At 60.2% G+C, this 112,899-nt stretch carries 107 protein-coding genes and 1 pseudogene (1 of these 108 only partly in view); 47 read left to right on the forward strand and 61 right to left on the reverse strand.

Annotated features, from left to right (window positions below; translation table 11 throughout):
• Positions 1 to 31: 31 nt before the first annotated feature.
• The gene (locus tag EYC95_RS12720; protein ID WP_256656954.1) at positions 32 to 397 is read right to left on the reverse strand and encodes a DUF6124 family protein; all 366 of its coding nucleotides are present in this window, start codon (positions 395 to 397) and stop codon (positions 32 to 34) included.
• 486 nt (positions 398 to 883) lie between these two features.
• Between EYC95_RS12720 and EYC95_RS12725 the strand changes: the two genes are divergently transcribed.
• On the forward strand, positions 884 to 1,267 hold the full coding sequence (locus EYC95_RS12725; RefSeq protein WP_131060673.1) for a helicase: 384 nt from the start codon (positions 884 to 886) through the stop codon (positions 1,265 to 1,267).
• Between the two features lie 317 nt (positions 1,268 to 1,584).
• On the opposite strand, the gene EYC95_RS12735 is transcribed toward EYC95_RS12725, so the two are convergent.
• From EYC95_RS12735 to exbB, 6 genes are all read right to left on the reverse strand, one after another.
• Positions 1,585 to 2,985 carry an aminoacyl-tRNA deacylase and HDOD domain-containing protein gene (locus tag EYC95_RS12735; RefSeq protein WP_131060674.1) on the reverse strand — a complete coding sequence of 467 codons (1,401 nt, stop codon included), beginning with the start codon at positions 2,983 to 2,985 and terminating at the stop codon, positions 1,585 to 1,587.
• A 78-nt stretch (positions 2,986 to 3,063) separates the two neighbouring features.
• Entirely contained in the window at positions 3,064 to 5,139 is a 2,076-nt protein-coding gene (recG, locus tag EYC95_RS12740; RefSeq protein WP_131060675.1) for an ATP-dependent DNA helicase RecG, read from the reverse strand.
• Between the two features lie 9 nt (positions 5,140 to 5,148).
• On the reverse strand, positions 5,149 to 6,078 hold the full coding sequence (locus EYC95_RS12745; RefSeq protein WP_131060676.1) for a hydrogen peroxide-inducible genes activator: 930 nt from the start codon (positions 6,076 to 6,078) through the stop codon (positions 5,149 to 5,151).
• Between the two features lie 278 nt (positions 6,079 to 6,356).
• Positions 6,357 to 7,106, reverse strand: a complete 750-nt coding sequence (locus EYC95_RS12755) for an energy transducer TonB (protein ID WP_131060677.1) — start codon at positions 7,104 to 7,106, stop codon at positions 6,357 to 6,359.
• Positions 7,103 to 7,531, reverse strand: a complete 429-nt coding sequence (gene exbD, locus EYC95_RS12760; protein ID WP_010465232.1) for a TonB system transport protein ExbD — start codon at positions 7,529 to 7,531, stop codon at positions 7,103 to 7,105. The genes EYC95_RS12755 and exbD overlap by 4 nt, the downstream gene beginning before the upstream one ends.
• A 6-nt stretch (positions 7,532 to 7,537) precedes the next feature.
• On the reverse strand, positions 7,538 to 8,503 hold the full coding sequence (gene exbB, locus EYC95_RS12765) for a tonB-system energizer ExbB (RefSeq protein ID WP_131060678.1): 966 nt from the start codon (positions 8,501 to 8,503) through the stop codon (positions 7,538 to 7,540).
• Positions 8,504 to 8,692: 189 nt separating this feature from the next.
• Here exbB and EYC95_RS12770 point away from each other — a divergent pair, with 189 nt between their 5' ends.
• Entirely contained in the window at positions 8,693 to 9,550 is an 858-nt protein-coding gene (locus tag EYC95_RS12770) for an SDR family oxidoreductase (protein WP_131060679.1), read from the forward strand.
• A gap of 140 nt (positions 9,551 to 9,690) precedes the next feature.
• Here EYC95_RS12770 and EYC95_RS12775 read toward each other — a convergent pair whose 3' ends face one another.
• From EYC95_RS12775 to EYC95_RS12800, 6 genes are all read right to left on the reverse strand, one after another.
• Positions 9,691 to 10,431, reverse strand: coding sequence for a hypothetical protein (locus EYC95_RS12775; RefSeq protein ID WP_131060680.1), 741 nt, complete (start codon positions 10,429 to 10,431; stop codon positions 9,691 to 9,693).
• A gap of 56 nt (positions 10,432 to 10,487) precedes the next feature.
• Complete coding sequence (locus tag EYC95_RS12780; protein ID WP_003229509.1) at positions 10,488 to 10,868, reverse strand: RidA family protein; 381 nt, start codon at positions 10,866 to 10,868, stop codon at positions 10,488 to 10,490.
• 27 nt (positions 10,869 to 10,895) lie between these two features.
• Positions 10,896 to 13,001, reverse strand: coding sequence for a bifunctional GTP diphosphokinase/guanosine-3',5'-bis pyrophosphate 3'-pyrophosphohydrolase (gene spoT / locus EYC95_RS12785; protein WP_131060681.1), 2,106 nt, complete (start codon positions 12,999 to 13,001; stop codon positions 10,896 to 10,898).
• Positions 13,002 to 13,057: 56 nt separating this feature from the next.
• The gene (gene rpoZ, locus EYC95_RS12790) at positions 13,058 to 13,321 is read right to left on the reverse strand and encodes a DNA-directed RNA polymerase subunit omega (protein ID WP_007894670.1); all 264 of its coding nucleotides are present in this window, start codon (positions 13,319 to 13,321) and stop codon (positions 13,058 to 13,060) included.
• A gap of 167 nt (positions 13,322 to 13,488) precedes the next feature.
• On the reverse strand, positions 13,489 to 14,109 hold the full coding sequence (gene gmk, locus EYC95_RS12795; protein WP_131060682.1) for a guanylate kinase: 621 nt from the start codon (positions 14,107 to 14,109) through the stop codon (positions 13,489 to 13,491).
• A 12-nt stretch (positions 14,110 to 14,121) separates the two neighbouring features.
• Positions 14,122 to 14,985: a YicC/YloC family endoribonuclease gene (locus EYC95_RS12800; protein ID WP_131060683.1), complete on the reverse strand. Its 864-nt coding sequence runs from the start codon at positions 14,983 to 14,985 to the stop codon at positions 14,122 to 14,124.
• Between the two features lie 279 nt (positions 14,986 to 15,264).
• Here EYC95_RS12800 and rph point away from each other — a divergent pair, with 279 nt between their 5' ends.
• Together rph and EYC95_RS12810 are read left to right on the forward strand one after the other, a co-directional pair.
• Complete coding sequence (rph, locus tag EYC95_RS12805; RefSeq protein WP_010465211.1) at positions 15,265 to 15,987, forward strand: ribonuclease PH; 723 nt, start codon at positions 15,265 to 15,267, stop codon at positions 15,985 to 15,987.
• A gap of 27 nt (positions 15,988 to 16,014) precedes the next feature.
• Positions 16,015 to 16,383, forward strand: coding sequence for a DUF4870 domain-containing protein (locus EYC95_RS12810; RefSeq protein WP_131060684.1), 369 nt, complete (start codon positions 16,015 to 16,017; stop codon positions 16,381 to 16,383).
• Between the two features lie 187 nt (positions 16,384 to 16,570).
• On the opposite strand, the gene EYC95_RS12815 is transcribed toward EYC95_RS12810, so the two are convergent.
• The gene (locus EYC95_RS12815) at positions 16,571 to 17,350 is read right to left on the reverse strand and encodes an exodeoxyribonuclease III (RefSeq protein ID WP_007934608.1); all 780 of its coding nucleotides are present in this window, start codon (positions 17,348 to 17,350) and stop codon (positions 16,571 to 16,573) included.
• Between the two features lie 82 nt (positions 17,351 to 17,432).
• Here EYC95_RS12815 and pyrE point away from each other — a divergent pair, with 82 nt between their 5' ends.
• On the forward strand, positions 17,433 to 18,077 hold the full coding sequence (gene pyrE, locus EYC95_RS12820; RefSeq protein ID WP_131060685.1) for an orotate phosphoribosyltransferase: 645 nt from the start codon (positions 17,433 to 17,435) through the stop codon (positions 18,075 to 18,077).
• A gap of 43 nt (positions 18,078 to 18,120) precedes the next feature.
• Here pyrE and EYC95_RS12825 read toward each other — a convergent pair whose 3' ends face one another.
• From EYC95_RS12825 to coaBC, 7 genes and pseudogenes are all read right to left on the reverse strand, one after another.
• A complete protein-coding gene (locus EYC95_RS12825) occupies positions 18,121 to 18,504 on the reverse strand; it encodes a hypothetical protein (protein WP_131060686.1) in 384 nt (127 codons plus the stop codon).
• The gene (locus EYC95_RS12830; protein WP_131060687.1) at positions 18,491 to 19,063 is read right to left on the reverse strand and encodes a hypothetical protein; all 573 of its coding nucleotides are present in this window, start codon (positions 19,061 to 19,063) and stop codon (positions 18,491 to 18,493) included. The genes EYC95_RS12825 and EYC95_RS12830 overlap by 14 nt, the downstream gene beginning before the upstream one ends.
• Positions 19,064 to 19,081: 18 nt before the next feature.
• Positions 19,082 to 19,342 carry a hypothetical protein gene (locus tag EYC95_RS12835; protein WP_131060688.1) on the reverse strand — a complete coding sequence of 87 codons (261 nt, stop codon included), beginning with the start codon at positions 19,340 to 19,342 and terminating at the stop codon, positions 19,082 to 19,084.
• Positions 19,343 to 19,531: 189 nt separating this feature from the next.
• A complete protein-coding gene (gene argB, locus EYC95_RS12840) occupies positions 19,532 to 20,437 on the reverse strand; it encodes an acetylglutamate kinase (protein WP_131060689.1) in 906 nt (301 codons plus the stop codon).
• A gap of 39 nt (positions 20,438 to 20,476) precedes the next feature.
• Positions 20,477 to 21,880 (reverse strand): annotated as a pseudogene (locus tag EYC95_RS12845) (phosphomannomutase/phosphoglucomutase); the annotation flags it as partial.
• Between the two features lie 342 nt (positions 21,881 to 22,222).
• Positions 22,223 to 22,678, reverse strand: coding sequence for a dUTP diphosphatase (gene dut, locus EYC95_RS12855; protein WP_010465200.1), 456 nt, complete (start codon positions 22,676 to 22,678; stop codon positions 22,223 to 22,225).
• Positions 22,679 to 22,683: 5 nt separating this feature from the next.
• The gene (gene coaBC / locus EYC95_RS12860; RefSeq protein ID WP_077748581.1) at positions 22,684 to 23,892 is read right to left on the reverse strand and encodes a bifunctional phosphopantothenoylcysteine decarboxylase/phosphopantothenate--cysteine ligase CoaBC; all 1,209 of its coding nucleotides are present in this window, start codon (positions 23,890 to 23,892) and stop codon (positions 22,684 to 22,686) included.
• A gap of 137 nt (positions 23,893 to 24,029) precedes the next feature.
• Between coaBC and radC the strand changes: the two genes are divergently transcribed.
• Positions 24,030 to 24,704 carry a DNA repair protein RadC gene (gene radC / locus EYC95_RS12865; RefSeq protein ID WP_131060692.1) on the forward strand — a complete coding sequence of 225 codons (675 nt, stop codon included), beginning with the start codon at positions 24,030 to 24,032 and terminating at the stop codon, positions 24,702 to 24,704.
• Between the two features lie 129 nt (positions 24,705 to 24,833).
• Here radC and EYC95_RS12870 read toward each other — a convergent pair whose 3' ends face one another.
• Entirely contained in the window at positions 24,834 to 26,420 is a 1,587-nt protein-coding gene (locus EYC95_RS12870) for an ABC transporter substrate-binding protein (protein WP_131060693.1), read from the reverse strand.
• 446 nt (positions 26,421 to 26,866) lie between these two features.
• Between EYC95_RS12870 and rpmB the strand changes: the two genes are divergently transcribed.
• Together rpmB and rpmG are read left to right on the forward strand one after the other, a co-directional pair.
• The gene (gene rpmB, locus EYC95_RS12875; protein ID WP_007894701.1) at positions 26,867 to 27,100 is read left to right on the forward strand and encodes a 50S ribosomal protein L28; all 234 of its coding nucleotides are present in this window, start codon (positions 26,867 to 26,869) and stop codon (positions 27,098 to 27,100) included.
• 11 nt (positions 27,101 to 27,111) lie between these two features.
• A complete protein-coding gene (rpmG, locus tag EYC95_RS12880) occupies positions 27,112 to 27,267 on the forward strand; it encodes a 50S ribosomal protein L33 (protein WP_007894709.1) in 156 nt (51 codons plus the stop codon).
• 191 nt (positions 27,268 to 27,458) lie between these two features.
• Here the strand turns inward: rpmG and EYC95_RS12885 are convergent, their stop codons facing one another.
• Positions 27,459 to 27,821, reverse strand: a complete 363-nt coding sequence (locus EYC95_RS12885; protein ID WP_131060694.1) for a cupin domain-containing protein — start codon at positions 27,819 to 27,821, stop codon at positions 27,459 to 27,461.
• 237 nt (positions 27,822 to 28,058) lie between these two features.
• Between EYC95_RS12885 and EYC95_RS12890 the strand changes: the two genes are divergently transcribed.
• Positions 28,059 to 29,552: an aldehyde dehydrogenase gene (locus EYC95_RS12890; protein ID WP_131060695.1), complete on the forward strand. Its 1,494-nt coding sequence runs from the start codon at positions 28,059 to 28,061 to the stop codon at positions 29,550 to 29,552.
• 160 nt (positions 29,553 to 29,712) lie between these two features.
• Positions 29,713 to 30,858, forward strand: a complete 1,146-nt coding sequence (locus EYC95_RS12895; protein ID WP_131060696.1) for an MFS transporter — start codon at positions 29,713 to 29,715, stop codon at positions 30,856 to 30,858.
• A 136-nt stretch (positions 30,859 to 30,994) separates the two neighbouring features.
• On the opposite strand, the gene EYC95_RS12905 is transcribed toward EYC95_RS12895, so the two are convergent.
• A complete protein-coding gene (locus tag EYC95_RS12905; protein WP_131060697.1) occupies positions 30,995 to 32,563 on the reverse strand; it encodes a phospholipase D family protein in 1,569 nt (522 codons plus the stop codon).
• Positions 32,564 to 32,623: 60 nt separating this feature from the next.
• Entirely contained in the window at positions 32,624 to 34,057 is a 1,434-nt protein-coding gene (locus tag EYC95_RS12910) for a PLP-dependent aminotransferase family protein (RefSeq protein ID WP_131060698.1), read from the reverse strand.
• 179 nt (positions 34,058 to 34,236) lie between these two features.
• On the opposite strand from EYC95_RS12910, the gene EYC95_RS12915 reads away from it, so the two are divergent.
• A complete protein-coding gene (locus EYC95_RS12915; protein WP_131060699.1) occupies positions 34,237 to 34,482 on the forward strand; it encodes a DUF1127 domain-containing protein in 246 nt (81 codons plus the stop codon).
• Between the two features lie 144 nt (positions 34,483 to 34,626).
• Here the strand turns inward: EYC95_RS12915 and EYC95_RS12920 are convergent, their stop codons facing one another.
• A complete protein-coding gene (locus EYC95_RS12920) occupies positions 34,627 to 35,190 on the reverse strand; it encodes an NAD(P)/FAD-dependent oxidoreductase (protein ID WP_371928417.1) in 564 nt (187 codons plus the stop codon).
• 150 nt (positions 35,191 to 35,340) lie between these two features.
• Between EYC95_RS12920 and EYC95_RS12925 the strand changes: the two genes are divergently transcribed.
• Positions 35,341 to 35,694, forward strand: coding sequence for a YkgJ family cysteine cluster protein (locus EYC95_RS12925; RefSeq protein WP_131060700.1), 354 nt, complete (start codon positions 35,341 to 35,343; stop codon positions 35,692 to 35,694).
• A 123-nt stretch (positions 35,695 to 35,817) separates the two neighbouring features.
• Here the strand turns inward: EYC95_RS12925 and EYC95_RS12930 are convergent, their stop codons facing one another.
• Positions 35,818 to 36,306 carry an Lrp/AsnC ligand binding domain-containing protein gene (locus EYC95_RS12930; RefSeq protein WP_003177284.1) on the reverse strand — a complete coding sequence of 163 codons (489 nt, stop codon included), beginning with the start codon at positions 36,304 to 36,306 and terminating at the stop codon, positions 35,818 to 35,820.
• Between the two features lie 157 nt (positions 36,307 to 36,463).
• Between EYC95_RS12930 and dadA the strand changes: the two genes are divergently transcribed.
• From dadA to EYC95_RS12960, 6 genes are all read left to right on the forward strand, one after another.
• Complete coding sequence (gene dadA, locus EYC95_RS12935; RefSeq protein WP_131060701.1) at positions 36,464 to 37,768, forward strand: D-amino acid dehydrogenase; 1,305 nt, start codon at positions 36,464 to 36,466, stop codon at positions 37,766 to 37,768.
• Positions 37,740 to 38,093, forward strand: coding sequence for a RidA family protein (locus EYC95_RS12940; protein ID WP_131060702.1), 354 nt, complete (start codon positions 37,740 to 37,742; stop codon positions 38,091 to 38,093). The genes dadA and EYC95_RS12940 overlap by 29 nt, the downstream gene beginning before the upstream one ends.
• A 97-nt stretch (positions 38,094 to 38,190) precedes the next feature.
• Positions 38,191 to 39,264: an alanine racemase gene (gene alr / locus EYC95_RS12945; RefSeq protein ID WP_131060703.1), complete on the forward strand. Its 1,074-nt coding sequence runs from the start codon at positions 38,191 to 38,193 to the stop codon at positions 39,262 to 39,264.
• 126 nt (positions 39,265 to 39,390) lie between these two features.
• Positions 39,391 to 39,939 (forward strand): cupin domain-containing protein, encoded by a 549-nt coding sequence (locus EYC95_RS12950; RefSeq protein ID WP_007947433.1) that lies wholly within the window; start codon positions 39,391 to 39,393, stop codon positions 39,937 to 39,939.
• Positions 39,940 to 40,120: 181 nt separating this feature from the next.
• Positions 40,121 to 40,534, forward strand: a complete 414-nt coding sequence (locus tag EYC95_RS12955) for a cytochrome c5 family protein (RefSeq protein ID WP_131060704.1) — start codon at positions 40,121 to 40,123, stop codon at positions 40,532 to 40,534.
• A 136-nt stretch (positions 40,535 to 40,670) separates the two neighbouring features.
• Positions 40,671 to 42,593 carry an acetyl-CoA hydrolase/transferase C-terminal domain-containing protein gene (locus tag EYC95_RS12960; RefSeq protein ID WP_131060705.1) on the forward strand — a complete coding sequence of 641 codons (1,923 nt, stop codon included), beginning with the start codon at positions 40,671 to 40,673 and terminating at the stop codon, positions 42,591 to 42,593.
• Between the two features lie 130 nt (positions 42,594 to 42,723).
• On the opposite strand, the gene EYC95_RS12965 is transcribed toward EYC95_RS12960, so the two are convergent.
• Together EYC95_RS12965 and rep are read right to left on the reverse strand one after the other, a co-directional pair.
• Positions 42,724 to 43,296, reverse strand: a complete 573-nt coding sequence (locus EYC95_RS12965; protein ID WP_010465159.1) for a xanthine phosphoribosyltransferase — start codon at positions 43,294 to 43,296, stop codon at positions 42,724 to 42,726.
• Between the two features lie 69 nt (positions 43,297 to 43,365).
• Positions 43,366 to 45,375 carry a DNA helicase Rep gene (gene rep / locus EYC95_RS12970; protein WP_131060706.1) on the reverse strand — a complete coding sequence of 670 codons (2,010 nt, stop codon included), beginning with the start codon at positions 45,373 to 45,375 and terminating at the stop codon, positions 43,366 to 43,368.
• Between the two features lie 262 nt (positions 45,376 to 45,637).
• Between rep and EYC95_RS12975 the strand changes: the two genes are divergently transcribed.
• Positions 45,638 to 47,311 carry a bifunctional diguanylate cyclase/phosphodiesterase gene (locus EYC95_RS12975; protein WP_131060707.1) on the forward strand — a complete coding sequence of 558 codons (1,674 nt, stop codon included), beginning with the start codon at positions 45,638 to 45,640 and terminating at the stop codon, positions 47,309 to 47,311.
• Between the two features lie 110 nt (positions 47,312 to 47,421).
• Here EYC95_RS12975 and EYC95_RS12980 read toward each other — a convergent pair whose 3' ends face one another.
• On the reverse strand, positions 47,422 to 48,816 hold the full coding sequence (locus EYC95_RS12980; protein ID WP_131060708.1) for a NorM family multidrug efflux MATE transporter: 1,395 nt from the start codon (positions 48,814 to 48,816) through the stop codon (positions 47,422 to 47,424).
• A 159-nt stretch (positions 48,817 to 48,975) separates the two neighbouring features.
• On the opposite strand from EYC95_RS12980, the gene EYC95_RS12985 reads away from it, so the two are divergent.
• A complete protein-coding gene (locus tag EYC95_RS12985; protein ID WP_131060709.1) occupies positions 48,976 to 49,896 on the forward strand; it encodes a LysR substrate-binding domain-containing protein in 921 nt (306 codons plus the stop codon).
• A gap of 184 nt (positions 49,897 to 50,080) precedes the next feature.
• On the forward strand, positions 50,081 to 52,057 hold the full coding sequence (locus EYC95_RS12995) for a methyl-accepting chemotaxis protein (RefSeq protein WP_131060710.1): 1,977 nt from the start codon (positions 50,081 to 50,083) through the stop codon (positions 52,055 to 52,057).
• A gap of 70 nt (positions 52,058 to 52,127) precedes the next feature.
• Here EYC95_RS12995 and EYC95_RS13000 read toward each other — a convergent pair whose 3' ends face one another.
• The 11 genes from EYC95_RS13000 to EYC95_RS13050 are packed head-to-tail and all read right to left on the reverse strand — an operon-like array spanning position 52,128 to position 68,528.
• A complete protein-coding gene (locus EYC95_RS13000; protein WP_131060711.1) occupies positions 52,128 to 53,540 on the reverse strand; it encodes a VWA domain-containing protein in 1,413 nt (470 codons plus the stop codon).
• Between the two features lie 57 nt (positions 53,541 to 53,597).
• Positions 53,598 to 54,104 carry a hypothetical protein gene (locus EYC95_RS13005; RefSeq protein WP_131060712.1) on the reverse strand — a complete coding sequence of 169 codons (507 nt, stop codon included), beginning with the start codon at positions 54,102 to 54,104 and terminating at the stop codon, positions 53,598 to 53,600.
• A gap of 4 nt (positions 54,105 to 54,108) precedes the next feature.
• The gene (locus tag EYC95_RS13010; RefSeq protein WP_131060713.1) at positions 54,109 to 54,840 is read right to left on the reverse strand and encodes a hypothetical protein; all 732 of its coding nucleotides are present in this window, start codon (positions 54,838 to 54,840) and stop codon (positions 54,109 to 54,111) included.
• A 59-nt stretch (positions 54,841 to 54,899) separates the two neighbouring features.
• Positions 54,900 to 56,444 carry an SUMF1/EgtB/PvdO family nonheme iron enzyme gene (locus EYC95_RS13015; RefSeq protein WP_165557455.1) on the reverse strand — a complete coding sequence of 515 codons (1,545 nt, stop codon included), beginning with the start codon at positions 56,442 to 56,444 and terminating at the stop codon, positions 54,900 to 54,902.
• Complete coding sequence (locus EYC95_RS13020) at positions 56,434 to 57,657, reverse strand: ABC transporter permease (protein WP_131060714.1); 1,224 nt, start codon at positions 57,655 to 57,657, stop codon at positions 56,434 to 56,436. The genes EYC95_RS13015 and EYC95_RS13020 overlap by 11 nt, the downstream gene beginning before the upstream one ends.
• A complete protein-coding gene (locus EYC95_RS13025) occupies positions 57,641 to 58,342 on the reverse strand; it encodes an ABC transporter ATP-binding protein (protein WP_131060715.1) in 702 nt (233 codons plus the stop codon). Before EYC95_RS13025 ends, EYC95_RS13020 begins: the two co-directional genes overlap by 17 nt.
• Positions 58,343 to 58,352: 10 nt before the next feature.
• Complete coding sequence (locus EYC95_RS13030; protein WP_178083834.1) at positions 58,353 to 60,347, reverse strand: vWA domain-containing protein; 1,995 nt, start codon at positions 60,345 to 60,347, stop codon at positions 58,353 to 58,355.
• Positions 60,344 to 61,360, reverse strand: coding sequence for a hypothetical protein (locus EYC95_RS13035; protein WP_131060716.1), 1,017 nt, complete (start codon positions 61,358 to 61,360; stop codon positions 60,344 to 60,346). Before EYC95_RS13035 ends, EYC95_RS13030 begins: the two co-directional genes overlap by 4 nt.
• 3 nt (positions 61,361 to 61,363) lie before the next feature.
• Entirely contained in the window at positions 61,364 to 64,075 is a 2,712-nt protein-coding gene (locus tag EYC95_RS13040) for a putative virulence factor (protein ID WP_131060717.1), read from the reverse strand.
• A complete protein-coding gene (locus EYC95_RS13045; protein ID WP_131060718.1) occupies positions 64,072 to 67,137 on the reverse strand; it encodes a virulence factor SrfB in 3,066 nt (1,021 codons plus the stop codon). The genes EYC95_RS13040 and EYC95_RS13045 overlap by 4 nt, the downstream gene beginning before the upstream one ends.
• A 17-nt stretch (positions 67,138 to 67,154) precedes the next feature.
• Positions 67,155 to 68,528 (reverse strand): SrfA family protein, encoded by a 1,374-nt coding sequence (locus EYC95_RS13050; protein WP_131060719.1) that lies wholly within the window; start codon positions 68,526 to 68,528, stop codon positions 67,155 to 67,157.
• 266 nt (positions 68,529 to 68,794) lie between these two features.
• Between EYC95_RS13050 and EYC95_RS13055 the strand changes: the two genes are divergently transcribed.
• Positions 68,795 to 70,009, forward strand: a complete 1,215-nt coding sequence (locus EYC95_RS13055) for an aldose 1-epimerase family protein (RefSeq protein ID WP_131060720.1) — start codon at positions 68,795 to 68,797, stop codon at positions 70,007 to 70,009.
• 52 nt (positions 70,010 to 70,061) lie between these two features.
• On the opposite strand, the gene EYC95_RS13060 is transcribed toward EYC95_RS13055, so the two are convergent.
• The 3 genes from EYC95_RS13060 to EYC95_RS13070 form a co-directional block, all read right to left on the reverse strand.
• The gene (locus EYC95_RS13060) at positions 70,062 to 70,268 is read right to left on the reverse strand and encodes a hypothetical protein (protein ID WP_178083835.1); all 207 of its coding nucleotides are present in this window, start codon (positions 70,266 to 70,268) and stop codon (positions 70,062 to 70,064) included.
• Positions 70,269 to 70,350: 82 nt separating this feature from the next.
• Positions 70,351 to 70,929, reverse strand: a complete 579-nt coding sequence (locus tag EYC95_RS13065; protein ID WP_131060722.1) for a hypothetical protein — start codon at positions 70,927 to 70,929, stop codon at positions 70,351 to 70,353.
• 57 nt (positions 70,930 to 70,986) lie between these two features.
• Complete coding sequence (locus EYC95_RS13070; RefSeq protein ID WP_131060723.1) at positions 70,987 to 72,480, reverse strand: YifB family Mg chelatase-like AAA ATPase; 1,494 nt, start codon at positions 72,478 to 72,480, stop codon at positions 70,987 to 70,989.
• A 293-nt stretch (positions 72,481 to 72,773) separates the two neighbouring features.
• Here EYC95_RS13070 and EYC95_RS13075 point away from each other — a divergent pair, with 293 nt between their 5' ends.
• Positions 72,774 to 73,097: a HigA family addiction module antitoxin gene (locus EYC95_RS13075; protein ID WP_131060724.1), complete on the forward strand. Its 324-nt coding sequence runs from the start codon at positions 72,774 to 72,776 to the stop codon at positions 73,095 to 73,097.
• On the opposite strand, the gene EYC95_RS13080 is transcribed toward EYC95_RS13075, so the two are convergent.
• Positions 73,048 to 73,575 carry a Bro-N domain-containing protein gene (locus tag EYC95_RS13080; RefSeq protein ID WP_131060725.1) on the reverse strand — a complete coding sequence of 176 codons (528 nt, stop codon included), beginning with the start codon at positions 73,573 to 73,575 and terminating at the stop codon, positions 73,048 to 73,050. The two genes, EYC95_RS13075 and EYC95_RS13080, sit on opposite strands and share 50 nt — an antisense overlap.
• Before the next feature lie 426 nt (positions 73,576 to 74,001).
• Positions 74,002 to 74,262, reverse strand: coding sequence for an accessory factor UbiK family protein (locus EYC95_RS13085; protein WP_131060726.1), 261 nt, complete (start codon positions 74,260 to 74,262; stop codon positions 74,002 to 74,004).
• 419 nt (positions 74,263 to 74,681) lie between these two features.
• Here EYC95_RS13085 and glnK point away from each other — a divergent pair, with 419 nt between their 5' ends.
• The 4 genes from glnK to sutA all read left to right on the forward strand — a co-directional run bounded on the left by glnK (position 74,682) and on the right by sutA (position 77,462).
• Positions 74,682 to 75,020 carry a P-II family nitrogen regulator gene (gene glnK / locus EYC95_RS13090; protein WP_002555808.1) on the forward strand — a complete coding sequence of 113 codons (339 nt, stop codon included), beginning with the start codon at positions 74,682 to 74,684 and terminating at the stop codon, positions 75,018 to 75,020.
• A 37-nt stretch (positions 75,021 to 75,057) separates the two neighbouring features.
• Positions 75,058 to 76,395 carry an ammonium transporter gene (locus tag EYC95_RS13095; RefSeq protein WP_131060727.1) on the forward strand — a complete coding sequence of 446 codons (1,338 nt, stop codon included), beginning with the start codon at positions 75,058 to 75,060 and terminating at the stop codon, positions 76,393 to 76,395.
• 213 nt (positions 76,396 to 76,608) lie between these two features.
• Positions 76,609 to 77,034 (forward strand): secondary thiamine-phosphate synthase enzyme YjbQ, encoded by a 426-nt coding sequence (locus tag EYC95_RS13100; RefSeq protein ID WP_131060728.1) that lies wholly within the window; start codon positions 76,609 to 76,611, stop codon positions 77,032 to 77,034.
• A gap of 101 nt (positions 77,035 to 77,135) precedes the next feature.
• Positions 77,136 to 77,462 carry a transcriptional regulator SutA gene (sutA, locus tag EYC95_RS13105; RefSeq protein ID WP_131060729.1) on the forward strand — a complete coding sequence of 109 codons (327 nt, stop codon included), beginning with the start codon at positions 77,136 to 77,138 and terminating at the stop codon, positions 77,460 to 77,462.
• Between the two features lie 195 nt (positions 77,463 to 77,657).
• Here sutA and EYC95_RS13110 read toward each other — a convergent pair whose 3' ends face one another.
• From EYC95_RS13110 to EYC95_RS13135, 6 genes are read right to left on the reverse strand one after another with little or no spacing between them, the layout of a single operon-like run.
• Positions 77,658 to 78,359 (reverse strand): HAD family hydrolase, encoded by a 702-nt coding sequence (locus EYC95_RS13110; protein ID WP_131060730.1) that lies wholly within the window; start codon positions 78,357 to 78,359, stop codon positions 77,658 to 77,660.
• Entirely contained in the window at positions 78,356 to 79,255 is a 900-nt protein-coding gene (xerC, locus tag EYC95_RS13115) for a tyrosine recombinase XerC (RefSeq protein WP_131060731.1), read from the reverse strand. Before xerC ends, EYC95_RS13110 begins: the two co-directional genes overlap by 4 nt.
• Positions 79,256 to 79,257: 2 nt before the next feature.
• On the reverse strand, positions 79,258 to 79,983 hold the full coding sequence (locus EYC95_RS13120; RefSeq protein ID WP_131060732.1) for a DUF484 family protein: 726 nt from the start codon (positions 79,981 to 79,983) through the stop codon (positions 79,258 to 79,260).
• 13 nt (positions 79,984 to 79,996) lie between these two features.
• Entirely contained in the window at positions 79,997 to 80,827 is an 831-nt protein-coding gene (gene dapF / locus EYC95_RS13125) for a diaminopimelate epimerase (RefSeq protein WP_131060733.1), read from the reverse strand.
• A 4-nt stretch (positions 80,828 to 80,831) separates the two neighbouring features.
• Positions 80,832 to 82,079: a diaminopimelate decarboxylase gene (gene lysA / locus EYC95_RS13130; protein ID WP_131060734.1), complete on the reverse strand. Its 1,248-nt coding sequence runs from the start codon at positions 82,077 to 82,079 to the stop codon at positions 80,832 to 80,834.
• Between the two features lie 9 nt (positions 82,080 to 82,088).
• Positions 82,089 to 82,271 (reverse strand): lipoprotein, encoded by a 183-nt coding sequence (locus tag EYC95_RS13135; RefSeq protein ID WP_131060735.1) that lies wholly within the window; start codon positions 82,269 to 82,271, stop codon positions 82,089 to 82,091.
• 329 nt (positions 82,272 to 82,600) lie between these two features.
• Between EYC95_RS13135 and cyaY the strand changes: the two genes are divergently transcribed.
• The 3 genes from cyaY (at position 82,601) to rnk (ending at position 83,845) form a co-directional block, all read left to right on the forward strand.
• Positions 82,601 to 82,933: an iron donor protein CyaY gene (gene cyaY, locus EYC95_RS13145; RefSeq protein WP_131060737.1), complete on the forward strand. Its 333-nt coding sequence runs from the start codon at positions 82,601 to 82,603 to the stop codon at positions 82,931 to 82,933.
• Between the two features lie 4 nt (positions 82,934 to 82,937).
• Positions 82,938 to 83,156 carry a DUF1289 domain-containing protein gene (locus EYC95_RS13150; protein ID WP_131060738.1) on the forward strand — a complete coding sequence of 73 codons (219 nt, stop codon included), beginning with the start codon at positions 82,938 to 82,940 and terminating at the stop codon, positions 83,154 to 83,156.
• A gap of 278 nt (positions 83,157 to 83,434) precedes the next feature.
• Positions 83,435 to 83,845, forward strand: coding sequence for a nucleoside diphosphate kinase regulator (gene rnk / locus EYC95_RS13160; protein WP_046045088.1), 411 nt, complete (start codon positions 83,435 to 83,437; stop codon positions 83,843 to 83,845).
• A gap of 5 nt (positions 83,846 to 83,850) precedes the next feature.
• Here rnk and EYC95_RS13165 read toward each other — a convergent pair whose 3' ends face one another.
• The 3 genes from EYC95_RS13165 to EYC95_RS13175 form a co-directional block, all read right to left on the reverse strand.
• On the reverse strand, positions 83,851 to 86,694 hold the full coding sequence (locus EYC95_RS13165; RefSeq protein WP_131060740.1) for a class I adenylate cyclase: 2,844 nt from the start codon (positions 86,692 to 86,694) through the stop codon (positions 83,851 to 83,853).
• 194 nt (positions 86,695 to 86,888) lie between these two features.
• Positions 86,889 to 87,134: a TIGR02647 family protein gene (locus EYC95_RS13170; protein WP_094470036.1), complete on the reverse strand. Its 246-nt coding sequence runs from the start codon at positions 87,132 to 87,134 to the stop codon at positions 86,889 to 86,891.
• A gap of 235 nt (positions 87,135 to 87,369) precedes the next feature.
• Positions 87,370 to 87,654, reverse strand: coding sequence for a hypothetical protein (locus EYC95_RS13175; protein ID WP_010465083.1), 285 nt, complete (start codon positions 87,652 to 87,654; stop codon positions 87,370 to 87,372).
• A 125-nt stretch (positions 87,655 to 87,779) separates the two neighbouring features.
• Here EYC95_RS13175 and EYC95_RS13180 point away from each other — a divergent pair, with 125 nt between their 5' ends.
• Entirely contained in the window at positions 87,780 to 88,439 is a 660-nt protein-coding gene (locus EYC95_RS13180) for a glutathione S-transferase family protein (protein ID WP_131060741.1), read from the forward strand.
• A gap of 120 nt (positions 88,440 to 88,559) precedes the next feature.
• Here the strand turns inward: EYC95_RS13180 and argH are convergent, their stop codons facing one another.
• Positions 88,560 to 89,954 carry an argininosuccinate lyase gene (argH, locus tag EYC95_RS13185; protein WP_017341432.1) on the reverse strand — a complete coding sequence of 465 codons (1,395 nt, stop codon included), beginning with the start codon at positions 89,952 to 89,954 and terminating at the stop codon, positions 88,560 to 88,562.
• A gap of 461 nt (positions 89,955 to 90,415) precedes the next feature.
• Here argH and EYC95_RS13190 point away from each other — a divergent pair, with 461 nt between their 5' ends.
• From EYC95_RS13190 to rsd, 7 genes are all read left to right on the forward strand, one after another.
• Complete coding sequence (locus EYC95_RS13190; protein WP_131060742.1) at positions 90,416 to 91,162, forward strand: LytTR family DNA-binding domain-containing protein; 747 nt, start codon at positions 90,416 to 90,418, stop codon at positions 91,160 to 91,162.
• A 139-nt stretch (positions 91,163 to 91,301) separates the two neighbouring features.
• A complete protein-coding gene (gene hemC / locus EYC95_RS13195) occupies positions 91,302 to 92,243 on the forward strand; it encodes a hydroxymethylbilane synthase (protein ID WP_131060743.1) in 942 nt (313 codons plus the stop codon).
• On the forward strand, positions 92,240 to 93,007 hold the full coding sequence (locus tag EYC95_RS13200; RefSeq protein WP_131060744.1) for a uroporphyrinogen-III synthase: 768 nt from the start codon (positions 92,240 to 92,242) through the stop codon (positions 93,005 to 93,007). The genes hemC and EYC95_RS13200 overlap by 4 nt, the downstream gene beginning before the upstream one ends.
• 16 nt (positions 93,008 to 93,023) lie before the next feature.
• Positions 93,024 to 94,166, forward strand: coding sequence for a uroporphyrinogen-III C-methyltransferase (locus tag EYC95_RS13205; RefSeq protein ID WP_131060745.1), 1,143 nt, complete (start codon positions 93,024 to 93,026; stop codon positions 94,164 to 94,166).
• Positions 94,163 to 95,401, forward strand: a complete 1,239-nt coding sequence (locus EYC95_RS13210) for a heme biosynthesis protein HemY (RefSeq protein WP_131060746.1) — start codon at positions 94,163 to 94,165, stop codon at positions 95,399 to 95,401. The genes EYC95_RS13205 and EYC95_RS13210 overlap by 4 nt, the downstream gene beginning before the upstream one ends.
• A gap of 338 nt (positions 95,402 to 95,739) precedes the next feature.
• A complete protein-coding gene (locus EYC95_RS13215) occupies positions 95,740 to 96,291 on the forward strand; it encodes a disulfide bond formation protein B (protein WP_131060747.1) in 552 nt (183 codons plus the stop codon).
• Positions 96,292 to 96,468: 177 nt separating this feature from the next.
• Complete coding sequence (rsd, locus tag EYC95_RS13220; protein WP_131060769.1) at positions 96,469 to 96,927, forward strand: sigma D regulator; 459 nt, start codon at positions 96,469 to 96,471, stop codon at positions 96,925 to 96,927.
• Between the two features lie 80 nt (positions 96,928 to 97,007).
• Here rsd and EYC95_RS13225 read toward each other — a convergent pair whose 3' ends face one another.
• Complete coding sequence (locus tag EYC95_RS13225; protein ID WP_131060748.1) at positions 97,008 to 97,673, reverse strand: FKBP-type peptidyl-prolyl cis-trans isomerase; 666 nt, start codon at positions 97,671 to 97,673, stop codon at positions 97,008 to 97,010.
• 192 nt (positions 97,674 to 97,865) lie between these two features.
• Here EYC95_RS13225 and EYC95_RS13230 point away from each other — a divergent pair, with 192 nt between their 5' ends.
• On the forward strand, positions 97,866 to 99,023 hold the full coding sequence (locus tag EYC95_RS13230; protein WP_131060749.1) for an AlgP family protein: 1,158 nt from the start codon (positions 97,866 to 97,868) through the stop codon (positions 99,021 to 99,023).
• On the opposite strand, the gene EYC95_RS13235 is transcribed toward EYC95_RS13230, so the two are convergent.
• Complete coding sequence (locus tag EYC95_RS13235) at positions 99,020 to 99,484, reverse strand: TIGR02444 family protein (protein ID WP_131060750.1); 465 nt, start codon at positions 99,482 to 99,484, stop codon at positions 99,020 to 99,022. The two genes, EYC95_RS13230 and EYC95_RS13235, sit on opposite strands and share 4 nt — an antisense overlap.
• A gap of 50 nt (positions 99,485 to 99,534) precedes the next feature.
• Between EYC95_RS13235 and EYC95_RS13240 the strand changes: the two genes are divergently transcribed.
• From EYC95_RS13240 to EYC95_RS13260, 5 genes are all read left to right on the forward strand, one after another.
• Positions 99,535 to 101,445, forward strand: coding sequence for an ATP-binding cassette domain-containing protein (locus EYC95_RS13240; RefSeq protein ID WP_131060751.1), 1,911 nt, complete (start codon positions 99,535 to 99,537; stop codon positions 101,443 to 101,445).
• A complete protein-coding gene (locus tag EYC95_RS13245; protein WP_131060752.1) occupies positions 101,445 to 102,026 on the forward strand; it encodes a mechanosensitive ion channel family protein in 582 nt (193 codons plus the stop codon). Before EYC95_RS13240 ends, EYC95_RS13245 begins: the two co-directional genes overlap by 1 nt.
• Positions 102,027 to 102,229: 203 nt before the next feature.
• A complete protein-coding gene (gene rhtB / locus EYC95_RS13250) occupies positions 102,230 to 102,862 on the forward strand; it encodes a homoserine/homoserine lactone efflux protein (protein ID WP_131060753.1) in 633 nt (210 codons plus the stop codon).
• Positions 102,863 to 103,012: 150 nt separating this feature from the next.
• The gene (locus EYC95_RS13255) at positions 103,013 to 104,911 is read left to right on the forward strand and encodes a cytochrome c/FTR1 family iron permease (protein WP_131060754.1); all 1,899 of its coding nucleotides are present in this window, start codon (positions 103,013 to 103,015) and stop codon (positions 104,909 to 104,911) included.
• Between the two features lie 106 nt (positions 104,912 to 105,017).
• Positions 105,018 to 105,473 (forward strand): YaiI/YqxD family protein, encoded by a 456-nt coding sequence (locus EYC95_RS13260; RefSeq protein WP_131060755.1) that lies wholly within the window; start codon positions 105,018 to 105,020, stop codon positions 105,471 to 105,473.
• Positions 105,474 to 105,589: 116 nt separating this feature from the next.
• On the opposite strand, the gene elbB is transcribed toward EYC95_RS13260, so the two are convergent.
• Positions 105,590 to 106,258: an isoprenoid biosynthesis glyoxalase ElbB gene (gene elbB / locus EYC95_RS13265; protein WP_131060756.1), complete on the reverse strand. Its 669-nt coding sequence runs from the start codon at positions 106,256 to 106,258 to the stop codon at positions 105,590 to 105,592.
• A 116-nt stretch (positions 106,259 to 106,374) separates the two neighbouring features.
• Between elbB and EYC95_RS13270 the strand changes: the two genes are divergently transcribed.
• Positions 106,375 to 107,610 (forward strand): sterol desaturase family protein, encoded by a 1,236-nt coding sequence (locus EYC95_RS13270; RefSeq protein ID WP_131060757.1) that lies wholly within the window; start codon positions 106,375 to 106,377, stop codon positions 107,608 to 107,610.
• On the opposite strand, the gene EYC95_RS13275 is transcribed toward EYC95_RS13270, so the two are convergent.
• Complete coding sequence (locus tag EYC95_RS13275) at positions 107,591 to 108,214, reverse strand: DedA family protein (protein WP_131060758.1); 624 nt, start codon at positions 108,212 to 108,214, stop codon at positions 107,591 to 107,593. The two genes, EYC95_RS13270 and EYC95_RS13275, sit on opposite strands and share 20 nt — an antisense overlap.
• Positions 108,215 to 108,422: 208 nt before the next feature.
• Here EYC95_RS13275 and hemB point away from each other — a divergent pair, with 208 nt between their 5' ends.
• A complete protein-coding gene (gene hemB / locus EYC95_RS13280) occupies positions 108,423 to 109,436 on the forward strand; it encodes a porphobilinogen synthase (protein ID WP_008150323.1) in 1,014 nt (337 codons plus the stop codon).
• Between the two features lie 18 nt (positions 109,437 to 109,454).
• Complete coding sequence (gene ppk1, locus EYC95_RS13285; protein WP_131060759.1) at positions 109,455 to 111,677, forward strand: polyphosphate kinase 1; 2,223 nt, start codon at positions 109,455 to 109,457, stop codon at positions 111,675 to 111,677.
• A gap of 205 nt (positions 111,678 to 111,882) precedes the next feature.
• On the opposite strand, the gene ppx is transcribed toward ppk1, so the two are convergent.
• A protein-coding gene (gene ppx / locus EYC95_RS13290) for an exopolyphosphatase (protein ID WP_131060770.1) crosses the window boundary here: on the reverse strand, positions 111,883 to 112,899 show its 3' portion. It continues 486 nt past the right edge of the window; 1,017 of the gene's 1,503 nt are visible here — the last part of the coding sequence; its start codon lies beyond the right edge, outside the window; its stop codon occupies positions 111,883 to 111,885.

Below are 112,899 nucleotides of genomic sequence, written 5' to 3' on the forward strand. Positions count from 1 at the left end.
GAGCACGAGTTCGGCAGCCTCGCGTTTGAATTCAGCAGAAAAGGAACGGCGTTGTTTGGTCATCTGACACCTCGATCTGGCGAGCATTCTCGCCTAAATGGGTGTCCGGTTTCATTAGACCACTACATCGTGCACCGTCCACGTCGTCGGCCAGGTTGGCGGCGATGGCGCTGATGGATAGCAGGTCTTCCGAGGCGTTGGCCAGGAGGGCTTCGGTGTCGATGTCGGGGGAGACGGCGAAGAGGTTGCCTTTGCGAGGCTTGGGTTTATCGCCGGGTGGTGGGGCGAAATGGTGGTCGAGCGCGCGTTCGGCGGCTTCGTGGAGTTTCTTCGAATCGAGGGATTCGTAGGGGGAGGTGGCTTCGTTTTGTGGTGGATTGGGTGTTGGCTTGATCATATGAGTAGTACCGATATTAGGAGCTAATCACCGTTTCGCTTGCGCTTCGAATTAGGTGGCAGCTGTGTATAGGTGTGCAAGACCGGAATCGGCAAACCGGCAGACCCGAAGGCCTCCCACACACAGCCGCCATAACAATTCGCGAGCATAAGAAAACGCTCGATGAATAGCCATAACCGATTGTGTGCCGATCCCGGACTTGCACGTCCGTGTCACCGATTTTGCGGCGACGAACAAAGCCTATCGACGAAACCCAAGACTGCCTAGTTCACGAACAGCACCACGTGTTGAAGGAAATATCCGATGGAGTCGAGCGTAGAAAGATCAAAATCTTCACGCTTTTAAACACCCTCGTTTCGTCAATGACTTGGTAGTCATCAGCGTCAAAAACCACGGCATCTTCTTCTATCGCTGCACAACAGTGGCGTTCTCGCTTGAAGCCGCTACACTGCGCCGGCCGTTCACTTTTCTCTTGAGGCTGTGCGCATGAAATTTCGTTTTCTTCTGTGGATGCTGGGTTTGTTGATGGGTAAGGCCAGTCGGACTAATCCTGCGTTTCAGCAGCAGTTGGGTGACAAGGAATTGGTGTTCCAGCTACAGACCCTGGACGGGAAAGTGGCGCGGCATTTCTTTGTGAAGGATCAGCGCATTACCAGCAAGTCGGGCGTGTATGCCGAGTCGGCGTTTGCGATTGCGTTCAAGGATGCGGCGTATGGCTTTGCCACGATGCAGGCGAAGAACAAGCAGTTGGCGTTTATGACGGGGATTCAGGACAAGTCGATTCAGATCAAGGGGAATCCGGCGTTGGTGATCTGGTTTCAGGGGTTGACCAAGTATTTGAAGCCGCGCAAGGCTAAAGCCAAGACTTGAGGTTGATGGTTAACCCTGTGGCGAGGGGGCTTGCCCCCGTTGGGCTGCGAAGCGGCCCTAAAGCCTGAGACCTCGCTGCATCTGACACTCTGCGTTGGCTGGATTGCGACTGCTGCGCAGTCGAACGGGGATAAATCCCCTCACCACAGGGATTGTGGTGATTCAGAGATACCGCGTTGGATTCATCGCGAGCAGGCTCGCTCCCACAAGGGGCTGTGGTGATTCAGGTGGATCGGCGGGGGATTCTTCGCGGGCAAGCCTCGCTCCTACAGGGTTTTGGTGATCCCTTGTAGGAGCGAGGCTTGCCCGCGAAGCTTTTAGGCCTGGCTGAACTGCGAAGCGAGTTCGCGCAGCAGGACTTCAGCCTCAAGTACTTTACTGACGACGTCGTTGGCTTTGTCGCGGGTCAGGCCTACGCGTTCCAGCAGCGCATCCGGGATGTCTTCATCCGGGCCGGAGCCGATGCCGCGGCTGCGCAGCAGGCGTACGGCCAGGCAGACGAGGTTCGGGTATTCAGCGTAGGCACCGTCATAGCTCGGATCGTGCTGAAAGCGCAGCGCGGTGGCGAGTTCGTCGGGCATGTCCCAGTAGCGCATCAGCCAGGAGCCGATCTGTTCGCGGCTGATGCCGAGCAGGTGTTGCTCGACGTAGCTGTGGCATAGGTGCGGGTTGACTTCCAAATGGCGGCAGATCAGCGAGAAGTGCGGCGGGAAGACGTGGGCCAGCAGCAGGTAACCGAAGTTGTGCAGCAGGCCGGCGAGGTAGGTCAGGCCGGCTTCCGGGCGCTGGGCGCGGGGCATGGCGCGGGTCAGGCCTTCGATGACGGCGGCGGTGTAGATCGATTGCTGCCAGTACGGCGTGGTGTGTTGCGGATGGTCTTTGGGCAGGCTCAGGGTTTTGCCCAGGGCCAGGCCCAGCGCGAGGTTGATCACCAGGTCGAAACCCAGCACGCGCACGATCGCATCTTCCACTGAACGAATCTTGCCCGGCGACGCGTAGTACGGCGACGCGGCCCAGCTGACGACTTGGGCGGCCAGCGCCGGGTCGGTTTCGACCACGCCGGTGATGTCGTCGATGGTGGCGTTGGGGTCCACGCGCAACTTGATGATTTTCTGCGCGGTCTCGGCCAGCGGTGGAATTTCGATGGTCGCTTCCAGGCGTTGCTGGATGCGCCGCGCGGTGAACGCCTGGACGGCCTGGGTGATTTCCTCGCGGTCATCGTCGGGGCGGTCGAGGTTCGGGCGGATGCTGGTCAGGTTCTCGCCGAAATTGGCGGCGCTGGCCTTGGTCAGCATGGTCTTGAAGTCTTCGCTGGTGATTTCCAGCAGCAGGCCCGGCTCGCCCGAGTTGATCAGCAACTTCGGTACGCGCAGCAGGCTTTCTTCGTAGAGGCACGGCGAACTGGTCAGCGCCGGCAGGCCGGGCAGCAGGCTAAGGTTGTGTTTGCCGAGCATTTTTACCAAACGCTCGGTGGGCACGGCGGTGAGGCGGCGACCGGTTAATTCGGCGAGGCGATTGAGGTCCAGCAACTGGCTTTGCGGGAACAGCACCATCAGGGCACCGACCGCGTCGTCCACCAGCACCGCCTGCACTTTGCGCGAGGCGTTGAGGCCGTGGTGGTCGAGTACTTCTTCGTAGGCAATGCCCAATTTGCCCAGCAGCAGCCGAATAACAGACGGAGCGTGCAGGGTGTCGGGGGCGAGGGCAGCTTCTGTCATGGTCTGTATCCGAATTCAAACAATTGCGGGAGTATAACCAGCTTGTTTAAAAGCATCGTCCACAAACTGCGACGGTGCTCACACTTGGCCGTATTGCTGCCCATGGCGCAGCCAGCGGTCAAGCAGCGGGCTGACATGGTCCGGCCAGCGCTCCAGCAAGGCTTGGGCGGCGTCACGCACGGCGGGCAACAGGTCGGCATCGCGCATCAGGTCGGCGACCTTGAATTGCAGCAGGCCGGTCTGGCGTGTGCCGAGCATTTCGCCGGGGCCGCGCAGTTCGAGGTCTTTTTCGGCGATGACAAAACCGTCGTTGGTTTCGCGCATGATGCCCAGGCGCTGACGGCCGATCTGCGACAGCGGCGGATGGTAGAGCAGCACGCAATGGCTGGCGGCGCTGCCTCGACCGACGCGGCCGCGTAGCTGGTGCAACTGCGCGAGGCCGAGGCGTTCGGGGTTTTCGATGATCATCAGGCTGGCGTTCGGGACGTCGACGCCGACTTCGATCACGGTGGTGGCGACCAGCAGTTGCAGGTTGCCGGCTTTGAACTCGGCCATGACGGCGGCTTTTTCGGCGGGCTTCATGCGGCCGTGGATCAGGCCGACCTTCAATTCGCCGAGTGCAGCGGTCAAATCTTCGTAAGTGGTTTCGGCGGCCTGACAGGTCAGCTCTTCCGATTCTTCAATCAGCGTGCACACCCAATAGGCTTGGCGCCCTTCGGCACAGGCACCGCGTACGCGTTCGATGACTTCCACGCGCCGTGTATCGGTGACCAATACAGTGTTGACCGGGGTTCGGCCGGGCGGCAGTTCGTCGAGGATCGAGGTGTCGAGGTCGGCGTAGGCGCTCATGGCCAGCGTCCGCGGAATCGGCGTGGCGGTCATGATCAGCTGATGCGGACACATCCGCCCGCCGACGCCTTTCTGCCGCAATGCCAACCGCTGCTGCACACCGAAACGGTGCTGTTCGTCGATGATCGCCAGCGCTAGGTTCTTGAACTGCACTTCGTCCTGGAACAGCGCGTGCGTACCGACCACCATCGGTGCGCCGTTGGCGATCTGCTCCAGCGCCGCCACGCGGTTCTTGCCTTTGAGCTTGCCGGCCAGCCACGCGACTTCGATGCCCAGCGGTTCGAGCCAGCGCTTGAAGGTGATGAAGTGCTGTTCGGCGAGGATTTCGGTGGGCGCCATCAGCGCGACTTGATAACCGGCCTCCAGCGCCTGAAGCGCGGCGAGGGCGGCGACCACGGTTTTGCCCGCGCCGACGTCGCCCTGGATCAGGCGCAGCATCGGTTCGTGCTGGCTCAGGTCGTAGGCGATTTCGTTGCCGACCCGTTGCTGTGCGCCGGTTGGCGTAAAGCCGAGATTGGCCAGGTATTGCGCCGGCAGCCTGGTGGCTTTCGGCATGGCGGGTGCGCGCAAGGAACGCATGCTCTCGCGCAGGCGCTGCTGGGACAGTTGATGAGTCAGCAGTTCTTCGAAGGCCAGACGGTGTTGCGCCCAATGATGACCGAGGGCGAGTTCGTCGACGTCGGCGTCGGCGGGCGGGCGATGCAGGTAGCGGATCGCATCGGCCAGTGGCGCGAGTTGATAGTCCCGGGCCAGTTCGGTCGGCAGCCAGTCGGGCAGGCTGGTCGGGCCGAGCATCGTCAGTGTTTGCATGCACAGTTGGCGCAAACGCTGCTGGGTCAGGCCTTCGGTGAGCGGGTAGACCGGGGTCAGGGTTTCATCCACTGGCGGCGGCTCGTCGCCGGTGATGGCGCGGTATTCCGGGTGATAGATTTCCAGCCCCGACGCACCGGGCCGCGCTTCGCCGTAGCAGCGAATCCGCGTGCCGCGTTTTAGGCCTTCTTTCTGGGCGTTGCTGAAATGGTAGAAGCGCAGGCTGAGCCCGCCAGTGCCGTCCTGCAGACGCACAACGAGACTGCGGCGACGGCCCATGACCACGTCGGCGCCGCTGACGGTGCCTTCGATCACAGCGTCTTGCCCCGGTCGCAAATGGCCGATCGGGACCACGCGAGTGCGGTCCTGATAACGCAGCGGCAGGTGGAACAGCACGTCCTGGAGATTCTCCAGGCCGACCTTGGCCAATTTCTCGGCCATGGCTTCACCGACACCCTTGAGTGCCGTCACCGACACTTGCGACAACTCGGTCATGGCAGCGACTTAGGCCGCAACCACCGGTGCTTGCGGCTTGGCCACCGAGCACAGGCGAATGGAGTCAGCGAGGATCTCGATCGCTTTCGGACGCGGGAAACTCGCGCGCCAGGCGATGGCCACGGTGCGGAACGGCACCGGTGGCGACAGCGGGCGCACCTCGATAATGCCGGGGGCGTAGTGATGGCTGTCGACTGCCGACAGCGGCAGGATCGAGATACCGAGGCCGGACGCGACCATGTGGCGGATGGTTTCCAGGGAGCTGGATTCCACCGTGGTGTGCTTGGCGCCGTCATTGCCTTTGGCCAGGGTCGGGCAGGCTTCCAGCACTTGATCGCGGAAGCAGTGGCCTTCGCCGAGCAGCAGCAGGCTCTTGTCGTTGAGCAGGCTGGCGTCGATGGATTCTTTTTGCGTCCACGGGTGCTGGGCCGGCATCAGGACGTAGAACGGCTCGTCGTAGAGCTGCAGGGTCAGGACGTCGGCTTCATTGAACGGCAGGGCGATGATAATCGCGTCGAGCTCGCCGTTGCGCAGTTTGTCGCGCAGCACGTGGGTGAAGTTTTCTTCGATGTACAACGGCATCTGCGGGGCGACCCGGTGCAGTTGCGGAATCAGGTGCGGGAACAGGTACGGGCCGACGGTGTAGATCGCGCCGACTTTCAGCGGCGCGGTCAGCTGGTTCTTGCCAGCCTGGGCCAATTCGCGAATGCCTTGGGCCTGTTCCAGGACTTTCTGTGCCTGGGCAACGATGCCTTCACCGACCGGGGTCAGGCGCACGGCACTCTTGCTGCGCTCGAAAATCAGCACACCGAGTTCGTCTTCAAGCTTTTTCACGCCTACCGACAGGGTCGGCTGGCTGACATGGCAACGCTCGGCCGCGTGGCCGAAGTGCTGCTCTTGGGCGAGGGTAACGATGTAGCGTAATTCTGTAAGAGTCATAGCAAGCGTCCATGAAGTTGCGAGCCAAGCATACCGGCTGCAATCGATAGACGCACGTTATCAGACTGAGTGTGCTGAGTGACACCGGGTAATGCCGTTTTGCCGCAGGCAGATACGCAAAAGGCACCTCGGTGCCTTCATTGCTGGGGTCTTCTGGCTGGCAGATAACCCTGTGGGAGCGGGCTTGCTCGCGAAGAGGCCATAACATCCAACATCTTCGTTGTCTGTTGTTCCGCTTTCGCGAGCAAGCCCGCTCCCACATTGGTTCAGTGTTGCTTTTAGCGGCGGCGTTTTTCCAGCGAGTAAAGGAACGGCGCCGTGATTTCGATGGTGCCATTGGTCAGCATGTCGGCCGGCGGCTTGGGCAGCGGTTGGGCGAGGCGGATCATTTCCAGGGTGGCCCGGTCCAGATCGGCAGTGCCTGAACGGCCCACCAGTTCGTACGACAACACATTACCTTCGCCATCAACGATGAAGCGCAGACGGTTGGTGCCTTGCTTGCCCCGATTCTGTGCGCTCGCCGGGTACTTTTTGTACTTGCCCAAGTGCGCAAGCAAAGTGCCTTCCCAACTGGCCTTGGCAGCCTGTTGCGCCGGCGATGGACCCGGTGCCGGTTGCGCGGATTTCTCCGTCGGTGCCTGGGTTGGTTGCGCGTCGCTAGGCTTCTCCTCGGACGGCTTCTCCTTCGGCGGCTCCGGTTTTTTCTCCACAGGCTTGGGCGGTTGAGGCTTCGGCTTGGGCTTGACCGGTTTCGGCACCACGATCTCGGCCTTCGGCACTTCAGCCAGTTTCGGGATCGGCAGTTCTTCCACCGGGGCCGGTGGCTGTGGCGGCGTTATCACCTTCGGCGGTGCCGGCGGTGGCGGGGCGGGAACCGGTGCCAACTCGACCATCATCGCCTGCGGAGGCAGCTCAATGGGTGGGCGCGCGGTCCAGTTCATCGCCAGCGCAATGGCCAGCGCATGGACGCCAAGCACCACGGCCAGGCTCCCGCTGTAACGCGTCAGCTTATGGCGCGTCGTGATCATTTCTTGACTGCCGTCTCGAGCCCGACCAGACCGACCTTCAGGTAACCGGCGGAGCGCAGGTTATCCATCACGCTCATCAGGTCGCCGTAATCCACGCCTTTATCGGCCTGGAAGAAGATCGTCGTGTCTTTCTTGCCTTGGGTCCTGGCGTCGAGGGTGGCGCCGAGTGCTTCGGCCTTCACTTCGTCTTCACCGAGGAACAGGCGCTGGTCAGCCTTGACGCTGAGGAACACCGGTTTCTCCGGCCGCGGCGCCGGTTTGGCGCTGGAAGCCGGCAGGTCGACCTTGATGTCCACGGTGGCCAGCGGAGCCGCCACCATGAAGATGATCAACAGCACCAGCATCACGTCGATGAACGGCGTGACGTTGATTTCGTGGTTCTCGGCCAGATCGTCGTCTGCGCCTTCTTTCAAATGCAAGCCCATGGCTGATTACCCTACTTTGACCATGTGGGGTTGCGCGGAGCGCTCGGTGGTCGGCAGGTGATCGAGGTCACGGCTGACCAGCAGCAGGACTTCGGCCGAGGCATCGGACACTTGCGCTTTGTAACCGGCGATGGAGCGGGCGAAGACGTTGTAGATCACGACCGCAGGAATCGCGGCAACCAGACCCAGCGCGGTGGCCAGCAAGGCTTCGGCGATGCCGGGCGCCACGACGGCGAGGTTGGTGGTCTGGGTCTTGGCGATGCCGATGAAGCTGTTCATGATGCCCCACACGGTGCCGAACAGGCCCACGAACGGCGCGGTGGAACCGATGGTGGCGAGGACGCCGGTGCCGCTGCTCATGTTGCGACCGCAGGCCGCCACCAGACGCTCGAGACGGAAGGCCACACGTTCCTTGATGCCTTCTTTCTCGCGGCTGTTGACCGACAAACGCATCTCTTCCAGGGCGTCATGCACCAGCAAATTGGCGAGGGTGCCTTGCCTGGTGGCTGTCACACTGGCTTCTTTAAGGGTGGTGGCTTTTTTCAGGTGGACGATTTCGGTGCGCAGACGACGCTTGGCGCCCATCAGCTCGAAGCCCTTGGCGATCCAGATGGTCCAGGTGATGATCGAAGCGATGGCCAGACCGATCATCACGATTTTCACGATAATGTCGGCGTTCTGGTACATGCCCCATGGCGACAGATCGTGGGCCATGCCCAGGGTGTTGTCGGCTTCGAGGACTTCTGGAACGTCTTTGGCGTCTACTGCCTGGGCCGGGTCGGTTGCAACTGGCGCCACGGCGGGGGCAGCATGATCAGCCGGGGCTGGTGCAGCGGCGGCGGGAGTGGCGGGTGCTTGTGCGTCAGCGAAAGCGGCGGTCGGTGCCAGCATCAGGCTGAGCAGCAGGGCGGCCACTGCGCTCCAGGCGCGAGGTCGTTTGGTTGGCGAAGCGGGGAATTGATTGCGTGTCATGCTGGCCGGACCTGAAAGGAAAAGACGGTAAATGTTCTTCCAGGCCTCGTGAGGCCGAGAACAAAAGTGGCGTGCATTATTGCAAGTAATTCTTGTTAACAGAAGTAATAGAGTATCTTTTTTTCCTTCATTGCTAGCCGCTCGTCCTGTGCCGGCGCTAGTCTGTGCCTTTCTGATGGGAGTTTTCTGATGTCTGCGCCTTCTGTTTTGATCGCCGGTTGTGGTGATGTCGGCAGTCGCCTGGCCACGCAATTGGTAGCCTCCGGGTGGGAGGTCCATGGCCTGAGGCGTGATGTCTCGCGTCTGCCCGAGGGAGTCATTGGCGTCGCTGGCGACTTGTTTAATGAAGACTGCCCGCAGACCTGGCCCGTCGGTGCGGTGGACTACCTGGTGTATTGCGCGGCCGCCACCGATCACGATGAAGCCGGTTACCGGGCAGCCTATGTCCAGGGTTTGAAGCATGTGCTGGAGTGGCTGGACGACTATGGGCAGGTGCCCGATCGCTTGCTGTTCGTTTCCAGCAGCAGCGTCTATGGCCAGCAGAATGGCGAGTGGGTCGACGAGACTTCGCCGGCCCTTGCAGAAGGCTATTCGGGTCGATTGATGCTGGAGGCTGAGCAAGTGGCACTGCAAAGCGGCATCCCGGCGAGCATCGTGCGCTTGACCGGCATTTACGGCCCCGGCCGCGAATGGCTGCTGACTCAGGTACGTCGGGGTTATCGCGTGGCCGTTGACCCGCCGCTGTACGGCAACCGCATTCACGCCGACGACGCGGCGGGGCTTTTGGCTTACCTGCTTGAAGCGGATCGACGCGGGGTGGCGCTGGATGACGTCTACATCGGCGTCGACGACGCGCCTGCGCCGCTGGCCGAAGTGGTGGGCTGGCTGCGTGAGTACCTGGGCGTGACCGAATGGTCTGAAGATGAGAGCGTGCGGCGTACGGGCAGCAAGCAGTGCAGCAATGCCCGTGCGAAGGCCTTGGGCTGGGCGCCGAAGTACCCAAGCTATCGCGAAGGCTACGCCGCGATCCTTGAAGGCCGCTGCTGACTCCCATACACCCCAAACCAAATGTGGGAGCGGGCTTGCTCGCGAAGGGGCCATAACATTCAACACTTCTGTTGTCTGTCACACCGCTTTCGCGAGCAAGCCCGCTCCCACAGGGTTTCTTCTTTGCTGTTAGAGCCGGGTCACTGCTTTTCCAGCAACCACTTGCGATCACCCGGCGTGAACTGAGGCATTTCATCCGCCTGAGCAGTGTTCACCGCCTGCACAATCTCCAGCTCCTTGCCCTTGCGCGCAAAGATCCAGGTATTGCCCTGGCCGTTCACTTGCAGCCACATATTGTCATTGCCACCGCTCATCGACGCGCAATCGCCCGCCAGGCACAGGGCATAACGATCGGCGCCCGGTAGGCCGGCAACCTGGCCATCAGCCTGGAATTGCACGGTATTGCCTTCGCCCGGACCGCTGACGATTTTCCAGCTGCCGCCCATGTAGGCGGTGTACAGCGCGCGTTCGAAGCTCGCGCCAATCGGTGCGCCATCCGGCACCGGAATCAGCGCACGGTCAAAGACCTGCTCCGGCTCGTTCTCGCTGGCGGCCTGGCTCAGTTGCTTGCCGTCACGCTTCAACTCGCTGGCGGAGCTGCCATAAAAGTCGACTTTCCAGGCCGCGGACTCTTCGCCCAGCAGTTTGCCTTCGACATTTTCAAAACCGTTGGTGTAGCGGGCCTGAGCGGCCTTGGTGTTGACGTCCCATTCCAGGTTCGGGCCATAAGCCTGGAGCGCTTCACGCAGGGGGCCGCCTTTGGATGCAGCGTCGATCGCCACCTGATTGATCCAGGTGCCACTGATGTCACGGTCGGCAGGGTTGCTGGCACAACCGCCCAAGAGTAGGGCGACCAGCGAGAGAGCTAGCGCTTGGCGCATGGTGGAATCCTTTCAGAACGAAGACGACGCAGCCTATGAAGGCTGCGCCGGACGCATTACTCGATGACCAGAATGGCATCCATTTCAACCTGCGAACCCTTTGGCAGGGCGGCTACGCCGATGGCGGCGCGGGCAGGGTATGGCTGGTCAAAGTACTTGCCCATGATCTCGTTGACCTTGGCGAAGTGGCTCAGGTCGGTGAGGAAGATGTTCAGTTTGACGATGTCCTTGAACGAACCACCGGCAGCTTCGGCGACGGCTTTGAGGTTCTCGAACACCTGGACGGTCTGGGCTTCGAAGCCTTCAACCAGTTCCATGGTTTTTGGGTCCAGAGGAATTTGACCCGACATGTAAACGGTGTTGCCAGCCTTGATCGCCTGGGAGTAAGTACCGATGGCGGCCGGGGCCTTGTCGCTGGTGATAACTGTTTTGGTCATGAATGACTCCTTGTAATGGGTGGTGGCTTACGCACGCATGCGGGTGATGCGAATCACCCCGGTCAGGGCGCGCAGTTTCTTGATTACGCGGGCCAAGTGCACGCGGTCGTGCACGCTGACCACCAGTTGGACCACGCTGATGCGACCATCGCGTTCATCCATGCTGATTTTCTCGATATTGCCGTCGGCCGCGTTGACGCTGCTGGCCAGCAGGGCGATCAGGCCGCGCTGGTGTTCCAGTTCGACGCGCAGCTCGACGTTGAATTCGCCGGTGACATCCTTGGCCCACGAGAGCTGGATGCATTTTTCCGGGTTGTGACGGATTTCGCTGATGTTGCGGCAGTTGTCCAGGTGCACGACCATGCCTTTGCCGGCCGACAAGTGACCGACAATCGGGTCGCCCGGAATCGGTGTGCAGCACTTGGCGTAGCTGAGGACCAGGCCTTCGGTGCCGCGAATTGCCAGCGGGCCTTCCGGACTTGGCAACTGTTCGCCTTCACCGAGCAGGCGGCGCGCGACCACGTAGGCCATGCGATTGCCCAGGCCGATGTCTTCCAGCAAGTCTTCGATCAGTTCGAGACGATATTCGGCGAGCATCGCCTTGACGCGGTCGGCCGGTACTTTTTCCAGCGAGCTGTCGAAACCGTTGAGCACCTTGTTCAGCAGGCGTTCGCCGAGGCTGATGGATTCGGAACGGCGTTGCAGTTTCAGCGCGTGGCGGATATGAGTCCGCGCCTTGCCGGTGACCACGAAGTTGAGCCACGCCGGGTTTGGCCGCGCACCGGGAGCGCTGACGATTTCGACTGTGGAGCCGCTTTGCAGCGGTTCGGACAGCGGTGCAAGACGACGATTGATCCGGCAGGCGATGCAGCTGTTGCCCACGTCGGTGTGCACCGCGTAAGCGAAGTCGACCGCCGTGGAGCCCTTGGGCAGCTCCATGATCCGGCCTTTGGGCGTGAACACGTAGACCTCGTCCGGGAACAGGTCGATCTTCACACTCTCGATGAATTCCAGCGAGTTGCCGGCCCGTTGCTGCATTTCCAGCACGCCTTTGACCCACTGGCGAGCACGGGCATGAGTGCCTTTTGGCTGCTCGTCGCCGCTTGATTTGTAAAGCCAATGGGCGGCGATGCCGTTGTTGGCCATCTCTTCCATTTCACGGGTGCGGATCTGGATCTCGATCGGAACACCGTGCATGCCGAACAGCGTGGTATGCAGCGACTGGTAGCCGTTGGCCTTGGGGATCGCGATGTAGTCCTTGAAGCGCCCCGGCAGCGGCTTGTACAAATTATGCACAGCACCCAACACGCGGTAGCAGGTATCGACCTTGTCGACGATGATCCGGAACGCATACACGTCCATGATTTCATTGAAGGCCCGACGCTTGCCGCGCATTTTCTTGTAGATGCCGTAGAGGTGTTTCTGACGACCGCTGACTTCGCCCTGGATCTCGTCGATCGCCAGGCAATGGCTCAGCGACTCTTCGATCTTGTTGACGATTTCCTTGCGGTTGCCCCGGGCGCGCTTGACCGCCTGGTTGATCCGCGCGGAACGCATCGGGTGCATCGCCTTGAAGCCGAGGTCTTCGAATTCTATGCGGATGGCGTGCATGCCCAGCCGGTTGGCAATGGGCGCATAGATTTCCAGGGTTTCCTTGGCGATCCGCCGGCGTTTTTCACCGGACAGGACTTCCAGCGTGCGCATGTTGTGCAGGCGGTCGGCGAGCTTGACCAGGATCACGCGAATGTCGCGGGCCATGGCCATGGCCATTTTCTGGAAGTTTTCGGCCTGGGCTTCAGCTTTGGTCTCGAAGTTCATCTGGGTCAGTTTGCTGACCCCGTCGACCAGTTCGGCCACGGTTTCGCCGAACTGCGCTTGCAGCGCTTCCTTGGCAATACCGGTGTCTTCGATCACGTCATGCAGCATCGCAGCCATCAGGCTCTGATGGTCCATGTGCATTTCGGCAAGAATATTCGCAACCGCGAGTGGGTGCGTGACGTACGCCTCGCCGCTACGGCGGCGTTGGCCATCGTGGGCTTGTTCGGCGTAGAAGTACGCTCGGCGGACCAGATTGACCTGGTCCTTGCCGAGGTAGGTCGATAAGCGATCGGCGAGGGCGTCTATGCTCGGCATGATAAATCCTGCCGTTCGCTGTGACCCCGCGCCGTGCTACGTCGACCAGGCATGGCTTACACGGCCTCGTTGGACTCGTCCTCGAACGCTGCGAACAGCGGTTCGTCTTCGACGATTTCAGCATTGGCGATGAACTCGTAGCTCATCAGGCCTTCAGCGATTTCACGCAAGGCTACAACGGTAGGCTTGTCGTTTTCCCACTGAACCAGTGGCTCTTTGCCGCCGGTGGCCAGTTGACGGGCACGCTTGGTGGACAGCATGACCAGTTCAAAACGGTTTTCCACGTGGTTCAGGCAGTCTTCAACGGTTACGCGGGCCATGGTATTCCTCGGAGCGAATGCAATATGCGCGCTGCCCGGGTGGGCGAGCGGACTCAACAGTTTAAAAAATCACCAGCGATTAGGGAAGCGCTGATTTTTTGACCAAGCCCTTCAACGCGCTGCAAGTGCCAATGTAAAGCCCTTGCAACGGTTTTGGGAAGTGCTGATTAGCCGAGCAATTCAGCCAAAAGTTTTCCGTTACGCTGCTGCTGACGCTTCTGATGCAGCTGATTGGCACGGAAAATCGCCTGCAAATCCTTCAGGGCGTTGGCGAAATCGTCGTTGATGATCAGGTAGTCGTAGTCGACGTAGTGGCTCATTTCGCTGACGGCTTCGCGCATCCGGCCTTCAATGACCTCGTCACTGTCCTGGCCGCGATTGTTCAGGCGCTGATGCAACGCTTGCAACGACGGCGGCAGAATGAAGATCGAGCGGGCCTGGGGCATCAACTTGCGCACTTGCTCGGCGCCCTGCCAGTCGATTTCCAGAATCAGGTCGTGGCCTTCGTCCAGGGTCTGCTGCAAGTGGCTTTGCGAAGTGCCGTAGAGGTTGCCGAACACTTCGGCGCGCTCGAGGAAATCCCCGTGCTCGATCATTTTCACGAACTCGCCGCGTTCGACGAAGTGATAGTTCACGCCGTTCACTTCACCTGGGCGCATGGCGCGGGTGGTGTGGGAGACCGAGACGCGGATCTCCTGGTCAGCGTCGGTCAGGGCCTTGACCAGGCTGCTCTTGCCCGCGCCCGAAGGGGCGGAAATGATGTACAGGGTGCCGGTGCTGTGGGTCATGTCAGGTTTGCCTTACTCAATATTCTGCACTTGTTCGCGCATCTGCTCGATCAACACCTTGAGGTTGACCGCCGCCTGGGTGCTGCGCGGGTCGAAGGCTTTGGAGCCCAGTGTGTTGGCTTCGCGGTTGAGCTCCTGCATCAGGAAGTCCAGGCGCCGACCGGCAGCGCCGCCGGATTTGAGCACCCGGCGAACTTCAATGATGTGAGTGCTCAAGCGATCCAGTTCTTCGGCGACGTCGCTTTTTTGCGCGAGCATGACCATTTCCTGTTCCAGCCGCTGCGGGTCCATCTCGGCTTTCATGTCGGCAAAGCGGTCGAGGACTTTCTGGCGCTGAGTGGCAAGCATCTGCGGCACCAGCTCACGCAGGGTCACCACGTCTTCTTCAATGGAGGTCAGGCGATCATTGATCAACCGGGCCAGCTCCGCGCCTTCACGCTCGCGGCCGGCCTTGAGTTCCTTCAGGCCTTCGTTGAACAGCGCCAGTGCTTCAGCATTCAGGGCTTGCGGGTCGGTGGCGTCGCCTACCAGCACGCCGGGCCAGGCCAGCACTTCAAGCGGGTTGAGCGCCGCCGGATTCTTGATCAGGCCGGCGATGGTTTCGGCGGCAGCGACCAATTGCGCGGCGCGCTCGCGGTCCACTTGCAGGTGTTTTTCGGTGTTTTCTTCGGTAAAGCGCAGAGTGCATTCGAGCTTGCCCCGGGAGATTCCCTGGCGCAGCGCTTCGCGGATCGCACCTTCGAGGTCGCGAAACGACTCCGGCAGGCGCAGATGGGGTTCCAGGTAGCGGCTGTTGACCGAGCGCAATTCCCAGCTCAGGGTGCCTTGGGCGCCGGCTTTTTCAACGCGGGCGAAGGCGGTCATGCTGTGCACCATGGAGGTACCTCGCAATTCAGGTTTGCGTTACCAGAGGTTTCGCGTGACCCGATATCTGTGAATTAAAGCCGACAGGCAGCAAAGGCGCAGGATTGTAGCGCAGTGGGGTGGATGCGCCCAAACACACGGTGTGACAAAGGGCTGCAGGCCGTCGGTAAAGCGCTGTTCTAAGCTCTAGTAAGCGCCTTCAATCGTCGGGCGGATTTTTTAGAAGTGCCCAGTCTTGGCGCGCGGCTCTATAATGCTCGGCAGTTTTCCGTCCCCCGTACAGGTATTCCTATGAAACGTCCAAGTGGTCGCGCTGCCGATCAGCTCCGCTCGATCCGCATTACCCGCAACTACACCAAACACGCCGAGGGATCTGTACTGGTCGAGTTCGGTGATACCAAAGTCATCTGCACCGTCAGCGTCGAGAACGGCGTGCCGCGTTTCCTTAAAGGTCAGGGCCAAGGCTGGTTGACCGCCGAATACGGCATGCTGCCGCGCGCCACTGGCGAGCGTAACCAGCGCGAAGCGAGCCGCGGCAAGCAAGGTGGCCGTACTCTGGAAATCCAGCGTCTGATCGGTCGTTCCCTGCGTGCTTCGCTGGACATGTCCAAGCTGGGCGACGTCACCCTGTACGTCGACTGCGACGTGATCCAGGCTGACGGTGGCACCCGCACTGCGTCCATCACCGGCGCCATGGTTGCACTGGTCGATGCCTTGAAAGTGATCAAGAAGCGCGGCGGCCTGAAAGGCGGCGACCCACTCAAGCAAATGATCGCTGCCGTTTCGGTGGGCATGTACCAGGGCGAGCCTGTGCTCGACCTCGACTACCTGGAAGACTCGGCTGCCGAGACTGACCTGAACGTGGTGATGACCAGCACTGGCGGCTTCATCGAAGTTCAGGGCACTGCCGAAGGCGCACCGTTCCAGCCGGAAGAGCTGAACGCGATGCTGGAACTGGCGAAGAAAGGCATGACCGAAATCTTCGAACTGCAGAAGGCCGCACTGGCCGACTGATCGGATGTTCCACGCAAGGAGGACACCATGAGTGACGAGCAGCAGCTACTTCCCATCCCGAGCAAAGAAGTTCGGCAGTGGGCAATGTTTTGTCACTTGTCCGCCTTGCTGGGGATCTGGATTCCGTTCGGTACGTTGATCGGCCCGCTGATCCTCTGGCAGATGAAGCGCGAGATGGACCCGTTTGTCGATGCCCAGGGCAAGGAGGCGCTGAACTTTCAGATCACCGTCGCCATTGCTTCTGCCATCTGCTTCTTGCTGATGGTGGTGATCATCGGGTTCTTCATGTTTGGTCTGGTGGCGATTGGTGCGCTGGTGCTGACGATCATTGCCGGCGTCAAAGCCAATGAAGGGGTGCATTATCGGTATCCGTTCACGTGGCGGTTGATTAAATAAACGCCGCGTCCCCTGTAGGAGCGAGCGGTGCGGCGATCCGACTTGCCCGCGAAGAGGCCGTCACATCCGGCATAAATGTCGACTGTTAAATCGCTTTCGCGGGCAAGCCTCGCTCCTACAGGGTCGAGTCATTGCCCACAAAAAAGCCGACAGCGATGTCGGCTTTTTTGTATCTGCGAAAAAACGCTTAGATGGTCAGCGTCCAGTCGTAGTCCACGATCAGCGGTGCATGCTGCGAGAACCGTGGCTGACGTGGCAGGCGTGCGCTGCGAACAAAGCGGCGCAGACCCGGCGTCAGCAACTGATAGTCGAAACGCCAACCGAGGTTGAGCATTTCAGCCTGTTCGTTGTCCGGCCACCAGCTGTACTGGTCACCTTCACGGCTGACTTCGCGCAGGGCATCGACATAACCCATGTTGCCGACAATCTCGTCCATCCAGGCACGTTCAGGTGCCAGGAAGCCCGGGGATTGCTGGCTGTCGCGCCAATTCTTGATATCCAGCTTCTGTTGCGCCACGTACAACGAGCCACAGTAAATGTACTCGCGACGTTTGCGTCGCTGTTTATCCAGATAACGGGCGAAATCGTCCATTAGCTTGAACTTCTGGTTCAAGTCTTCATCGCCGTTCTGCCCCGAAGGAAGCAGCAAGGTCGCGATGCTGACCTTGTCGAAATCGGCTTGCAGGTAGCGCCCGTAGCGGTCGGCCGTCTCGAAGCCGAGACCGCTGATGACTGCCTTCGGTTGCAGCCGCGAATACAAAGCCACGCCACCTTGGGCGGGAACTTCGGCTTCGCAGGCATAAAGGAAGTAGCCATCCAGTTGGAAGGCTGGATCGTCCAGTTCAAAGGCGGAGGCGCGGGTGTCCTGCAGGCAGATGACGTCGGCATTCTGAGCTTGCAGCCAACTGAGCAAACCTCGCTCCACTGCAGCCTGAATACCATTGACGTTCACACTGATGATCCGCATAAATGGCCCCAAAAATCGCGTGCGTGTATGATACACGGCGTCAACCTAATTAGCTAAATCCGTGGTATTTGGGGTTTTTTTCATGCAAACGTATCAGCGCGATTTCATTCGTTTTGCCATTGATCGCGGCGTTTTGCGCTTCGGCGAGTTCACCCTGAAGTCCGGGCGCACCAGTCCTTACTTCTTTAATGCCGGCCTGTTCAACTCCGGTTCGGCCCTTGCGCAGCTAGGTCGTTTCTACGCGGCAGCCATCGTCGAGAGCGGTATTTCGTTCGACGTACTCTTCGGTCCAGCCTACAAAGGTATCCCTTTGGCGGCAACCACTGCAGTGGCCCTGGCCGAACATCATGGTCGTGATCTGCCATGGTGCTTCAACCGCAAGGAAGCCAAGGCCCACGGCGAAGGCGGCAGTCTGGTCGGCGCACCGTTGACCGGCGATGTGCTGATCATCGACGACGTCATCACCGCTGGCACTGCAATCCGTGAGGTGATGCAAATCATCGCTTCCCAGGACGGCGCCAAGGCTGCGGGCGTGCTCATCGCCCTGAACCGTCAGGAGCGTGGCAACGGTGAGTTGTCGGCAATCCAGGAAGTGGAGCGTGACTTCGGCATTCCGGTGATCAGCATTGTTTCGTTGAACCAGGTGCTGGAATTCCTGGCGGACGATCCGCAGCTCAAGCCGCATTTGCCAGCGGTTGAAGCCTACCGCGCCCAGTTCGGCGTCTGACGTAAAGGCCCTGTTTTTACAGGGCCTTTTTTTCATCTGGCGATTAACGCAGGCTGCACCATTTCGCACACAGGCGCAGGGTTAACCGGGCGTTGAACAGCGCAAACACCATCAGTGCAAACACAACCATCACGTAAAGTGTGCGATCCACGTCAAAGTCCCAAAGATCCAGCGTGCTGCTGCCCATGATTTTCACAGCGGCAGGCAAGTTGACGTAAAACAGCGCCAGGAAGGCGCTGGTCAGAGGGAGGGCGCAGGCGAACAAAACGTTCGTTACCTTTTTTCGGCTACGTGTTCTGGCGAGCGGGCCAGATTGGCTTTCATCCAGCTCCAGTGCTTCATGCAGCCTCGGCCACGCAAGGTTGAACATGAAGGTGGTCAAGGTCAGCAGCAAGCCACTGACCGCCACAATGTCACTGAACGGCATTGATCCCCAGCGTTGTGCACAGCAGGTCGTGGGAATCCTCGCTGATTTCGAACTGCCCGGCGCTGCCCTTGCGTTTGGTGATGGGTTTGAATGTTGGCTCGTTTTGAGTGATCAGCATGTTCAACTCATCACGGATGACATCAGAGCTGATTACCACCAGATACACGGTCTGAGCATGCTCCGCAGACTCAATCACAGCTCGCATGCTGTGTTGCAAGATATCGTCCAGCTGATTGCGAAACCGTGAAACTGTGTTTTTCAGCAGGGTTTTGCTCTGGCTCTGAGTGAGCTGGAAAATCGTCGATATCTGCGACTCGGTCGGCAAGGTCTGCCCGAAGTAGCTTTGAATCAGATACAGCAATCGGTCCTGTTTCGCTTCATCGGCCCGACTCGGCATGCCGCCTTCTACCAGCATTTTCAAGTATTCGGTCAGACTCGCCTTGGCGATTCGCTGAAGAGCGTGGGCGATTTCGTTGTCGGAAATCCTCAACGTCTTTTTGACCGGCTCCTTTTGCTCCTGCTCGAAAGCCTGGGCGTCGATCGTGAACGAGATCTGCATGGCTCAGTGCCTCCGACGCTATTTTTTGCTGGCAGGGTTGGAGGTTTCGACCTGTTTGATCCCGACGGGTTTGTCGGTTTTTTCCGGATATGGATCAATCACGGCGTCGCCCTGGCCGGTCAGCACTTTCCAGCCTTTGCGTGTATGAGTGTCTTCTTCGAAATAGGGGCAGGGCGGCATCGACTTCTTTGACGAGCCCGAGTATTCATGGCCGCAGTCCGCGCAAGCGTAACGGCCTGCTGAAATGTCGCTGCCGTAAGGAACGTTATCTTTTTGCATGGTGAGATCTCCTGTGGATACAGGGAAGATCCTATGCGGACTATTGCTGACGGGATGTCAGACGTTTCGCTGATTCAGGTCAGGCATTTCCTGCGCGTATAAAAAAGATCGCAGACTTCGTCAGCTCCTACGGAATATTCGTACAACCGTGGGTGCTGCCGAAGGCTGCGATCTTTTGATGTACTTGAATCAGTCACGCTTGCGATTGCTGATCAAAGTACCCACACCGGTATCGGTGAAGATCTCTAGCAGAATTGCATTCGGAACCCGGCCATCGATGATCAGCGAGCTGCCGACGCCGCCCTGAACCGCTTCCAGCGCGCAACGGATCTTCGGCAGCATGCCGCCGTAGATGGTGCCGTCGGCGATCAGATCGTCGACTTGCTGGGTGGTCAGGCCGGTCAGGACCGTGCCCGACTTGTCCATCAGGCCGGCGATGTTGGTCAGCAGCATCAGCTTTTCAGCTTTCAGCGCTTCGGCGACTTTACCGGCCACCAGGTCGGCGTTGATGTTGTACGACTCACCGTTGGCGCCAACGCCGATCGGCGCGATCACTGGAATAAAATCGCCTTTAACCAGCAGATTCAGCAGATCGGTGTTGATGCCGACTACTTCACCCACCTGGCCGATGTCGATGATTTCCGGTTGGGTCATCTCCGGCGTCTGGCGGGTCACGGTGAGCTTCTTCGCACGAATCAGCTCGGCGTCTTTACCGGTCAGGCCGATGGCGCTGCCGCCATGACGATTGATCAGGTTGACGATGTCTTTGTTCACCTGGCCGCCGAGGACCATTTCCACCACGTCCATGGTTTGCGCGTCAGTCACGCGCATGCCATCGATGAAGTGGCTCTCGATCGACAGACGCTTGAGCAGGTCGCCGATTTGCGGGCCGCCGCCGTGAACCACCACCGGGTTAATGCCGACAGCTTTCATCAGCACGATGTCGCGGGCGAAGCCGGTTTTCAGCTCCTCGCTTTCCATCGCGTTGCCGCCGTATTTGATCACCAGCGTCTTGCCGACGTAGCGGCGAATGTAAGGCAGCGCTTCGGACAGGACCTTGGCGGTGTTGGCGGCGGCTTCGCGTTCGAGGGTCATTCAGGGCTCCGGCACTTCAAATAAGGGCGCTTCAGAAGGTCAAAACGGTAGTTGGAGATCAGGTGCAACACGCTTCAGTTGGACGTGGAAAACATCCTTGATGCGCTGCAGTTCAGCCTCGTCATCGGCCTCGAAGCGCAGCACCAGCACCGGTGTGGTGTTGGACGCGCGCACCAGGCCCCAGCCTTTGGCGTAGTCGACTCGCACGCCGTCAATGGTGGTCAGGTTGGCGCCTTCGCCCCATTTCGCGTCGTGCAGTGCATCAATGATGCTGAATTTGCTCTCTTCGGTCACATGGATATTGATTTCCGGCGTAGAAATATCGTTCGGGAAGGTCGCAAACAGCTCTTCCGCAGTGGATTTTTCTTTGCTGAGGATCTCCAGCAGGCGCGCTGCGCTGTAAATGCCGTCGTCAAAACCGAACCAGCGTTCCTTGAAGAAGATGTGCCCGCTCATTTCGCCGGCCAACAGGGCGCCGGTTTGTTTCATTTTCTTTTTGATCAACGAGTGACCGGTCTTCCACATTAACGGACGACCGCCGTATTCCTTGATCAGTGGCGTCAGGCGACGGGTGCATTTGACGTCGAAGATGATCTCCGCGTCAGCGTTACGCGCCAGTACGTCGCGGGCGAACAGCATCAGCAGGCGGTCCGGATAGACGATGCTGCCGGTGTTGGTTACTACGCCAACACGGTCGCCGTCGCCGTCGAAAGCCAGGCCGAGGTCAGCGTTGGTTTCCTTGACCTTGGCGATCAGGTCCACGAGGTTTTCAGGCTTGCCCGGATCCGGGTGGTGGTTCGGGAAGTTGCCGTCGACCTCGCAGAACAGCGGGATGACTTCGCAGTTCAGCGCTTCGATCAGTTGCGGGGCAATCACGCCGGCCGCGCCGTTGCCGCAGTCGACCACGACTTTCAGGCGACGAGCCAGTTTGATGTCCTGGACGATTTCGGTGTTGTAGCGGTCGAGAATCTCGACCTGGGTGACGCCGCCCTTGCCGCTGCTCAGGTTGTTGGTCTTGAGGCGGTCGTGCAGGGCCTGGATCTGTTCGTTGGCCAGGGTGTCGCCGGCGATCACGATCTTGAAACCGTTGTAGTTCGACGGGTTGTGGCTGCCGGTCAACATGACACCGGATTTGCCGGCCAGTACGTTGGCGGCGTAATACAGCGCCGGTGTTGGCACCAGGCCAACGTCGCTGACGTGGCAACCGCTGTCGGCCAGGCCCTTGATCAATTGCTCGACCAGTTCCGGGCCGGAGAGTCGACCGTCGCGGCCAACGGAAACGTTCGGTTCGTCCTGGGCCAGGCTCTGGGCACCGATGGCGCGACCGAGCCAATAAGCGGTCTCAGCGTTCAGGAATTCCGGGACGGTGCCGCGAATGTCGTAGGCGCGGAAGATGCTGTCGGGGAACTTGGGTGCGACTTGGGCTGGGCTGCTCATTACTGGAAATGCTCCATCTCGAAGGTGGCTGGACCTGTCTGCGAAGAACTCGTCGGCAGGTGCAAACTGAAGGGTATGACGGCGTTTTCCACTGAGAGTTCGTGGTGTGTAAAGGCCATGCCACCTGCGTTTGTGGGGTAATGACCGGTCAATGCCTTGATTTTGGGCGGTAAAACTTCCAGCTGAGCTTTGTGCAAATTTCAGCAGGCCCCATACCTGTGGCGAGGGAGCTTGCTCCCGCTTGAGTGCGTAGCACTCACAAAAATCCGTAAAACTTATAGGTTTTTGGGGATGCTACGCAGCCCAACGGGGTCAAGCCCCCTCACCACAAGTTAGCCATCTATCCGATCAATGGCTGCCCGAATGCCCGAAGCCACCAGCGCCGCGCTCGGTTTCAACGAACTCTTCGACCATCTCGAAGTGCGCTTGAACCACTGGCACAAGTACCAGCTGGGCCAGCCGTTCACCGACGACCATGTTGAAGTCGGTCTGGCCACGGTTCCAGCACGAAACCATCAGCGGACCCTGGTAATCGGAGTCGATCAAACCGACCAGATTGCCCAGCACGATGCCGTGTTTATGGCCCAGACCGGAGCGCGGCAGAATCAGCGCCGCCAGGCCTGGATCGCCAATGTAGACGGACAGGCCGGTCGGGATCAGCAGGGTTTCGCCCGGCTTGATCACGGTGTCTTTTTCCAGCATGGCGCGCAGGTCGAGGCCAGCGGAGCCTGGCGTGGCGTACTGCGGCAGCGGGAATTCGGTACCGATGCGGGGGTCGAGGATCTTGGCTTGCAAAGCGTGCATGTAAATTAAACCTGGTTCAGACGTTCGGCGATAAAAGTGATCAGCTGGCGAGCGATTTTGCTCTTGCTGGTCTGGGCGAAAAGTGTGGCGTGCAGCTCACGATCGATCACGCTGCAGGCGTTTTCTTCGCTGTTGAAGCCAATGCTCGGGTTGGCGACGTCGTTGGCGACGATCAAATCGAGGTTCTTGTCTTTCAACTTGCGTGCAGCGTAATCGAGCAGGTGTTCGGTTTCGGCGGCGAAACCGACACTGAACGGACGGTCGGGGCGCGTGGCGATGGTGGCCAGAATGTCCGGGTTACGCACCATCTGTAGCAACAAGCCGTCGCCGTTCGTGGGATCTTTCTTGAGTTTCTGTGGGGCAACGACTTCCGGGCGATAATCCGCGACCGCTGCCGAGGCAATAAACAGGTCGCAGGGGATTGCGGCTTCGCAGGCAGCGAGCATGTCGCGGGCGCTGACCACGTCGATGCGGGTAACGCGATCCGGGGTCGGCAGGTGCACCGGGCCGGTGATCAGTGTCACGCGGGCGCCAGCTTCCACCGCGGCTTCGGCCAGGGCGAAGCCCATTTTTCCGGAGCTGTGGTTGGTGATGTAGCGCACCGGGTCGATGTTTTCCTGGGTTGGGCCAGCGGTGATCAGCACGTGTTTGCCGGTCAATGCCTGACGCTTGAAGCAGTCCGCCGCGCATTGGGCGAGTTCGACGGCTTCGAGCATGCGGCCCAGGCCGACGTCCCCACAGGCCTGGCTGCCGGAGGCCGGACCGAAGGCTTTGATGTCGCGGCTTTCGAGGGTTTGCAGGTTGGCTTGGGTCGCCGGGTCGCGCCACATGGCCTGGTTCATCGCCGGGGCAACGGCGACCACGGCGTCGGTGGCCAGCACCAGCGTGGTCAGCAGGTCGTCGGCAATGCCTTGGGCCAGACGGGCGATCAGGTCCGCAGTAGCGGGGGCAATCAGCACCATGTCGGCCCACTTGGCCAGTTCGATGTGGCCCATCGCAGCTTCAGCCGCCGGGTCCAGCAGGTCCAGATGAACCGGGTGGCCGGACAAGGCCTGCATGGTCAGCGGGGTGATGAACTCGCTGCCGCCACGGGTCATGACCACGCGCACTTCGGCGCCTTGGTCGATCAGGCGGCGAACCAGGTCGGCGCTCTTGTAGGCAGCAATACCGCCGCCGACGCCCAGAACGATGCGTTTCCGATACAGCCGCTGCATAGGTCTGCCTTTCATTTCGTTGATGACTGCGTGGCGATACCCCCTCCCCAGGAGTGAAATCGCTCGCAAAAAAGATGGGCTACGATATCACAGCGACCGCAATGGAACAGCGGCGCCCAAACACACATGGAGGTGCTATGAGCATTCGCGATTGGCCGGCGGCGGAGCGCCCGCGGGAGAGGTTACTTGAGTTGGGTTCTGGGAGTCTTTCGGACGCCGAACTGCTGGCGATTTTTTTACGAACTGGCGTGGCGGGTAAAAGCGCGGTGGATTTGGCGCGACACCTGTTGCAGCAATTTGGCAGCCTGCGCACGTTGCTCGAGGCCGACCTTCGGACCTTCAGCGGTGAGCTCGGGCTTGGACCGGCAAAGTTTGCGCAGTTGCAGGCGGTACTGGAAATGGCCCGCCGGCATCTGGCAGAACGGCTGCGGCGTGATTCGGTGATGGAGAGCCCGCTGGCGGTGCGTGACTATCTCAAGTCGATGCTGCGTCACGAGCCGCATGAGGTCTTCGGCTGCCTGTTTCTGGATTCCAAACACCGGGTGCTGACATTTGAGGTGCTGTTTCGCGGCTCCATCGACAACACCAGCGTGTACCCGCGACAGGTGGTCAAGCGCGCATTGGCCCACAACGCCGCCGCATTGATCCTCTGCCATAACCACCCGTCGGGCAATCCCGATCCCAGTCAGGCCGATCGGCTGCTGACCAAGCGTCTGCAAGAGGCGCTCGAGCTGGTTGATGTGCGGGTGCTCGACCATTTCATCATCGGCGACGGCGATCCGCTGTCGATGGCTGAGTATGGGTGGATGTAGCGGGGTAGCCAAAATCCCTGTGGGAGCGAGCTTGCTCGCGATTGCATTCTTTCAGTCACTGAATAGGTTGACTGACAGGACGCCTTCTCGCGAGCAAGCTCGCTCCCACAGTTTTTTGTGGTGTGGCTGTTATTTGAGGTTGACCTTCGAGTAATCCTGGCGGCCGAACGGGCTGACTGCATAACCCTCGACGTCCTTGCGCGTCAGGGCGAAAGCGGTTGGGTGCGCCAGCGGCAGCCACAGCGCCTGTTGCTGGATCTGCGCCTGAGCCTGTTCGTAAAGCTTGGTACGCACACCCTGCTCGCCGGTGGTCTTGCCGGCGCTGATCAGCTTGTCCAGGTCCTGGTTGCAGTAACGGGCGAAGTTGGTGCCGGATTTGACCGCGGCGCAGGAAAACTGCGGCGTGAGGAAGTTGTCCGGGTCACCGTTGTCGCCGGCCCAGCCCATGAACAGCAGGTCATGTTCACCGGCCTTGGCGCGGCGAATCAGTTCGCCCCATTCAATTACCCGAATCTCGGCTTGAATACCGATCTCTGCGAGGTCGGATTGCAGCATTTGAGCGCTTAGGCTCGGGTTCGGGTTGAGCAGGCTGCCGGAAGGTCGGGTCCAGATGGTGGTCTGGAAGCCATCCTTCAGCCCGGCCTTGGCCATCAATGCCCGGGCCTTTTCGATGTCATGCGGGTAACCCGGCAAGCCTTTGGCGTAGCTCCAGGTGTTGGGCGGGTACGGGCCGTTGGCGGGCTCGGCGGTGTCTTCGAACACGGCTTTGACGTAGTTGGCCTTGTCGAACGCGAGGTTGATTGCCTGACGTACTTCAGGTTTATCCAGCGGTGGATGCTGGCTGTTGATGCCGACGAACGCGGTCATGAAGGCGTCAGTCTTTTCCACTTTCAATGTCGGTTCTTTCAGCGCGGCCTTTACGTCCAGTGGCTTGGGCGACAGGGCGATCTGGCACTCGTTGCGGCGCAGTTTCTGCAATCGCACGTTGGCATCCGGTGTGATGGCGAAGATCAGCGGGTCCACCGAAGGCTTGCCACGGAAGTAGTCCGGGTTGGCTTTGTAGCGAATCGAGGCATCTTTCTGAAAGCGCGTGAAGACGAATGGGCCGCTGCCGATCGGTTGGCTGTTGAGCTTCTCGGGCGTGCCGGCCTTCAGCAGTTTGTCGGCGTATTCGGCGGAATAGATCGAGGCAAAGCCCATGCTCAGGGTCGCGAGAAAGGTCGAGTCCGGGTGATCGAGGGTGAAACGCACGGTCAACGGGTCCAGTGCATCGATCTTCTTGATCAGCGCTGGCAACTGCATCGACTGGGCGTGCGGGAAGCCGCTCTGGGCAACTTTGTGCCAAGGGTTTGCCGGGTCGAGCATGCGGTCGAAGCTGAATTTCACGTCTTCGGCGGTCAGCTCGCGTGTCGGGCTGAAGTACTCGGTGCGGTGGAATTTCACCTGCGGGTGCAGTTTGAACACATACGTCAGGCCATCGGGGGTGACTTCCCAACTGTCCGCGAGGCTGGCGACCACTTTGCCGCTGGCGGTGTCGAAGTCCACCAGGCGGTTCATCAGCACGTCGGCCGAGGCATTGGTGGTGGTCAGCGAGTTGTATTGCACCACGTCGAACCCTTCCGGGCTTGCCTCGGTACAGACGCTCAGGGCGGCGGCATGGGCCAATGGGCTCAGCAGAAGAGGGGCGAGCAGCAGCGGTAGGGCAGCGAGGCGCATGGTCGGATTCCTTTACAGATCGAAGGCCCATCTGCAAGTGCAGTCTGGAAAAGGCTTACCCTAGTGGGCTCTTTTGCAAATGACTATCCCCTTTTTCATTTTAAGGGGACTATGTGCGCTTGTTTTCGGTGCGTACTGCCTGTGCGATACCCTGAATTGGCCGGTTGGCCGATGTTCTGCGACGAGCGGTCTTTATCGACGATAGCCTTTATCCAAGGCGCTCGCAGCCTGAAAAACGGGGTTTTTATCAAGTCTGTTCACACGGAATGTTGTTGCACCTCAGTCTATCTGGTATAAAGCAGCGCTCTTTTCTAGGGGCCCGGTTCCTTCACTGTAGGTGTAGCCGGTAAGACCTCTAAAGAAACGCGGCGCCTGGCGCCAAATGACTGAGAGATTAAGCGGCCAACCCATGCCGGGTTGGGCATGTGGTTTTAGAGGGCTGAGGCATGTCGAGAGTATGTCAAGTTACCGGTAAGGGTCCGGTGACTGGGAATAACATTTCCCACGCAAACAACAAAACCCGTCGTCGTTTCCTGCCGAACCTGCAGCATCACCGCTTCTGGGTTGAAGAAGAGAAACGTTTCGTGCGTCTGCGCGTATCTGCCAAAGGCATGCGTATCATCGACAAGCGTGGCATCACTGTCGTGCTGGCCGAAATCCGCAAAGCTGGCAAGATCTAAGGGAGCTAATCATGCGTGAATTGATTCGTTTGATTTCGAGCGCCGGTACTGGTCACTTCTACACTACCGACAAGAACAAGCGCACTACTCCGGACAAAATCGAGATCAAGAAATTTGATCCGGTTGTTCGCAAGCACGTGATCTACAAAGAAGGCAAAATCAAGTAATTGATTTTTCCCTCTTACGAAAAAGGCCCGTATCGCGAGATACGGGCCTTTTTTGTTGCCTAAGGGTTTTGCGTTGGCTGTCAGGGCCTCTTCGCGAGCAAGCCCGCTCCCACATTTGATCTGCGCCGCTCACAAATCCAGTGTGGGAGCGGGCTTGCTCGCGAAGGCGTCAGCCCAGACAGCGCAAATCCTCAGGCCTTCTGTTCAAACGCCACGTAGATCTTGCGGCACGTTTCCAGCACTTCCCAAGTGCCGCGGAACCCGGCCGGGATCACAAAACGATCCCCCGCACGCACGGTTTTGCTGTTGCCGTCGTTGTCGCGCAGCACTGAAACGCCCTGAACGATCTCGCAGTATTCATGCTCGGTGAAGTTCACATGCCACTGGCCGACTGCGCCTTCCCAAACACCCGCATTCAACTGGCCGCAAGGGCTGTTGTAATGGTTGTAGACCGACTGCTCGGGGTCGCCCTTGAGGACTTTTGCCGGGTCGGGCCGGTAGCGTTCGGGTTGGGTGGTGGCCTGGCTGAAGTCGACGACATCCTGGATATTCATTGTTGTAATTCCCCGTGATTGCGGCGCGATGCCTGAAAAGACCCAAAGTCTATGTTTATTAAAATGAACATCGCAAGGCCGTTTGCCGGCCTTATGTCAAATATATTGAAACTTCACCTGCCGCTGGTTTAGGGTGGCGGTTGCCTTGGGCCGAAAAGCAGGCTGGCTGGGCAGAATTCCTGACAGCACCCGCGAAGACCGCGGGGCGCTCGTATTCAATAAGAGGAGGACACTCGTATGACCACCCTGACTCGTGCCGATTGGGAACAACGGGCTCGCGATCTGAAGATCGAAGGCCGTGCTTACATCAATGGCGAATACACCGATGCTGTCTCCGCCGAGACCTTCGAGTGCATCAGCCCGGTCGATGGCCGTCTGCTGGGCAAGATTGCCAGCTGTGACGCCGCCGATGCCCAGCGCGCTGTTGAAAATGCCCGCGCCACCTTCAATTCCGGCGTCTGGTCGCGTCTGGCGCCGACCAAACGCAAAGCCACCATGATTCGTTTCGCCGGCCTGCTGAAACAGCACGCCGAAGAGCTGGCCCTGCTTGAAACCCTGGACATGGGCAAGCCAATCAGCGATTCCCTGTACATCGACGTTCCCGGCGCGGCGCAAGCCCTGAGCTGGAGCGGTGAAGCCATCGACAAGATCTACGACGAAGTGGCCGCGACTCCCCATGACCAACTGGGTCTGGTGACTCGCGAACCCATCGGCGTCGTCGGCGCGATCGTGCCGTGGAACTTCCCGCTGATGATGGCCTGCTGGAAACTCGGCCCGGCGCTGTCCACCGGTAACTCGGTGATCCTCAAACCGTCCGAAAAATCGCCGCTGACGGCTATCCGCATTGCCGCGCTGGCCGTTGAAGCCGGTATCCCGAAAGGCGTGCTGAACGTCCTGCCAGGCTACGGTCACACCGTCGGCAAGGCCTTGGCCCTGCACAACGATGTCGACACCCTGGTGTTCACCGGTTCGACCAAGATCGCCAAGCAATTGCTGATCTACTCCGGCGAATCGAACATGAAGCGCGTCTGGCTCGAAGCCGGCGGCAAGAGCCCGAACATCGTGTTCGCCGATGCCCCGGACCTGCAAGCCGCAGCCGAGGCGGCGGCCGGTGCCATCGCCTTCAACCAGGGTGAAGTCTGCACCGCCGGTTCGCGTCTGCTGGTCGAACGTTCGATCAAGGACACCTTCCTGCCGCTGGTGATCGAAGCGCTGAAGACCTGGAAACCGGGCAACCCGCTGGACCCGGCGACCAACGTAGGCGCGCTGGTGGATACCCAGCAGATGAACACCGTGCTGTCCTACATCGAATCCGGCCACGCCGATGGCGCCAAACTGGTGGCTGGCGGTAAGCGCACGCTTCAGGAAAGCGGTGGCACCTACGTTGAACCAACGATTTTCGACGGTGTGAACAACGCGATGAAAATCGCTCAGGAAGAAATCTTTGGCCCAGTGTTGTCGGTGATTGCTTTCGATACCGCCGAAGAAGCCGTTGCGATTGCCAACGACACACCTTACGGCCTCGCCGCAGCGGTGTGGACCAAGGACATCTCCAAGGCTCACCTGACCGCCAAAGCGCTGCGTGCCGGTAGCGTTTGGGTCAATCAGTACGATGGCGGCGACATGACTGCCCCGTTTGGTGGCTTCAAGCAGTCGGGTAACGGCCGCGACAAGTCGCTGCACGCGTTCGACAAGTACACCGAGCTGAAGGCGACCTGGATCAAGTTGTAAGCACCACACAACGAAGATCCCTTGTGGGAGCGGGCTTGCTCGCGAAGGCGCCAAAACAGCCAATGACGATGTTGGATGTGATGTCCTCTTCGCGAGCAAGCCCGCTCCCACATTTGTTTTGTGTCGTCTGTGAAAAATAATATCCACAGGAGCGTGGGAAATGCGCTGGGCGACTTATTTCGCCGTGTTGGCGTCTGTCTTGAGTGTCGGCCTGGCCCTGGGTGTCAGCATGCCGCTGGTGTCGTTTCGCCTGGAAGGCTGGGGTTACGGTTCGTTTGCCATCGGCGTAATGGCCGCAATGCCGGCCATTGGCGTGCTGCTGGGGGCGAAGATCTCCAGCCATCTGGCCTCGCGCCTTGGCACTGCCAATCTGATGCGCCTGTGCCTGTGGGCCGGGGCGGTGTCCATCGGTTTGCTGGCGCTGTTGCCGAGTTATCCGGTCTGGTTGGTGTTGCGCCTGATGATCGGGGTGATCCTGACCCTGGTCTTCATCCTCGGTGAAAGCTGGATCAATCAACTGGTGGTCGAACAATGGCGCGGGCGATTGGTGGCGCTGTATGGCAGCAGCTATGCGCTGAGTCAGTTGGCCGGGCCTTTGCTGCTGGGCGTTCTGGGCACCGAACACGATTACGGATTCTGGGTCGGCGTCGGTTTGCTCACGGCGGCGCCGTTCCTGCTGCTGGGCCGCAGCGGCGCACCGACCAGCGAAGCCTGCAGCGTGACCTTCAGCGACTTGTGGGGCTTCTGCCGAGGTCTGCCGGCGATTGCCTGGGGAGTGGCGCTGTTCGCCGCGTTCGAAGCGATGATCCTGACCTTGCTGCCGGTTTATTGCCTGCGTCAGGGCTTCACCACGGAAATCGCGCTGGCGATGGTCAGCACCGTGGTGGTGGGTGATGCCTTGCTGCAACTGCCGATTGGCGCACTGGCGGATCGCCTGTCGCGACGCACGTTGTTCACCGGTTGCGCGGTGGTGCTGATGCTCTCGAGCCTGGCGATCCCGTTGCTGATCGACACGCTGCTGATCTGGCCGTTGTGGGTGCTGTTTGGCGCCAGCGCCGGGGGATTGTTCACGTTGTCGCTGATCTTGATCGGCGAACGCTATCGCGACGATGCGCTGGTGCGAGCCAATGCGCATATTGCGCAGCTGTGGGGCATTGGTTGCCTGATCGGACCGTTGGCCGCTGGTGCGGGCAGCCAGTGGATCAGCGGTCACGCCTTGCCGTTGTTGATGGCGGCGGGCGCGTTCGGGTTGGTGATTTTGCTGAGGCGCCAGGGGGCGTTTGGGGCAGTTGCCGAACCTGCCTGACGCCGAATTGCCAGGCAGCCACATCCCCATGTGGGAGCGGGCTTGCTCGCGAAAGCGGTGGGTCATCCGACGATGATGTCGACTGACCCACCGCTTTCGCGAGCAAGCCCGCTCCCACAGGGATGTTTATCGTCTGTCAGAGCATCCGCTCAAGGCCGACCGCCGTGCTGAACCAGGAATTGAACCGGCGCCACAGGCTCCCGGGTTCCTTGGTCAGCGTGTGCATCTTGCCGTCGTCTTCCGTCTCCCAGACGATCCGGTCGTTCTCCAGATTGACCTGATAACTCAAGGGCGGCGCCATACCCTCCATGGCTGCTTTGCGCACATGCGCGGCGAGTTCGGGGCTGTCCACCAACACCCCGACCTCGGTGTTCCACAGCACCGAGCGCGGGTCGAAGTTGAACGAGCCGATAAAGGATTTCTGCTGGTCGAAGATCATCGCCTTGCTGTGCAGGCTGGAATCGGAACCACGAAAGGATTTGCCGTAGAAAATATGCGGCCCGCTGCCGCCACCTTCGCCGGGCTGGCGGCGCAATTCGTACAGCTTCACGCCATGTTCCAGCAGCGCCCTGCGATAAGGCGCATAACCGCCGTGCACGGCCGGCACGTCCGTGGCTTCCAGCGAGTTGGTCAGCAAGCTGACGGAGACTCCGGCGTCGGCCCGACCGGTAAGGTAAACCAGCCCCGGCTGCCCCGGCACGAAGTAAGCCGAGATCATGATCAGTTCTTTGCTGACGCCTGTCAGCTCGGGCGCCAGTTGCGTGGTCAGCAGCAAATGCGTGTCAGGCTCGCCGTCTGACAGCACCTTGCTCGGTGCATCCCACAACGCCTGGTTCCACGCCCAGATCAGCTCCCGGCGCCAGATGTCCATGCGTGGCTGTGTGGTGTAAGTCATCAGCTGCTGATACAGCGCGTGATTCTGCTTGCGGGTTTCTTCCAGCGATTCTTCCAGGCGCGTGCGGGTATTTTGCAGGTCCTTTTGCGTCGGTTTGCTCGACAGGAATTCATCGATCGGTTTGCTCAGTGCGCTGTTCCAGTACTGGTCGAAGCTGTGGCCAAGCTGCTCGGCCACCGGTCCGACGCCGAGCATGTCGATGTCGGTGAAATTCAGGTTGGGCTTGGCGTCGAAGTATTCGTCTCCGAGGTTGCGCCCGCCGACGATGGCCGCGCTGTTGTCCGCCAGCCACAACTTGTTGTGCATGCGCCGGTGTTGCAGCGACAGGTTGAACAACCGGCCCATGGTTCGCGTCACGCCCGTGGCACGGCCCAGATGCAGCGGGTTGAACAGGCGGATCTGGATCTGCGGGTGCGCGGCAAGCGTGGCGATGATCCAGTCCAAGCCGTCGCTGGTGGTGTCATCGAGCAGGATTCTCACCCGCACGCCGCGGTCCGCCGCCTTGAGCAACTCGTCCACCAGCATCCGCGTGCTGATGCCGTCATGCACGATGTAGTACTGCAAGTCGAGGCTGCTTTGGGCATTGCGGATCAGCTCGGCACGGGCCATGAAGGCTTCGCCGCTATTGGACAGCAAACGAAAACCGGACTTGCCCTCATGGGGCGCGGCCTGGGCCTGAATTGAACGGCCGAATGCCGAATCGCTGGCGGGCAGGGCCTGGCTCGGTTCGCGTTGAACGTCGAAGCTGGCGCAACCGCCCAGGAACGAGGCGAGTAACAGAAAAGCGAGCAGGGGCTGTCTGACTCTCACGTGGGATCGTTCCGATTGGCGGCAGATGTCGGCATATGGACGCCGGTTTCCTCAGAAAGGTCAGTCGGTGATGCGATCCGTTTCCGCCAGCAGTTTGATCGCTGCGGCGCCGACCTTTCGCACGGCCTCTTCGATCAGCGGTGTTGGCTTGGCAGCGTAGTTCATCCGCAGGCAATTGCGGTACTTGCCCGAGGCGGAAAAGATGCTGCCGACGGCAATCTGTACGCCTTGATCGTGCAGGGCGCGATTCAGTTTCAGGGTGTCGAAGCCTTCCGGCAGCTCAACCCACAACATGAAGCTGCCTTGCGGGCGACTGGCGCGGGTGCCGGCGGGAAAGTAGCGTGTGACCCAGTCGATCATCATGTCGCGATTGCGCTGGTATTGCGTGCGCATCCGCCGCAAATGCGGTTCGAAGTGACCGGCCTTGAGGAATTCGGCGATGGCAATCTGCGGTTGCGGCGCAGTGGAGCCAGTGCTGATGTATTTCATGTGCAGCACCCGTTCCAGATAGCGGCCCGGCGCTACCCAGCCGATACGCAGACCGGGCGCCAGGGTCTTGGAAAAGGAACTGCACAGGAGGACGCGGCCGTCTTCGTCGAAGGATTTGATCGTGCGTGGACGCGGGTAGCTGTAGGAAAGCTCGCCATACACATCGTCTTCGATAATCGCCACATCGAAACGCTGTGCAAGCGTCAACAACGCGCGTTTGCGCGACTCCGGCATGATGTAGCCCAGTGGGTTATTGCAGTTGGGGGTCAACTGTATGGCCTTGATCGGCCACTGCTCCAGGGCCAGTTCGAGCGCATCGAGGCTGATCCCGGTGAGCGGGTCGGTGGGGATTTCCAGGGCTTTCATGCCCAGGCCCTTGAGGGTCTGCATGGCGCCGTGAAAGCTCGGCGAGTCCACCGCCACAATATCCCCCGGCTCGCAGATGGCGCGAATGCTGGTGGACAGCGCTTCGTGGCAACCGGTGGTCACCACCAGGTCGTGGGCCGTCAATTGGCAACCGGAATCGAGCATCAGGCGGGCGATCTGTTCGCGCAGTTCGAGGGTGCCGTAGATGTTGTCGTAATACAGGCCGGGCATGTCCTGCCGACGGCTGATTCGCGCCAGGTTGCGCAGCAGCGGTTTCATAGTCGGCGTGGCGATGTCCGGCATGCCGCGACCCAGTTGCACGACATCCTTGCGGGGGACGGCGCGGATCAGTTCCAGCACCTGATCCCACTGCGAAATATCCACCGGGCGCTGGGCCGGGCGGCCAATGGCCGGCAGCTCCGGCAGTTCGCGACCCACCGGTACGAAGTAGCCGGACTTGGGTTTGGGTGTCGCCAGCCCGCTGTCTTCCAGCACGCGATAGGCCTGCTGCACCGTGCTCAGGCTGACCCCGTGCTCGACACTCAACGCCCGCACCGAGGGCAGCCGGTCACCGGGGCGATAGAAACCCTGTTCGATACGCATGCCGAGTAATTCGGCGAGGTTGACGTAAAGGGTCATGGCGCAGTCTCGGAGTGGGTGATTCGGTTAACCAATACAGATCGGGCGAAAATATAGGATTCAGACGCTAAATCGGTAAATCTGTATGGAGTTAATACAGATACTTTGAATCTGTAATGCTTTTCGCCGTCCGCGCATCATGAAAGCTCTGGCTACCCAAGTAAACAGGAGCAATCAAAATGAACGGCTTGAGCGATGTGCGGCTGACGATACACAGTCAGGAACTGGCGGCAGGGCAAATAAACGGTGCACGCGAGGCAGTGATGCGCAACGCACCGTCCGGCCTGAGTCGCTGGGGCCTGTTCTGGCATCGTCTGCACACGCGCAAGGCGTTGCTGGAGCTAACGCCGCCGCAGCTCAGGGATGTCGGGTTGAGTCGGGAGCAGGCGCGGGAGGAGGGGCTCAAGCCTTTCTGGCGGATCTAAGTTTTGCGGTGTTCGTTAGATCCATTCGCGAGCAAGCCCGCTCCCACATTAGGTCTTCAGCGAGCACAGATTTTGTGTTCGACGACGATCTAATGTGGGAGCGGGCTTGCTCGCGAAGGCGTCGTCACTGACGCCACAAATCTCTCAGACCAACTCTTTAAGCCGATGCCACAACATCCCCAACGCCAACAACGGCGAACGCAGATACCTGCCACCCGGAAACGTCATATGCGGCACCTTGGCAAACAGATCAAACCCACCACCCTGCTGCCCACTGATCGCCTCGGCCAACAACTTGCCCGCCAAATGCGTGGCATTCAACCCATGCCCGGAATACGCCTGGGCGTAATACACATTCGGCTGGTCCTTGAGTCGCCCGATCTGCGGCAGGCGGTTGGCGCCGATGCCGATCATCCCGCCCCATTGATAGTCGATCTTCACCCCGCCCAGTTGCGGGAAGACTTCCAGCATCTTCGGCCGCATGTACGCGCCGATGTCCTTCGGATCGCGACCTGAATAGTGGCAGGCACCGCCAAACAGCAAGCGGCGATCCGCCGAGAGTCGGTAGTAATCCAGCGCCACCCGTTGATCGCAGACCGCCATGTTCTGCGGCAGCAGTGAGTGCGCCAGTTCTTCACTCAACCGGATGATCGGGCTGCGACAGGCTGCTGGCGGCGTAGTAAGAGGCGGTGTGCTGGGCACGGGCATTCATGTGAGCGTCCCTGATTCAGTGTCTAGAAAATTTGACGGAGCATAAGCCGGACCTTTCGGCACGGGCAACACTGGTCGCTTGTTGCTGTCTGGATCGCGACTTTTGCGTCAGAATCGCGCTCTATTCCGCTTTGGGTCATCGCTTCGATGAGTTGCAACACTCAGAAAATTCGCACGCTTCGGCAGCAGATTCCCTCGTTCGAGTGCGTGCCCGGCTGCCATGACTGCTGTGGGCCGGTGACCACCTCACCGGAAGAAATGTCTCGCCTGCCGCGCAAGACCCGGGCCGAGCAGGATTCGGCGATGGATGAACTCAACTGCGTGCACCTGGGGCCCAATGGCTGCACGGTGTATGACGAGCGACCGCTGATTTGCCGGTTGTTTGGCACCACCAAGACCTTGCCATGCCCGAATGGGCGGCGGCCGGTGGAGCTGATTCATCCGCGGGTCGAGAAGCAGATTCATGAGTACATGGCTTCTACCCGGCAGGTGTTGGTCTAGCCAGTTGAACCGAGTTGCGGCCTTCGCGAGCAAGCCCGCTCCCACATTGGATTTGTGAACGACACCAATCCAATGTGGGAGCGGGCTTGCTCGCGAAGGCGTCCGGACAGGCGCCAAAAAGTCTCAATCCGGGATCGGCAGGCTCAAACTCTCTTTCACCTCTTCCATCACGATATAGCTCTTCGACTCCCGCACATGCGGCAGCTTGAGCAGGATATCGCCCAGCAATTTGCGGTACGAAGCCATCTCGGAGATCCGCGCCTTCACCAGGTAGTCGAAATCCCCTGACACCAAATGGCACTCCAGCACGTGGGGCAGTTTCAGCACCGCACGTCTGAACTCTTCGAAAGTATCGCCGGATTTGTAGTCGAGGCTGATCTCGACGAATACAAGGAGACTACCCTTGAGGTGCTGCGGATTGAGCCGGGCGTTGTAGCCCATGATGATCCCTTCGCGCTCCAGCCGCCGGACGCGCTCGGTACACGGCGTGGTTGAGAGCCCGACCTTTTCCCCCAGCTCGGTGAAGGAGATGCGCCCGTCCGCTTGCAGGATCCGCAGAATGTTGCGGTCGATCTTGTCCAGCTCACGTTTCGTTTGAGTGTTGGTACGCATAGGGGATGCGCCTCCGTGAAAAGGGTTTTTGCCGAGAATTCTCGCCAAATATAGGCAGTTATATAGTGAAAAGCACTGCCTAATCTTTTTTACACTGCGCACATCAATGCTCTACAACTACGAACGTCAGCGGCGAGCCGCGATGAGGGATATGAAAATGCGCGTTATGGTCTTGGGTAGCGGCGTCATCGGTACCACCAGTGCTTATTATCTGGCGCGTGCCGGGTTCGAAGTGGTGGTGGTGGACCGTCAGCCGGCCGCTGCCATGGAGACCAGTTTCGCCAACGCCGGGCAGGTCTCGCCGGGTTATGCCTCGCCGTGGGCGGCGCCGGGCGTACCGCTCAAGGCCATCAAGTGGCTGTTGCAGCGCCACGCGCCGCTGGCGATCAAAGCCACTGCCGATATCGACCAATACCTGTGGATGGCGCAGATGCTGCGCAACTGCACCGCCAGCCGTTACGCGGTGAACAAAGAGCGCATGGTCCGTCTGTCCGAGTACAGCCGTGACTGCCTCGACGAATTGCGCGCTGAAACCGGTATTGCCTACGAAGGCCGCAGCCTTGGTACTACACAACTGTTCCGCACCCAGGCTCAGCTCGACGGCGCCGCGAAAGACATCGCCGTACTGAAAGAGTCCGGCGTGCCGTTCGAATTGCTCGACCGCGCCGGCATTGCCCGCGTTGAGCCGGCCCTGGCCAGCGTGACCGATATCCTCGCCGGTGCCCTGCGCCTGCCGAACGACCAGACCGGCGACTGCCAGATGTTCACCGTTCGACTGGCCGAAATGGCCGTGAAACTGGGCGTGGAATTCCGCTTCGGTCAGGACATTCAGAAGCTCGACTACGCCGGTGATCGCATCAACGGCGTGTGGATCGACGGCAAGCTGGAAACTGCTGACCGCTACGTGCTGGCACTCGGCAGCTACTCGCCGCAACTGCTCAAGCCGCTGGGCATCAAGGCCCCGGTGTATCCGCTCAAGGGTTACTCCCTGACCGTGCCGATCACCAACCCGGCGATGGCCCCGACGTCGACCATTCTCGACGAGACCTACAAGGTCGCGATCACCCGTTTCGACAACCGTATCCGCGTCGGCGGCATGGCTGAGATAGCCGGTTTTGACCTGTCCCTGAACCCGCGTCGGCGCGAAACCCTGGAGATGATTGTCAACGACCTTTATCCTCAGGGCGGTGATCTGGCCCAGGCGAGTTTCTGGACCGGTCTGCGTCCGACCACCCCGGACGGCACGCCAATCGTTGGCGCCACGCCGTTCAGCAACCTGTTCCTGAACACCGGCCACGGCACGCTCGGCTGGACCATGGCGTGCGGTTCCGGCCGTTTGCTGGCTGACCTGATGGCGAAGAAATCGCCGCAGATCAGCGCCGAAGGCCTCGATATTTCCCGTTACGGCACCAAACTTCAGGAGTCCGCAAAACATGTCAATCCAGCGCCAGCTCACCAATGAGCGCATGAGCCAGATCGTTGTCCACAGCGGCACCGTTTATCTGGCAGGGCAAGTCGGCGACGACATGAGTGCCGGGATTGAACAGCAGACCCGTGAAACCCTGGCCAATATCGAGCGTTTGCTCGATCTGGCAGGCACCGACAAGAGCCGTTTGCTGTCGGTGACGATTTTTCTGAAAGACATCGACGCGCATTTCGAAGGCATGAACGCAGTCTGGGACAAGTGGCTGCCAAAAGGCGTTGCCCCGGCCCGCGCGACTGTTGAATCGAAACTGTGCGAACCGGAAATCCTGGTTGAGCTGTCGGTTGTTGCCGCTCTGCCGTAAGCCTGTCAGAAAGATCCCTCTCCCGGTGCTGTTTGGCGGTTTACGCCGTCAGCCAGCGCCGGTTTTTATTCCCATGACCGCCTAGAAGCCTGCCGCCATGCGTCCAGCCCGTGCCCTGATCGACCTTCAAGCCCTGCGCCACAACTTCCAGATCGCCCGTGAACTCACCGGGGCCAAGGCCCTCGCGGTGATCAAGGCCGATGCCTACGGCCATGGCGCGGTGCGTTGCGCCCAGGCGCTGGAAGCCGACGCGGACGGGTTTGCCGTGGCCTGCATCGAAGAAGCGTTGGAGCTGCGCGCGGCGGGCATTCGTGCGCCGGTATTGTTGCTGGAAGGTTTTTTCGAAACCGATGAGCTGTCGCTGATCGTCGAGCATGATTTCTGGTGCGTGGTGCATTCGTTGTGGCAGCTTGAAGCCATCGAGAACGCCGCGTTGAGCAAGCCGATCACGGTCTGGCTCAAACTCGATTCGGGCATGCACCGGGTTGGCCTGCATCCAAAGGATTATCAGGCGGGTTATCAACGGCTGCTGGCCAGCGGCAAGGTGGCGAAGATTGTCTTGATGAGCCACTTCGCCCGTGCCGATGAGTTGCATGAGCAGGCCAGCGCCGAACAGGTTGCGGTGTTTGAAGCGGCGCGTCAGGGGTTGTCCGCCGAGGTCAGCCTGCGCAATTCGCCGGCGGTGCTGGGTTGGCCGCAGATTCCGAGTGACTGGGTGCGCCCGGGCATCATGCTCTACGGCGCCACGCCGTTTGAAGAAGCCAACGCCGTGGCCTCCCGTCTGCAACCGGTGATGACCCTGGAATCGAAAGTGATTTGCGTGCGTGAACTGCCGGCCGGCGAGCCGATTGGTTACGGCGCCAAATTCATTACCCCCAAGCCAATGCGTGTTGGCGTGGTGGCCATGGGTTATGCCGATGGTTACCCGCGCCACGCACCGACCGGCACGCCGGTGATGGTCGCCGGGCAGCGCAGCCAGTTGATTGGCCGGGTGTCGATGGACATGCTTTGCATCGATCTGACCGATGTGCCGCAAGCCGGCCTGGGTTCGACCGTCGAGTTGTGGGGCAAAAACATCCTCGCCAGCGAAGTGGCCGCAGCCGCTGACACGATTCCCTATCAGATCTTCTGCAACCTGCGCCGCGTGCCAAAGCTCTATTCCGAGGGTTAGCGGTCAGCGGTCCGTACCGGAAGTCTACTGGCTGAACAGGATTCAGGCCAAAGTGTTGTAAATACTGAACGCTGTCGCCATGATAACGCTCAATATTTCTACAACCTGAATCTTGGAGGCGCAAGCTTGGACGTCGGTGAACGACTGCAATCCATCCGTAAGCTCAAAGGTCTTTCTCAGCGTGAGCTCGCCAAGCGCGCGGGTGTCACCAACAGCACGATTTCCATGATCGAGAAGAACAGCGTCAGTCCCTCGATCAGTTCGCTGAGGAAGGTACTGGGCGGGATTCCCATGTCCATGGTCGAGTTCTTTTCCGAAGAGATCCTGCAGGAAAAACCGACGCAGATCGTCTATAAAGCCAACGAGCTGATCGATATTTCCGATGGCGCAGTGACCATGAAGCTGGTCGGTCGGGCGCATCCGAGCCGGGCTATCGCATTCCTCAATGAAATCTACCCGCCTGGCGCCGACACCGGTGACGAGATGCTCACCCATGAGGGCGAGGAAACCGGCATTTTGGTGGAAGGGCGACTGGAGCTGGTGGTCGGTCTCGAAACTTTTGTGCTCGAAGCCGGCGACAGCTACTACTTTGAAAGTACCAAGCCGCACCGTTTCCGTAATCCGTTCGATGCGCCGGCGCGACTAATCAGCGCAGCTACTCCAGCGAATTTCTAAGAAAAGAGGCGTCCCGCCAGCATTGCGGAGGTGCCCGAGTTGTTTTTCCGCCACGCATAAGACCCCTTCGACTTTAGGGTTGTTTCAGTGCGGCGGGCTTACCGCTATACTTGCGCCCGCCTGCGAACCGTGGCCGTGGGCGTGACTAGCCACCATTGAGGGTGAACGCGTGAACCTAATTATGAAAATGCTGGCTGCACCAGCAACCGTATTGGCCCTATGGGCTGTCAGCGCTCAAGCTGCGACGAACGACGATATTGCAAAACGCCTTGAGCCCGTCGGCCAGGTTTGTGTGACGGGCAAAGAGTGCAAGGGGATGGAAGTCGCTGCTTCGGCGGGCGGCGGTGATGCCAAAACCCCTGACTCTGTGATTGCGAAACATTGCAACGCTTGCCACGGTACCGGCCTGTTGGGCGCGCCGAAAGTCGGTGATGCGACAGCCTGGGGCGACCGCGCCAAGAAAGAAGGCGGCCTTGACGGCTTGCTGGCGAAGGCGATCTCCGGCGTCAACGCGATGCCGCCTAAAGGTACCTGCGCCGACTGCTCTGATGCAGATCTCAAGGGCGCCATCCAGAAGATGTCCGGCTTGAAATAAGCCTCCGTCTTGAGCGAAAAAGCCGCTTGCGAGCGGCTTTTTTGTGCCTGCGATTTGTGTTCGGGGACTATTCTTTGCAGCAAAGGCCCGGCAAGCTCGGTCCAACCCCAATTCACGGAATGTTAGGGAGGATCAGATGGTGCAGCTGTGTTCTATCGAGCAGGCGGTCGATGATGTGTTGGCACGGTTGCCGGCGCATATTCACATGGGCCTGCCCCTCGGTCTGGGCAAACCCAACCACTTCGTCAACGCGCTGTTTCAGCGCATCGCGCAACTGCCAGAACGGCAGCTGACGATCTACACCGCCCTGTGCCTGGGCCGCCCGTCCTTGGGTGACGGTTTGCAAAAGCGCTTTCTCGAACCCTTCATCGAGCGAGTGTTCGGCGATTATCCGGAGCTGGATTTCCTCGCCGGCCTGCACAAAGACAGTCTGCCGGCGAATATCCATGTTCAGCAATTCTTCATGCAGCCCGGCAGCCTGCTCCATAGCGCGTCGGCCCAGCAGGATTACGTCAGCAGCAACTACAGCCACGCCGCGCGGGACATCAACGCGGCCGGTTTGAACCTGGTCGCGCAACTGGTGGCCAGCCATTGCGAGCATCCCGATCGCCTCAGCCTGAGCTGCAACCCGGACATCACCCTCGACCTGTTTCCGATGATCGCCAAACGCCGGGCGGCAGGGGAGACGATTCTGTTGGTGGGGCAAGTCCACAACGACTTGCCCTATATGCCCGGAGACGCCGAAATCGGCATCGACGCCTTCGACCTGCTGATCGACGAGAAGGACAACACCACGCTGTTCTCCACGCCGAACATGCCGGTGGGTTTCCAGGATCACTTCATCGGCCTGCACGCCAGTACGCTGGTGCGCGACGGCGGCACCTTGCAGATCGGCATCGGTGCCATGGGCGATGCCCTGACCGCTGCGTTGTTGGCGCGCCAGGCCGACAGTGACGGTTACAAGGCGTTGCTGGCGGATATCAATCTCAGCCAATGGGCGCAGTTGATCGAGCGCGAAGGCGGAATCGAACCTTTCGCCAAGGGCCTTTACGGTTGCAGCGAAATGTTTGTTAACGGCTTGCTGGTGCTGGCCGATGCCGGGATCGTGCGGCGCAAGGTCTACCCGGACGTGCCGACCCAGCAACAAGCCAATGCCGGCACCCTGGACGAGGCCGCGCAAACTGACGGCATCAGCGTGCATGGCGGGTTTTTCCTCGGGCCGCGCAGTTTCTACGAGCGCTTGCGCGAGCTACCGCAAAGCAAGCGGCTCGAATTCAATATGACCCGCATCAGCTACATCAACGAGCTTTACGGTCAGGAAGAGCTCAAGCGCCTGCAGCGCCTTGATGCGCGATTTATCAACACCGTGTTCACCATGACCTTGCTGGGTGCCGGTGTGGCGGATCAGCTCGAAGACGGGCGGGTGCTCAGCGGTGTTGGCGGGCAGTACAACTTCGTTGTCCAAGGTCATGCGCTGGAAGGCGCACGTTCGGTATTGCTCCTGCGCAGCTGGCGCGAATCGGGCGGTGAGGTGAGTTCGAACATCGTCTGGGAGTACGGCCATTGCACGATCCCGCGGCATTTGCGGGACATCGTGGTCACCGAGTACGGCATCGCCGATCTGCGGGGCAAGACCGACGCGGCAGTGATCGAGGCGTTGCTGAACATCAGCGACTCACGCTTCCAGTCGGGGTTGATCGAGCAGGCGCAAAACGTTGGCAAGTTGCCGAAGAATTTCCGTATCGATCCGCGATTTGCCGACAACAGCCCGGAGCGCTTGCAGGCAATTCAGGCGCAGCATCCGCAGCTGTTTCCGGAGTATCCGTTGGGCTGTGATTTCACGGCGCAGGAGAAGGATCTGTTGCGGGCGCTGAACTGGTTGAAGAGCAAGTTCAAGCTCACGGAGATTCTGGAGTTGGGCAAGGCTGCGCTGGATGCGCCGCAGGCGTCGGAGTTTCCCGAGCATCTGGAGCGGATGCAGCTGACCAATCCGGAAGGGCTGAAGGAGGATTTGTTTCAGCGGCTGCTGCTCACGGGCCTTAAAGCCACCGCGCAGTAACGGTTAACCGAAATCAAAATGTGGGAGCGGGCTTGCTCGCGAAGGGGTCGCGACAGTCGACATCATAGGTGACTGACACGGCCCCTTCGCGAGCAAGCCCGCTCCCACATTGGTTTTGAGGTGTTGCGGGTTACTCGATGAAGGTTACAACGCCGCCAGCCAGGGACTGAACCCGAGCCAACGACTCAACCCGATAACCCTGCGCATCAAGCTCCGCACGACCACCCTGGAACGACTTCTCGATCACGATCCCCAAACCCGCCACGGTCGCACCGGCCTGTTTGATGATCGAGATCAGCGCCTGGGACGCCTTACCGTTGGCCAGAAAGTCATCGATGATCAGCACGCGGTCGCTGCTGGTCAGGTGGCGCGGGGAGATGGCCACGGTGCTTTCGGTCTGCTTGGTGAACGAGTAAACGGTCGCCGACAGCAGGTTTTCGGTCAGGGTCAGGGATTGGTGCTTTCGAGCAAAAATCACCGGCACGCCAAGGTTCAGGCCAGTCATGATCGCCGGGGCAATGCCCGAGGCTTCGATGGTGACGATTTTGGTGATGCCCGAGTCCTTGAACAGCGCAGCGAACTCGTCGCCGATCAGCTTCATCAGGGCCGGGTCGATCTGGTGGTTCAAAAAGGCGTCTACCTTCAGGACCTGATCGGAAAGCACGATGCCTTGTTCGCGAATTTTCTGGTGCAGTGCTTCCATGAAGCGTTCCTCTACTGGCGCCGGGTGCGCCTAGCTTGTAAAAAGTGTTTGGTTAAAAAGTAGGCAATTCTAGCGCTTTAACATCGCGCGTATATCCGCCAATGCGGTATTACCGCGAACCGCTTTAACTTCGACCGGCGTGTCATCGTTGCCTTCCCACGCAAGGTCGTCCGGCGGCAGTTCATCGAGGAAGCGGCTCGGCGCGCAATTGATGATCTCGCCGTATTGCTTACGCTTGGCGGCGAAGGTGAACGCCAGGGTCTGACGGGCGCGGGTGATGCCCACGTAGGCCAGGCGGCGTTCTTCTTCAATGGTGTCGGCTTCGATGCTGGAGCGGTGCGGGAGAATTTCCTCTTCCATGCCCATGATGAACACGTAAGGAAATTCCAGACCCTTGGAAGCATGCAAGGTCATCATCTGCACACCTTCGGCACCGTCTTCCTCTTCCTGCTGACGTTCCAGCATGTCGCGCAGGACGAGTTTGCCGATGGCGTCCTCGACGGTCATTTCGCCTTCTTCGTCTTTCTCCAGCGTGTTCTTCAGTGCCTCGATCAGGAACCAGACGTTACCCATGCGGTAATCGGCGGCCTTGTCGCTGGAACTGTTGGTGCGCAGCCAGTTCTCGTAATCGATGTCCATGACCATGCTGCGCAGCGCCGAGATCGGGTCTTCGCCGGCGCACTGCTCGCGGACCTTGTCCATGAAGCGCTTGAAGCGCGACAGGCGATCGGTGAAGCGCGCATCCAGGTGCTCGCCCAAACCGATTTCGTCGGTGGCGGCGTACATCGAGATTTTTCGCCCGGTGGCGTAGTTGCCAAGCTTCTCCAGCGTGGTCGAACCGATTTCCCGGCGCGGGACGTTGATCACCCGCAGGAAAGCGTTGTCGTCGTCCGGGTTCACGATCAGGCGGAAGTAGGCCATCAGGTCTTTCACTTCCTGACGTCCGAAAAAGCTGTTGCCGCCGGACAGGCGATACGGAATCTGGTGGTGCTGCAGCTTCAGCTCGATCAGCTTGGCCTGGTAGTTGCCGCGATACAGAATCGCGAAATCGCTGTACGGCCGATCCGTGCGCAAGTGCAGGGTCAGCAGTTCCACCGCCACCCGTTCGGCTTCGGCGTCTTCGTTGCGGCAGCGGATCACGCGGATCTCGTCGCCGTGGCCCATCTCGCTCCACAACTGTTTTTCGAATTCGTGCGGGTTGTTCGAGATCAGCACGTTGGCGCAGCGCAGGATGCGGCTGGTGGAGCGATAGTTTTGCTCCAGCATCACCACTTTCAGGGACGGGTAATCGTCCTTGAGCAGCATCAGGTTTTCCGGCCGCGCGCCGCGCCAGGCATAAATCGACTGGTCGTCGTCACCGACCACGGTGAACTGGTTGCGCGTGCCGATCAGCAATTTCACCAGCAAATACTGGCTGGCGTTGGTGTCCTGGTATTCGTCCACCAGCAAGTAGCGGACCTTGTTCTGCCACTTTTCGAGAATGTCAGGGTGTTCCTGGAACAGCTTCACCGGTTGCAGGATCAGGTCGTCGAAGTCCACCGCGTTGAACGCCTTGAGCGTGCGCTGATAGTGGGTATAGACGATGGCGGCGGTCTGTTCCTTGGGGTTGCGCGCGTTTTCCAGGGCTTCGGGCGGCAGGATCAGGTCGTTCTTCCACGAGCCGATCATATTCTTGATCTCGTCGACGCCGTCGTCGCCCGAGTATTCCTTCTGCATGATGTCGGTCATCAAGGCTTTGACGTCGGTTTCGTCAAAGATGGAAAAGCCCGGCTTATAGCCCAGGCGAACATGTTCCTTGCGGATGATGTTCAAGCCCAGGTTGTGGAAGGTACACACCGTCAGGCCACGGCCTTCGCCGCCCTTGAGCAGGGTGCCGACCCGTTCCTTCATCTCGCGCGCGGCCTTGTTGGTGAAGGTCATGGCGACGATGTACTGGGCGCGGATGCCGCAGTTCTGGATCAGGTGCGCAATTTTGCGGGTGATCACGCTGGTCTTGCCGGAGCCTGCGCCGGCGAGCACCAAAAGAGGGCCGCCGACGTAGCTCACGGCTTCTTGCTGCCGGGGATTGAGTCGGGACATACGAAATCAGGGAGTCATTTGCGAAATGGGCCGGCATTTTAACAGGCTCAGCGAATTGTGCTGCTCTCTCCGACTTGTGACGCAGTACGCTATCTCTAATTGCCGGTTTTGATACTTTCAAGCAGGATGCGCGGTGTATTTGCGGCTAATGTTCGTATTCCAGACACAAAACCACGTTTGATAACTGATGTCATTTGGTCATTGGTTACCGGCGCGGCATAATGCCCGCCGCCTACATCTTTGCAGAGTCTAGGGAGCTAGCTTGTCTACGCCTGTCGAACCCTTGCGTTTGCTGTTACTGGCCGAAGAGCCAGCGTGGGCAGCGTTGTTGCGCGAGTGTCTGGCTCCGATGGGGAGCTCGGCCGTGCTCATCAGCGCGCCAAGCTGGGAGTCGGTCTGCAGTCTGTTCGATGACAACCGCAGCGCGGTGTTGTTGACGATCCCTGCGCTTCAGCCACTACCTGGCCGTTGCAGCTTGCCGACGGTGTTGCTGCTTGAGCACGAGCCACAGACGCCACCCGATGGTGTGAGCGACTGGCTGGTGCGCGATCATCTCGATCCCGGCATGCTGCGCCGTTGCCTGCGCCATGTGCGCGAACGCGGCTTGCTGGAAAACACCCTGCAACGCCTGGCCGAGCAAGACCCGCTGACCGGCATCGCCAACCGCCAGGGTTTCCAGACCTTGCTGGCCGCGCGTCTGGCGGAAAACGACGGCCGCGGCCTGGCCCTCGGTCACCTCGATCTCGACAACTTCCGTCACGCCAACGATGCCCTCGGCCACCAGGCCGGTGACCGTTTGATCCTGCAAGTGGTCGCGCGGCTGAAAAGCCAGCTTGAGGCCGGCGATCAACTGGCGCGGCTGGGCAGTGACGAATTCGCTCTGCTGATCGACACCCGTCGCGCGCCCCAGCGTGCCGAGTGGATGGCCGAACGCATCACCGAAGCGCTGGCCGAGCCTTACTGGGTCGACGGCGAAAGCCTGTTGATCGGTTCCAGCCTGGGCATCGCCCACGCCCGGGCCCAGGCCGGCGCCGACCCGCTGATGTGGCACGCGCACATCGCCATGCAGCAAGCCAAGAGCACTCAGGGCTGCACCTTTCATATCTTCAACGAACGCATCAACCGCAATGCCCGCAGCATGGCCGATCTCGAAAGCGAGCTGCGCCGGGCCTTGCGCCGTGACGAGCTGGAGTTGCATTACCAGCCACGCATGAACCTTGAGGACGGCCAGATCGTCGGCCTCGAAGCCCTGGTGCGCTGGCGGCATGCCGAACGCGGGTTGCTGGCGCCCAGCGAGTTCGTGCCGCTGGCCGAGCAAAGCGGTTTGATCGTGCCGCTGGGTTACTGGGTGATTTCCCGAGCCCTGCGGGACATGCAGGCGCTGCGCGAACGTGGTTTGCCGGCGCTGCATATGGCGATCAACCTGTCGTTCCGGCAGTTTCAGGACAGCCAATTGTTGTCGACCCTGAGCCGGCTGATCGCCGAGCGCGGCGTCGAGGCACAATGGCTGGAGTTCGAGCTGACCGAAACCGCGGTCATGCGCCGCAGCGATCTGGTGAAACAGACCATGGACGCCCTCGGGCGCCTGGGCGTGCGCTTCTCGCTGGATGACTTCGGCACCGGGTTCTCATCCTTCGTACACCTCAACAGCCTGCCGATTGCCTTGCTGAAGGTCGACAAGAGCTTTGTCGGCGGTATGGAGGAGCGCGAAGAAAACCGCAAACTGGTCCATGCCATGATCAACCTGGCGCACAACCTCAATCTTGAAGTGGTGGCCGAAGGCGTGGAAACGGCGGAGCAGCTGGATTTGTTGCGCGGGTTTGGGTGCGATCAGGTGCAGGGGTATTTGATCAGCAAGCCGTTGCCGTTGGCGGAATTGGTTGAATATCTGACCTTTGGCTCCAGCCAGCAGCCCGCCCTGGAAATCGTGGTCTGAACACGGACAAAAATGTGGGAGCGGGCTTGCTCGCGAATGCGGGGTGTCAGTTAACGTAGATGTGACTGACACACCGCTTTCGCGAGCAAGCCCGCTCCCACAGGGGGATCTCACTCGGTCTGGGCGATTTCGAAACGCTGCGACAACGGCTCCCGCCGAATCATCCGCTTCATCTTCCACTCAAACGCCAGCGTCAAGCTCACCGCCGCGCACGCCAACCCCAGCGCCAATCCCCACCAGACGCCCGTCGGCCCCCAGTTGAGGTTGAACGCCATCCACCACGCGGCCGGCGCACCGATCAGCCAATAGCAACCCAGCCCGACCAGGAACGTGGTCTTGGCGTCCTTGAGCCCGCGAATGCAGCCCATGGCGATGGTTTGCGTACCGTCGAACAGCTCGAACCACGCCGCCACCGCCAGCAGGCTCACAGCCAGATTGATGACGTCTCGGAACGCCGGGTCGTTGTGGTCCAGGAACAAGCCGATCAACTGATTCGGCAAGAACCAGAAGACCATGGCGAAGCCCAGCATCGACGCCGCGCCAAAGGCGATCCCGACCCGACCGGCCAAGCGTGCATCCAGCAACCGCCCGGCGCCGTAATGCTGGCCGATGCGCATGGTGATCGCGTAAGAAAGCCCTGCCGGGATCATGAACGCCACCGAAACAATTTGCAGGGCGATCTGGTGCGCCGCCAGTTGCGTGCTGCCCATGGTGCCCATGCACAGCGCGGCGAACGCGAACAACCCGACTTCCACGGCGTAGGTGCCACCGATGGGCAGGCCGAGGCGCCACAGCTCTTTCAGATACTGCCGGTTAGGTCGCGACAGACCCTGGCGCAGTGGATACGCGTCGTAGGCCGGATGCCGACGGATGTGCAGCGCCAGCGCCACGGCCATCAGGTTGGCGACAATCGCGGTAACAAGACCGATGCCCACAAGGCCAATTTTCGGCAGACCGAACAATCCGGTGATCAACGCATAGTTGAGCAGGAAGTTGGCCACGGTGCCGCCGACGCTGATGACCATCACCGGCGTTGCCCGGCCGATGGCGCTGGTGAAGCCGCGCAGGGCCATGAAACTCAGGTAGCCGGGCAGGGCGAACGGCAGGATCAGCAGAAACTGCCCGGCCGCGTGGACGTTGGTTTCGGTCTGGCCAAACAGCAGCAGCACCGGTTTTAGGTTCCACAGCAGCAGACCCGCCACCAACGCCATCAACCACGCCAGCCACAACCCGGCCTGGGTCAGTCGCGCGGCGCCGAGGATGTCGCCCGCGCCCTGACGGATCGCCACCAGGGTGCCGACCGCCGCGATCACGCCGATGCAGAAGATCGACACAAACGAATAGGTCGCCGCGCCCAAACCGCCACCGGCCAGCGCTTCCGGACTCAGGCGCGCCATCATCAAGGTGTCGGTGAGGACCATCAGCATGTGCGCCAACTGCGAGGCAATCAACGGCCCCGCCAGCCGCAGGATGGCCCAGAGTTCGGTACGTGCTGGATGCTGCATGGTCATCACGCCTCGATTATCAGAGAGAACAGGAGAGAGCCGATTCTCGGCGCTCTGCGGGGTTTTCACAAAGGGATAAAAAGGATGGGTGGCATGAGTCAGACTCATGCTGACAAGTTTCTGCTAACGTGGCGTAACTGCGCTATAGGAGCTTTCCGAATGTCCCGTCGTCTTCCTCCCTTGTATGCCCTGCGCGCATTCGAAGCGGCGGCGCGGCATAGCTCGTTTACCCGCGCCGCGGAAGAATTGTCGATCACCCAAAGCGCGGTCAGTCGACACATTCGTACGCTCGAAGAGCATTTTGCCTGCCGACTGTTTCATCGCAGCGGGCGCAACCTGCAACTGACCGAGTCGGCGCGGCTGATCCTGCCCGGCATTCGTGAAGGTTTTACCGCGCTTGAACGCGCCTGCAATACTTTGCGCGCCGAGGATGACATCCTGCGCATGAAAGCCCCGTCGACGTTGACCATGCGCTGGCTGTTGGCGCGCCTGAGCCGCTTCCGGCACTTGCAACCGGGCAACGAAGTGCAGTTGACGAGCGCCTGGATGGACATCGACACCGTGGACTTCAACCACGAACCCTTCGACTGCGCCGTCATCCTAAGCACCGGGAATTTCCCCCCGGACTGGGAGGCGACGCGGCTGTTCCCGGAAGAGCTGATTCCGGTCGGTGCGCCGAACCTGATGGACGATCAACCGTGGGATGTCGCACGTCTGGCCAGCACTGAGCTGCTGCACCCCGCACCGGACCGGCGTGACTGGCGCACATGGCTGCAACGCATGGGTCTGGCTGATCAGGTGTCGCTCAAGGGCGGGCAAGTGTTCGACACGCTGGAGCTGGGCATGATTGCTGCGGCGCGGGGCTACGGCGTGTCCATGGGGGATTTGCTGATGGTGGCGGAGGATGTCGCGCAGGGTCGTCTGAGTTTGCCGTGGCCGACGGCCGTCGCCAGCGGTGAGAATTATTACCTTGTCTGGCCGAAAACCCGTCCTGGAGGTGAACGTTTGCGCCGCCTCAGCGATTTCCTGCAAGGCGAGGTCCGAGCCATGGATTTACCGGATGTCGAGCGCTTGAGCTGAATCGATAGAGCCTGTGCAATAGAGGCTTTGCGCCATATCCCGGCTAATTACTCAAGTATTCAGATGTGCCGCCGAAAATCTGCAGGTGGAACCTTCGTGCAGGTTCGCCGTAATTCCCCTTATTAGAATTTTGCCGAGTGCGCGTCGTGATCAGGATGATCCGGTCACTTGGCCAGGAGCTGTCATGTCTCAACCTCGTGCCCGGATCGCCTCACAGCTTGGTCTTGCGCTTGCCGTGATACTGGCGATTGTCATCACTGGCAGTACCGTGTTCGCCCTGCGTTCGCTGGACACCGCCAACCTCGCCACCCGCGAAGAGCACCTGGCCAGTGAAGCCCGGTTGCTGGCCGATCAGTTGAGTACCTTTCACGGCACGTTGCGTGAGAGCACCCAGCGTCTGGCTGGCCTGTTCGAGAAGCGCTTCAGCGCGGGTCTGAGCGTGCACCCGGACGAGCCGGTTGCCGTGGCGGGCACCCAGACCCCTGGCCTGCACCTGGGCAGCGAAGTGTTGAACAACAACTTCAAGGAAGTGGACGAGTTCAAGCAAATGACCGCGGGCGTTGCGACGGTGTTTGTGCGCAGCGGCGAAGACTTCGTTCGGGTCAGTACATCCCTGACCAAACAGGATGGCAACCGGGCCATCGGCACCTTGCTGGATCACGCTAATCCGGCCTATGCACGATTGATGGCGGGGCAGAGCTACGTTGGTCGCGCCTTGCTCTTCGACCGCTCCTACATGACGCAGTACACCCCTGTACGTGACAGCGGCGGTAAGGTGATTGCCGTGCTGTTCGTAGGATTCGATTACACCGACGCGCAGAACGCGCAGTTCGAGAATCTCAAGCGCTTCCGCATCGGTCAGACCGGCTCGCTGGCGTTGCTCGATGAACAGCGCAAATGGCTGGTGCCGATCGCGGGCGTGCAAGCGCTGGATCAGGCAGTCCCGGCCATCGTCGATCTGGCGAAAACGCCGGGCAAGGGTGACTTCTGGAGCGACAAGTCCGAAGACTTCTACAGCGTGGCGGTGCCGTTTGAAGGCGGTCCGTGGTCGGTGGTGGCGAGCATGCCGCAAGCCGAAATCAGCGCCGTGACCTGGAGTGTCGGCATTCAATTGGCGATCGGCAGTCTGCTGGCGATGTTGATCGCGGTCGGCTCGGCGGTCTGGCTGCTGCGCAGCAAGCTCGCGCCGTTGGGGGATCTGGTGCGTCAGGCAGAAGCATTGGGCGCTGGTGATTTGAGCGTGCGCCTGAGCGTGTCGAGCAATGACGAAATCGGTCAACTGGCCCGTGCCTTCAACCAGATGAGCCAGGCCTTGTCGACCATGGTCGAGCACATCCGCAAGGCTTCCGGCGAGGTCAATAGCCGTGCCCAGGCCTTGTCCGGCCTGTCCGGTGGTGCCTATGAAGGGATGGAGCAGCAGTCGGGCGAAATCACCAGCATGGCCGGCGCCGTGGAAGAGTTCAGCGCGACTTCTCTGAACATCGCCGACAACATGGGCAACACCCAGCGCCTGGCGCAGGAAAACGCACAGCAAACGCAAATCGGTCGTACGTCGATGGACGAAGCGTCCTCGTCGCTGGAGCAAATCGCTGGCGCCCTGAACAGCACAGCCACCGTGATCAATACCTTGGGTCAGCGCTCCCAGGAAATCGGCGGCATCGTCGGGGTGATTACTTCGATCGCCGATCAAACCAACCTGCTGGCGCTGAACGCGGCCATCGAAGCGGCCCGTGCCGGTGAGCAGGGTCGTGGTTTTGCGGTGGTTGCCGACGAGGTGCGCAACCTGGCTTCGCGTACGCGTCAGGCCACTGACGAAATTTCCGGGATGATTCAAAGCATCCAGCAGGAAACCGGCAACGCCATCAGCACCATGGAGCAAGGCAATGTGCTGATGCAGGAAGGCTTGTCACGCAACGCCAATGTGGCCTCGGCCCTGGCGCGGATCGATGAGCAGAGCCGTTCGGCGGGGCAGCAATTTGCGGCGATCACCACCGCGACTCAGGAGCAGAGCAGCACCGCGACGTTGCTCAGCAGCAACCTGCAAAGCATTGCGCTGGCGAACAGTGAGCAGCGGGAAGTGGTGTCGAACCTTGCCGTTACCGCCAAAGAGCTGGAGAAGCTGGCGGCGGACTTGCGTCATGAGGTTGACCGGTTTCGTTGAGTCTTCGCTGAAATAGCTTTCGCGGGCAAGTCGGACCGCGAAGGGCTCACCTCAATTTCTGATCAGGCGATCAGTCACACTTGGCGTTGCTCGACACTTCCTTGCTCGCCAGTTTCAACTGCTTGCCCAGTTCAGCCGCGTTGGTGCTGCTGTAAACCCGGCCTCCGGTGTTTTCAGCGATGCAACGTGACGGGCCACCGGCTCCGATTTTCACCACGTTGACCCGCAGGCGCGGTTGTTCCCTGGCGATTTGGCGGGAGACCGCGCAAACGTCTTTCTGGCAACCGTCCTCACCGTCGACGAACATCACGATCACGGCATCGTTATTGCGCCCGTCCACGGTGTTTGCTGCGTGGGCCAGGCTGTCGGCCAGCGGTGTGCCGTCGTTGGGCACCAGGCCTCGAATCCCGTTGATCAGCCGCTGGCGGTCGCCAAACTTGAACACGCCCTGGTCCGGTGTGCTTTCGCAGCCGGCGAAGGTGATGAGGCGCGTGTCGATCTTCGGGTCCAGCCCGTTGATCATGCCGGCCAGCGAGTCCTTGGCGACGTCCATGCGGCTGGGCTTGGCGAAAATCTGCGTGGTGCGGTTCACATCCAGGTACTTGTTCAGCTCATTGCCGAAGAACCAGTCCTCGTCGGCTTTCACGGACTTGATGTTCAGGTCCATCGAGCCCGAGGTGTCGAGCACCACCACGAATTGCGGAATCTCTGCGTTTGGCGCTTTTTTGCGGCAAGCGAAGTTGTCCAGCGTCGGTGCCGGTGGCGGGGCGACCACCACAGGTTTTGGGGGCGGAACGGGCTTGGGTACCGGTACCGGTTCTGGCACGGGTGCGGGTTCGGGCTCGGGTTCCGGAACAGGTTCCGGCTCCACGACAGGCTCGGGAACAGGCTCAACCGGTTTCTCGACCGGTGTCACCACGGGCGCTACAGGTGGGACCACGACGACGGGTTCACGGTGCATAAACCACCAGTAAGCCCAGAGCGCCAGGAGCAGCAACAGCAGCGCCAGCAAGGCCGCCGCGATCCACCAGCCACGGCGCGACGGCGGCACGACCGGCACCACCGGAACAACCGGCGGCACAATTGGTTTGGGCGCACGCTGGTTCCAGCGCACCACCAGCGGCTCGCCGTTGAGGCTGTAGAGTTTGTCCAGCTCGGGCGTGCCGAGCAGGCTGTGCAGGTCATCCGCTACCGTGGGCTGACCGCGTTTTTGCAGTTCGTCCGCCAGCTGTCCAAGGGACGTCTGACGCACTTCATAGGTTTCCAGCAATCGTCGTTGCGCGTCCTCGTTGAGGTCGGCATAGGGTGTGGGTTGGCCACCCAGTTCGGTCCACCATTCCAGCACCTCGCCGCTGCCCATTCGCGGGATGGCGAAGAGGCTGGCGACGGTCGGCGGAAAGTGTTTCTGGATGAGGGCGACTTTGGCTTGCAGCGCACTCATCCCCTCCGGTGTGGCTTGCGCATCCCTGATGACCCGCTGCATGACGACGATTCCTGAAAAGGGTGCAGGCCTCCATCGGGAGGCCTGCGGGGCAAAAAGTTACTCTTCGTAACCGAGGCTGAATTGCAGCTGATTCACTTTCTTCTGCAAGGCCTTCAGTTGTTCCTGCTTGGCGGCCAGCGTCGCGGGTGAGGCCTTGGTCACGGGCGCCGCCTGCGAGGCCTTGAGCTGCTGCTCAAGCCCGGCAATCTGCTTCTGCACCTGGCTTTCATTGCCATGCCGGGCCTTGAGCGAGGTCAGCAACTGGCCCAGCGACTGGTTCAGCGCCGCCTGGGATTTCTGCTGGCTGGCCAGGTCGGTCTTGGTGCTGAGCTGCTGGGCCTGAATGTTCTCGTACACCTGGCGGAACATCGCGTTTTCCTGACGGGACTCGGTCAGGGCCTGTTCCTTCTGCGTGACCTGATCGCTGTAACCACCAGAGTAGTCGCAGTTCATCTTGGTCAGCATGCTGCTGTCGCCATTGGTCGCGTCGCATTCGCCCGGCTTGGTCGCGCAACCGCTCAAGGCCAGGACGGCGGTGAGGACCGCCAGCTGTCGTAGAGTCATGTCATTAGCCCAGGGTGATTGCGGAGCGCTGGTTGTAAAGACCGTCGACTTCCTTTTGCAGGGCGGCGACTTTCTGGTTCATTTTCATAATGCTCACGTCCACCTGCTTGATCTCGGTGCTGGCGCCTTGTGCACGCTCGGCGTCTGCCACTTTGGTGTACTCGGTGACTTTGTTGCGCATGTTGCCGAGGTCTTTACGCAGACGCGCGATGTTCTGGTCGATCTCGGCGATCTGCGCCTGAGCCTTGGTCTTGTCGACCTTCTTGCTGGCGATGTCTTTTTTGATCTGGGCGATGCGCGCCTGGTCATCCTGGATCACTTGCTGAGCGGTCGCGGTACGGGCGATCACGTTCTGGGTGTCTTGTTCGACGTCGCTGTTCATCTTCGCCAGACGGGTGGTGGTGTCGGAGTATTCGCTACGACGCTGATCCAGGTAGTAGTTCGCGCCCATGGCCACGCCACACGCGGTAATACCGGCGGCGATGGCGCAGACCGCTTTGTTGCTGCTATTGGACAGTGCGCAACCGAGGATGCCGACACCGGCGCCGACCGCGCAGGCCTGGTAGCCGGACTTGCTGAAGAACTGTGCGTCGTTGCCCTGGGTCAGGCGTGGGTCTGCGCCTTCGCTGCCACCGAGCATCGAGCTGCCGGTGTTGGCGCAACCGGTCAACAGCAGGCTGCCGGTGAGGACGAAAGCGATCTGAAGCTTGAAGCGAGTCCAAAGGCTGCGCGACATGGTGAAACTCCTTGGTGCCGGTGTTGGCTGTTTTTGTTGAGGTTAGTTATTGAGGTGAGTTATTGAGTGACGGTTTTGCAGCTGGTCAGCCAGGCTTCAGTGTCGATCTTCTGCTTTTGCAGGAAGGTCTTCTGATTGGCCCAGTGGGTGCGCAAATAGGGTTTGAGTTCTTGCAGCTGTTTGTTGCGGGTGATGATTTCTTCCATCACCGGCACCTGTGCATCCAGCAGCGGCTGGCCGTACAAGGTCGCCGATTCCACCAGGCTGCTGGCGTAGTAACGGCTGAGTTTGTGTAGGCGATCCTTCTGCTCGTCGAGTTTGCCTTTGCGCATGTCGCAACTGGCATCTTTGTCCGCGGATTCGCAATTAAGCTTGTAGTTCTTTTGCAGGAAGTCCACGTACTGGCCGTCGTCGAGCATCTTGGTGCAGAGGAACGCACCGAGGTTGAGACTGGCGCGGATCGCCTGGTCGCGGGTTTCTTCCTGCTGCTGATTGCTAGCGCGCAATTGGTTTTCCAACGCCTGAAGCTTTTCCTTGAGCGCCTTGTCTTCCACGCCCGAGGCCAGGCTGTTCAGGGATTGAACCGTGCCTTTGTCGGCGGATTCGGTTTCCTTGCTGCCGGTACCGAGTTTCTTCCAGCTGCTTTCAATGCTGGCGACACGCTCGCGGGAAGTCAGGGTTGGCGAGACCAATACCAGGCGCATACCGGTGGTTTTGTTTTTCACCTGACCTTCGGCGTTGTAGTACGGCTCTTCCTTGCGCAACCCGGTGCGCAGGTCGGCCTGAGCGGTCAGGTAGTTGCCGCCACGGACCACGTAGCCGCCGGCCTGACCGTGCTGGCGGTCGAGTTTGTTCAGGCGAAACGGCTCGAACATCATCTCGTCGACGTTGCCGAGCATGTCGTGCAGGCCCAATGGATTGGGTTTTTGCAGACCCGACAATTGCAGTTTGCCGTTGGACGATTGCGCCCCGGCGAACCACTCGTAAGCGTTGATGCCGTCGGGCATCGGGTAACGCGTGTCGCGAAATTCCGCCGCGCCGACCTCCAGGCCACCGCGCGCCGCGAACTCCCACTCGACTTCCGTCGGCAGGCGCAGGAAGCCCAGCACGCCGTCTTCTTTGGGCAGCTTGTCAGCGGCGTTTTTGCGCAGCCACAGGTTGTATTTGTCCGACGCTTCGACGGCTTGCACCCAGCTCACGGACACTTGCGGCAGGCGCATTTTGGTGGCGGCGGTGGGGCAGGTTGCGTCGGTCAATGCCGTGTATTGGAGCTGACTCATCTCGTACTTGGCCATCAGGTAGTAGCGGGATTTATCGTTTTTCGCGCCGGTGAAACTGCCCGCGATGAAGGTCGGTCGAGTCTGTTCGACATAGCCGTATTCCGCGCCGTCCTGACCGATGTTGATCGGGTAGTCGTCAAGCGGTCCGGCAACCGGAATGAACACCTTGCGAAACACCATCGAACCTTCGCACGGCATCGGCAACACGACGTCGCTGGCCTCGGGCATCGGGTTGTAATACTTCTCTTCCCAGCCAGCCGCCGAAGCATCGAGCAGGTAGCCGAGGCTCAGGGGCAACAGCAAGCCCAAACGTTTATAGCTCACGCAGACTCTCCGCAGGTTGGATGTTGATCGCTCGCACTGCGCCGATCACGGCCACCAGTGCAGCGACCAGAAAGGTCAGGAGCAGGGCGGCGAGGCCGTGCCAGAGTGTGATGTGACAGACAAAGGTGCCGGTGGCCTGGCTGCTGCCGAGCAAGGTGTCGAACAAATGGCTGCCAACAGCGTAAAACCCCAATCCGCCGAGGTAGCCGGCAAGGCTCAGCACCAGCGCTTGCAGGACCACGAAACCGCCTACAGCCGTGCGTTTGAAACCCAGCAGGCGCAAGACCGCGAGGCTTTTGCGCTTGCGGTCGATGTTGGCCAGAAAAGCGCCGACCATCGACGCCACACAACCGATCAACGCCGCCAGAGCGATAACCCCGAAGATCAACCCCAGCACATGATTGATGGCTTTGACGTTGTCGATGTCGGCCAGTCGGCTCGAGGTTTCGATGTGTTGTTCGTTGAGCCAGCGTTCCAGCGGCGCAACCTGGTCGATGTCACGGGCGTAGAGGCGGGCGCGGGCGTACAGCGGTTGCAGATCGCCCAGAGGTTTGCCGGTTTCGATGCCGAATGCGCTGACCTGATATCCATCGCGAAAGCGCTCCAGATTCAGCAACAACGGCGGGGCGACGAATCCGGCCGCGCGGCCGAACCGAGCACCGTCGAGCACCGCCAGCACCGTCAGCGTCATCTCTCCGCGCTCGTTGACGCCTTCCAGACGGCGCAATACGCGCAGTTGCACGCGGTCGCCGACCTTGGCCTGCAAGCGTTGCGCGGCGCGGGCGCTGAGGATCACTTGATCGCCGGTTGGGTTGAGTTGCGGCAGGTTCAGCTGCGGGTCGCCGGGTTCGGTGGCGATGATTTCCGCGCCTTCGACAAACCGTTGCATGCCGATCAGCAAGTCCGCCTGGGTGTTGAGCGAGCGGGTCTGGCCGAGGGCAAAACCGGTCTCGGGACGCTGGCGCACACGCTCGATCCAGGCGCTGTCGTAGTTGCCGTTGCTGAGCATTTTTACTTCAAGGTTGCGCGGGTCGCGCAGCAATTCGTCCTGCAACTGGCTGACCACGCCGTGTTTGAGGCCGAACAGCAGCAACAGCGGCGCGATCACCGCCACCAATGACGCGGCGATGCACAGGGACACCTTGCGGTCATGCCACAGGTCTTGCAGGGCCAGCGTGCCCAGCAGGCGCAGTCGGTCAGTCCATCGGTTCAAACAGTGTTTCTCCCTGACGGCTGATAGCGCCGAGTCGCGGCAAGCCGAAATCCTTCAGCAAGGCCCAGTCATGGGAAACCACCAGGGCACTCAGGCCCATGCTCGATACCAGACTCAGCAGCAATTCGAACAAACGCCGGGCGCTGTGCGGGTCGAGCGCGGCGGTCGGCTCGTCGGCCAACAGCAGCAGCGGTTCATGGGCAATCGCACGAACGCAGGCAACGCGCTGGCGTTCACCGATCGATAGCGCCTGTGGCTGTTTATCCAGCAACCCTTGCAGACGCAATACCTCAACCGCGTGATCGATGTGCGCGCTCTTTACCGACATACCGAGCAAGCGGCGCGGCAGGCTGATGTTGTCGCGCACGCTAAGAAATGGCAGCAAGCCGCCGTTCTGCAAAATGAACCCCAGATGACGCGAACGCACGGCCGCCAAGGCTGGCTGGTCGTCGCTGGCCAGCAAATGGGCGATGTCCTGATCGTGTGCTGCACCCAGCCGAAAGCGCTCGAGCTCGACCGGCGCCAGCAACAGGCCGATGGCTTCAAGCAATGTGCTTTTACCACTGCCGCTCTCGCCGGTGATGGCGAGGATTTCCCCGGCACCGACCTGCAAGTGCGGCAGGCGCACGTGATGGGCCAGCGCGCCTTCACCACGGCGCACCAGCAGGTTCTTGATATCGAGCATCGGCGTCTCGTTAAGGCATCATTTCCAGGGGCACGGGGTACACGTTGTCCCGTGCATCGCTGTCCTTGGCTAACGCCACCCAACGGTCGACGTCAGCGTTGTAACGCTGGTAGTGCCGCAGTTTGGTATTGAGCGTGCGGATGAATTTCTCCTGCGCCAGACCATCCCAGCTCTTCCAGGTTTCTTCGTCCAGGTTCAGCACTTCGCTCTGGTACGGCAGGTCTTCGAGGTACTCGCCGAGGACGCCCATGTCCGCCAGTTTGGCGTTGCTGTTCTGCTTGAGCTGGTTCGGGTCGGCGCCCATGGTTGCGGCCACCGAGCGCAGGCGATCGAACATTTCCGTCGGCGAAATCAGGCCTTCGTTGGCGGCCTCGAGGATCTGCTTCATCACGTCGCTCAAGTCACTGAGCTGGGACTTGGTCAGCAACACCCGCACGTCGGTGGTGGGGATGTTCTGCTTGATCAAGTCGCGGTCAGTGATCCACGCCTTGAATACCGGAGGCGCCTTGCTGTTGGTCTTTTCGCCCAGATAGGCGAGCTGCATGGCGTGGCCGATCAGCGCCGCGTCCTCGAGCATTTTCTTCTCGGCCGGGTCCTGCTTGGCGTTCACCGCGCTACCGATGGCGTCTTCGCCCATGTAGGCGGCTTTCACCTGGGAGGTAATCGCGGTGGCCAGTGCGTCGACCTTGCGGCCGAACTCCTGAATGTCGCCGGCGTTCACCGGGTAGTACAGCGAGGTGTTGGTGCCCGGGTAAGTCGACAGATTCTGGTACTGCGCCTCGGCCTTGGCGTGATCCTTGATCCCGGCCGGGGTTTTCAGGTGCAGCGTGTAGATCGCCACGCCCGGGTTGGCCGCTTCGAGGCGAACCTGGGAAGCGCTCAAACCGGTTTTCGACAGTTTGTCGTCGCCTTCGATGGCGCCCGCGTCGGTGATCAACACCACGTAGCGCGCACCGAACTGGCTCCAGTCGACCTTGTCGATGCTGTGCATGACACCCGCGAAGGAGTCTTCGTCGTAACTGCTGCTCGACACCTTGGCTTGCTTGAGGTCGGCGACTTTGGCGAGGAAGTCGGAACTGTCCTTCACCTGAGTCGGGTCGGCGTACATCTTGGTGGTGTATTCCAGGCCTGGCACCGCTTGGGTGTTGGAGCGGAACGCGACCAGACCGAACTTGACCTGCTTGCCGAGGTTCTGCGCTTCGATCTGCTGGTAGACCTTGCGGATCGCCTCACGGGTGCGGTCGATGTACGGGTCCATCGAGATCGTCGAGTCGATGACAAACACCACCGCCGCGCTGAATTCCTTCAGTTGGCTGGCCGCTTTGTCCTCAGCTTCCTTGCCACCGGCCGCGCTGTTGGCAGCACCACCCTTGGCGTCTTTCTCATCGGGCTTGCTGACCGACGCCACATTAAGCAGGCGCGTGCGGAAACCGCCTTCGGTCATGACTTCTTCGCCGCTGAGTACCGGCAGCAGGTAGAACTGCTTTTGCAGGTCGACGAAGTATTCAGGTTCTTCAGCCAGCACGCCCGGGGCTTGCTTGCCCTTTTTCAGCGTGGCCCGCAGCGGCGCGACTTTGCTTACCGGGTCCGGCGCATCGAGGATGCCTTCGACGGTGGCGCGTTCTTTGAAGAACAGCAGCCGGTCGCGATTGGCCGGGTTGGTGAAGGCCAGTGTCAGCTGCATTTTCCAGTCGGTGGTGCAACTCGCCGGCAACCAGCCAATGGTTTTGCCATAGCTGTCAGGGCCGACTTTCAGCCATTCGGCGTTGGCCGCTTGCGCACGTTCGTACACATAGAAACGGCTGAACACCGGTTGCTCATCGCCCGCAGCACCGCCCGCCGTCGGGCTGATTTTGCAGCCCGGGGTGGTCAGCACGCGCTGGAACAAGGTCTTTTTACCGGCCTGGATCAGCGGTTTGTCATCGGCCTGGGACAACGGGCTGATGCAGAGTGCCAACAGCGCGGCGCTGCTCAGCAGGAAACGACTCAGGGGCGAACGGATCACTTCTGCAACTCCTCGAAACGCTGCTTGGCTTCGGCGTTGTTCGGGTCCTGGGTCAGGATCGTTTCATACCAATAGGCGGCGGTGGCGTTGTCCGCGGCCGGGAAGCACTCGCTGGCCTTCAGGTATTTCGGGTCGTATTCGCGGGCATAGGCGTTGGCAATCAAAGAGTCGCCGGCCTGGGCACGGTTGGCGTACAGACGCTGGGCAACGCCGCAGTGTTTGCCGGCCTTGGCTTCGTTGATGATCTGCAGCAACTTGGCGCTGTCGGGCGCAGCCTTGATGCAGGTCTGGACGAAGGTCAGCTCGGGCAGGCTGTTCATGCTGTCCAGGGTGCAGGCTTGTACGTCGGCACCGGCCGGTGCGGCGGCTGCGATGGCAGGGGCGGGTGCCGGAGTGCGTTTGTAAAACCAGAATCCGGCCGCTGCGGCCACCAGCAACAGCACGACGAGCGCGAGGCCGATAAGGCCTTTGTTGCTTTTCTTCACCGGGGGCGGAGGAGGGGTGTAGGCGGGTTCGTTGGGCACCGATTCCAGTTCGATTTCTGGCTCGGCGGTGAGCAGGACCAGTTCCGGCAGCTCCGGAACTTCCGGTTCTGGCGCACTTGGCGCTGTCAGGTCTGCGCCGCCATAAGTCGAGCGTGTCTGGCCACCCGCAGTAGACGGCAACAGGCCCACGCCGGGGCGAACCACGCCTTTATCGCTATGATCGAGGCTTTGCTCACGCAGTTCGATCTGGAATTGCGAGTGGGCGCCGCCTTCGAGCAGCGGATCGACCACTTCCGGGCCGACCTGTGCCTCAAGGGCTTCGCCACTGGCCGTAACGCTGAAGCGCGAGACCTTGAACCAGAACGGATTGTTGCTCCAGGCCTTCTGATCCTGGAGGTAGAAACCGTCCTGGTTGCGCTGAATGGAGAACTCCAGCTGTTCTTCGCCACCCTGCCATTTCTTCACAGTGAGGCACGCCTGGCCAGGCACGTTGGGTTCTAAGGCGAGCAGGTCGACACGAATTGGCATTGCTTATCTCGCTGTGAAGGCTGTGAGCACATGGCCCAGCCGTTCATTCTGTTCAGGGGTGATTTCGCGACCGGCACCATGGCCGGCGTTGTCCTGTGTGATGTAGGCCAGGCCCGAGAGCCAGTCGCCCAGATACCGCTGCGCCTGGTTTGCCGGTTGTGGCGGCAGCACCGGCACTTGTCCCGGACCGATGTCGGTGTAGAACGAGAACAACGGCGCCTTGGCACCGGCGCGGCTGTTCGGGCGTTCGTTGACCGGTTTCTGCAGGTAGCCGAACCAGGACACGAAATCGCGCAGCACGCGTTGCACTTCCAGCACTTGGCGCTCGACCAGTTGATCGCGCCGTGCGCCGCTTTGCGCACGCTTGAGCACCGCACGGCTCAGTTGCCCCGGCAAGTCCTGGCGGTAACCGGCGGTGATCAGTTCGTCGACCACGGCTTCGATCAAGGCCTTTTCCAGCCCCAACAGGTTGAGCAGGCTTTGTCGGGTGGTCAGCTCGCGCAGGTGCGCAATCCAGGCCTTGAACGCGGCTTTGGCAAAACGGTGTTCGTTGCTTTGCAGTTCCGGCGTCGGGGTGTTGGTTTTGCTGCTGACCGGCGCTTCGTGACTCAGGTCGTCGCCGAAATCGAAGTCGAAACCGGCGTCGTTGCCGTACAGGCTCTGGCTCGGTGTCGGGGCGGCCGGCTCATCGCTGGCGGTGGGCGCGTCATCGGTTTCGTACACACCGCTGAGGTACAGGTCGCGCACCTCTTCGCTTGGCATGTCGAGTTCTTCGATCAACTCGCCGAGCACGGCAGGGCGACGGCCCAGGCCCGACAGAATCATCTGTGCCTGGGCTTTCTTGGCGGCTGCGGCGCCGTCGCCATCGGCGTGATACCAGGTGCTCAGGCCGTGAGTGGTCAGGCCTTCGAGGCATTCGTTCAGCTGCTCGCGGATGCGTTGCAGTTTGAATTCGATGTTGGCCACGCCCTTGAAACTGCCGCTGAAGTGGCTGATGCCACCGTCATCGTTGCGCAGCATTTCTTTCCAGGCGTTGGCAGGATTGTTGATGTGTTTGCACACCAGCTCGTTGCCGGCAAAGCTTGTGCCCAGAGCGTCGACGCGTTCCTGGTAGCTGGCATTGAGGCCTGTTTCGGCGCCGCTGGCGTCCTGGACGATGAACGCCGCATCCATGCGCGGTTTGCGCACCAGGAAGGTGTTCTGGAACGGCGTGCCGGCCCAGTCGTTCATCCAGCTCAGGCTGCCGAAGCGCTCGAGCATGGTCAGCTTGACCATGCCATTCCAGCTCTCGTCGTACTGATCAGGCGTCAGGCTCAGGGAGTTGGTGATGCGAAGGTCGAGCATGGTCAGCGCCCAGATCAGGCCGGTGTCGCGTTTGCTGCGGGCGGCCGCGTCGGCGCCCTGGGTTTTCTCGATCCAGCGCGTCAGCACCGGGCCGACGTCGTTGACGTCGCTCTGTTTGGTCGAGCCGGTGCAGACCACCAGCGCGTTCATTTCCTGGTTGTCGGTGTAGCGTTCGAACAGGTAAGCAACCTTGCCGCGCAGGATCAGCTGCGAGACGGAATTGTCCTTGGTGGCGGACTCCGGGTCGTTGGAGTTGGCGATCTCGTGCAGCTTCTTGCGCCCGCGATAACCGGGGAAGTCCAGCAGATCGACCTGGTTGACGATGTCGTCCGCCGGGGCTTCGATCAGGCCGAAGGTCATCTCGGCGGTCAGTGCCGCCAGTTGCGCGACCGGGATGCCCTGGCTGTTTTGCAGTCGTCCGTCGACCAGGGGCCGCACGTCGATCGGCAAGTCCAGTGAGCTGCCGAAGCGCTCGAGGATGTCGACGTTCATGATGCTGTCGCGCTGGCTGTAAGTGTCGTTTTCGAAACTCACCAAGGCCTTTAATGGCGCGAACACAGTCTCGGGCAGGCCCAGCTTGTGCAGCGCGCCGGCCAGTTGCTGGTACACGCGCGTCAGTTCGCTTTGCTCACCCCACAGGATCGAAAACAGCTCGGCGCGTTCCTGGAAATTCAGGCGTGGCGCCAGTTGCAACGCCGTGGGCCAATACAGGTGCTCAAGCTTCTTCACCGAGTTGCGGAAGTTGTCCCGCAGGTAATCCCACAGCGACACCAGATCATCGGCGCTGACGCCCGGTTGCATCGGCCCGGTCTCGCGGCCTTCAAACGGTTTCAGCACGCGCTGGATGCGCTCTTCGTCGATCTCGTAGGAGATCCGCTCAAGGTCGAAGTCCTTGAACCATGAGTTGGCGAGAATCTTCGCCAGCTCGATTTCCTTGAACAGCGTCAGCTCGACCGGGAATTGCGGATCCTGGCTCGGCGTGGCGCGGCGGCTGAAGCGTGTCACCAGGCCGGTGGCTTCCTTACCGCCACCCACCGGGTTGATGTGCTTGATGAAGTCCAGGCGCTGGCCACCGAAATCGGTTTCCAGTTTGCCGTTCTGACCGGCCGCAAGCGCCGAAATCAGGTAGGACTTGCCGGCCTGGGACAAGCCGAAAAAGCCAATGGTCATCGGCGTGCAGGCCACGCGACCGAGGCTGTGAGCCAGGTTGCGGGCGCGGTGCAGGCGGATGTTCAGGTTGTCGGCTTCGCTGTCCAGACGTGGCGCGTTGCCGCGCGTCTGGCCAATCCATTCCAGCGCCTGACCGGCACCTTCATAAACAGCGGCCCAACTGGCAGAGAGCTGATGTTGATCGGGGGTCAGGTCATTCATTTGCGTTTCACACTTCCACTGTCGAGCCAGTACTTGGTCTCGCTCAGGCCGGCGTCGAGCATGGTGTTGAGTTCCAGCTCGAGGTCGCTGCGCGGGTTGAAGTTGACGTTGTTACTGTTGGATTCGATGTCGCGGACCGAGAGGCGGTCGCTGACCAGGTCCTGCTTGCGCGTGTACTTGTCGGCCGCTTTGACCTCGAAGCGCACCTTGAGCAGCGGCGCGCTGCCGTTCTCACCGATCGCGCGGGAGAACTTCTCCCGACCGGCCTTGGTGAAACGCAAGGTGTACAGCGGCGAAGCGGCCCAGCGATCGGCGGCCAACTGGCGGAAACCGAGGCGCAGATCGCCGCGCATTTCCAGCTGCGGCGTGTCGGCGTCATCGCCCGTGCCGATTTCCGGCAACTTGATTTTGTAGTCTTCGGACTGGATGTCGCGGTACAGCACGTCGGCATCCTTGATCACGTTATTCAGGTCGATGACACCGATGTGCTTGACCGTCGAATACGGCTTGAGCGCCGAAGAACGGAAGTAGAAGTTCGGCACGCTGTGGTTGGCGCACAACAGGCACAGCATCGCGCCCACCGAAGCGGTACTTTTCGGGTCGTCGATGCGGCCGTTCTTGTGGAACGGATACCAGCCGCCAGTGCGGTAGTTTTGCAGCGCCAAAATGCGCCCCGGTGGCAGTGGCAGCACCTTGCGAATAAAGGCCTGGATGCCGGGCAGACGCGAAGGGCGGCCGGTCAGCAGCAGGACGTCGCACGGGTAATGCGCGACCACTTCACAGAGCGCGCCGAGGATCTTGGTGATGTTGATTTGATCGTTGAGGAACGCGGCGTGGAGCTTTTGCAGGTCGAAGCCGATCAGCGATTCGTACAGGTCGAAACCGCTCTGGCCACCGACATCGCGGCGCACGGCGGCGTTGACATAGTCGAGCACGGTCTGGCTGATCGCGTTGTCGCCGAGCAACTGGCGGTAACTTTGCGGGCTGACTTCCTGCGGAACTTGCGGGTCGTAATGCTCGTAAGCCTTGAGCAACGCCAGGCCCAGCGGCGCGAACACCTGCAGGTTCAATTGCTGGCGCAGGATCATGTCCTGGGCGCTGACCGATTCATCACCGCACAGCCGTGACATCAGCGAATCCGGGGCTCTGACGCCGGCATTCTGCAAAGCCTTCTCGAAGCTCGGCAGGATGAAGTCCTGAATCACGTCCAGCAGGATGTCGTCGCCAGCCACTTTGAAACCATCGCGAAAACGCTGCTCGGGCACGATGTGCACGTTGCTGCCGCTGCCCGTGTTGCCGGCGCGGTCGAGGCGATAGTCGGTGATGACCAGGTCGGTGGTGCCGCCGCCGATGTCGATGGTCGCCAGGGTGATGCGTTCACGGTCGGTCTTGTCCGGCCGGGCGATGGTGTCGAAAAACTCTTCCGGGTGACCGGCGAAGTTCTCGTTGACCTCGGTGTACAGGTACACCAACTGGCCGCAGGAGGCTTCGTCCCATTCCACGCGGATGCTCGGGATCGGCGTGCGCGGGCTGACGGCCTGATCCTGATGCGGGTCTTCCTCGCCGGCATGCCAGCCGAGGCTTTTCCACACCAGGCCGATGGCTTGCTGCATGCGTTCGTTGAGAATGCTGCGCTCCGCCTGGGGCATGCCCGGCGGCACGGTCAGGGTGATGCTGTTGAGCTGGCGCGGTACGCGGGTGTGACCCTGGCGCGAGCGCTGGGCCGGGCTGTTGATTTGCGACAGCGCCTGGGCCAGCACTTCGGCGAGCATGAACGTCATCAGCGAGCTGCGCGAGTAACGTGGCATGAACACCGGCAGGCGATCGTCTTCTTCGAGGCTGTAAAGCGCCTCGCCGGTTTCGTTGATCAGGTGCGAGAACGGCGCGGCCGTGGCGTACGGCTCGTTGTCGGTCTTGATGTACGAGCAGTTGAAACGCCAGCCGTGGCCGTAGGCGTTTTCGTCCCACAGGTAACGTTTCGGGCTGGACAGGCCTGTCGAGCCTTCGGTGCCGCGACGGCGGCTGGCCAGACGGCTGGCCTCATTGCCGACGCGGGCGATCGTCGCCCACTGGAACGCATCGTGACGGCCGCTCTTGACCGAGCAGTGGTCCTTGCCGAAATACGCCTGGGCGAACTCGACGCGGCTTTCGAACGGTAGGTTATAGGTGTGTTCGGGGGTGATCAGGTCGCGCAGTTCCAGCACGTAATTCTGCTTCAGCCCGGAGCCTGCCTGGCCGTGATTCTCGATCAGGATGCCGCAGGTGCGCGAGTTGCCGACGTCCAGCACCAGGTCCACTGGAATCGGTTTGACCAGGCCATTGCTGTCATTGGCGACCACTTTCAGCTCAGGGATTTCCACCTTCGGCCTGGCCGTCGACTGCGCCGCCGCTGACGGCGTGCTCAACAGACTCAGCAGGTTGAGGTAGTGCGCCAGGTGATGGTTGGCGCGGATGTCGATGTCGAGCTCTTCGCGCGAACGATGGGCGTTGCCCTCGTTGAACACTTCCAGCAGCCATTCGTTGACCCACGGCTGGGCCAGGAACCAACGGGTTTCGCTGGCCTTGGTCGCCAGTTTGAAGGACACGCCGGAGCTGATGTCTTCTTCGTTCGGCGCCAGGTAGGCGGTGCCGTCACGCTTGGGCATGACGCGGCTGTCGAACGCCATCGTCAGGCGATGGGTGTTGCCGTCGATGTCTGGCGTGGCCAGTTTCACCAGGCGCATCCGCGACCAGTTGGTCGGGCCTTCGTCAAAGCGGTGCGGCGGCATGAAACGGAAAAACGGCGTCGGCAGCCAGACACCGTCCAGCAGATCGAGGCTGCTTTTCATGTCGACGCTGAACGCCGGTTTGGCCTTCTCGACCTTCTCCGGTTCAGGCTCGTAGAAGTAGAAGTCTTTCTCTTCGTTGTACATCAGACGGCAGATCAGCCCGCTGATCATCGGCGCGAACTCGCCCGCCGGTTCCTTGCGAGGATCCAGGCGCAAAGCGAAATCCATGAACTGGATACCGGTGTCACTGACGAGCGTGACGGTGTCTTCGAATTGTGTGACTTCAGGCAACATGTCGGGTTATTCCAGTCTTATTCGCCCATCTGCCGCATGGACATGGGGAATTGATCTTTTCCGTAACCGCCGGTGCAGTCCGCGACCGTGGTCGCCCCTTTGCGGCAGTTGACCTTGGGCATGTCGTAAGTGCTGCCATCGCCGCACACGGCCTGGCCCTGGCTGTCGATGGCGAGGCTGCCACCCTTCATGGTGGCGGTGACCGGGCCGCTGCATTTCGAGCCGTCGGCCTGATGCACAGTGACTTCGCCTTTACCGTCCTTTAACTGGTATTCCAGACGCAGCGGCTTGCCGGTCCGGCGATCCTGAATGCCGGCACCGGCGCGGTACTGACCGTCGAGGAACTTGGCAGCGCCGTCGGCGGCGTCAGGCGGAATGCTCAGGGCCGGACCCGGTTTTGTGGTTGCGGCTGCGGCGGCGGATTTTTGCGCGTCGGGCGGAGTGACGGCAGACGGCGCCTCGGTTTTGGCTTCGGGTGGCGCGGTTGGCGTGGTTGGTGATTCGGCGGCCGGGTCTTGGGTTACGTCGGCGGTCGTGGCGTCAGCTTCATTACCCGCGACGGCTGGAGCTTCTACGCCATGAGTGCCGGTCACGGCAGTGCCTGTGGTGGAGCCCGCGACGGTGCCGGTTACCGGAACGCCATTCAGCGTTGTCACGTTGCCGGTCAGTTGCGGCTCTTCCAGCTGTTTTTCCACCGGCACGATGCCCTCAGGCAGCAAGTCCACCGCCACCAACGGAATCGGCACGCAACCGCGCAAGCCGAGCAACAGCCACAACAGCAGCAACAAGAACGGTAGCAGCAACAGCCACCACCAGCGACGCCACCAAGGACGAGGCACTACCGCCACGACAGGCGCCACAACCGGTTCTTCAACCACGGGTGGCAGCGTGAAAACGGGTGGAACCTGATAAAGGCAGTGCAGGGGATCGCGATTGCCGGTACCGGCATGCTCGAAACCCCAGAAGGTCAGCACCGGTTTGCCTTGCACCAGGTAGACGAAGTTTTCGTCAGGGAAATGAATGACACGCTTGAGCAACTTGCCGAACACGGCTTTGTCGCCTTGCTGCTGTTCGGCCGGATCTGTGCCCAGGAAACGCTGGCTCAATTCATCGAGCGCAGTCTTTAGAGCTTCAAGTTGGCGGCGGGCCGGTGCGCGTTCTTCTTCGGTCGCGCTGCTCCACGGGATTACATCGCCGTCGAGGCCGCTGTACCAATCGATCTGGTTGCCGAGTTCGTCGCTTTGAGGGATGGCCAGGTGATCGACCATGTCGGGGTTCTTGCGGCGAATAGCTTCGCGCAGTTGCAGGGCTGCCCGGTAGACCGGTTGACCTGTTTCGCCGAGGGCTGTGAATGACCCGCTCTTACCGCTGCGTAATAGTGCCCCGCGCATTCAAACTCCATATGTTCCGTTGCGCAAAAATGACAGACAAAGGTGTCTGTTCTTGCTCCTGCAATTAGCTGGCGACCTTAATGTCATAATGATGTCGCCGTCAATCAGAGGAGGTCCAAAACCGTATGAGACTAGCGTAAGTGTGCGGAGGTTGCATGAGGTCAATGTGAATTGATTTTGTAAGGCTCGGACGTTCGCTTTTTTAAGCTGGCTGAAACGTTTCATCAGCGCTATAAAAATGCACACCTCCAAGAAAGGCTTTCCTCATGACCCCGCTCAAACTTGTCGTCGCCCTCGGCGCCCTGACCACTGCCTCCCACGCCATGGCCTGGGATTACGTGCTGCTCGACACCGACAAGGCTGCCCAGAACTGGCAGATCACCAGCCAGCAACTCGGCGTAAAAACCGACAAACCGTTCTCCGTGACCCTTCGCACCTTGCACGGCGGCCGGCAGGAGGGCGTCAGCATCGTCGACATCGATAACGGCACGATGAAACTCTCGGTGGTGCCGACTCGCGGGATGAACGTCTTGCAGGCGTCGGTCGGTGATGTGCGCATGGGTTGGGATTCGCCGGTCAAGGACGTGGTCAATCCGTCCTTCATCGAACTCAACGGCCGCGGCGGACTGGGCTGGCTCGAAGGCTTCAACGAACTGGTCGCCCGCTGCGGCTACGAATGGGTCGGCCATCCCGGTATGGACAACGGTGAACTGCTGACTCTGCATGGCCGTGCTGCCAACATCCCGGCCAGCAAAGTTACCCTGCATATAGATGAAAAACCGCCGTACGCCATCAGCCTGCGCGGCGAGCTTAAAGAGCAGGCGTTCAAGAAAGTCGATTTCTCGGTCGTGACCGAGCTGGTCACGGAGCCCGGCAGCGTGGCGTTTGCCCTCAACGATACGTTGACCAATAACGGTGACTATCCGAAGGAGTATCAGGCGCTTTACCACAGCAACTTCAGCACCCCGTTCCTGGAACAGGGCGCGCGTTTTGCTTCGCCGGTTAAACAGGTGTCGCCATTCAACGACAAGGCCAAAGGGGATTTGCCGGATTGGCAGACTTACCGTGCACCGACCAAGGACTATGACGAGACGGTTTACAACGTTGTGCCGTATGGCGATGCCAAGGGCGACACGTTGACCGTGTTGCATAACAAGGCCGGCAGTCTGGGTGTTTCGGTCGGCTTTAACACTCAGCAGTTGCCGGTATTTTCGTTGTGGAAAAACACCGATACGCAAGGGCAGGGGTATGTGACCGGGTTGGAGCCGGGGACGAGTTTTTCCTACAACCGTCGGTATCAGCGGCCGATTGGTTTGGTGCCGATGATTGGGGTTAAAGAGCAGAAGCAGTTCCAGATCCATTACAGCTTGTTGGCGGATAAAGGGGCTGTGGATAAAGCGTTGGAGCGGGTGAATGAGATTCAGGGTGGGCGGGCGACTGAGGTAAGGCAGGCGCCGTTGGTGGATTTGACCAAAGAGTAAGCGGCCTTGCGAGATGAGCAGTGGAAGTCTGTGTTCACCGCTCATCAAAAGGCTAAAAAGGAAGTCTCATTTCTGACGCTTGTGCCGCATCAAACAGACGCCGGATGAAATCGAAGTCGTTCCAGGTTTGGTTGGTATAAAACCGATGCTCCTTATTTCCGATCTCATCGATGTAATAGATAACGTACTCCGCATATTTCTCGTCGGCGTTGAAGCTGTAACGCAATGAAAGAGAAAAGTCATTTTCCTTGAGTTTCACAAACGAGTTGTTGTCGTCATAACTCCAGGAGAATTCGCCTCTCTCCGTTCTCGTGGTGAGGGCTTTGATGAAATCGAGAAATCTAGGCGGTAGCATATTGACGCCCTCTGGCCGGGTTAACCTTTTCGAGGTTTTCTTTGATGTTTTCAAGATTGTGGTGAAGAAGGTTTCTGATCGGCTTTTCGAGCGGAGCGTTTGCCGTCGCGAAAACCCCTTTTCTGATGGTGATTTCAGTTTCTCCAAGGATATTGTCAATCCTTTCGAACTCCTGACCTGTACCGGGTATTTTGGCAAACAGAATCCTGAAATGCTGATAGCACTTCAACGCCAATGGATAGTTTTCGGTGTCCACATAACCTGCTGCTTCATTGAGCGTCGCAATGCATTCACTGACGGCTGAGGCGCCCTCTACAGCTTTTGCGTCCTTGAGTATTCTGTTGGCTTCTGCACTGATGCTGCGTGAGTAACGAACACTGTGTAGAACTTCGGATATTGAAATGATGAGCGCTACAATGGTTATTACCGTGCCGACGTAGGAAAAGTTGTTCAGGGATGTCGGAGAGCCGACAACAATTTCCTGCTGCAATAGCGCCGCCCATACGATAGCAATGCTTATCAGGCAATAGACGAATCTGATCCAATGACTTCTTAGTAACTTCATGTATTACTGACGCTCTCTCTGAATATTATCTGAATGATTTGCTGTGATGGTCATCGATTACGCTGAGGCAGGTCGGTATTGCAGCGCTTCCGCCAAATGCTCGCGTGTAATTGCATTTACCTGTTCAAGGTCTGCCAATGTACGGGCTACCTTGAGCAGGCGGTGGGCCGACCGGAGTGACAAGGTCAAACGTTCGCAAGCAGTTTCCAGCCAGGCTTCATCGGTTGCGGATAAGTTGCAGTGTTTGCGCAGGCCTGGCAGATCGAGGAATGCATTGGCGCAGCCTTGGCGCTTGTTTTGACGCTCCCGGGCGTCGGCGACCAGCTCCGCAGCAGTGGCAGTGTCATCACCAGGTTTGAGCGCAGGATTCAACGCCGTGGCTTCGCGCGCGACGGTCAGGTGCAGGTCGATCCGATCCAGCAGCGGCCCCGACAATTTGTTGCGGTAGCGCTGAACCATGTCCGGCGTACAACTGCATTTGCCGCTGGGTTCGCCAAGATATCCACAGGGGCATGGATTCATCGCGGCCACCAATTGAAAGCGTGCCGGAAACCTCACGCGATCCTTGGCGCGGGAAATCACGATATGACCGGATTCCAGCGGCTCCCTTAAAACCTCCAACACCTTACGATCGAATTCAGGAAGTTCGTCGAGGAACAGCACACCGTGGTGGGCGAGGGTGATTTCGCCGGGTTGTGGCTTCGATCCGCCACCCACCAATGCAGGGCCGGAAGCCGAGTGATGGGGCTGGCGGAACGGTCGTTGCGGCCAATGGCTCAAGGGCACGCAACTGGTGACGGATTGAATGGCTGCGACTTCCAGCGCCTCGTTTTCGGCGAGCGGTGGAAGCAAACCCGGCAAACGACTCGCCAACAACGTTTTCCCAGTCCCCGGCGGTCCGCTAAACAGCAAGTTATGAGCCCCAGCCGCCGCAATTAGCAATGCGCGCTTGGCCGAAAGTTGTCCCTGCACCTCATTCAGGTCCGGATAGGGTTTACTTGCGTAGAGCAACCCGTTGGAAACGTAGGGCTCGACAGGCGTATGTCCATTGAAGTGCGCAACGGCTTCCAGTAGGTGATCCACGGCAAACACCTTCAACCCCGACGCGAGGCACGCTTCCTCGGCGTTCGCCCTTGGCACCATCAACGAGCGTCCGGCCTTGCGTGCAGCTAACGCAGCCGGCAACACACCTCTCACGGCACGTACCGCGCCTGACAGCGCCAATTCTCCCAAGCATTCAATGTCATCCAGCGTCAACGTCGGTACCTGTACGCTGGCGGACAGAATCCCCAACGCAATCGCCAGATCAAACCGTCCGCCATCCTTCGGTAAGTCCGCAGGCGCGAGATTCAGCGTGATGCGCCGCGCCGGAAATTGCAGGCCTGAATTGATGATCGCGCTGCGTACCCGGTCCTTGCTTTCCTTTACGGCAGCTTCGGGTAAACCGACCATCGTCAGCGACGGCAAACCGTTGGCCAGATGGACTTCTACGGTTACAGCGGGCGCATCGACACCAATCTGGGCGCGGCTGTGGACGATGGAGAGGGACATGGTCGTTCCTTGATCTTTACGGGAACCGCTTCCTGCGGTTTTTGAAGGGTAGTCGGGGTGTTGTTCTTCGGCGTTACGAATGAGGCGACAAACTTTCACTGGATGTTGCGAGTGTCTTTCTGGTGATGAAGCGTAAGCGAGCGTGGAGTGCCAACGTAATCAGTCGCGGGATGATGTTTTTGTAGGACCTTGCCTAGATCAATGACGGACGTCGGTGAAAGTGTGTGAGCGCTCTTCTCTGTTTGGCAGGGCTGCTTATGATCATCAATTGATCACTGACTTCGGAGAGAAATATGAACAGTAATGGAATGCGGCCGGTTCATCCTGGCGAAATCCTTCAGGACGAATTTCTTGAACCGTTGGGCATTTCAGAGTCAGCTTTCGCCAGTTCGTTGAACGAACCGTTAAAAGTGGTTAACGAAATCGTGATGCAGCAGCGTTGTGTCAGTGCTGATCTAGCGAGGAAGCTATCTGGCTACTTGAACACCACGCCCGAGTTCTGGCTTAACTTGCAATTGACTTACGATCTGCGTAAAGCCGAATCGAACGTGGTCGTGCTTTGGCCACCTAAAGCGATTGCAGCATCCGCGAAGCACGCTTCCACCAAGGCGCATTGACCGTACGTTGCGGCCGTTCACCATCCGCCAGCATGTGCGGAACATCCTGCAACCGAATCCACGGCTGATTATTCCAGTGCAGCAAACTCAATGACATCTCCGGCCAGTTCAGCAGGCTCAGGATCGGGCGTTCAGTTGACGTCGGTTGTTGGGCATCTCTGAGGGCTGGCACTACGTCGTGGGTCAGCCATTCGCGTAGGCCTCGGTATTCGGGGCAGTAGTGGTAGGCGAGCAGGGCGTAGACGCCGGATTCGCTGATTAGCAGGGTGTTTTCGAGGGTGCCGTGGATGACGACTCGCGCGGATTGGTGTTGATCGGGATCGAGCTTTCGGACGGCGCGTTCGTCGAGGAAAAGGCGAAGCAGACGGCCGAGGTCTCGGGCGCTGAACCAAGGCTGGTTTTCGATCAAAAGCGCGTGGAGGTGAAGTTTGTGGCGGATGAAGACGTGGGGAATTAGATAAGAGTCATCGCTATTCATTGATACAGCTCCTTTTGCTAAAGGGGCTGCCGTCAATCGTCGCCAAACGATTGGGTGGCAGCTGTACGCGGGTTGGCGAACCGGAGCAAAAGGAACCCGGCAGACCCGAAGGTCTCCCACGCACAGCCGCCATGACTCGAGAGATGGTCGCCGTGCGCCTTAAGCTTCCGGGTCGCCAAACCCAGTGCTGAATATTCAGCTGAGAATGAGCTTAGGAACCTGGGCTTCGCGGCGCTATCGGACGGCGGTGGTGATCTTTGTAGGATGTTGCCGAGATTGTGGCGGGGCGGAAGATCAAAAGATCGCAGCCCTTGGCAACTCCTACAGATAAATCTGAAGGTCGTTCCGACCTTATCGCGAGCAGGTTCGCTCCCACAGTGGATTGGGTTTCAAAGTGGATCGGGCTTCACGGTGGGCGCGGTGGGGTTACTCGGCCGGCGGACTCAGCTTCGCTTCCATCTCCGCAACCTTCGCCTCAAGGCTCTCCAACCGTGCCCGGGTCCGTGCGAGCACGACCATCTGGCTATCAAACTCTTCCCGGCTCACCAGGTCCAGCTTGCTGAAGCCGCTCTGCAACAGTGCCTTGAACTGGCTTTCGATTTCGCTTTTCGGCAACGGGGTTTCGCCGCTGAAGAGGCGGGAGGCGGTGCCGCTCAGGGCGTCGAGGAAGTCTTTGGGTGCGAGCATGGGAAATGTCCTGTCAACAATGGCGGGCAGTGTATCACGCAGTGTCTATAGTCAATTCCGACCGCAGGGATGCACGCTTTTCGCGCATGTGGATGGACGGCCGCGCACTGTTGTTGTGCGTATCCGTCGAGCCGTTTGCGTGAAGCGGCTGTTAGAAGCGGTCAAGGGATTGAATTCAGTGGGTTTTGGCGAGATGGCAAGCTTTCTGCTTAGTCGCTAGTGACCCATGCACTGATGCAGTCGCTGTGACGAATGCAGTGCGCCAAGCGGAACGGGGGAAGTGTTTCGCGCGGAGTGGTTAGCAGGCGTCGGACGGGCAATCAAAGGCCGACGATGCGTTACAAAGCCAGGCACTGCGCTTAGACTTGAGTCGGGTTTGTTTTCCTGGGGCAAGTCCACCAATTCGGGAGAGAGTTTTCATGAAGCTAGTCACTGCCATCATCAAGCCGTTCAAGTTGGACGACGTGCGCGAGTCGCTGTCCGAGATCGGCGTGCAGGGCATTACCGTTACTGAAGTCAAAGGCTTCGGTCGGCAGAAGGGACACACCGAGCTGTATCGCGGCGCGGAATACGTGGTCGATTTTCTGCCCAAGGTGAAGATCGATGTCGCCATTGACGACAAGGATCTGGACCGGGTTATCGAGGCGATAACCAAGGCTGCCAACACCGGCAAGATCGGTGACGGCAAGATCTTCGTGGTCAATCTGGAACAGGCGATTCGCATCCGTACCGGCGAAACCGATACCGACGCGATTTAAACGCCGCCACACACCCAACGCCCCAGGAGAAAACAATATGACTCTGCGTAAATTCGCAGGGCTAGGAGCCCTGTTGTCCCTCGTAATGCCCGGCCTGGCTATGGCGGCAGACGAAGTGGCGGCCCCAGTCCTCAACTCCGGCGACACCGCCTGGATGATGACCTCGACAGCCCTCGTGCTGTTCATGACCATTCCCGGCCTCGCGCTGTTCTACGGCGGCATGGTTCGGTCGAAAAATATTCTTTCCGTGATGATGCAGTGCTTCGCCATTACCGGTCTGATCAGCATTCTGTGGGTCATTTATGGCTACAGCATCGCGTTCGATACCACCGGCATGGAACAGGGCGTCGTCAACTTCAACTCGTTCTTCGGCGGCATGGGCAAGGCATTCCTTGCCGGTGTCACGCCATCGAGCCTGACCGGTCCTGCGGCGTTGTTCCCTGAGGCGGTGTTCATCACCTTCCAGATGACCTTCGCCATCATCACCCCTGCGCTGATCGTCGGTGCCTTCGCCGAGCGGATGAAGTTCTCCGCCATGCTGATCTTCATGGGCGTGTGGTTCACCCTGGTTTACGCACCGATTGCGCACATGGTCTGGTCCGGCAACGGCGGCCTGATGTGGGACTGGGGCGTGCTCGACTTCGCCGGCGGCACCGTGGTGCACATCAACGCCGGTGTGGCCGGTCTGATTGCCTGCCTGGTACTGGGCAAGCGCAAAGGCTTCCCGACCACTCCGATGGCGCCGCACAACCTTGGTTACACCCTGATGGGCGCCGCCATGCTATGGGTCGGCTGGTTCGGCTTCAACGCCGGTTCCGCTGCTGCGGCCAACGGCACTGCCGGTATGGCGATGCTGGTGACCCAGATCGCAACCGCCGCTGCTGCATTGGGTTGGATGTTCGCCGAGTGGGTCACTCACGGCAAACCAAGTGCGCTGGGTATCGCTTCGGGTGTTGTGGCCGGTCTGGTTGCCATCACCCCGGCCGCTGGCACCGTGGGCCCGATGGGCGCTCTGGTCATCGGCCTGGCAGCGGGCGTGGTGTGCTTCTTCTGTGCAACCACCCTGAAACGCAAACTCGGCTATGACGATTCCCTGGACGCCTTCGGTGTGCACGGTATCGGCGGTATCCTCGGTGCGATCCTGACCGGTGTCTTCGCTGCACCGGCCCTGGGTGGCTTCGGCACTGTCACCGACATCGGTGCACAAGTCTGGATTCAGTTGAAAGGCGTGGGCTTCACGGTGATCTACACCGCGATCGTCACCTACATCATTCTCAAAGTCCTGGACGCTGTCATGGGCCTGCGTATCACTGAAGAAGAAGAGGCTGTCGGCATCGACCTGGCACTCCACAACGAACGCGGCTACAACTTGTAGTACGCGCATAAAAAACTTGCCCGGCTTGCCGGGCATTTTTTTGTCTGGAGTTTGTCAGTGAAGGAACTGCTGAAAGGTTTTTTCGTACACGTTTAGTGGCGTTTACGACGAGCGTTTTTCTGCGGCCAATGGCTTACATGATTGAAGGAATATTAGGGCCTTTGTTTTTTCCCAGAGCGCGCTAGAATGCGCCCCGAACGAGCGGAGAACTGTATGTGGCAACAGACTCTGATTACCCTGCGGGCACGGCCCCGGGGCTTTCATCTGGTAACGGACGAGTTACTCGCCGGCCTGCCTGAAATCAAGGCGTGTCGGGTCGGTCTGTTGCACTTGTTGCTGCAGCATACCTCGGCGTCGTTGACTATCAACGAGAACGCCGATCCGGCGGTACGTCTCGACTTCGAACGATTTTTCAATCGTCTGATCCCACAAGGAGCAGACGGCTATGAGCATAACGACGAAGGCCTGGACGACCTCCCGGCGCACTTCAAGGCCAGTGTGCTTGGCTGTCAGCTCAGTTTGCCGATTTCGGCAGGCCGACTGGCGCTGGGGACCTGGCAAGGCGTTTATCTGGGCGAGCACCGTGATTTTGGCGGTGCCCGTAAAGTCCTCGCCACCGTGCACGGTGAAGAGGCATGAACCGCTGGTCACCAGTGGTTATTGAATTTTTCCGGCGGCTGTCGACAGACGGTGAAGCTGGGCTATAACTAATCTGCTTTTCGCAAGTCATGAGGTAGAACATGAGCGACGATGATCTGGAAAACGACGACCTGGAAGTAGGCGACGAAGACGAAACCGAAGAAGGTCTGGAAGCAGCGGCGGAAGACGTCGCTGAAGACGACGGTGGCGAAGATACGCCGGCCCCTACTGCCAAAGGCAAAGCCAAGGCTGCGGTATCGGTCGATGAACTGCCGAGCGTTGAAGCCAAGAACAAGGAACGCGATGCTCTCGCGCGGGCCATGGAAGAGTTTTTGGCCAAAGGCGGCAAGGTGCAGGAAGTGGAGGCCAATGTGGTCGCCGATCCTCCCAAGAAGCCTGACAACAAGTACGGCAGCCGGCCTATCTAAGCGTCTGCCCTTGCTTGCTGAAAAAAGCCCGCCGTCGCTGCGGGCTTTTTCATGGGTGACCGTCAGGTAGACCGCGTTATCGTTCTTCGCGGGCAAGCCTCGCTCCTACAGGATTTGTGTCGCTTGCCAATTATGTGAGCGACGCAAAACCTGTAGGAGCGAGGCTTGCCCGCGAAGGCGATCTTGAAGGTACTACTAAGCCACATTCCACCGCGCCAACAACGCCGGCAACTCGGTCAGGCTTCCAATCTCCGCATCCGGGGCCTTCTCGGCTTCCCATGCCTTACCCGCCGGGTTAAACCAGATCGCTCGCAACCCCGCCTGCTGCGCTCCGGCAATGTCATCCCCCGGATGATCGCCGATATGCACCGCCGTCTCCGCCGTGGCACCACCACGCTGCAATGCCTCATGGAACAGTCGCGCATCGGGCTTGGCGATGCCGATGTCTTCGGCGCACAACGCAAACTTGAAGTAATCGGCCAGCCCCAACCGGCGCACATCAGCGTTGCCATTGGTGACTACGCCCAAGGCGTAATGCTTGGCCAGCGTCTCCAGCGTCGGTTCGACTTCAGGGAATACCTCGATCTGGTGCCGGGCATGCAGAAACACTTCAAAACTCTTGTCGGCCAGGTCCGAAGCTTCGCCGTGGTCATAGCCGGCTTCCTCCAGCGCATGGAAAAGCACCCGGCGGCGCAGCGCACTGATGCGGTGTTTGAGGCTCGGTTCGCTGCTCAGGATCCGCTCACGAATCGCCCACAAGTGTTCCACCGGCACTGCGCCCAGATTCGGTGCGTGCTCGGTCAGCCATTCACGCAGTACGGCTTCGGCGCTGACGATCACCGGGGCGGTGTCCCACAGGGTGTCGTCGAGGTCGAAGGTGATCAATTGGATGGTCATGAATCATCGCCCTTAATGCGTTTGGCCCGTGGATGGGCGCTGTCGTAAACCGTGGCCAGGTGCTGGAAGTCCAGGTGGGTGTAGATCTGGGTGGTCTTGATGTCTGAGTGGCCGAGCAATTCTTGTACGGCGCGCAAGTCCTGCGAGGACTCGAGCAAGTGGCTGGCAAAGGAGTGCCGCAGCATGTGCGGGTGCAGGTTCTGCCCCAGTTCGCGCTCGCCGGCCGCCTTGACCCGGACCTGAATCGCCCGAGGGCCAAGGCGCCGGCCTTGCTGGCTGACAAACACCGCGTCGTCCGCCGGGTTGGTCATCGCCCGCAAGGGCAGCCACAGTTCGAGGGCTTCGCGGGCTTTTTTGCCCACCGGAAGCAGTCGAGTCTTGCTGCCCTTGCCAAGCACCTGGACCATGCCGTCTGCGAGATCCAGCTGATCCAGATTGAGTCCGGTCAGCTCTGATAGCCGCAAACCGGAGGAATAGAACAGCTCCAGAATCGCCTGATCCCGACGTGCCAGGAAATCATCCTCCACCGCGCCTTCAAGCAACTGCAATGCGCGGTCGGTATCGAGGGTTTTCGGCAGGCGTCTTTCACCCTTGGGCGGCGACAGACCGTTGGCCGGGTCGTGATCGCAGAGGCCTTCGCGGTTCAGGTAATGATAGAGCCCACGCACTGCCGACAGCAGCCGCGCCAGGCTGCGGGACGATTGACCCTGTGAATGCAGGCGCGCGATCAGGCTGCGCAGACGCTGAATATCCAGGGCGGCCCAGCTGCTGATGTTCTGTTTGACGCACCAGCCCAGCACTTTGTCGAGGTCGCGGCGGTAGGCGTACAGCGTATGGGGCGACACCTGGCGCTCACTGCGCAAGTGTTCGCAGTAAGCGTCCAGTTGCCGTTCCATGGTCAGCGTACCGAGCGCAGGGAGCTGTTGACCCTAGGCAGTACGCGGCCCATGACTTCGGCGATGTAGCTCAGGAACAGCGTACCGACCGAGCTTTTATAGTGCTGCGGGTCGCGACTGGCGATGGCCAGGACGCCGTGGATGCCTTGATAGCTGATGGCGACGACGGCGGTGGAACCGATCTGCTTGCGCTGTTCTTCGCCGAACAGGAAGTCCAGTTCGTGCTCGCGCAGGCTGCCGCTGACGCTTTTGTCTTCCGAGAGCAAGCCGCCAATGGCCGTTTGCGCGTCGGCATGGGTGACCCATCGGCCCACCGACATCGGGTTGTCGCCCAACAGGATCAGGCTGACAAAAGGCACCTGGAAGTCCTGGCGCAGACTGTCTTCGACGCTAATCACCACGTCTTCCAGGCTGTTGGCGTCCATCAGCGTGAGGATCAGGCGACGGGTCTTGTCGAAGAGGCGGTCGTTGTCCCGGGCCACGTCCATCAAGTGCGAGAGGCGATGACGCAACTCAATGTTGCGGTCGCGCAGGATCTTCATCTGGCGCTCGACCAGCGAGACGGTATCGCCGCGCTGGTGCGGAATGCGCAAGGCCGGGAGCAGTTCTTCGTGCTCGACGAAGAAATCCGGATGAGCCTCCAGGTACGCGGCAATCGCCGCCGCCTCAAGGCTTTCGGAAGAGGATTCGTCGGGCTGTTGGGCGGGAACCTGGGGCTTATCTTTCATGGATTCAACTCTCTCAAAGACGCACTTGTCCTTCATAAACGCGCACTGCCGGGCCGGTCATCATGACCGGTTGGCCAGGGCCTGCCCATTCAATGGACAGACGCCCGCCGGGCAAGTCGATCAATAGCGGCGAATCCATCCACCCCTGGCTGATCGCAGCCACTGCGGCAGCGCACGCGCCGGTTCCGCAGGCCTGGGTTTCCCCGGCACCACGTTCCCAAACGCGCAACTGCGCACGGTTCCGGTCGATGACCTGGAGAAAACCGACGTTGACCCGCGCCGGGAAGCGCGGGTGGTGTTCGATTTTCGGCCCCAGTTCATGCACCGGTGCGTTGTTGATGTCGCTGACCCGGAGCACGGCATGGGGATTGCCCATGGACACAGCGGCCAGTTCGACCGGGGTGCCATCGATGTCGAGCTTATAGCTCAGGGCCTGTTCTGGCGCCTCGAATGGAATCTCGGCCGGCACCAGGCGTGGTGCGCCCATGTTGACACCGATCTGGCCGTCGCTGCGAATATCCAGTTCGATGATGCCGCTTTTGGTCTCGACGCGGATCTGCCGTTTGGCGGTCAGGCGCTTGTCGAGCACGAAGCGGGCAAAACAGCGCGCACCGTTGCCGCACTGTTCCACTTCGGAACCGTCGGAGTTGAAGATCCGGTAACGGAAATCCACGTCCGGGTTGCTCGGCGCTTCGACGATCAGCAACTGGTCGAAACCGATGCCAGTGTGCCGATCGCCCCATTGCTTGGCATGCTTGGGCAGAATGTGCGCGTGTTGGCTGACCAGGTCGAGGACCATGAAGTCATTGCCCAGGCCGTGCATCTTGGTAAAACGCAGCAGCATGGTTTTACTCCGGCAGCAGGCTTTCGCCAGCAAACAACTCGGCTACCGTCTCACGGCGACGCACTTCAAATGCCTGATCACCGTCCACCAACACTTCAGCGGCACGGCCGCGGGTGTTGTAGTTGGAACTCATGACAAACCCGTAGGCACCGGCCGAATGCACGGCCAGCAGGTCGCCTTCTTCCAGGGCCAATTCACGATCCTTGGCCAGGAAGTCGCCGGTTTCGCAGATCGGGCCGACGATGTCGTAGGCGCGAGCCGCAGTAGCGCGAGGGCGCACGGCGGTGACGTCCATCCAGGCCTGGTACAGCGCCGGACGGATCAGGTCGTTCATGGCCGCGTCGACGATGGCGAAGTCTTTGTGTTCGGTGTGCTTGAGGTACTCGACCTGAGTCAGCAGCACGCCGGCGTTGGCCACAATGAAGCGGCCCGGCTCAAACACTAGCGCCAGGTCACGACCGTCGAGGCGCTCGCGCACGGCTTTGATGTAGTCGGCAGCCAATGGCGGCTCTTCATCGCGATAACGCACGCCCAAACCACCACCGAGATCGATGTGGCGCAGGTAAATGCCGCAATCGCCGAGGCGGTCGACCAGGCCCAGCAGGCGGTCGAGGGCGTCGATGAAGGGTGGCAGGGTGGTCAGTTGCGAACCGATGTGGCAATCGACACCGACCACTTCCAGGTTTGGCAGTTGGGCAGCGCGGATGTACACATCTTCGGCGTCGGCGATGGCGATGCCGAATTTGTTCTCTTTAAGACCGGTGGAAATGTACGGGTGGGTGCCAGCGTCGACATCCGGGTTCACGCGCAGCGAGATCGGCGCACGAACGCCCAACTCGGCGGCGACGACTTGTAGACGCTCCAGCTCATCGGTGGATTCGACGTTGAAGCAATGGACGCCAACTTCCAGGGCGCGACGCATGTCGTCACGGGTCTTGCCGACACCGGAGAACACAATCTTGTCGGCGCTGCCGCCAGCGGCCAGTACGCGTTCCAGCTCGCCACGGGAAACGATGTCAAAACCGGCGCCCAATCGCGCCAGGACATTCAATACACCCAGGTTGGAGTTGGCCTTGACCGCAAAGCAGACCATGTGCGGCATGCCGGCCAGCGCATCGGCGTAAGCCAGGTACTGGGCTTCGATGTGGGCGCGGGAGTAGACGTAGGTCGGTGTGCCAAAGCGCTCGGCGATGGCGGACAGGGCAACACCTTCCGCGAACAGCTCACCGTCACGGTAGTTAAAAGCGTCCATGGCGTTCCCTTATTGGTAGACGTCGTGCTTGTGTGCTTTGGACGGCTGCTTTTGCGAGGACTGGGCCTGCTCGGCAGGGTCTTGGGAATCGTCAGGCAGGTACAGCGGGCCTTTTTGACCACAGGCCGATAATAAGCTGGCAAAAGCGACGAGCGAAGCGAGCGCAGCAAGGGAAGAGATCAGGCGCTTCATGGCGAAATCCTTGAAAATGCGTTAATTGCGCCAGAGTATACCGGCCACCCGGCAGCTTGCCTATGCGACGGGGCTCCCGTCCGGCGGGGCTTGGCCTGAGGCCGGCCAGCCAGGTGCAGTCCATTGTGGGAGCGGGCTTGCTCGCGAATGCGGTGGTTCAGTCAACAAACATGTTGGATGTGCTGGCCCCTTCGCGAGCAAGCCCGCTCCCACAGGTACAGCGCTACCATATCGATATCGACGCTTGGTCGTTATCCTTTGCAATCACCGGGGCTCGCCCGTATCTTGCGGCGCTTGAGCATGAGTAGACACTTTTTGAGGTTGCCGTAATGAGTTTGACCGAAGCCCGTTTCCACGATCTGGTCGATGCCACCCAGCAGACGCTGGAGGATGTTTTCGATGAGAGTGACCTGGATATCGATCTGGAGAGCTCCGCCGGTGTGCTCACCGTCAAGTTCGAAAACGGCAGCCAGTTGATCTTCAGCCGCCAAGAACCGCTGCGTCAGCTGTGGCTCGCGGCCGTGTCCGGTGGTTTCCACTTCGATTACGACGCCGAGAGCGAGCGCTGGATGTGCGACAAGAGCGAAGAGCAGCTGGGCGAGATGCTTGAGCGCATCGTCAAGCAGCAGGCTGGCGTCGAACTCGATTTCGAAGGCCTGTGAGATCGTGACGCAGCCGGCACCCGTTCGTCCGCCCAAGCCGCTCTACAGCAATGTCAGCCCGGCGGTGCCTTCGCCGTGCAGCGGTGTGTGCCGGCTGGACGAGCAGAAGGTCTGCCTGGGGTGTTTTCGCCATGTCGAAGACATCCGTGAATGGCGCTCGGCGGATGATGATCGCCGGCGGGTCATCTGCGCCCAGGCAGTCCGGCGCAAATCCTGCGCCTGACCCAAAACCTTGTGGGAGCGGGCTTGCTCGCGAATGCGGTGTATCAGTCGACATCTGATTGACTGTCAAACCGCATTCGCGAGCAAGCCCGCTCCCACAAGGTCTCCTCTGACTCAGCTTGCAATGTCCATATCGGGGCTTGGTCGCCCTGACTTGTATATTTATTGAGCTGTGATAGTGTCCAGAAACGCCTCAACCCATCGAGGCTCGTGAAAACCCCGCCTTTTTCTGGCGGGGTTTTGCTTTTTCTGTGCAGAAGAAAGGAGTCTGCCTCTATCATGACCGCACCTTCCATCACCCTTACCCGTCTGGACGTGCAACGTCTGGAGCGTCTGATCGACAGCCTGGATGACACGCTGCCGGGCGTTATCGCGCTGCAAACCGAACTGGATCGTGCCGATACCCTGGTCGGTCACGATGAAGTGCCCGCCGATGTCGTCACCATGAATTCCCGTGTGCATTGCCGCGAAGAAGGCAGTGGCAAGGACTATCACCTGACGTTGGTTTACCCGAAGGATGCCAACGCCGACGAAGGTAAGATTTCGATTCTGGCGCCAGTTGGCAGCGCGCTGCTCGGCCTCAAGGTTGGCCAGCACATCGACTGGCCGGCACCGGGTGGCAAGACGTTGAAACTGACCCTGCTGGAAGTTGAATCGCAGCCGGCCGAGGGCGGCCACTTTCCGGAATAAATCGCTTAGACCTGCTCGAGCGCCTCATTCAACGCGCGCTCCAGGTCGGCCTTGTAGCGCAAGTACAGATTGCTTGAACTCTGACCATCACCGAGCAGGCCCGACAAATCCAGGTCGGTGATGTAGCAGCGATAGCGCTCGGTTTCCCGGCGCTGCTCGACGATCTCCTGGGCGACCACGCTGAACAATTGGTCGCCATATTCCAGCTCTGAAAACTCCCGTTGATTGCAATACAACGTGACCTGCACCTGTCCCGGCGCGGCTTTGCCGATGATCGCCTGTACGTCGTAGAACGGTTTATCGATCGGGGTTTGCGGCGCCGGCCGGGCTTCGACGCGACGCGCCCGGCCGGGGCCGGACGGCAATAGCTGGTAATACAACGTGTCCAGATTGAGTGGCTGGGCGGCGTTCATCGGCAGCAAGGCGTCGCGTCGGTACTGGATCGATTGCAGGAACCGTTGCAGCGGCACCAGCAGGCTTTGCTCGTCGTGATAGGGCAAACGCTGTTGCCACAGGGCATTGAACTCATCCAATACGTACAGATCAGCCTGCTGTTCGTTGATGCGGTAGAACACCTGAATGCACTCGGGCTGGCCCATGGGCAGGAGCAGCGCCAGGTCGTGATCTTCCAGTGCCATCGGGTCCAGGTGCAGCGGGCTGTAACTCGCCAGCTCTTCACCCAGGTAATCGAACAGCGCTGGCAGCGTGGCGAGGGCGACGTGATTGACGTGGCCGGGCACCAGTTCCAGAACGTGATAATGCTGCTGGACCTGAACCAGGTAACGATGATTGAGCTTGCTCAGCAGCAGGTTCTGCGCGGTATCGAGGACCTCTTCGACCCGCCGGGCGATGAATTGCGCGCGGTTGTGGCAGAAGCAACGAACCCTCAATCTCGGTTGTTGTGGTCCGTCAGGCAGGTTGTTGAGGTAATCACGCAGGCAGTCGAGCAGGGCGTGAGGGCCGTCGTAGCGGTTGACCAACACTTCGTTCCAGCTGTTGAGCGTGACCTGGTCCAGGGTCAGCACCAGGTTTTCACGGACACCGGCATAGCTCAGGGAGTCGGTGCGTTCGGTGGTCATCAGGATATTCAGGTCGCGATGGTGCTTGAGCGGATCGACGCCAACGTTCACCAGAATGAGCACTTCACTCGGCACACTGGCACGCAACAACGGCTCTTCGGCGACCGTTGCCAACGGCAGGGCGATGCTTTGTTGCAGGCTGCCGAGCAGGTTGAACAGTTCAAATTCGCTCAAGTCGCTGGTGCCGGGGTGCAAGGCGAGACGGGTGCTGCTGTCGATCACGCCGTTGCGGTGGCACCAGGTCAGCAGTTCCAGCAGTTGGCGGCTGCGTTTGATCGGCGCGAAATGCTCCCACTCGTGAGCGGTCAGGCTGCCGTTATACAAACCCCACTGGGTTTGCCCGGGTTCTTTTTTGTTAGGCGCTTGCACCAGGGTCAGGGTGTCTTCGGCCAGGTCCGGAGCGATGCCGGGGTTGATGAACTCGACTTTGTCCGCTTTGCGCTCAAAGGCTGCATACAGCCGCCGACCCAGCACGTTGAGGTCGCGTTTGTTGATCAGGCTGACGGTTTGCTCGTTGCGGGCGAACTGGGTCAGGAAGCGGTAGCTGTAGTTGAGCTCGTTGACCAAGGCTCGGCGTTCGGTGCTGACCTGACGGACTTTCCATTGGCTGCGGCTATCGAGCAGCGCCAGTTGCCGCTGATCCCAATTCCATTCGTGAGCCAGCCGCTCAAGCAGTGAACGTTGCCAGCTTTGGGTGCGACTGCTGCCGGTGAGCTTGCGGTTGACCTTCAGGTACAACGCGCGGCGCACCAGTTCCAGGCGCTCCGGCTCAGCACGCGCAGTCAGGTATTCCTCAATGCGTCGGTAAACGACCATGTAGGGGTCGAGTTCGTCCAGGTCCAGTTGATTGGCGAATACCGCCTGCTTGAAACGCAGGCTCAGGCAGTGAACCTTCGGGTGTTCGCTGGCGTAAACCTCGGTCAGCAGAAGTTTGAGCACTGACTTGTAGGGCGACTCGATGCCCTTGAACAACTGCCAGAGCCCGGCGCCGATGAATTCGCCTGGAGGGATATAGGCCAGATGCCCCAGGTCCAGCGCCTCGTCGGCGCGGATGAAACGCTTGGACAGCAGCGTGTGGGTGTAACGGTCGTAGGCGGCTTCTTCGTAGACCGGCACCAGCCACCAGATCGGCGTGCGACCGGCCAGCCAGATCGCGGTGCGGTAGAACTCATCCAGCAGCAGGTAATGCTGGGTCGTGCCGCAGTCTTCCGAGCTCAATTGCGTATCGCGCTCGCCGAGCACGAAGCGGGCCGGGTCGATCAGAAAGAAATGCGCCTCGGCGCCCTGGCTGGCGGCCCAGACCTCGAGCAATTGGCACTTTTTACGCAGCTCGGCGAGTTCGGTCTCGCTCAAGTCCGGTCTATGACAGACCCACACGTCCATGTCGCTCTGATCGGCCTGGGCCAGGGTGCCCAGGCTGCCCATCAGGAACAGCCCGTGAATCGGTCGCGGCGGGTTACTGCCATGGCGAGGCTTATAGGAGAACGATCGGGTCAGGCGCTGGGCTTCAGCAAGGGCGTTGGCGTCAGGCTCGAAATTCGACAGCCCGGCGGGCGTGCTGCCCGATACATAGCCTGGCAACAGCGGGTGATTAACGTGGAAAAACAGCGGCAGTAGCGTCAGCACCGTTTGCTGGCGGGTCGACAGCCCTTCCATGGCACGGGCCATGCGGCCTTCGTTGAGCTTCAGAAAACGTGCGCGCAGCTGGCTGAGAACCTTACGGTCGATTCCCTCGTCCAGATCGGGGCGGATTTCATGGGTGCGGGTCATGTCAGCTCAAACCGGCTCGCGAGGCTCGGACGTGGGTGTCTGCGGATGAGGGGCAGTTTAGCGCCTCGGGCCTGGGACTTTTGCGCTGATTTTGTATTTTTGACGTCAGATTTCTATGGTGCGACGACCGCAGGTTACAAAGTGTGCCCGCGGAAATCCCGTAGCAGGGGTTTCCGTGGGCGATGCGGTAAAACTCAGGCTGTTTCCTGGACGCTCAGAATCGTCAGAACGGTTTGTACATTTTGCGCGGCGTCACGACCCAGACTGGTCAGATAACCACCATCAGGCTGGTCGATCAGCTCTTTTTCGTACAGGCGTTGAGCGGCAGCAATGGCTTTCGGTGCAGCGGTCTGATGAATTTTCAAACCTTCCTGGGAACTGTCCAGGTTGAAGAGGGCGAGGATTTCCAGTTCGGCAACCAACTCAGGGGTAAGCGACATAAGGACTCCAGACTTTCTAGGAATTGGACGACAGCGCCCCTAAGGTGAGCCCACTCGTGCGGCATGTCCAGTGCCTGCATCAGGGTTTTTTCGCCTCGGGAAGCATTCCCCGGTGGGTGGTGCGGCAGCGGGGTGCGTAGGAGCGAGGCTTGCCCGCGAAGAACGATGACACGGTTTGTCTGGAAAAACCTCAGTGCACCCTTCGCGGGCAAGCCTCGCTCCTACGGAATCGGGGTTACTTCTTTTCCGGCGGCAGCTCTGGCAGCGCACGCAACGCTGTTTCGTACCATTCGGTATTGAACGCGCGGTCTTCTTCTAGGATCGCGTCGATTTCCACCGCCAACACGTGGGCCATCAGGTTGAGGATTTCTTCACGCTCGTAACCCACCAGGGTCAGCTTGTTGAAAGTGGCCTTGGCCGCTGGCGGGTTGTCGCTTTCGATCTGGTTTTCGATGGCTTCGATCAGGGTGGTTTCGGTGAATTCTTCTTCGTCGCTATCGATGTCGGTTGGCTCGCTCATGGCAGGCTCCTCAAGTTTAAGGCGGCCAGTTTACCTGCATTCAGCGCTGTGATGCTGCTGGCAGAAATCGCCTCGGCGTTCTATAAACAGGCACTGCCAACCCCGCACGGCCTGGAGGCTATGTGATGCTCAAGCTTTATGGATTCTCTGTCAGTAACTACTACAACATGGTCAAGCTGGCGCTGCTGGAGAAGGGCGTGCCGTTCGAAGAAGTACCGTTTTACGCGGGCACGAGTTCGGAAGCGTTGGCCATCAGCCCGCGCGGAAAGGTGCCGGTCTTGCGCACCGAGCAAGGTTTCATCAACGAAACTGCGGTGATCCTCGAGTACATCGAACAAAGCCAGAAAGGCACTCCACTGTTGCCGAGCGACCCGTTTGAGCGGGCGCAGGTGTTGGCGCTGGCCAAGGAAATCGAGCTGTATATCGAGTTGCCGGGTCGCGCCTGTTACCCCGCGGCGTTTTTCGGCATGCAGGTGCCGGAGGCGATCAAAGACAAGACCAAGGCCGAGCTGTTGGCGGGCTTTGCCGCGTTGGGCAGGCATGGCAAGTTCGCCCCTTATGTGGCGGGCGACAGTCTGAGCATTGCAGATCTGTATTTCTTGTATAGCGTGCCGTTGGCCTGTGCGGTAGGGAAGAAGCTGTTCGATATCGATTTGTTGGCTGAGATACCGGCGGCCAAGGCGCTGCTGGAACGTCTGGAGCAGAGCCCGAACGTGCAGCGGATTGCGGCGGACAAGGAGGCGGCGATGCCGGCGTTTATGGCGATGATCGCGTCCAAGAAGTAGGTTTTGTAGCGTTCTGAAGTCAGTCTTCGCGGGCAAGCCTCGCTCCTACGGGATTTGTGTCGTCCTGCAATTTCGCGAACGATACAAAACCTGTAGGAGCGAGGCTTGCCCGCGAAGCTTTTAGCGGCTGGCGAGTAAGGCTTGACCGCGAGCCACAGCCTTCTTGACCTGCGCCGGCGCAGTGCCGCCGATATGGTCACGGGCGTTCACCGAGCCTTCCAGGGTCAGTACGGCAAACACGTCCTGATCGATCTGGTCGCTGAACTTGCGCAGCTCCTCCAGGCTCATTTCCGCCAGGTCTTTACCGCTTTCCACGCCGTACTTCACGGCATGGCCGACGATTTCGTGGCAGTCACGGAACGGCAGGCCACGGCGTACCAGGTAGTCAGCCAGGTCGGTCGCGGTGGAGAAACCACGCAGCGCCGCTTCGCGCATCATCGCGTGCTTGGGCTTGATCGCCGGGATCATGTCGGCGAAGGCCCGCAGCGAGTCGCGCAAGGTGTCGGCGGCGTCGAACAGCGGTTCCTTGTCTTCCTGGTTATCCTTGTTGTAGGCCAATGGCTGGCCTTTCATCAAGGTCAGCAGGCCCATCAGCGCGCCGAAGACGCGGCCGGTCTTGCCACGCACCAGCTCTGGCACGTCCGGGTTTTTCTTTTGCGGCATGATCGAGCTGCCGGTGCAGAAACGGTCCGGCAGATCGATGAACTGGAACTGCGCGCTGGTCCACAGCACCAGCTCTTCGGAGAAGCGCGACAAGTGCATCATCGCGATGCTCGCGGCCGAGCAGAATTCAATGGCGAAGTCGCGATCGGAAACGTTGTCCAGCGAGTTTCCGCCGACCGCATCGAAGCCCAGCAGTTGAGCGGTGTATTCGCGGTCGATCGGGTAAGTGGTGCCAGCCAGCGCGGCGCTGCCCAGGGGCATGCGGTTAGTGCGCTTGCGGCAGTCCACCAAGCGCTCGTAGTCGCGGCTGAGCATTTCGAACCAAGCCAGCATGTGGTGCCCGAAGGTCACCGGCTGTGCGGTTTGCAGGTGGGTGAAACCCGGCATGATGCTGCCGGCTTCGCGCTCGGCCTGCTCCAGCAAGCCTTTTTGCAGGCGGGTTATTTCTGCAAGGATCAGGTCGATCTCGTCACGCAGCCACAGGCGGATGTCGGTAGCGACCTGGTCGTTGCGGCTGCGACCGGTGTGCAGCTTTTTACCGGTCACGCCGATGCGGTCGGTCAGGCGCGCCTCGATGTTCATGTGCACGTCTTCGAGGTCGATGCGCCAGTCGAACTGACCGGCCTCGATTTCACCCTGGATGGTCTTCAGGCCATCGGTGATGCTGTCGCGCTCGGCATCGGTCAGCACGCCGACCTTGGCCAGCATCGTGGCGTGGGCGATCGAGCCCATGATGTCGTGGCGATACAGGCGCTGGTCGAAAGTGACGGAGGCGGTGAAGCGGGCGACGAAGGCGTCGACGGGTTCACTGAAGCGGCCGCCCCAGGACTGATTGGTCTTGTCAGTGCTCATGAATTCGCTCGTATCGGCTGGAGAAAAAATGACGGTGGAAGCTGTCGCGGATAATAACAGGGTTGCCAATCCTGTCGCTGACGCTGGTCGACAGGTTTTTTTCCCGGGGCGCGGTCCATACTCAGGACACGCCTTGTGGGAAATTGCGCAACGATATTTTTCAATTGAGCAATATCATCCCGGCAACCGTCTACAGTTGGACAATAGGATCAGCGCACTTCCCGGCGCTGCGGCTGACTATAAGAAGAGGGGGTGTTCATATTGTGTATCGGCAAACCCTACGGCGATACCTCGCTCACGCGGGCCAGAGCCTCCAATCACTCGACAGATGAAAATTTAGCCGCCGGTCTCGCGGCACTTTTTGGCCCTCGCGCTAGTCTTAGCGTGGATCGCGGTGACGGACGTCACTTCACCTGTCTACGCTATCCTTGTGCGAGACTCACGCAGGAATCCAGCGCAATATGAATGTCCTGATCGTTGATGACGAACCCCTAGCCCGCGAGCGCCTGAGCCGAATGGTTGGCGAACTCGAGGGATACAGTGTCCTGGAGCCCAGCGCCACGAACGGCGAAGAAGCGTTGGCACTGATCGACAGCCACAAGCCGGATATCGTGTTGCTCGATATCGGCATGCCAGGCCTTGATGGCCTGCAAGTGGCTGCCCGGTTGTGCGAACGCGAAACCCCGCCTGCCGTGGTGTTTTGCACAGGGCCCGATGAATTTGCCGTGGAGGCCTTACAGGCCAGCGCCGTAGGCTATCTGGTGAAACCTGTGCGTACAGAACAATTGCATGAATCGTTGAAAAAAGCCGAGCGGCCCAATCGTGTCCAGCTTGCGGCTTTGACCCGTCCCGCCGCCGAAACCGGCAGCGGCCCGCGCAGCCATATCAGCGCACGAACCCGTAAAGGAATCGAGCTGATCCCGTTGGGTCAGGTGGTTTACTTTATCGCCGACCATAAATACGTGACCTTGCGCCACGAAGGCGGCGAAGTGCTGCTGGATGAGCCGCTCAAGGCGCTGGAAGATGAGTTTGGCGATCGTTTCGTGCGCATCCACCGCAACGCTCTGGTCGCCCGGGAACGCATCGAACGCCTGCAACGCACGCCGCTGGGGCATTTTCAGCTTTTCCTCAAAGGCCTCAATGGCGACGCCCTGATCGTCAGCCGTCGCCACGTGGCCGGCGTGCGCAAAATGATGCAACAGCTTTAATTTCGCTGTTCACAGGCGAACTACACCCCCGTTTGCTGGATGTCCGAGGCCAGGGAGGCCGCGCAGTTTCTGATACAAGTCAAAGTGGATTTGGCTGAGCTGTTATTATCCGCCGTATCTATTCAGTACGGATTGATCCATGTCCTCTCGCGAAATCCGCATCGCCACCCGCAAAAGTGCTCTCGCCCTGTGGCAGGCCGAATACGTCAAGACCCGTCTGGAAGAGGCCCATCCGGGTCTGCTCGTGACGCTGGTGCCGATGGTCAGTCGTGGCGATAAGCTGCTCGACTCGCCGCTGTCGAAAATCGGCGGCAAGGGTCTGTTCGTCAAGGAACTGGAAACTGCGCTGCTGGAAAACGAAGCCGACATCGCCGTGCACTCCATGAAAGACGTGCCGATGGACTTCCCCGAAGGCCTTGGTCTGTTCTGCATCTGCGAGCGCGAAGACCCGCGTGATGCGTTTGTTTCCAATACCTACGCCAGCCTGGATCAGTTGCCGCAAGGCAGCATCGTCGGCACTTCCAGCCTGCGCCGTCAGGCTCAGTTGCTGACCCGCCGCCCGGACCTTGAAATCCGCTTCCTGCGCGGCAATGTCAATACGCGCCTGGCCAAGCTCGATGCTGGCGAATACGACGCCATCATCCTCGCGGCGGCCGGCCTGATTCGCCTGGGCTTTGAAGATCGCATCACCTCGGCGATCAGTGTCGACGAAAGCCTGCCGGCCGGTGGCCAAGGCGCGGTCGGCATCGAATGCCGCAGCGCTGACAGTGAAATTCACGCGTTGCTGAAGCCATTGCATCACCAGGACACCGCCACCCGCATCACCGCGGAACGCTCCCTAAATAAACATCTGAATGGCGGCTGCCAAGTGCCGATCGCCTGCTACGCCGTGCTTGAAGGCGAGCAGATCTGGTTGCGAGGCCTGGTGGGCGATCCGAGCGGCGGCCTGCTGCTCAGCGCCGAGGCCCGTGCGCCACGTGGCGATGCAGAAGCCTTGGGCGTGCAAGTGGCTGAAGACCTGCTGAGCCAAGGCGCTGACGACATTTTGAAGGCAGTCTATGGCGAGGCAGGTCACGAGTGACCGGTTGGCGCCTGCTGCTGACGCGCCCTGCGGATGAGTCGACGGCGCTGACCAGCGTTTTGTCGCAAGTGGGGATTTTCAGCAGCAGCTTGCCGCTTCTGGAGATCGAGCCGATCCCTGCCTCTGACACAATGCGTGAGGTGATTCAGGGGTTGGATCGTTACTGTGCGGTGATCGTGGTCAGTAAACCGGCCGCCAGAATCGGCGTTGACCTGCTCAATCAGTATTGGCCACAGCCTCCGTCCCCGCGTTGGTTCAGCGTGGGCGCGGCGACTGCGCAGATTCTCGCGGATAACGGGCTGGACGTGAGTTTCCCCGCCGAGGGCGATGACAGCGAAGCCTTGCTTGAGCTTCCCTCGTTGCGCGAGGCTGTTGCCCGGCCAGATCCGCGGGTGCTGATCCTGCGCGGGGAGGGCGGGCGCGAGTTGCTGGCTGAGCGTTTACGCGAGCTTGGTGCTAGTGTCGAGTATCTGGAGTTATACCGTCGCGGTCTGCCTCAATACCCGTCGACGGTGCTGCCTGACCGGATCGTAGCGGAACGCTTGAACGGGCTGGTGGTCAGCAGTGGACAGGGTTTTGAGCACCTGCGCCAATTGGCGGGCGATGCCTGGCCTGCTCTTGCGCAGTTGCCGTTGTTTGTTCCAAGCCCCAGGGTCGCCGACCTGGCACGTGCCGCCGGGGCCCAAACAGTTGTGGATTGTCGTGGCGCCAGTGCCGCGGCTTTGCTGACGGCGTTGCGGGAGCATCCCGAACCCGTTCTCTAATGCAAAGGATGGATACGTGAGCGAAACAGCCTTGCCTAAAGATGACGTGCTGCCGGTGCTTGAAGCGCCGGTTGAAACTCCACCCGCTGCTGAAGTGCAGCGTCGAGGCAATGGGCTGGCAATCGTCGCGCTGCTGCTGGGCGCCGCCGGAGTTGCCGTCGGTGGTTGGGGTGTCTGGCAGGTGCGTCACCTGCAAGCCACCCATCAGCAGCAGTTGAGCCAGGTCCAGGCGTTGAACGATCAGGCGCAAAGTCTGAAGCTCAACGAACAGCGTCTGAGCGCGCGCCTTGAGCAAATGCCGGCGGCCGAAGAGCTGGACGCTCGCAGCCGTCTGGTGACGCAGTTGCAAGGCGATCAGCAACGCTTGAATCAGCGTCTGGAAACCGTTCTCGGTGCGAGCCGCAAGGACTGGCGTCTGGCCGAAGCCGAGCACTTGTTGCGTCTGGCCAGCCTGCGTCTTTCTGCGTTGCAGGACATCAGCAGTGCTCAGGCCTTGGTGCAGGGCGCCGATGAAATTCTGCGTGAACAGAACGATCCGGGGTCCTACGCCGCTCGCGAGCAAGTGGCCAAAACCCTGGTGGCACTGCGTAGCACTGCACAGCCGGATCGCACCGGGTTGTTCCTGCGTCTGGGCGCGTTGCGCGATCAGGTCATCGACCTCACCGAACTGGCGCCGGAGTACAAGGACCGTGGCGAATCGTTGCTGGGCCTGACGGCCGACGGTGACGGTGCCAGTCGTTGGGCGCAATGGTGGGATCAGATTTCGCGTTACATCCGCATCGATTTCAACGCGGACAAGAATGTACGTCCATTGCTGGCCGGGCAGAGCCTGAGTCAGGTGCGTCTGGCGCTGAGCCTGGCGCTGGAGCAGGCGCAGTGGGCCGCGCTCAATGGTCAGGCTGCGGTTTACACCCAGGCGCTGGCGGAAGCGCGGGATGTGCTGACGGGTAACTTCAACCAGGATAACCCTCAGAGCAAAGTCATGCTTGAGCAGGTGGGCGAGTTGAGCAAGCAGCCGGTCACCGTGGTCACGCCGGACCTGACCGGCACACTGAGTGCGGTTCAGGGGTATCTGGAGCGGCGTAACGTCAACGCCGAAGACTCGATCAAACCGATGGCAAAACCGGCTGCGAACACTGCGCAGGAGGCCACGCCATGAAACGCCTCTATGTGATCGTGTTCCTGGTCATCGCCGCGGCCGCCGCACTGGGCCTGGCGATTGCCGAGCATTCCGGTTACGTGTTGATCGCCTACAAAACCTTCCGCTATGAAGCGAGTTTGTGGGCCACCCTGGCGTTGGTCGCGGTGCTCTGGCTGGTGTTCTGGGGCATCAAGGCGTTGGTCGAGCTGGTGACGACGTCCAGTGGCGTGGTCAACCCGTGGTCGCGGCGCAATCGCAGCCGCCGGGTGCAAGTGGCGATCGAGCACGGTCAGCTGGATCTGGCGGAAGGTCGCTGGGCCAGTGCGCAGCGCCATCTGCATCGCGCCGCCGAAGCCGAGCGCCAGCCGCTGCTCTACTACCTCGGTGCTGCGCGCGCCGCCAATGAACAAGGTCGCTACGAGGAATGCGACAACTTGCTGGAGCGCGCCCTTGAGCGTCAGCCCCAGGCCGAGCTGGCGATTGCCTTGAATCACGCCCAATTGCAGAACGACCGTGGCGACACTGAAGGCGCTCTGGTGACGCTGCAGGCCATGCACGAGCGTCATCCTCATAACGGCCAGACCCTGCGCCAGTTGCAGCGCCTGCATCAGCAGCGCGGTGACTGGTCGGCAGTGATTCGCCTGCTGCCGGAGCTGCGCAAGGATAAAGTCCTGCCTCCCGCCGAGCTGGCCGATCTGGAGCGCCGTGCGTGGGGTGAAAACCTTTCCCTGGCGGCGCATCAGGAAGCGGATGGCACGGTCGGTCTGCAGTCGCTCAATCGCGCCTGGCAGCAACTCACCTCGGCTCAGCGCCAGGAACCTCAACTGGTGCTGGCCTACGCCGAGCAACTGCGGCAGCTGGGCGCACAGGTCGAAGCGGAAGAGGTGCTGCGCACGGCCCTCAAGCGCAAGTACGACAGTCATCTGGCTCGTCTCTACGGACTGGTTCGCGGTAGCGATCCGGCTCGTCAATTGCAAACCGCCGAGGGTTGGCTTAAGGATCATCCGGCCGACCCAAGTCTTCTACTGACACTGGGCCGCTTGTGCCTGCAAAGCAGTTTGTGGGGCAAGGCGCGGGACTATCTGGAAAGCAGCTTGCGGGTGCAGCGCCATCCGGAAGCCTGTGCGGAACTGGCGCGGTTGCTCGCGCAGCTCGGCGACACAGAGCGCAGTAATCAGTTGTTCCAGGAAGGTCTGGGTCTGCTGGACGAACGCCTTCTGGCGGCACCACTGCCAGCTCCCGTTTACGCCTGAAACTGTCCCCCTATAGCAGCTGGCGCAGCCTGCGTCCGGCTGCGAGGCAGCCGTAAAACGAGCGCTACGGTTTCATCAGGCAGATCGTGTTTAAGTTTATGACGACTGCTTCGCAGCCGGACGCCAGCTTCTACAGGGGCGGGAGCCGTTGTTTGTCGGGTGAATGTTTAGCTTTGTAGTCCTTGATCGGCATCGTCCTACAGAGGACTACATCAAGTCCTATCGACGCTGTCGGGAATTCCCTACACTTCTGGTGAAGTGTCCGTGCTGGTCTGCCTTGAAAGGCTGGCGCGCTTTCCTCTACCGTAACCGCCTGTCTCTTCTGTTACGGATAAGCCATGTTTTTGGCCTGCTCACGCTCATTGTTTTTCATGGCTTTTATTGCAGGTGCCCTGGCCCTGGGCGTTTCCTATTACCTGGAATATGCAATCGGCCTCAAGCCTTGCGGGTTATGCCTGTTGCAGCGAGTCTGCCTGGCATTGCTTACCGGTTCCTGTCTGGCTGCTTCGGTGCATGGTCCCGGCCGCTTCGGGACTTTTCTTTATTGGCTGCTCGGTCTGTCATGCAGCCTCGCGGGGATGGTCACGGCGTCGCGGCAGGTGTTGTTGCAAAGCGATCCAGCGCATCAGCTATCGACTTGCTCAGCCCATCCAGAAGCGCTGTATGAGCACTTGCCTTGGCTGTGTCAGGTGACGCGGATGTTCAAAGGGGAGGAAGATTGCGCAGAAATTTCCTGGACGCTGTTCGACCTGAGTATCCCGGAGTGGAGTCTGCTGCTCTTCGTGGCGATGTCGATTCTGGGTGTTTATCAGCTGCTGCGCGTGGTCTGGCTTGCCTGCGAGCGACCGCTCAGCGGCATGTCGTCGCACCGGGGATTGGCGGGTGATTAAACACTTGTATGAACTTTATCTCCTGCGTACCTTGAAGCCATTGTCGCGCGGGCATAATCTGGCCCGCACGTGTCATTGGAATTATGTTGCTCGATGACGCTCTGCCTGGCCGATTCTTGATTTTCAAGTCTGCGACAGGTGTAGGGCAGCATGACCCACAAGGGAAGAGAGATCACCATGCTCGAAAGTTGTCAGAATGCTCAGGAACGTTGGGGTGGAGTGCATCTGCTGATCGATCGCTGGTTGCAGGAGCGTCACGAACTGGTTCGGGCCTACGATGCTCTCGGTGCCAAGCCCGAGTCTCTGGGCGAGAACCGCAAGCCGTTGCAGGAATTCTGCGGCGTGCTGGTCGATTACGTGTCGGCCGGGCACTTCGAGATCTACGAACAGCTGACCGGCGAAGCCAAGGCGTTTGGCGACACTCGCGGGCTGGAGTTGGCCGAGACGATTTACCCGCGCATCGACGTCATCACCGAGAAGCTGCTGGCGTTCAATGACCTGTGTGATGCAGGCAAGTGCGTCGCGGAGAAATTCAAAGAGCTGGGCGGGCTGCTGCACGAACGCTTCGAACTGGAAGATTGCCTGATCGAAGTGCTGCACACGGCTCACAAGGAAGAGGACTCGGTTCAGGCCTGAACCTCTCCCAGCAAGACTCTCGCCTCCAGCGAGAAACTAAAAAACGGTGCGCTATGCGCGCCGTTTTTCGTTTCCGGTTTTCAGCTTGTGGCACCGCGCAATTCAATTTCGAACACCAGCGGCGTGAACGGGGCGATCAGGTCGCCGGCACCGTCCGCGCCATAGGCTTGAGACGATGGAATCACCAGGCGCCATTTCGCACCGACCGGCATATTTTGCAATGCGCTGCGCCAGCCGCTGATCACGCTATCGAGACTGAACCACTGCGGCTTGCTGTTCTGATCGAACACTGTGCCGTCGGGAAGGCGCCCGATATATAAAACTTCGACCTTGCCGTTGGGGCCAGCCTTGGCGCCCGTACCCGGTGCCAACTCGGTCAGCAAAATTCCATCCGCCAACTCACGAACACCCGGTTTGGCTTTTTCTTCGGTGAGAAAGCGTTGCTCTTTTTCCAGCGCGACTTCACTTTGCGGGAGGGCGGGTTGCTCGGCGATCTGGGCCTCGTGCTCGGCCAGAATCTGTTGGATCTGCTCGTCTTTCAATGCCAGTGGCTTGCCTTGATAGGCTTGTTGCAGACCTTCAAGCAATGCCTGAAGTTGCAGATCCGGCACCTCTTGGCGCAAGCGCTCACCCAGGCTCGCACCCAGGCTGTAAGCAAGATCGTGAGCCTCATTTGGGGTGGTTTTTTCGGCGGCCTGAGCCACGGAAAAACACACACACAACGATAAAAAAAAGTAGCGCGACATGGGCACACTCCGATCTGAGATGCGGTGGATTATGCCAGTGTGAATGCGCTCGAAGGTGAACTGGTTTTGCACCAGTGCAGAAGAATTTCAATCTGTTGCAACGCAGCGCTTTCGATACTGTCAACATGCCCTAGCGGCGGTGTCATCAGAGGTCTAGTATGAGCCGCACCCACGTCAGCCAGGAGGTAAACCATGTCGGCCACCAAGAAGCCTGTAAATACCCCGTTGCACTTACTCCAACAACTCTCGGGCAGCCTGCTCGAGCATTTGGAAAACGCTTGTTCCCAAGCCTTGGCTGATGCTGAAAAACTGCTCGCCAAACTGGAAAAGCAGCGCGGAAAAGCGCAGGAAAAATTGCACAAGTCCCGTACCAAATTGCAGGACGCCGCGGCAGCCGGTAAAGCCAAGGCACAAACCAAAGCGAAGGGTGCGGTGAAAGAACTTGAGGACCTGCTTGATGCCCTCAAGGATCGTCAATCCGAAACTCGCAGCTACATTCTGCAACTCAAACGCGATGCTCAAGAAAGCCTGAAACTGGCCCAGGGTGTCGGTCGTGTACAAGAGGCTGTCGGCAAGGCGTTGTCCCTGCGTTCGGCCAAGCCTGCTACGGCACCTGCCAAGAAAGCCGCGGCCAAACCGACTGCTGCAAAAGCACCGGCCAAGCCTGCTGCCAAGGCTCCGGTGAAAGCCGCAGCCAAACCAGTCGCAAAACCTGCGGCGAAAAAACCAGTCGCTGCCAGTGCTGCAAAACCGGCTGCTAAAACCTCGGCTGCCAAACCGGGCGCCAAGCCAGTCGCTGCAAAAACAGCAGCCGCTAAACCAGCTGCAAGAACCGCTGCTGCGAAACCGGCTGTGGCGAAAACCGCAGCTGCAAAACCAGCTGCAAAATCGGTAGCAAAACCAGCTGCAAAAACTGCCGCTGCCAAACCTGCTGCCAAGGCTGCAGCAAAACCTGTCGCGGCTAAAACTGCTGCAGCCAAGCCTGCCGTAAAACCAGCGGCGAAACCTGCGGCGAAACCTGCGGCAAAAGCTGCGGCAAAACCGGCTGCGAAACCCGCTGTAAAAGCTGCAGCGAAACCGGCAGCCAAACCTGCTGCGGCTAAACCTGCCGCTGCTGCCAACCCGGCCACCGCCAAACCCGCTGCCAAGCCAGCGGCGGCGAAGCCAGCTGCACAACCAGCAGTGAAAAAACCTGTTGCCGCCAAGCCGGCCGCCGCGCCAGTTGCCAAGCCAGCCAACCCGGCTCCGGCAGCGACGTCTGCTTTAGCAGCAGCCACCTCGACAGCTACGCCAGCGCCAACGCCGGCCGCCGCATCGATCGCAGCAACCACCCCAACCAGCGCTTCCTAAGCGCCGGTTACCGCGACGCGCAGATGATGCAGCGCGTCGCGGTCCAGGTGGGCGGCGCCCGCCGTCACACCTTCCAGCCAGGCCGTTAGATCGGTCGCCTCACACTGCGGCCAACTCTGCGCCAAACGTTCCAGTCGCAACAACAAATGTCGCTCTGCTTCCATCTCCAGTGACTTCACTTCTTCGCGCAAATCATTCAGCCCGGCATCCTCGCTAGCGGCGGCTTTCCATTGCAGACGCAATGCGCGCAATGGTTGCACAACCTCCGCGTCCCAAGGCCCGGCTAAATCGCGAAGCAGCTGCAAGCGTTGTTCGTTGCAGGCAACGCCACGCTCTCCCAGCCACAACCCGCTCAGCAGCAAGCACACGTTTACGCCCGTCGACTGCAAGTGCAGGCACGCACGTTCTACTCCGCGACGGGAGTAAGTAGTAACGGAAAAGCTCCACAGGTCAGAGGACATAGTGCTACTCGCGCCAGTTGCGAGCGAAGCTGGTAGACTCCGCCGCCATTATGATTCGACTTCAGAACCTGACTTTACAGCGTGGCCCGCAACGTCTGCTAGAAGACGCCGAGCTGACCCTGCACGCCGGCCACAAAGCCGGCCTCATCGGTGCCAACGGCGCCGGCAAATCGAGCCTGTTCGCCTTGCTTCTGGGTGACCTGCACCCGGACTCGGGTGATTGCTTCTTGCCGGCGGACTGGCGCATCGCCCACATGCGCCAGGAGATCGACACCCTCGATCGCGTGGCGGTCGACTATGTGCTCGATGGCGACCTGCGACTGCGCGAGGTGCAACGCGACCTCGCCGCAGCCGAAGCGGCCCATGACGGTGCCGCTCAGGCCCGCCTGCACTCCGAGCTCGACAGCGCCGACGGTTACACCGCCGACGCCCGGGCGCGCAAGTTGCTGGCGGGGCTTGGGTTCACCAACGAGCAAATGGATCGCCAGGTAGGAGATTTCTCTGGTGGTTGGCGGATGCGTCTGAACTTGGCGCAGGCTTTGATGTGCCCATCGGACCTGCTGCTACTCGACGAACCAACCAACCACTTGGACCTCGACGCCATCATCTGGCTCGAAGAATGGCTCAAAAGCTATCCCGGCACCTTGCTGCTGATTTCCCACGACCGGGACTTCCTCGATGCCGTGGTCGATCACGTGGCCCATGTCGATCAGCGCAAGATCACCCTGTATCGCGGTGGTTACAGCGCGTTTGAACGCGCCCGTGCCGAACGTCTGGCCCAGCAACAGCAGGCCTACGAGAAGCAGCAGGCGCAACGTGCGCACATGGAAAGTTACATCGCCCGCTTCAAGGCCCAGGCCACCAAGGCCCGTCAGGCCCAGAGCCGGATCAAGGCGCTGGAGCGGATGGAAGAGTTGTCCGCCGCCCACGTCGACTCGCCGTTTGACTTCGTCTTCCGCGAATCTCAGAAAATCTCCAGCCCGTTGATTGATCTGTCGGATGCTCGTCTGGGTTATGGCGACAAAGCCGTGCTGGAGAAGGTCAAGCTGCAACTGACCCCCGGCGCGCGGATCGGTTTGCTCGGCCCGAACGGCGCCGGTAAATCGACCCTGATCAAAAACCTTGCCGGTGAACTCTCGCCGTTGGCCGGTCGCCTGACCCGTGGCGAGAACACCGTCGTGGGCTACTTCGCCCAGCATCAGCTGGATTCGCTGGATGCCAAGGCCAGCCCGTTGCTGCACTTGCAGCGTCTGGCGCCGACCGAACGCGAACAGACTCTGCGCGACTTCCTCGGTGGTTTTGACTTCCGTGGCGCGCGCATTGATGAGCCGGTGCTGAACTTCTCCGGCGGCGAAAAGGCCCGTCTGGCCTTGGCGTTGATCGCCTGGGATCGGCCGAACCTGTTGCTGCTCGACGAACCGACCAACCACCTGGACCTGGAAATGCGCCTGGCGCTGACCATGGCCCTGCAGGAATTCAGTGGCGCAGTGCTGGTGGTCTCCCACGATCGTCATCTGCTCAAAAGCACCACCGACAATTTCTATCTGGTGGCCGACGGCAAGGTCGAGGAGTTCGACGGTGACCTGGAAGACTATGCCCGTTGGCTGGTCGACTACCGTCAGCGCAATGCCCCGGTCAGCAACACCCCGGTCAATCCGGACAAGACCGACAAGAAAGCCCAGCGCCAGGCCGCTGCTGCGTTGCGTCAGCAACTGGCACCGCACAAGCGTGAGGCTGACAAGCTCGAAGCCGAGTTGGGCAAGCTGCACGAGAAACTGGCGAAGATCGATACCAGCCTCGGCGACAGCGATATCTACGAACCGGCGCGCAAGAACGATTTGCGCGATCTGCTGGCCGAACAGGCCAGGTTGAAGGTGCGTGAAGCCGAACTCGAAGAAGCCTGGATGGAAGCCCTGGAACTGCTCGAAAGCATGCAGGCGGAGCTGGAGGCGCTGTCCTGATGGAAGCCCTCAAGCTACCGCTGCCGGCTGGGTGGGGCGAGCCAATCTGGTTCGCCGCGCAAATCCTGATGATCCTGTTGGCGGGTTACTTCGCCCAACGCTTCGTCGCCAAATGCCTGACTCGCCTGGGCGAGCGCTACCCGTTTCCACCGCAGCTGCTGATGCCATTGCGCGGCGGTTTGCGCTGGCTGATCATGGGCAGCGCGCTGATTTTCGTGCTGGAACGCCTCGGGGTCTCGGCCACCGTGCTCTGGACTGCGTTGTCCGGTTTCGTCGCAGTGGCGGCGGTGGCGTTCTTCGCGATGTGGAGCGTGCTCTCCAACTTGCTCTGCGCGATCCTGATCTTCACCGTCGGCCCGTTCCGCATCGGTGACGTCGTCGAACTGGTGGACACCACCGACAAGCCCGGCGTCAAAGGTCGGGTGGTGGCGATCAATCTGCTCTACACCACGTTGATCGAAGCGGAAGAACTCGGGACCGGCAGTGCGATGGTGCAGGTGCCCAACAGCCTGTTCTTCCAGCGTTCGGTTCGACGCTGGCGTGGTACGGATGTGTTCTCGTCCGGCGGTTTCGAAAAGTAAGCCTTCGTTGCCTGACCTACCGCTTTCGCGAGCAAGCCCGCTCCCACAGGTGACCGCGTTGACGGAAAGGCTCAGGGCGTGAAGGGGGCCTAAAGCCGTAAACACTGGTCGGCGACCGCAACATCCTGCAAAAAAAACGGTAGTCATCAGCCCAAAGCCGCATTAGCTTAGACGTCTGTCACGAGTCTGAGTCGAGGTGTGCGATGGAGCTTCAAACATGGCTGGCGTTTTTTGCCGCCTGCTGGGTGATCAGCCTATCTCCCGGTGCCGGCGCCATTGCGTCGATGTCCAGCGGCCTGCAATACGGTTTCTGGCGCGGTTACTGGAACGCCCTTGGCCTGCAATTGGGCCTGGCGGTACAGATCGCGATTGTCGGCGCCGGGGTTGGCGCGATTCTCACGGCATCGGCCACGGCTTTCTATGCAATCAAATGGTTCGGCGTTGCGTACCTGGTTTACCTCGCGATCAAGCAATGGCGCGCCCTGCCCAGCGACATGAGCGACGACGCCGCAGTGCGTCAGATCGGCAAGCCGCTGGCTTTGGTGTTCCGTGGATTCCTGGTCAACATCAGCAACCCCAAGGCACTGGTGTTCATGCTGGCGGTGTTGCCGCAGTTCATTGATCCACACGCGCCGCTGCTGGGCCAGTACCTGATCATCGGCGTGACCATGGTCTGCGTCGACCTGATCGTCATGGCCGGTTACACCGGGTTGGCATCGAAGGTGCTGCGCCTGTTGCGTACGCCCAAGCAGCAAAAACGCATGAACCGGACCTTTGCGGGGCTGTTCATCGGTGCTGCGGCGTTTATGGCGACGCTGCGCAAAGCCGCGGTGTAAAACGCTTAGGTACAAAAAAGGCGACCCTCGAGGTCGCCTTTTTCATGTCCAGAACTCACGCACAAACGCCGGTATTCGTTAACAAAGCTTGAGTGAAAGTCATTGGAAGTGAACAATGTGTTACTTCGTATTTCCAATTGAGATTCATTCATGACTGCCCCGTCCCGTTTCCTGGCCTGGCTGGTGTTGCCGCTGTTTGCCTTGTGCAGTTTCAATCTGTTGGCCGACACCGTGGAAGGCGCGCCGCAAGCCCTGCATTTGCTCGATTACATTGGCGCGGACTACCCGCAGACGGTGCAAGGGGGCAAGGTCACCGACGAGTCCGAATACCGCGAGCAGCTGGAATTCATCAAGGTGCTGCAAGGCTTGATTGCCGCGTTGCCGGCCAAACCCGAAAAAGCCGGGCTGGAGCAGGGCGTCAGCGCGCTGCGCAATGCCATTGCTGCCCGTCAGGACGGCGCGGACGTGGCCCGTCAGGCTCGGCAACTCGGCGCGAAACTGGCCGTGACCTATGAAGTCAGTCAGGCGCCGATCATTACCCCGGACCCGACCCGTGGTGCGCCGCTGTACGCCCAGCATTGCTCGGTCTGCCATGGCGATACGGGTGCCGGCGACGGTCCGGCGGGTGTCGGTCTGACGCCGCCGCCAGCCAATCTGCGTGACACGGCGCGCCTGGATCACCTGAGCCTCTACGCGATCTACAGCACCTTGGGCCTGGGTGTCGAAGGCACGGACATGCCGGCCTTCGCCGATCAGTTGGACGATCGTCAACGCTGGGACTTGGCGACTTACATCGCCAGTTTCAGCGCCGATCCGGCCGCAGCAAAATCCGAAAAGGCCTACAACATTGCCGACCTGGCACGTCAGACGCCGGCCGAAGTGCAGGCCGCCGATGGCCCGCAAGCCGCCGCGACGTTCCGTGCCCAGCGGGCGCAACCGCCGCAGGTCAAGCGGGGACCGGCGCAGTTGCTCGACTACACCGCTGCAACCCTGGACAAGAGCCTCTTGGCCTACCGTGCCGGTGACCACGATCAAGCCTATGACTTGTCGGTAGCGGCCTACCTGGAAGGCTTCGAACTGGTCGAGAGCTCGCTGGACAACGTCGACGCCAACGTGCGCAAGGACACCGAAAAATCCCTGATGGCTTACCGTCAGTCGTTGCAGGACGGGTTGCCGGTGGTCCAGGCCCAGGAGCGTCTGGACGCGGCGAAGGCCAAGTTAAAGGAGTCCGCCGGGTTGCTGGGCAGCGACGGTTTGAGCTGGTCGCTGAGCTACATCTCCGGTTTGCTGATTTTGCTGCGCGAAGGTCTGGAAGCGATTCTGGTGCTGGCGGCGATTCTGGCGTTCCTGCGCAATACCGGCCAGCAGTCGGCGGTGCGTAGCGTCAACGTCGGTTGGGGCCTGGCGTTGCTGGCGGGTCTGGCAACTTGGGCGCTGGCGGCGTACGTGATCGATGTCAGCGGTTCGCAGCGTGAACTGTTGGAAGGTGCGACGGCGTTGTTCGCCGCCGTCATGGTGCTCTGGCTCGGTGTGTGGATGCACGACCGTCGCCACGCAGCGGCGTGGCAGGATTACATCAAGAGCAGCCTGGTCGGCGGCGGCGGTCGCTTCGGCTTTGCGACGCTGGCGTTTTTCTCGGTGTACCGCGAGCTGTTTGAAGTGATTCTGTTCTACGAGACCTTGTGGCTGCAGGCAGGTCCCGCCGGGCATAACGCGGTGCTGGCCGGTGGTGCCACAGCGCTGGTGTTGCTGGTCGGGCTGGCGTGGGTGATCCTGCGCGGTTCGCAGAAACTGCCGCTGTCGTTGTTCTTCAGCATCAACGCCGGACTGCTGTGCACGCTGTCGGTGGTGTTTGCCGGGCATGGCGTGAAGGCGTTGCAGGAAGCCGGGATCTTCGGCACGCGTCCGGTGCCGTTCTTTGACTTCGATTGGCTGGGCATCCACGCGGATGCGTATTCGCTGAGTGCTCAGCTTGTGGCGATCGTTGCGATCATTGTGCTGTATGGCCGTAGCTGGGTGGCGGAGAAGCGGCGGGTGCCGGTTTCTTAAAAGGCATTCGCTTCGCTCATATTCGCGGGCAAGCCTCGCTCCTACGGATTGTGATATCTGTAGGAGCGAGGCTTGCCCGCGAAGCTTTTAGAAGAGGAAAAAGTCTATGCGTGTCTGGATCGATGCCGACGCCTGCCCACGGGCGGCCAAGGATCTGGTGGTGAAGTTCGCCCTTAAGCGCCAGTTCGAAGTGGTGCTGGTGGCCGGGCAGCCGCAGATCAAACCGGGGCTGGCCCTGGTGAAGCTGATCGTGGTGCCGAGCGGTCCGGACGCCGCCGATGACTATCTGGTGGAACACGCGGTGCCGGGTGAATTGGTGATTTGCAGCGATGTGCCGCTGGCCGATCGGCTGGTGAAAAAAGGCGTTGCCGCCCTAGACCCACGGGGCAAGGAATTCGATGCGCAGAACATGGGTGATCGGCTGGCGGTGCGTAACCTGTTCACCGATTTGCGTGAACAGGGCCAGATGAGCGGCGGGCCGGCGCCGTTTGGTGAGCGCGAGAAGCAGGCATTTGCCAATGCGCTGGACCGGATCCTCACGCGGCTTTCCCGTTCACAATGATCGTTCCCACGCTCTGCGTGGGAATGCCTCACTGGACGCTCTGCGTCCGCTTTGGGACGCGGAGCGTCCCCGACTGCATTCCCACGCGGAGCGTGGGAACGATTATCGAACCGGGGTCAGGCGTCGTTTTCGTGGGTCAGTTCGAGGACGCGGTCGACCAGTTTGTTGATCCCCGATGCCGCTTCACTGATGCTCTGCGCCAGCATGTACGCCGGGGTGCACACCAGTTTGCGGGCCTTGTCTTCGACGATGTCGCTCACCGCGCATTCCTGGTGGGTGGCGCCCATCTTGTTCATGGCGGCTGCCGTTTCGGCGTCGTTGCCGATGGTGCAGGTCACGCCCGGTCCATAGATTTTCGCCGCCAGCGCAGGCGAAATGCAGATCAACCCCACCGGTTTGCCCGCTTCTGCAAACGCTTCGGTCAACGCCAGGACGTCCGGTTGAACCGTGCAGCCGGCGCCTTCGATGGCGAAGTTCGACAGGTTCTTGGCCGCGCCGAAACCCCCGGGCACGATCAGCGCGTCGAAGTCTTCGACGTCTGCTTCGCGAATATCCTTGATGTTGCCCCGGGCGATCCGCGCCGATTCCACCAGCACATTGCGCGACTCGGGCATTTCGTCGCCGGTCAGGTGATTGATCACCTGCAATTGCGAGATATTGGGGGCAAAGCACTGCACCTGAGCGCCACGCTGGTCCAGGCGCAGCAAGGTAATCACACTTTCGTGGATCTCGGCGCCGTCGTACACGCCACAGCCGGAAAGGATCACTGCAATTTTTTTGCTCATGGGTTTTTCTCCAGATTCATGGCGTTAAATGTCCACTAATTTGTCACTCGTTGCCATAGGGTTAATTCGCGGCTACACCTAGCATCTGTCCTCAAGATTCCGATCAGGGCGCGTCAATGGACTTCATTCTGTATGCGGTGCCGTTTTTCTTTGTGCTGATTGCCGTCGAGCTGCTGGCGGACCGTTGGCGTGGGGTGAGCAATTATCGGCTGGCGGATGCGATCAACAGCATCAGCACCGGCGTGTTGTCGACCACCACGGGCCTGTTGACCAAAGGCGTCGGCTTGGTGACCTATGCGTTTGCCCTCAAGCAGCTGGCACTGTTCGAACTCTCGGTCGACAGCGTCCGGGTCTGGGTGTTTGCCTTCGTCCTCTATGACTTCTGCTACTACTGGCTGCATCGCATGGGCCACGAGCGCAACATCCTCTGGGCCGCGCATTCGGTGCATCACCAGAGCGAGGACTACAACCTCTCCACGGCCCTGCGCCAGACCAGTACCGGCTTCCTGCTGAGCTGGATTTTCTACCTGCCGATGGCGGTGCTCGGCGTGCCGCTGCTGGTGTTCATCAGCGTCGCCGCGCTGAACCTGCTGTATCAATTCTGGGTGCATACCAAACACATTCCCAAGCTTGGCTGGTTCGAGTGGTTCTTTGTCACGCCGTCCAATCATCGGGCTCACCATGCGCAGAACGCTCTCTACATGGATCGCAACTACGGCGGGGTGTTCATTATTTGGGACCGTCTATTTGGCTCGTTCCAGGAAGAGGACGACAACGAACCGGTGATTTTCGGCGTGACCACGCCGCTGGCGAGCTGGAATCCGCTGTGGGCGAACGTGCAGTTTTACGCGCAGCTCTGGGATGACGCGCGGCGGGCTGAAAGCAGATGGGACAAGCTGCGGATCTGGTTCATGCGCACCGGTTGGCGACCGGCGGATGTGGCGGCCAGGTACCCGATGAACAAACCGGACCTGAGCCAGTTCCGCAAATTCGAAGTGCCGCTGGACGGGCGTCAGCAGCTGTATGTGGCGTTGCAGTTCTGTGTCTACATTGCGCTGGGCAGCTACTTGATGAACCTGGAGCCGCGTTTGCCGACCGCAGCGCTGGTGTTGGGCTGGAGCGCGGTGGCATTGGGCTTGTTTACGTTGGGCATGGCCCTGGAGAATCGCCCGCAGGCATTGAAGCTGGAGCTGCTGCGGCTGGCATCGAATGTGCCGCTGGTGTGGCTGGCGCCGATGGTCGGGCTGTGGCCGGCCAGCGCGCTGGGCTGGATCGGCCTGCTCAGCTACAGCCTGCTCAGCGGCATCGGTCTCTACTGTTGGAGGGACCGTTTCACTCGATTGGCGTCTTAGTCTCGGCGGCTTTGGCCAGCTCGGCTTGCTCGTCGGCGTAGATCTTCTTCGCCAGACGGGCATTCTTGAAGCGCCGCCGTAGCCACAGGCCCAGGCCCAGTAACAGCAGGGCGCCGAGCACCCACAGCTCGTACTTCTTGACGCTGCCCAGCATGCCCTCGAGCACCGCGCCGAAGTGATACGCCGCTGCGGCCAGTGCGGCCGCCCAGATCGCGGCACCAATCCCGTTAAGCAGCAAATAACGTCCCGGCGGATAACCCGACAGGCCGATCGCCACCGGCATGACTGTGCGCAATCCATAGACAAAGCGGAAGCTCAGCACCCAGATGTCCGGGTGTTTGCGGATGTGTTCCAGCGCCCGATCACCCATCATTTGCCAGCGCGGTTTGCGCGCGAGCAATTTGCGGCCGTGTTTGCGCCCGAGGAAATACCACAGCTGATCGCCGGCATAACTGCCACAGAACGCCACGATCGTGACGATCTTGATGTCCATGTATCCGCGGAACGCGAGGAAGCCTGCGAGCACCAGGATGGTTTCGCCTTCGAAGAACGTGCCGAGAAAAAGGGCGAAGTAGCCGAATTCCTGAAGAAATTGTTGGAGCATTGTCTGGATGCTGGCGAAATGAACGCGCAGCCTAACCCTTCGTGCACATTCATGAAAGTGTCCAAATGTGTCTCGACGTGAACATTTCCTACAAGGACAATGGAATGCGGCTACGTGTCACAGGGCTAAGCACAACTGTCATCTGTTCGTCATAATGGCCGCTTATAACTGTCACGCTCGCCTGCCAGCGCGGGCTCAGGAGTCTGCCGTGAGCTTTACCCCCGCCAACCGTTTGTTTCCAGCAACCCGCCTGCGTCGCAACCGTCGTGATGATTTCTCGCGTCGACTGGTCCGTGAAAACGTTTTGACCGTCGATGACCTGATCCTGCCGGTGTTCGTGCTGGACGGTGAAAACCGTCGCGAAGCAGTGGCGTCGATGCCGGGCGTCGAGCGCCTGACCATCGATCTGTTGCTCGAAGAAGCGGCCAAGTGGGTCGAGCTGGGGATTCCCGCGTTGGCGCTGTTCCCGGTCACGCCGCCGGAGCTCAAGTCGCTGGACGCCGCCGAAGCCTGGAACCCGAACGGCATCGCCCAGCGCGCCACCCGCGCCTTGCGTGCGCAGTTCCCGGAGCTGGGGGTTATCACCGACGTTGCGCTCGACCCGTTTACCACCCACGGTCAGGATGGCATCCTCGACGAAGAAGGCTATGTGCAGAACGACATTACCGTCGACGCACTGGTCAAGCAGGCCCTGTCTCACGCCGAGGCCGGCGCTCAAGTGGTGGCGCCGTCGGACATGATGGACGGTCGCATCCAGGCGATTCGCGAAGCACTGGAGCTGGCCGATCACGTTAACGTGCGGATCATGGCCTACTCGGCCAAATACGCCAGCGCCTATTACGGCCCGTTCCGCGACGCGGTGGGTTCGGCGCTGAACCTGGGCAAGGCCAACAAGGCCTCTTATCAGATGGACCCGGCCAACAGCAACGAAGCCCTGCACGAAGTGGCGGCCGACTTGTCAGAAGGCGCGGACATGGTCATGGTCAAGCCAGGCATGCCGTATCTGGACATCCTTTACCGGGTCAAAGAAGAATTTAAAGTGCCGACCTTTGTGTATCAGGTCAGCGGTGAATACGCCATGCACATGGCGGCAATCCAGAATGGCTGGTTGAGCGAAGGGGTTATCCTCGAATCCCTGACCGCTTTCAAACGTGCAGGGGCTGATGGCATCCTGACTTACTTTGCCGTGCGTGCCGCTCAATTGTTACGAGAGCAGAAATAGCCCTCCCAGGAACATTCCATGAATACCGAAGGACTCACTGAAGTTGCCGTAAAGGAAGCTCAACCCGTGGTCGAGCAAATCGCCGAGACACCGCCGGAACTGGAGCCCGCTCCCCCTGCGGCGGTGACCGAAACCGCGACGGCGGCACCGGCGATTGCCATTCCCGGTCTGGATGACAGCAGCCTGTATATCCATCGCGAGCTCTCGCAACTGCAGTTCAACATCCGCGTGCTGGAACAGGCGCTGGATGAGTCCTACCCGTTGCTGGAGCGGCTGAAGTTTCTGCTGATCTTCTCCAGCAACCTGGACGAGTTCTTCGAGATTCGCGTCGCCGGCCTGAAGAAGCAGATCACCTTCGCCCGTGAACAGGCCGGTGCCGATGGCCTGCAACCGCATCAGGCCCTGGCCCGCATCAGCGAGCTGGTACACGGTCACGTCGACCGCCAGTACGCGATCCTCAATGACATTCTATTGCCGGAACTGGAAAAACATCAGGTCCGCTTCATCCGTCGGCGTCACTGGACCACCAAGATCAAAACCTGGGTGCGCCGCTATTTCCGCGACGAGATCGCGCCGATCATTACCCCGATCGGCCTCGACCCGACGCACCCGTTCCCGTTGCTGGTGAACAAGAGCCTGAACTTCATCGTCGAACTCGAAGGTATCGACGCCTTCGGTCGCGATTCCGGTCTGGCGATCATCCCGGCGCCACGCCTGTTGCCGCGCGTCATCAAGTTGCCGGAAGAAGTCGGCGGCGCGGGCGACAACTATGTGTTCCTGTCGTCGATGATCCACGCGCACGCCGATGACCTGTTCCAGGGCATGAAGGTCAAGGGCTGCTACCAGTTCCGCCTGACCCGTAACGCCGACCTTTCCGTCGACACCGAAGATGTAGAAGACCTGGCCCGCGCGCTGCGCGGCGAGTTGTTCTCCCGTCGCTACGGTGACGCGGTGCGTCTTGAAGTTGCCGACACCTGCCCGAAACAGTTGTCCGACTACTTGCTCAAACAGTTCAACCTGCACGAGACCGAGCTGTATCAGGTCAACGGTCCGGTCAACCTGACCCGCCTGTTCAGCATCACCGGTCTGGACAGTCAGCGTGAGCTGCAATACATGCCGTTCACCCCGCAGATCCCGAAACTGCTGCAGAACAGCGAGAACATTTTCAGTGTGATCAGCAAGCAGGACATCCTGTTGCTGCACCCGTTCGAGTCGTTCACGCCGGTGGTCGACCTGCTGCGCCAGGCGGCCAAGGACCCGCATGTCTTGGCGGTCCGTCAGACCCTGTACCGCTCTGGCGCCAACTCGGAAATCGTGGATGCGCTGGTGGATGCTGCGCGTAACGGCAAAGAGGTCACCGCGGTGATCGAATTGCGCGCGCGGTTCGATGAAGAGTCCAACCTGCAACTGGCCAGCCGTCTGCAAGCGGCCGGTGCGGTGGTGATTTACGGCGTGGTCGGCTTCAAGACCCACGCCAAGATGATGCTGATTCTGCGTCGCGAGGCCGGCGAAATCGTGCGTTATGCGCATTTGGGCACGGGTAACTACCACGCGGCCAACGCCCGTCTGTACACCGACTACAGCTTGCTGACCTCCGACGATGCCTTGTGCGAAGACGTTGGCAAACTGTTCAGCCAGCTGATCGGCATGGGTAAAACCCTGCGCATGAAGAAGCTGCTGCACGCGCCGTTCACGTTGAAGAAGGGCATGCTCGACATGATTGCCCGCGAAACCCAGTTCGCCCTCGACGGCAAACCGGCGCACATCATCGCCAAGTTCAACTCGCTGACCGATCCGAAGATCATTCGCGCGTTGTACAAGGCCAGTCAGTCCGGAGTGCGAATCGATCTGGTGGTGCGCGGCATGTGCTGCCTGCGGCCGGGCATCGCCGGGGTATCGCACAACATCCACGTGCGCTCGATCATCGGTCGTTTCCTGGAACACACCCGGGTCTTCTATTTCCTCAATGGCGGTGAAGAGCAGATGTTCCTGTCCAGCGCCGACTGGATGGAGCGCAACCTCGACAAGCGCGTCGAGACTTGCTTCCCGGTCGAGGGCAAGAAGCTGATCATGCGGGTCAAGAAAGAGCTGGAGCTTTATCTGACCGACAACACCCACAGCTGGAGCCTGCAGGCGGATGGTCGCTACATCCGCAACACGCCGACCGGCAACCAGAACCCGCGCAGTGCACAGGCGACGCTGCTGGAGCGTTTGGGTAGTCCAATCCTGACCGTTCGATAACACGCAAAACCTGTGGGAGCGAGCTCTTGTGGCGAGGGGATTTATCCCCGTTGGACTGCGCAGCAGTCCCTTTGGGGCCGCTTCGCGCCCCAGCGGGGATAAAACCCCTCGCCACAAAGGCTCGCTCCCACATGTGAATGGTGTCGCCTGTTGAATTGCAGGCACAAAAAAGGCCTTCCGAAGAAGGCCTTTTTCAATTTCAGGTTTAGCGGACGTTCAGCGTAAAGCTGACCCGGGTCAGCCATTCCGCTTCGAGGGCGAAGTCGGCCTGGGTCAGCTGGTTTTCGTCCAGCCAGTTTTCCGGGAACAACAAATCGAGGCTGTCGCGCTTGGCGTGCAATACGACCTGTGGCATTTCCTGGGTGCCGCGAATGTGATGGAACAGGATCGCAAAGCGCAGCAGCACGCACAGGCGAATCAGCTTGATGCCGTCATCGCCAAAATCGGCAAACCGGTCCCGGGGAATGTTGCGGCGGTGACCACGCACCAATAGCGCGAGCATCAGTTGGTCCTCTCGGGAGAACCCGGCCAGGTCCGAGTGCTCGATCAGGTAGGCGCCGTGCTTGTGGTACTGATAGTGAGCGATGTCCAGGCCCACTTCATGGACCTTGGCGGCCCAGCCGAGCAGTTCGCGCCAGACGCCGTCATTCAGATCCCAATCCTTGGCCACTTGATCGAAGGCATGCAGGGCTTTGCGTTCGACCCGCGCCGCTTGTTCGAGATCGACGTGATAACGCTCCATCAACGAACTGAGCGTGCGCTCACGGACGTCTTCGTGGTGATGACGGCCTAGCAGGTCATAGAGCACGCCTTCACGCAGGGCGCCTTCACAGTGGTCCATGCGTTGCAGTTCGAGGGCGTCGAAGATTGCTTCGAGAATCGCCAGGCCCGCAGGAAAAATCGCGCGGCGGTCCGGCTTGATGCCTTCGAAATCGATTTTCTCGACATCGCCCAGCTTGATCAGTTTGCGCTTGAGCCAGGCCAAACCTTCGGCATTGACCTCGCCCGTGCCATGACCGCCGGCCTTCAGCGCCAAACCGATAGCGCGGATGGTGCCTGAGGAGCCGATGGCTTCATCCCAGGTCAGGCGGTGCAGGGCGTGTTCGATGCTCATGATCTCCAGCCGCGCTGCGGTGTACGCCTGGGCGTAGCGGGCCGGGGTGATCTTGCCGTCCTTGAAGTAGCGCTGGGTATAACTGACGCAGCCCATTTGCAGGCTTTC

The organism is Pseudomonas sp. BGI-2 (assembly GCF_004310295.1).
GTDB lineage: Bacteria > Pseudomonadota > Gammaproteobacteria > Pseudomonadales > Pseudomonadaceae > Aquipseudomonas.

Coding starts and splice junctions, on each gene's coding strand:
- sutA (WP_131060729.1), top strand. CDS start 77,136: ATGAGCGACGATGATCTGGAAAACGACGACCTGGAAGTAGGCGACGAA.
- elbB (WP_131060756.1), bottom strand. CDS start 106,258: ATGAGCAAAAAAATTGCAGTGATCCTTTCCGGCTGTGGCGTGTACGAC.
- EYC95_RS13080 (WP_131060725.1), bottom strand. CDS start 73,575: ATGAATAGCGATGACTCTTATCTAATTCCCCACGTCTTCATCCGCCAC.
- EYC95_RS12870 (WP_131060693.1), bottom strand. CDS start 26,420: ATGCGCCTCGCTGCCCTACCGCTGCTGCTCGCCCCTCTTCTGCTGAGC.
- EYC95_RS12995 (WP_131060710.1), top strand. CDS start 50,081: ATGTCTCAACCTCGTGCCCGGATCGCCTCACAGCTTGGTCTTGCGCTT.
- EYC95_RS13065 (WP_131060722.1), bottom strand. CDS start 70,929: ATGAAGTTACTAAGAAGTCATTGGATCAGATTCGTCTATTGCCTGATA.
- rpmG (WP_007894709.1), top strand. CDS start 27,112: ATGCGTGAATTGATTCGTTTGATTTCGAGCGCCGGTACTGGTCACTTC.
- ppk1 (WP_131060759.1), top strand. CDS start 109,455: ATGAATACCGAAGGACTCACTGAAGTTGCCGTAAAGGAAGCTCAACCC.
- EYC95_RS12755 (WP_131060677.1), bottom strand. CDS start 7,106: ATGATCACGACGCGCCATAAGCTGACGCGTTACAGCGGGAGCCTGGCC.
- hemC (WP_131060743.1), top strand. CDS start 91,302: ATGTCCTCTCGCGAAATCCGCATCGCCACCCGCAAAAGTGCTCTCGCC.
- EYC95_RS13025 (WP_131060715.1), bottom strand. CDS start 58,342: ATGCTCGATATCAAGAACCTGCTGGTGCGCCGTGGTGAAGGCGCGCTG.
- EYC95_RS12890 (WP_131060695.1), top strand. CDS start 28,059: ATGACCACCCTGACTCGTGCCGATTGGGAACAACGGGCTCGCGATCTG.
- EYC95_RS12775 (WP_131060680.1), bottom strand. CDS start 10,431: ATGCGCCAAGCGCTAGCTCTCTCGCTGGTCGCCCTACTCTTGGGCGGT.
- EYC95_RS13040 (WP_131060717.1), bottom strand. CDS start 64,075: ATGAATGACCTGACCCCCGATCAACATCAGCTCTCTGCCAGTTGGGCC.
- EYC95_RS13180 (WP_131060741.1), top strand. CDS start 87,780: ATGCTCAAGCTTTATGGATTCTCTGTCAGTAACTACTACAACATGGTC.
- EYC95_RS12830 (WP_131060687.1), bottom strand. CDS start 19,063: ATGCAGATCTCGTTCACGATCGACGCCCAGGCTTTCGAGCAGGAGCAA.
- EYC95_RS12980 (WP_131060708.1), bottom strand. CDS start 48,816: ATGCAGCATCCAGCACGTACCGAACTCTGGGCCATCCTGCGGCTGGCG.
- EYC95_RS13100 (WP_131060728.1), top strand. CDS start 76,609: ATGTGGCAACAGACTCTGATTACCCTGCGGGCACGGCCCCGGGGCTTT.
- EYC95_RS13050 (WP_131060719.1), bottom strand. CDS start 68,528: ATGCGCGGGGCACTATTACGCAGCGGTAAGAGCGGGTCATTCACAGCC.
- EYC95_RS13210 (WP_131060746.1), top strand. CDS start 94,163: ATGAAACGCCTCTATGTGATCGTGTTCCTGGTCATCGCCGCGGCCGCC.
- EYC95_RS13110 (WP_131060730.1), bottom strand. CDS start 78,359: ATGACCATCCAATTGATCACCTTCGACCTCGACGACACCCTGTGGGAC.
- EYC95_RS12985 (WP_131060709.1), top strand. CDS start 48,976: ATGTCCCGTCGTCTTCCTCCCTTGTATGCCCTGCGCGCATTCGAAGCG.
- EYC95_RS13070 (WP_131060723.1), bottom strand. CDS start 72,480: ATGTCCCTCTCCATCGTCCACAGCCGCGCCCAGATTGGTGTCGATGCG.
- EYC95_RS12955 (WP_131060704.1), top strand. CDS start 40,121: ATGAAAATGCTGGCTGCACCAGCAACCGTATTGGCCCTATGGGCTGTC.
- EYC95_RS13170 (WP_094470036.1), bottom strand. CDS start 87,134: ATGTCGCTTACCCCTGAGTTGGTTGCCGAACTGGAAATCCTCGCCCTC.
- EYC95_RS13240 (WP_131060751.1), top strand. CDS start 99,535: ATGATTCGACTTCAGAACCTGACTTTACAGCGTGGCCCGCAACGTCTG.
- rnk (WP_046045088.1), top strand. CDS start 83,435: ATGACCGCACCTTCCATCACCCTTACCCGTCTGGACGTGCAACGTCTG.
- EYC95_RS13055 (WP_131060720.1), top strand. CDS start 68,795: ATGACCCCGCTCAAACTTGTCGTCGCCCTCGGCGCCCTGACCACTGCC.
- recG (WP_131060675.1), bottom strand. CDS start 5,139: ATGACCGAGTTGTCGCAAGTGTCGGTGACGGCACTCAAGGGTGTCGGT.
- EYC95_RS13175 (WP_010465083.1), bottom strand. CDS start 87,654: ATGAGCGAGCCAACCGACATCGATAGCGACGAAGAAGAATTCACCGAA.
- EYC95_RS12810 (WP_131060684.1), top strand. CDS start 16,015: ATGAGTGACGAGCAGCAGCTACTTCCCATCCCGAGCAAAGAAGTTCGG.
- pyrE (WP_131060685.1), top strand. CDS start 17,433: ATGCAAACGTATCAGCGCGATTTCATTCGTTTTGCCATTGATCGCGGC.
- rhtB (WP_131060753.1), top strand. CDS start 102,230: ATGGAGCTTCAAACATGGCTGGCGTTTTTTGCCGCCTGCTGGGTGATC.
- EYC95_RS12720 (WP_256656954.1), bottom strand. CDS start 397: ATGATCAAGCCAACACCCAATCCACCACAAAACGAAGCCACCTCCCCC.
- dut (WP_010465200.1), bottom strand. CDS start 22,678: ATGCACGCTTTGCAAGCCAAGATCCTCGACCCCCGCATCGGTACCGAA.
- EYC95_RS12920 (WP_371928417.1), bottom strand. CDS start 35,190: ATGCCCGTGCCCAGCACACCGCCTCTTACTACGCCGCCAGCAGCCTGT.
- EYC95_RS12725 (WP_131060673.1), top strand. CDS start 884: ATGAAATTTCGTTTTCTTCTGTGGATGCTGGGTTTGTTGATGGGTAAG.
- dapF (WP_131060733.1), bottom strand. CDS start 80,827: ATGCTGCTGCGTTTTACCAAGATGCACGGCCTGGGCAATGACTTCATG.
- argB (WP_131060689.1), bottom strand. CDS start 20,437: ATGACCCTCGAACGCGAAGCCGCCGCCAACACCGCCAAGGTCCTGTCC.
- cyaY (WP_131060737.1), top strand. CDS start 82,601: ATGAGTTTGACCGAAGCCCGTTTCCACGATCTGGTCGATGCCACCCAG.
- EYC95_RS13095 (WP_131060727.1), top strand. CDS start 75,058: ATGACTCTGCGTAAATTCGCAGGGCTAGGAGCCCTGTTGTCCCTCGTA.
- EYC95_RS12800 (WP_131060683.1), bottom strand. CDS start 14,985: ATGGTGCACAGCATGACCGCCTTCGCCCGCGTTGAAAAAGCCGGCGCC.
- dadA (WP_131060701.1), top strand. CDS start 36,464: ATGCGCGTTATGGTCTTGGGTAGCGGCGTCATCGGTACCACCAGTGCT.
- EYC95_RS13085 (WP_131060726.1), bottom strand. CDS start 74,262: ATGCTCGCACCCAAAGACTTCCTCGACGCCCTGAGCGGCACCGCCTCC.
- spoT (WP_131060681.1), bottom strand. CDS start 13,001: ATGCCGAGCATAGACGCCCTCGCCGATCGCTTATCGACCTACCTCGGC.
- EYC95_RS12835 (WP_131060688.1), bottom strand. CDS start 19,342: ATGCAAAAAGATAACGTTCCTTACGGCAGCGACATTTCAGCAGGCCGT.
- EYC95_RS13045 (WP_131060718.1), bottom strand. CDS start 67,137: ATGTTGCCTGAAGTCACACAATTCGAAGACACCGTCACGCTCGTCAGT.
- EYC95_RS13230 (WP_131060749.1), top strand. CDS start 97,866: ATGTCGGCCACCAAGAAGCCTGTAAATACCCCGTTGCACTTACTCCAA.
- xerC (WP_131060731.1), bottom strand. CDS start 79,255: ATGGAACGGCAACTGGACGCTTACTGCGAACACTTGCGCAGTGAGCGC.
- EYC95_RS12940 (WP_131060702.1), top strand. CDS start 37,740: ATGTCAATCCAGCGCCAGCTCACCAATGAGCGCATGAGCCAGATCGTT.
- rpmB (WP_007894701.1), top strand. CDS start 26,867: ATGTCGAGAGTATGTCAAGTTACCGGTAAGGGTCCGGTGACTGGGAAT.
- EYC95_RS13235 (WP_131060750.1), bottom strand. CDS start 99,484: ATGTCCTCTGACCTGTGGAGCTTTTCCGTTACTACTTACTCCCGTCGC.
- EYC95_RS12895 (WP_131060696.1), top strand. CDS start 29,713: ATGCGCTGGGCGACTTATTTCGCCGTGTTGGCGTCTGTCTTGAGTGTC.
- lysA (WP_131060734.1), bottom strand. CDS start 82,079: ATGGACGCTTTTAACTACCGTGACGGTGAGCTGTTCGCGGAAGGTGTT.
- EYC95_RS13165 (WP_131060740.1), bottom strand. CDS start 86,694: ATGACCCGCACCCATGAAATCCGCCCCGATCTGGACGAGGGAATCGAC.
- EYC95_RS13260 (WP_131060755.1), top strand. CDS start 105,018: ATGCGTGTCTGGATCGATGCCGACGCCTGCCCACGGGCGGCCAAGGAT.
- EYC95_RS13275 (WP_131060758.1), bottom strand. CDS start 108,214: ATGCTCCAACAATTTCTTCAGGAATTCGGCTACTTCGCCCTTTTTCTC.
- EYC95_RS13000 (WP_131060711.1), bottom strand. CDS start 53,540: ATGCAGCGGGTCATCAGGGATGCGCAAGCCACACCGGAGGGGATGAGT.
- rsd (WP_131060769.1), top strand. CDS start 96,469: ATGCTCGAAAGTTGTCAGAATGCTCAGGAACGTTGGGGTGGAGTGCAT.
- EYC95_RS12780 (WP_003229509.1), bottom strand. CDS start 10,868: ATGACCAAAACAGTTATCACCAGCGACAAGGCCCCGGCCGCCATCGGT.
- EYC95_RS13135 (WP_131060735.1), bottom strand. CDS start 82,271: ATGAAGCGCCTGATCTCTTCCCTTGCTGCGCTCGCTTCGCTCGTCGCT.
- EYC95_RS13190 (WP_131060742.1), top strand. CDS start 90,416: ATGAATGTCCTGATCGTTGATGACGAACCCCTAGCCCGCGAGCGCCTG.
- radC (WP_131060692.1), top strand. CDS start 24,030: ATGAGCATTCGCGATTGGCCGGCGGCGGAGCGCCCGCGGGAGAGGTTA.
- EYC95_RS13245 (WP_131060752.1), top strand. CDS start 101,445: ATGGAAGCCCTCAAGCTACCGCTGCCGGCTGGGTGGGGCGAGCCAATC.
- EYC95_RS13005 (WP_131060712.1), bottom strand. CDS start 54,104: ATGACTCTACGACAGCTGGCGGTCCTCACCGCCGTCCTGGCCTTGAGC.
- alr (WP_131060703.1), top strand. CDS start 38,191: ATGCGTCCAGCCCGTGCCCTGATCGACCTTCAAGCCCTGCGCCACAAC.
- EYC95_RS12910 (WP_131060698.1), bottom strand. CDS start 34,057: ATGACCCTTTACGTCAACCTCGCCGAATTACTCGGCATGCGTATCGAA.
- EYC95_RS13225 (WP_131060748.1), bottom strand. CDS start 97,673: ATGTCGCGCTACTTTTTTTTATCGTTGTGTGTGTGTTTTTCCGTGGCT.
- rep (WP_131060706.1), bottom strand. CDS start 45,375: ATGTCCCGACTCAATCCCCGGCAGCAAGAAGCCGTGAGCTACGTCGGC.
- EYC95_RS12960 (WP_131060705.1), top strand. CDS start 40,671: ATGGTGCAGCTGTGTTCTATCGAGCAGGCGGTCGATGATGTGTTGGCA.
- EYC95_RS13255 (WP_131060754.1), top strand. CDS start 103,013: ATGACTGCCCCGTCCCGTTTCCTGGCCTGGCTGGTGTTGCCGCTGTTT.
- EYC95_RS12815 (WP_007934608.1), bottom strand. CDS start 17,350: ATGCGGATCATCAGTGTGAACGTCAATGGTATTCAGGCTGCAGTGGAG.
- EYC95_RS12925 (WP_131060700.1), top strand. CDS start 35,341: ATGAGTTGCAACACTCAGAAAATTCGCACGCTTCGGCAGCAGATTCCC.
- EYC95_RS12770 (WP_131060679.1), top strand. CDS start 8,693: ATGTCTGCGCCTTCTGTTTTGATCGCCGGTTGTGGTGATGTCGGCAGT.
- rph (WP_010465211.1), top strand. CDS start 15,265: ATGAAACGTCCAAGTGGTCGCGCTGCCGATCAGCTCCGCTCGATCCGC.
- EYC95_RS12885 (WP_131060694.1), bottom strand. CDS start 27,821: ATGAATATCCAGGATGTCGTCGACTTCAGCCAGGCCACCACCCAACCC.
- argH (WP_017341432.1), bottom strand. CDS start 89,954: ATGAGCACTGACAAGACCAATCAGTCCTGGGGCGGCCGCTTCAGTGAA.
- exbD (WP_010465232.1), bottom strand. CDS start 7,531: ATGGGCTTGCATTTGAAAGAAGGCGCAGACGACGATCTGGCCGAGAAC.
- EYC95_RS13035 (WP_131060716.1), bottom strand. CDS start 61,360: ATGCCAATTCGTGTCGACCTGCTCGCCTTAGAACCCAACGTGCCTGGC.
- EYC95_RS13120 (WP_131060732.1), bottom strand. CDS start 79,983: ATGAAAGATAAGCCCCAGGTTCCCGCCCAACAGCCCGACGAATCCTCT.
- EYC95_RS13215 (WP_131060747.1), top strand. CDS start 95,740: ATGTTTTTGGCCTGCTCACGCTCATTGTTTTTCATGGCTTTTATTGCA.
- coaBC (WP_077748581.1), bottom strand. CDS start 23,892: ATGCAGCGGCTGTATCGGAAACGCATCGTTCTGGGCGTCGGCGGCGGT.
- rpoZ (WP_007894670.1), bottom strand. CDS start 13,321: ATGGCCCGCGTAACCGTTGAAGACTGCCTGAACCACGTGGAAAACCGT.
- EYC95_RS13010 (WP_131060713.1), bottom strand. CDS start 54,840: ATGTCGCGCAGCCTTTGGACTCGCTTCAAGCTTCAGATCGCTTTCGTC.
- EYC95_RS12745 (WP_131060676.1), bottom strand. CDS start 6,078: ATGACTCTTACAGAATTACGCTACATCGTTACCCTCGCCCAAGAGCAG.
- EYC95_RS12825 (WP_131060686.1), bottom strand. CDS start 18,504: ATGCCGTTCAGTGACATTGTGGCGGTCAGTGGCTTGCTGCTGACCTTG.
- EYC95_RS12930 (WP_003177284.1), bottom strand. CDS start 36,306: ATGCGTACCAACACTCAAACGAAACGTGAGCTGGACAAGATCGACCGC.
- EYC95_RS13270 (WP_131060757.1), top strand. CDS start 106,375: ATGGACTTCATTCTGTATGCGGTGCCGTTTTTCTTTGTGCTGATTGCC.
- exbB (WP_131060678.1), bottom strand. CDS start 8,503: ATGACACGCAATCAATTCCCCGCTTCGCCAACCAAACGACCTCGCGCC.
- glnK (WP_002555808.1), top strand. CDS start 74,682: ATGAAGCTAGTCACTGCCATCATCAAGCCGTTCAAGTTGGACGACGTG.
- EYC95_RS13075 (WP_131060724.1), top strand. CDS start 72,774: ATGAACAGTAATGGAATGCGGCCGGTTCATCCTGGCGAAATCCTTCAG.
- EYC95_RS12965 (WP_010465159.1), bottom strand. CDS start 43,296: ATGGAAGCACTGCACCAGAAAATTCGCGAACAAGGCATCGTGCTTTCC.
- EYC95_RS12915 (WP_131060699.1), top strand. CDS start 34,237: ATGAACGGCTTGAGCGATGTGCGGCTGACGATACACAGTCAGGAACTG.
- gmk (WP_131060682.1), bottom strand. CDS start 14,109: ATGACCCACAGCACCGGCACCCTGTACATCATTTCCGCCCCTTCGGGC.
- EYC95_RS12735 (WP_131060674.1), bottom strand. CDS start 2,985: ATGACAGAAGCTGCCCTCGCCCCCGACACCCTGCACGCTCCGTCTGTT.